The sequence below is a fragment of the Kribbella sp. NPDC043289 genome (genome assembly GCF_056436705.1).
In genome coordinates this window covers 173,014-262,540 of the sequence record NZ_JBWKCB010000008.1, presented here as the reverse complement: position 1 = coordinate 262,540, position 89,527 = coordinate 173,014, and the positions used below count along the sequence as shown (strand labels likewise).

General features: G+C 69.3%; 88 protein-coding genes and 2 pseudogenes (1 of these 90 cut by a window edge). 32 read left to right on the top strand and 58 right to left on the bottom strand.

What is annotated here, in order from left to right; translation table 11 throughout:
• The 3 genes from AC0662_RS36280 to AC0662_RS36270 all read right to left on the bottom strand — a co-directional run.
• On the bottom strand, window positions 1–898 hold an 898-nt coding region (locus AC0662_RS36280; RefSeq protein WP_478306352.1), incomplete at its 3' end, for an RluA family pseudouridine synthase.
• A gap of 14 nt (window positions 899–912) precedes the next feature.
• On the bottom strand, window positions 913–1,533 hold the full coding sequence (lspA, locus tag AC0662_RS36275) for a signal peptidase II (RefSeq protein WP_478306343.1): 621 nt from the start codon (window positions 1,531–1,533) through the stop codon (window positions 913–915).
• Window positions 1,506–1,961 (bottom strand): TraR/DksA family transcriptional regulator, encoded by a 456-nt coding sequence (locus tag AC0662_RS36270; RefSeq protein WP_452194364.1) that lies wholly within the window; start codon window positions 1,959–1,961, stop codon window positions 1,506–1,508. Before AC0662_RS36270 ends, lspA begins: the two co-directional genes overlap by 28 nt.
• Between AC0662_RS36270 and AC0662_RS36265 the strand changes: the two genes are divergently transcribed.
• On the top strand, window positions 1,960–2,229 hold the full coding sequence (locus AC0662_RS36265; protein WP_452194366.1) for a hypothetical protein: 270 nt from the start codon (window positions 1,960–1,962) through the stop codon (window positions 2,227–2,229). The genes AC0662_RS36270 and AC0662_RS36265 overlap by 2 nt on opposite strands.
• Before the next feature lie 520 nt (window positions 2,230–2,749).
• On the top strand, window positions 2,750–5,905 hold the full coding sequence (gene ileS / locus AC0662_RS36260) for an isoleucine--tRNA ligase (RefSeq protein WP_452194368.1): 3,156 nt from the start codon (window positions 2,750–2,752) through the stop codon (window positions 5,903–5,905).
• A gap of 197 nt (window positions 5,906–6,102) precedes the next feature.
• On the opposite strand, the gene AC0662_RS36255 is transcribed toward ileS, so the two are convergent.
• From AC0662_RS36255 to AC0662_RS36230, 6 genes are all read right to left on the bottom strand, one after another.
• On the bottom strand, window positions 6,103–6,855 hold the full coding sequence (locus tag AC0662_RS36255) for a DivIVA domain-containing protein (protein WP_387772877.1): 753 nt from the start codon (window positions 6,853–6,855) through the stop codon (window positions 6,103–6,105).
• A 195-nt stretch (window positions 6,856–7,050) separates the two neighbouring features.
• A complete protein-coding gene (locus AC0662_RS36250) occupies window positions 7,051–7,359 on the bottom strand; it encodes a YggT family protein (protein ID WP_452194371.1) in 309 nt (102 codons plus the stop codon).
• 50 nt (window positions 7,360–7,409) lie between these two features.
• A complete protein-coding gene (locus AC0662_RS36245) occupies window positions 7,410–7,967 on the bottom strand; it encodes a cell division protein SepF (protein WP_452194372.1) in 558 nt (185 codons plus the stop codon).
• A gap of 69 nt (window positions 7,968–8,036) precedes the next feature.
• On the bottom strand, window positions 8,037–8,750 hold the full coding sequence (locus AC0662_RS36240) for a YggS family pyridoxal phosphate-dependent enzyme (protein WP_452194374.1): 714 nt from the start codon (window positions 8,748–8,750) through the stop codon (window positions 8,037–8,039).
• The gene (pgeF, locus tag AC0662_RS36235) at window positions 8,747–9,475 is read right to left on the bottom strand and encodes a peptidoglycan editing factor PgeF (RefSeq protein WP_478306341.1); all 729 of its coding nucleotides are present in this window, start codon (window positions 9,473–9,475) and stop codon (window positions 8,747–8,749) included. The genes AC0662_RS36240 and pgeF overlap by 4 nt, the downstream gene beginning before the upstream one ends.
• A 9-nt stretch (window positions 9,476–9,484) precedes the next feature.
• Window positions 9,485–10,468, bottom strand: coding sequence for a S41 family peptidase (locus tag AC0662_RS36230; protein WP_478306339.1), 984 nt, complete (start codon window positions 10,466–10,468; stop codon window positions 9,485–9,487).
• Between the two features lie 57 nt (window positions 10,469–10,525).
• On the opposite strand from AC0662_RS36230, the gene AC0662_RS36225 reads away from it, so the two are divergent.
• Window positions 10,526–11,044, top strand: coding sequence for an ArsR/SmtB family transcription factor (locus tag AC0662_RS36225; RefSeq protein ID WP_452194380.1), 519 nt, complete (start codon window positions 10,526–10,528; stop codon window positions 11,042–11,044).
• Between the two features lie 78 nt (window positions 11,045–11,122).
• Here AC0662_RS36225 and ftsZ read toward each other — a convergent pair whose 3' ends face one another.
• The 13 genes from ftsZ to mraZ all read right to left on the bottom strand — a co-directional run bounded on the left by ftsZ (window position 11,123) and on the right by mraZ (window position 27,901).
• Window positions 11,123–12,676 (bottom strand): cell division protein FtsZ, encoded by a 1,554-nt coding sequence (gene ftsZ / locus AC0662_RS36220; RefSeq protein ID WP_478306337.1) that lies wholly within the window; start codon window positions 12,674–12,676, stop codon window positions 11,123–11,125.
• 161 nt (window positions 12,677–12,837) lie between these two features.
• On the bottom strand, window positions 12,838–13,578 hold the full coding sequence (locus AC0662_RS36215) for a cell division protein FtsQ/DivIB (RefSeq protein ID WP_478306335.1): 741 nt from the start codon (window positions 13,576–13,578) through the stop codon (window positions 12,838–12,840).
• A gap of 18 nt (window positions 13,579–13,596) precedes the next feature.
• Window positions 13,597–15,057 carry a UDP-N-acetylmuramate--L-alanine ligase gene (gene murC / locus AC0662_RS36210; RefSeq protein ID WP_452194385.1) on the bottom strand — a complete coding sequence of 487 codons (1,461 nt, stop codon included), beginning with the start codon at window positions 15,055–15,057 and terminating at the stop codon, window positions 13,597–13,599.
• A complete protein-coding gene (gene murG / locus AC0662_RS36205; protein WP_478306333.1) occupies window positions 15,054–16,142 on the bottom strand; it encodes an undecaprenyldiphospho-muramoylpentapeptide beta-N-acetylglucosaminyltransferase in 1,089 nt (362 codons plus the stop codon). Before murG ends, murC begins: the two co-directional genes overlap by 4 nt.
• Before the next feature lie 22 nt (window positions 16,143–16,164).
• Entirely contained in the window at window positions 16,165–17,415 is a 1,251-nt protein-coding gene (gene ftsW / locus AC0662_RS36200) for a putative lipid II flippase FtsW (RefSeq protein WP_478306331.1), read from the bottom strand.
• 176 nt (window positions 17,416–17,591) lie between these two features.
• The gene (gene murD, locus AC0662_RS36195) at window positions 17,592–19,031 is read right to left on the bottom strand and encodes a UDP-N-acetylmuramoyl-L-alanine--D-glutamate ligase (RefSeq protein ID WP_478306329.1); all 1,440 of its coding nucleotides are present in this window, start codon (window positions 19,029–19,031) and stop codon (window positions 17,592–17,594) included.
• Window positions 19,028–20,080 (bottom strand): phospho-N-acetylmuramoyl-pentapeptide-transferase, encoded by a 1,053-nt coding sequence (gene mraY, locus AC0662_RS36190; RefSeq protein WP_452194695.1) that lies wholly within the window; start codon window positions 20,078–20,080, stop codon window positions 19,028–19,030. Before mraY ends, murD begins: the two co-directional genes overlap by 4 nt.
• A 29-nt stretch (window positions 20,081–20,109) precedes the next feature.
• Complete coding sequence (locus AC0662_RS36185; RefSeq protein ID WP_478306327.1) at window positions 20,110–21,501, bottom strand: UDP-N-acetylmuramoyl-tripeptide--D-alanyl-D-alanine ligase; 1,392 nt, start codon at window positions 21,499–21,501, stop codon at window positions 20,110–20,112.
• Window positions 21,498–23,024: a UDP-N-acetylmuramoyl-L-alanyl-D-glutamate--2,6-diaminopimelate ligase gene (locus AC0662_RS36180; RefSeq protein ID WP_452194393.1), complete on the bottom strand. Its 1,527-nt coding sequence runs from the start codon at window positions 23,022–23,024 to the stop codon at window positions 21,498–21,500. The genes AC0662_RS36185 and AC0662_RS36180 overlap by 4 nt, the downstream gene beginning before the upstream one ends.
• 65 nt (window positions 23,025–23,089) lie before the next feature.
• Complete coding sequence (locus AC0662_RS36175) at window positions 23,090–25,558, bottom strand: peptidoglycan D,D-transpeptidase FtsI family protein (RefSeq protein ID WP_478306325.1); 2,469 nt, start codon at window positions 25,556–25,558, stop codon at window positions 23,090–23,092.
• Window positions 25,559–25,562: 4 nt separating this feature from the next.
• The gene (gene ftsL / locus AC0662_RS36170; RefSeq protein WP_478306323.1) at window positions 25,563–26,231 is read right to left on the bottom strand and encodes a cell division protein FtsL; all 669 of its coding nucleotides are present in this window, start codon (window positions 26,229–26,231) and stop codon (window positions 25,563–25,565) included.
• Window positions 26,231–27,196 (bottom strand): 16S rRNA (cytosine(1402)-N(4))-methyltransferase RsmH, encoded by a 966-nt coding sequence (gene rsmH / locus AC0662_RS36165; RefSeq protein ID WP_478306321.1) that lies wholly within the window; start codon window positions 27,194–27,196, stop codon window positions 26,231–26,233. Before rsmH ends, ftsL begins: the two co-directional genes overlap by 1 nt.
• Before the next feature lie 273 nt (window positions 27,197–27,469).
• Complete coding sequence (mraZ, locus tag AC0662_RS36160) at window positions 27,470–27,901, bottom strand: division/cell wall cluster transcriptional repressor MraZ (RefSeq protein ID WP_452194399.1); 432 nt, start codon at window positions 27,899–27,901, stop codon at window positions 27,470–27,472.
• Between the two features lie 598 nt (window positions 27,902–28,499).
• Here mraZ and AC0662_RS36155 point away from each other — a divergent pair.
• Genes AC0662_RS36155 through AC0662_RS36145 form a run of 3 tightly spaced genes read left to right on the top strand, consistent with a single transcriptional unit; the run spans window position 28,500 to window position 33,088 of the window.
• Entirely contained in the window at window positions 28,500–29,438 is a 939-nt protein-coding gene (locus AC0662_RS36155) for an AAA family ATPase (protein ID WP_452194696.1), read from the top strand.
• Between the two features lie 3 nt (window positions 29,439–29,441).
• Window positions 29,442–30,728: a DUF58 domain-containing protein gene (locus AC0662_RS36150; protein WP_478306319.1), complete on the top strand. Its 1,287-nt coding sequence runs from the start codon at window positions 29,442–29,444 to the stop codon at window positions 30,726–30,728.
• 41 nt (window positions 30,729–30,769) lie between these two features.
• A complete protein-coding gene (locus AC0662_RS36145) occupies window positions 30,770–33,088 on the top strand; it encodes a transglutaminase TgpA family protein (RefSeq protein ID WP_478306317.1) in 2,319 nt (772 codons plus the stop codon).
• Window positions 33,089–33,159: 71 nt separating this feature from the next.
• On the opposite strand, the gene AC0662_RS36140 is transcribed toward AC0662_RS36145, so the two are convergent.
• Both AC0662_RS36140 and AC0662_RS36135 read right to left on the bottom strand, forming a co-directional pair.
• Entirely contained in the window at window positions 33,160–33,561 is a 402-nt protein-coding gene (locus AC0662_RS36140; protein ID WP_452194404.1) for a DUF3040 domain-containing protein, read from the bottom strand.
• Between the two features lie 247 nt (window positions 33,562–33,808).
• Window positions 33,809–34,555 carry a class I SAM-dependent methyltransferase gene (locus tag AC0662_RS36135; RefSeq protein ID WP_452194406.1) on the bottom strand — a complete coding sequence of 249 codons (747 nt, stop codon included), beginning with the start codon at window positions 34,553–34,555 and terminating at the stop codon, window positions 33,809–33,811.
• A gap of 209 nt (window positions 34,556–34,764) precedes the next feature.
• On the opposite strand from AC0662_RS36135, the gene AC0662_RS36130 reads away from it, so the two are divergent.
• Complete coding sequence (locus tag AC0662_RS36130) at window positions 34,765–35,124, top strand: cupin domain-containing protein (protein WP_452194407.1); 360 nt, start codon at window positions 34,765–34,767, stop codon at window positions 35,122–35,124.
• A gap of 44 nt (window positions 35,125–35,168) precedes the next feature.
• Here AC0662_RS36130 and AC0662_RS36125 read toward each other — a convergent pair whose 3' ends face one another.
• The 4 genes from AC0662_RS36125 to AC0662_RS36110 form a co-directional block, all read right to left on the bottom strand.
• Window positions 35,169–36,380, bottom strand: a complete 1,212-nt coding sequence (locus AC0662_RS36125; protein ID WP_478306314.1) for a DUF480 domain-containing protein — start codon at window positions 36,378–36,380, stop codon at window positions 35,169–35,171.
• A 73-nt stretch (window positions 36,381–36,453) separates the two neighbouring features.
• Window positions 36,454–36,702 (bottom strand): hypothetical protein, encoded by a 249-nt coding sequence (locus tag AC0662_RS36120; protein WP_452194410.1) that lies wholly within the window; start codon window positions 36,700–36,702, stop codon window positions 36,454–36,456.
• Between the two features lie 47 nt (window positions 36,703–36,749).
• Window positions 36,750–37,223 carry an SAV_6107 family HEPN domain-containing protein gene (locus AC0662_RS36115; RefSeq protein WP_478306312.1) on the bottom strand — a complete coding sequence of 158 codons (474 nt, stop codon included), beginning with the start codon at window positions 37,221–37,223 and terminating at the stop codon, window positions 36,750–36,752.
• Window positions 37,220–37,783, bottom strand: coding sequence for a DUF6504 family protein (locus AC0662_RS36110; RefSeq protein ID WP_478306310.1), 564 nt, complete (start codon window positions 37,781–37,783; stop codon window positions 37,220–37,222). Before AC0662_RS36110 ends, AC0662_RS36115 begins: the two co-directional genes overlap by 4 nt.
• 391 nt (window positions 37,784–38,174) lie before the next feature.
• Between AC0662_RS36110 and AC0662_RS36105 the strand changes: the two genes are divergently transcribed.
• A complete protein-coding gene (locus tag AC0662_RS36105; RefSeq protein WP_478306309.1) occupies window positions 38,175–38,645 on the top strand; it encodes a YbaK/EbsC family protein in 471 nt (156 codons plus the stop codon).
• A 16-nt stretch (window positions 38,646–38,661) separates the two neighbouring features.
• Here AC0662_RS36105 and AC0662_RS36100 read toward each other — a convergent pair whose 3' ends face one another.
• Both AC0662_RS36100 and AC0662_RS36095 read right to left on the bottom strand, forming a co-directional pair.
• Entirely contained in the window at window positions 38,662–39,396 is a 735-nt protein-coding gene (locus AC0662_RS36100; protein ID WP_478306307.1) for a nucleotidyltransferase domain-containing protein, read from the bottom strand.
• 10 nt (window positions 39,397–39,406) lie between these two features.
• Window positions 39,407–41,326, bottom strand: coding sequence for an N-acetylmuramoyl-L-alanine amidase (locus AC0662_RS36095; protein WP_478306305.1), 1,920 nt, complete (start codon window positions 41,324–41,326; stop codon window positions 39,407–39,409).
• A 172-nt stretch (window positions 41,327–41,498) separates the two neighbouring features.
• Between AC0662_RS36095 and AC0662_RS36090 the strand changes: the two genes are divergently transcribed.
• From AC0662_RS36090 to AC0662_RS36075, 4 genes and pseudogenes are all read left to right on the top strand, one after another.
• On the top strand, window positions 41,499–42,110 hold the full coding sequence (locus AC0662_RS36090) for a DUF4126 domain-containing protein (protein WP_452203328.1): 612 nt from the start codon (window positions 41,499–41,501) through the stop codon (window positions 42,108–42,110).
• Complete coding sequence (locus tag AC0662_RS36085; protein WP_478306303.1) at window positions 42,110–43,417, top strand: phytoene desaturase family protein; 1,308 nt, start codon at window positions 42,110–42,112, stop codon at window positions 43,415–43,417. The genes AC0662_RS36090 and AC0662_RS36085 overlap by 1 nt, the downstream gene beginning before the upstream one ends.
• A gap of 90 nt (window positions 43,418–43,507) precedes the next feature.
• Entirely contained in the window at window positions 43,508–45,769 is a 2,262-nt protein-coding gene (locus tag AC0662_RS36080; protein ID WP_478306301.1) for a HelD family protein, read from the top strand.
• 53 nt (window positions 45,770–45,822) lie between these two features.
• Window positions 45,823–45,933 (top strand): annotated as a pseudogene (locus AC0662_RS36075) (alpha/beta hydrolase); the annotation flags it as partial.
• Window positions 45,934–45,937: 4 nt separating this feature from the next.
• On the opposite strand, the gene AC0662_RS36070 reads toward AC0662_RS36075, so the two are convergent.
• Entirely contained in the window at window positions 45,938–46,468 is a 531-nt protein-coding gene (locus AC0662_RS36070) for a SixA phosphatase family protein (protein ID WP_452203332.1), read from the bottom strand.
• A 4-nt stretch (window positions 46,469–46,472) separates the two neighbouring features.
• Window positions 46,473–47,390: a methylenetetrahydrofolate reductase [NAD(P)H] gene (metF, locus tag AC0662_RS36065; RefSeq protein ID WP_478306299.1), complete on the bottom strand. Its 918-nt coding sequence runs from the start codon at window positions 47,388–47,390 to the stop codon at window positions 46,473–46,475.
• Between the two features lie 57 nt (window positions 47,391–47,447).
• On the opposite strand from metF, the gene AC0662_RS36060 reads away from it, so the two are divergent.
• Window positions 47,448–48,518 carry a polyprenyl synthetase family protein gene (locus AC0662_RS36060; protein ID WP_452203334.1) on the top strand — a complete coding sequence of 357 codons (1,071 nt, stop codon included), beginning with the start codon at window positions 47,448–47,450 and terminating at the stop codon, window positions 48,516–48,518.
• 3 nt (window positions 48,519–48,521) lie between these two features.
• Here the strand turns inward: AC0662_RS36060 and AC0662_RS36055 are convergent, their stop codons facing one another.
• Window positions 48,522–48,941, bottom strand: a complete 420-nt coding sequence (locus AC0662_RS36055; RefSeq protein WP_478306296.1) for a helix-turn-helix domain-containing protein — start codon at window positions 48,939–48,941, stop codon at window positions 48,522–48,524.
• 75 nt (window positions 48,942–49,016) lie between these two features.
• Here AC0662_RS36055 and AC0662_RS36050 point away from each other — a divergent pair, with 75 nt between their 5' ends.
• A complete protein-coding gene (locus AC0662_RS36050; protein WP_478306294.1) occupies window positions 49,017–49,370 on the top strand; it encodes a DUF4180 domain-containing protein in 354 nt (117 codons plus the stop codon).
• Here the strand turns inward: AC0662_RS36050 and AC0662_RS36045 are convergent.
• Genes AC0662_RS36045 through thiE form a run of 3 tightly spaced genes read right to left on the bottom strand, consistent with a single transcriptional unit; the run spans window position 49,353 to window position 50,847 of the window.
• Entirely contained in the window at window positions 49,353–49,778 is a 426-nt protein-coding gene (locus AC0662_RS36045) for a barstar family protein (RefSeq protein WP_478306292.1), read from the bottom strand. The genes AC0662_RS36050 and AC0662_RS36045 overlap by 18 nt on opposite strands.
• Window positions 49,775–50,203: a guanyl-specific ribonuclease gene (locus tag AC0662_RS36040; RefSeq protein ID WP_478306290.1), complete on the bottom strand. Its 429-nt coding sequence runs from the start codon at window positions 50,201–50,203 to the stop codon at window positions 49,775–49,777. The genes AC0662_RS36045 and AC0662_RS36040 overlap by 4 nt, the downstream gene beginning before the upstream one ends.
• Window positions 50,200–50,847, bottom strand: a complete 648-nt coding sequence (gene thiE / locus AC0662_RS36035) for a thiamine phosphate synthase (RefSeq protein WP_478306288.1) — start codon at window positions 50,845–50,847, stop codon at window positions 50,200–50,202. The genes AC0662_RS36040 and thiE overlap by 4 nt, the downstream gene beginning before the upstream one ends.
• Window positions 50,848–50,889: 42 nt before the next feature.
• Here thiE and thiO point away from each other — a divergent pair, with 42 nt between their 5' ends.
• The 6 genes and pseudogenes from thiO (at window position 50,890) to AC0662_RS36005 (ending at window position 57,345) form a co-directional block, all read left to right on the top strand.
• On the top strand, window positions 50,890–52,029 hold the full coding sequence (gene thiO / locus AC0662_RS36030; RefSeq protein ID WP_478306286.1) for a glycine oxidase ThiO: 1,140 nt from the start codon (window positions 50,890–50,892) through the stop codon (window positions 52,027–52,029).
• Window positions 52,030–52,197: 168 nt separating this feature from the next.
• Entirely contained in the window at window positions 52,198–53,145 is a 948-nt protein-coding gene (locus AC0662_RS36025) for a lytic transglycosylase (RefSeq protein ID WP_478306284.1), read from the top strand.
• Window positions 53,146–53,238: 93 nt separating this feature from the next.
• Window positions 53,239–54,987 (top strand): annotated as a pseudogene (gene pknB / locus AC0662_RS36020) (Stk1 family PASTA domain-containing Ser/Thr kinase); the annotation flags it as partial.
• A 3-nt stretch (window positions 54,988–54,990) separates the two neighbouring features.
• Window positions 54,991–55,200, top strand: coding sequence for a PASTA domain-containing protein (locus AC0662_RS36015; protein ID WP_478306349.1), 210 nt, complete (start codon window positions 54,991–54,993; stop codon window positions 55,198–55,200).
• A 46-nt stretch (window positions 55,201–55,246) separates the two neighbouring features.
• Window positions 55,247–56,128, top strand: coding sequence for a DMT family transporter (locus AC0662_RS36010; protein ID WP_452203342.1), 882 nt, complete (start codon window positions 55,247–55,249; stop codon window positions 56,126–56,128).
• An 8-nt stretch (window positions 56,129–56,136) separates the two neighbouring features.
• Window positions 56,137–57,345 (top strand): glycoside hydrolase family 15 protein, encoded by a 1,209-nt coding sequence (locus AC0662_RS36005; protein WP_478306281.1) that lies wholly within the window; start codon window positions 56,137–56,139, stop codon window positions 57,343–57,345.
• A 16-nt stretch (window positions 57,346–57,361) separates the two neighbouring features.
• Here AC0662_RS36005 and AC0662_RS36000 read toward each other — a convergent pair whose 3' ends face one another.
• From AC0662_RS36000 to AC0662_RS35980, 5 genes are all read right to left on the bottom strand, one after another.
• Window positions 57,362–58,432 carry a glycoside hydrolase family 172 protein gene (locus AC0662_RS36000; protein ID WP_478306279.1) on the bottom strand — a complete coding sequence of 357 codons (1,071 nt, stop codon included), beginning with the start codon at window positions 58,430–58,432 and terminating at the stop codon, window positions 57,362–57,364.
• Window positions 58,433–58,522: 90 nt separating this feature from the next.
• On the bottom strand, window positions 58,523–59,047 hold the full coding sequence (locus AC0662_RS35995; protein WP_478306277.1) for a hypothetical protein: 525 nt from the start codon (window positions 59,045–59,047) through the stop codon (window positions 58,523–58,525).
• A gap of 25 nt (window positions 59,048–59,072) precedes the next feature.
• Window positions 59,073–59,867, bottom strand: coding sequence for a MerR family transcriptional regulator (locus AC0662_RS35990; protein ID WP_452203346.1), 795 nt, complete (start codon window positions 59,865–59,867; stop codon window positions 59,073–59,075).
• A gap of 15 nt (window positions 59,868–59,882) precedes the next feature.
• On the bottom strand, window positions 59,883–60,650 hold the full coding sequence (locus tag AC0662_RS35985; protein ID WP_478306275.1) for an ABC transporter permease: 768 nt from the start codon (window positions 60,648–60,650) through the stop codon (window positions 59,883–59,885).
• Window positions 60,647–61,414 (bottom strand): ABC transporter ATP-binding protein, encoded by a 768-nt coding sequence (locus tag AC0662_RS35980; protein WP_452203348.1) that lies wholly within the window; start codon window positions 61,412–61,414, stop codon window positions 60,647–60,649. The genes AC0662_RS35985 and AC0662_RS35980 overlap by 4 nt, the downstream gene beginning before the upstream one ends.
• A 174-nt stretch (window positions 61,415–61,588) precedes the next feature.
• Here AC0662_RS35980 and AC0662_RS35975 point away from each other — a divergent pair, with 174 nt between their 5' ends.
• The gene (locus AC0662_RS35975) at window positions 61,589–64,714 is read left to right on the top strand and encodes an amidohydrolase family protein (protein ID WP_478306272.1); all 3,126 of its coding nucleotides are present in this window, start codon (window positions 61,589–61,591) and stop codon (window positions 64,712–64,714) included.
• Between the two features lie 111 nt (window positions 64,715–64,825).
• Here AC0662_RS35975 and AC0662_RS35970 read toward each other — a convergent pair whose 3' ends face one another.
• From AC0662_RS35970 to AC0662_RS35960, 3 genes are all read right to left on the bottom strand, one after another.
• Window positions 64,826–65,947 (bottom strand): Gfo/Idh/MocA family protein, encoded by a 1,122-nt coding sequence (locus tag AC0662_RS35970; protein WP_478306270.1) that lies wholly within the window; start codon window positions 65,945–65,947, stop codon window positions 64,826–64,828.
• 58 nt (window positions 65,948–66,005) lie between these two features.
• Window positions 66,006–66,665, bottom strand: a complete 660-nt coding sequence (locus tag AC0662_RS35965) for an alpha/beta fold hydrolase (RefSeq protein ID WP_478306347.1) — start codon at window positions 66,663–66,665, stop codon at window positions 66,006–66,008.
• 169 nt (window positions 66,666–66,834) lie between these two features.
• Window positions 66,835–67,422, bottom strand: a complete 588-nt coding sequence (locus AC0662_RS35960) for an HD domain-containing protein (RefSeq protein WP_452203351.1) — start codon at window positions 67,420–67,422, stop codon at window positions 66,835–66,837.
• Here AC0662_RS35960 and AC0662_RS35955 point away from each other — a divergent pair.
• A complete protein-coding gene (locus AC0662_RS35955) occupies window positions 67,339–68,259 on the top strand; it encodes a TIGR03619 family F420-dependent LLM class oxidoreductase (protein WP_478306268.1) in 921 nt (306 codons plus the stop codon). The two genes, AC0662_RS35960 and AC0662_RS35955, sit on opposite strands and share 84 nt — an antisense overlap.
• 57 nt (window positions 68,260–68,316) lie before the next feature.
• Here the strand turns inward: AC0662_RS35955 and AC0662_RS35950 are convergent, their stop codons facing one another.
• The 3 genes from AC0662_RS35950 to AC0662_RS35940 are packed head-to-tail and all read right to left on the bottom strand — an operon-like array spanning window position 68,317 to window position 71,736.
• Entirely contained in the window at window positions 68,317–69,294 is a 978-nt protein-coding gene (locus tag AC0662_RS35950) for a ribose-phosphate diphosphokinase (RefSeq protein ID WP_452203353.1), read from the bottom strand.
• Window positions 69,295–69,331: 37 nt separating this feature from the next.
• Window positions 69,332–70,366, bottom strand: a complete 1,035-nt coding sequence (locus AC0662_RS35945; protein WP_478306266.1) for a threonine aldolase family protein — start codon at window positions 70,364–70,366, stop codon at window positions 69,332–69,334.
• On the bottom strand, window positions 70,363–71,736 hold the full coding sequence (locus AC0662_RS35940; RefSeq protein WP_452203355.1) for a class II 3-deoxy-7-phosphoheptulonate synthase: 1,374 nt from the start codon (window positions 71,734–71,736) through the stop codon (window positions 70,363–70,365). Before AC0662_RS35940 ends, AC0662_RS35945 begins: the two co-directional genes overlap by 4 nt.
• Before the next feature lie 167 nt (window positions 71,737–71,903).
• Between AC0662_RS35940 and AC0662_RS35935 the strand changes: the two genes are divergently transcribed.
• Window positions 71,904–72,857, top strand: coding sequence for a type IV toxin-antitoxin system AbiEi family antitoxin domain-containing protein (locus AC0662_RS35935; RefSeq protein WP_452203356.1), 954 nt, complete (start codon window positions 71,904–71,906; stop codon window positions 72,855–72,857).
• Window positions 72,858–72,911: 54 nt separating this feature from the next.
• On the opposite strand, the gene AC0662_RS35930 is transcribed toward AC0662_RS35935, so the two are convergent.
• Window positions 72,912–73,304 (bottom strand): DUF2237 family protein, encoded by a 393-nt coding sequence (locus AC0662_RS35930; RefSeq protein ID WP_452203357.1) that lies wholly within the window; start codon window positions 73,302–73,304, stop codon window positions 72,912–72,914.
• 36 nt (window positions 73,305–73,340) lie between these two features.
• Complete coding sequence (locus tag AC0662_RS35925; protein ID WP_452203358.1) at window positions 73,341–74,096, bottom strand: lysophospholipid acyltransferase family protein; 756 nt, start codon at window positions 74,094–74,096, stop codon at window positions 73,341–73,343.
• Between the two features lie 333 nt (window positions 74,097–74,429).
• Between AC0662_RS35925 and AC0662_RS35920 the strand changes: the two genes are divergently transcribed.
• From AC0662_RS35920 to AC0662_RS35905, 4 genes are read left to right on the top strand one after another with little or no spacing between them, the layout of a single operon-like run.
• A complete protein-coding gene (locus tag AC0662_RS35920) occupies window positions 74,430–75,242 on the top strand; it encodes an alpha/beta hydrolase (RefSeq protein ID WP_452203359.1) in 813 nt (270 codons plus the stop codon).
• On the top strand, window positions 75,235–75,933 hold the full coding sequence (locus tag AC0662_RS35915; RefSeq protein WP_478306263.1) for a hypothetical protein: 699 nt from the start codon (window positions 75,235–75,237) through the stop codon (window positions 75,931–75,933). The genes AC0662_RS35920 and AC0662_RS35915 overlap by 8 nt, the downstream gene beginning before the upstream one ends.
• Before the next feature lie 58 nt (window positions 75,934–75,991).
• On the top strand, window positions 75,992–77,221 hold the full coding sequence (locus AC0662_RS35910) for an ornithine cyclodeaminase, nickel-pincer nucleotide-dependent (RefSeq protein WP_452203361.1): 1,230 nt from the start codon (window positions 75,992–75,994) through the stop codon (window positions 77,219–77,221).
• A gap of 25 nt (window positions 77,222–77,246) precedes the next feature.
• Window positions 77,247–77,672: a YybH family protein gene (locus tag AC0662_RS35905; protein ID WP_452203362.1), complete on the top strand. Its 426-nt coding sequence runs from the start codon at window positions 77,247–77,249 to the stop codon at window positions 77,670–77,672.
• A 37-nt stretch (window positions 77,673–77,709) separates the two neighbouring features.
• On the opposite strand, the gene AC0662_RS35900 is transcribed toward AC0662_RS35905, so the two are convergent.
• Together AC0662_RS35900 and AC0662_RS35895 are read right to left on the bottom strand one after the other, a co-directional pair.
• Entirely contained in the window at window positions 77,710–78,258 is a 549-nt protein-coding gene (locus AC0662_RS35900) for a hypothetical protein (RefSeq protein WP_452203363.1), read from the bottom strand.
• A 41-nt stretch (window positions 78,259–78,299) separates the two neighbouring features.
• Window positions 78,300–79,289, bottom strand: coding sequence for a hypothetical protein (locus tag AC0662_RS35895; protein WP_478306260.1), 990 nt, complete (start codon window positions 79,287–79,289; stop codon window positions 78,300–78,302).
• A gap of 104 nt (window positions 79,290–79,393) precedes the next feature.
• Between AC0662_RS35895 and AC0662_RS35890 the strand changes: the two genes are divergently transcribed.
• Together AC0662_RS35890 and AC0662_RS35885 are read left to right on the top strand one after the other, a co-directional pair.
• Complete coding sequence (locus AC0662_RS35890; protein ID WP_478306258.1) at window positions 79,394–80,143, top strand: enoyl-CoA hydratase-related protein; 750 nt, start codon at window positions 79,394–79,396, stop codon at window positions 80,141–80,143.
• A 40-nt stretch (window positions 80,144–80,183) separates the two neighbouring features.
• The gene (locus tag AC0662_RS35885) at window positions 80,184–80,921 is read left to right on the top strand and encodes a phytanoyl-CoA dioxygenase family protein (protein WP_478306256.1); all 738 of its coding nucleotides are present in this window, start codon (window positions 80,184–80,186) and stop codon (window positions 80,919–80,921) included.
• On the opposite strand, the gene AC0662_RS35880 is transcribed toward AC0662_RS35885, so the two are convergent.
• Genes AC0662_RS35880 through AC0662_RS35850 form a run of 7 tightly spaced genes read right to left on the bottom strand, consistent with a single transcriptional unit; the run spans window position 80,911 to window position 86,454 of the window.
• Window positions 80,911–81,594 (bottom strand): endonuclease/exonuclease/phosphatase family protein, encoded by a 684-nt coding sequence (locus tag AC0662_RS35880; RefSeq protein ID WP_478306254.1) that lies wholly within the window; start codon window positions 81,592–81,594, stop codon window positions 80,911–80,913. The genes AC0662_RS35885 and AC0662_RS35880 overlap by 11 nt on opposite strands.
• Complete coding sequence (locus AC0662_RS35875) at window positions 81,591–82,733, bottom strand: ROK family glucokinase (RefSeq protein WP_452203368.1); 1,143 nt, start codon at window positions 82,731–82,733, stop codon at window positions 81,591–81,593. Before AC0662_RS35875 ends, AC0662_RS35880 begins: the two co-directional genes overlap by 4 nt.
• Window positions 82,734–82,791: 58 nt before the next feature.
• Window positions 82,792–83,763, bottom strand: coding sequence for an ROK family glucokinase (locus AC0662_RS35870; RefSeq protein ID WP_478306251.1), 972 nt, complete (start codon window positions 83,761–83,763; stop codon window positions 82,792–82,794).
• Entirely contained in the window at window positions 83,754–84,188 is a 435-nt protein-coding gene (locus AC0662_RS35865; protein WP_478306249.1) for a hypothetical protein, read from the bottom strand. The genes AC0662_RS35870 and AC0662_RS35865 overlap by 10 nt, the downstream gene beginning before the upstream one ends.
• Window positions 84,185–85,537 (bottom strand): ArsA family ATPase, encoded by a 1,353-nt coding sequence (locus AC0662_RS35860; RefSeq protein WP_452203371.1) that lies wholly within the window; start codon window positions 85,535–85,537, stop codon window positions 84,185–84,187. Before AC0662_RS35860 ends, AC0662_RS35865 begins: the two co-directional genes overlap by 4 nt.
• Before the next feature lie 4 nt (window positions 85,538–85,541).
• On the bottom strand, window positions 85,542–85,982 hold the full coding sequence (locus AC0662_RS35855) for an SRPBCC family protein (RefSeq protein WP_452203372.1): 441 nt from the start codon (window positions 85,980–85,982) through the stop codon (window positions 85,542–85,544).
• 4 nt (window positions 85,983–85,986) lie between these two features.
• Window positions 85,987–86,454 carry a hypothetical protein gene (locus AC0662_RS35850; RefSeq protein ID WP_478306247.1) on the bottom strand — a complete coding sequence of 156 codons (468 nt, stop codon included), beginning with the start codon at window positions 86,452–86,454 and terminating at the stop codon, window positions 85,987–85,989.
• A gap of 105 nt (window positions 86,455–86,559) precedes the next feature.
• On the opposite strand from AC0662_RS35850, the gene AC0662_RS35845 reads away from it, so the two are divergent.
• The 3 genes from AC0662_RS35845 to AC0662_RS35835 form a co-directional block, all read left to right on the top strand.
• Window positions 86,560–88,347 (top strand): AMP-dependent synthetase/ligase, encoded by a 1,788-nt coding sequence (locus AC0662_RS35845; protein ID WP_478306245.1) that lies wholly within the window; start codon window positions 86,560–86,562, stop codon window positions 88,345–88,347.
• Window positions 88,348–88,446: 99 nt separating this feature from the next.
• Window positions 88,447–89,361, top strand: a complete 915-nt coding sequence (locus AC0662_RS35840; RefSeq protein ID WP_478306243.1) for an ABC transporter ATP-binding protein — start codon at window positions 88,447–88,449, stop codon at window positions 89,359–89,361.
• A protein-coding gene (locus AC0662_RS35835) for an ABC transporter permease (RefSeq protein WP_478306241.1) crosses the window boundary here: on the top strand, window positions 89,358–89,527 show its 5' portion. Its footprint extends 598 nt past the window's final position; 170 of the gene's 768 nt are visible here — the first part of the coding sequence; it begins with the start codon at window positions 89,358–89,360; the stop codon falls past the right edge of the window. The genes AC0662_RS35840 and AC0662_RS35835 overlap by 4 nt, the downstream gene beginning before the upstream one ends.

Sequence of the window (89,527 nt, the reverse complement as noted above, 5' to 3'; positions counted from 1 at the left end):
CGACCAGGAGGTCGAGGGCGTGGTCCAGGTCATCGGGGTACTGCGAGGTGAACTCGACGTACTCGCCGCTGCCCGGATGGGTGAAACCGAGGCGCATCGCGTGCAGCCATTGGCGGATCAGGCCGAGGCGCTCGGCGAGGACCGGGTCGGCACCGTACGTGAGGTCGCCGCAGCACGGATGGCCGATCGCGGACATGTGGACCCGGATCTGGTGCGTGCGGCCGGTCTCGAGGGTGATCTCCAGCAGGGTCGCGTACCGGAACGCCTCGAGGGTCTCGTAGTGCGTCACGCTCGGCTTGCCGCCGGCCACCACGCCGAACTTGTAGTCGTGGTGCGGGTGCCGGTCGATCGGCGCGTCCACGGTGCCGGTGAACGGATCGGGATGCCCCTGCACCAGCGCGTGGTAGATCTTGCGCACCGTGCGCTCCTTGAAGGCGCGCTTCAGCACGGTGTACGCGTACTCCGTCTTCGCGACCACCATGAGTCCCGACGTACCGACGTCGAGGCGGTGCACGATGCCCTTGCGCTCGGCCGCTCCGCTGGTCGAGATGTTGAAACCGGCGCCGGCCAGGTGCCCGATCACGGTCGGGCCCGTCCACCCGGGTGACGGGTGTGCGGCGACACCGACCGGCTTGTCCACCACCACGATCTCGTCGTCGTCGTACACGATCCGCAGGTCGTCCACGGTCTCCGGTACGACGGTCACCTCGGACGGCGGCGGTGGCAGCTCGACATCGAGCAGTACGCCGGCCGCGACGCGGGACGACTTCGGCGCCGGGACCCCGTCCACCTGGACGAGCCCGGACTCGATCAGCTCGGCCGCTTTGGTCCGGGAAACGCCGAACAGGCGCGACAGCGCCGCGTCCAACCGCTCCCCCGCCAGACCGTCCGGCACCATCACGGTCCGTGAGCTCACTTGCGCTGCTCCCGGGTCCCGTCCAGCTTGACGCCGCGCAGCGTCTGGATCACCAGCAGGATCGCGGCCGACGTCACGGCGATGTCCGCGACGTTGAAGATCGCCCAGTGCGGGGTCTGGAGGAAGTCCACCACGTGCCCGTGGAACGGCGACGGCTCGCGGAAGATCCGGTCCAGGATGTTCCCGACCGCGCCGCCGAACAGCAGCCCGAACGCGACCGACCAGCCGGCCGACCCGAGCCGCCGGGACAGGTAGACGACGCCGAGCGCGACGATGATCTGGATCGCGCTGATGTACGGCGTGTAACCGGCCCCGAGGCTGAACGCGGCGCCCGAATTCCGGATCAGGGTGAACTTCAGCAGCGAACCGACCACGTTGACCGACTCACCCGGGGTCAGATGGGCCAGCGCCAGCGCCTTGGTCAGCTGGTCCAGGAACAACACCACCAGCCCGACCCCGCCGAACAGCGCGGTCCACTTCCAGGACCGGCCGGCGATGGGCGTCGGGGACGACGGAGAACCGGCCGACTTGTCGTCGACCGGTTCCGGGGTGGCTGTGTCGCCCGCCTCGGGAGACGGGGCGGGGTCGTTCAGCGGCGTTCCTGGCGTTCTTTGCATGAGACACACAGTGTCGCACGCGGGAACGCCTGCAGCCGACCCTTGCCGATCGGGTTGCCGCAGCTGTCACAGACGCCGTACGTGCCGTCGTCGATCCGGGACAGCGCGAACTCGATCTGGTTCAGCATGTCCCGCGCGTTGTTCGCCAGCGACAGCTCGTGGTAGCGCTCCAGGGTGGTGGAACCGACGTCCGCCTGGTCGTTGCCGGCGCCGTCGCTCCCGTCCCTGAACAGGCCCGCGATCTCCTGCTCGGCGTCGCGGATCTCCTCCTTGAGGTGCTCGACCTCACCCTCCAGTTCCGTGCGCAGCTCGGCGAGCTCGGCAGCGGTCCACGGATCCTCGCCCGGCTTCACCTTGAAGGTCTCGGCCGTATGGGCCGCGGACTTGCCCGGCGCCGTCGCCGGAGTCCTGTTCTCGTTCGTCTTCATGGCCACCCTCTTCGTCGGAGCTTGCTTGGCAGGGGTCTTCTTGGCCGGAGCCTTCTTCGCCGCGGTGGTCGCAGCGGACTTCTTCACCGCGGGGGTTTTCTTGGCCGGCGTGGTCTTCGCCGGGCTTTTCCGGGTCGCGGTCTTCTGGACCGGCTCGGATTTCTTGGCGGCACTCTTCTTGGCGGCGTTCTTCGTGGCCGCGGCGGAGCGTTGGGGGGCGGATTTCCTGGGTGCCGATGTAGCCATGATCAGCTACCCCCTGCCTTAGTCGGAGACTGAAGCGGACTGGTCGCAAGACAGTAGGCCAGGTACCCCCGGCGTACCAGTCCGACGCGCAGACCGTGGACATACGGTAGTCGGTTCTTCAAGTCCGCTCGATGTTCAGCGCGTCACAACCGTATTGCGGACATCACTGTCCGTAACAATCCCCAGGTCAGTCGCACGGCCTCCCGGACCGCAGCAGAATTCTCATCCCCGATACCTCGCTTGACCACTGGATTAATTCTCCCCCCACACCCGAGCGGTCTGTTCGTCCTGACGATTCGTAGTCACCTGGTACGACGCCGTACACTGACAACCGCGAACCGCAGAGGCAACGATGGGGCCATCACCCCGGAGCCGCCGGAAGAACAGTCCGTAAGGACCTATTAGAACCGGCAGCGACGCGTGAAGGAAGTGGGTGACCGCACGGATGGTCACCAAGGAGGGTGGTACCGCGCGGTAACCAGCTCGGTCTGGGTACTTCGTCCCTCGTCAGCACCAGCTCTGGCGACGAAGGACACGGAACGATGGCGGCAGCGAACACCCCGCAAACTCCCTGGCGGCAGGTCCCGGCCCAGGTCGACTTCCCCGCGCTCGAGCGGGAGGTGCTCACCTACTGGGACGAGCACGACACCTTCGCGAAGAGTCTCGACCAGTCCGCCGGCGGCAAGCCGTGGACGTTCTTCGAGGGCCCGCCGACCGCGAACGGCATGCCGGGCACCCACCACATCGAGGCCCGCGTCTTCAAGGACGTGTTCCCGCGCTACCGGACCATGAAGGGCTTCTGGGTCGAACGCAAGGCCGGTTGGGACTGCCACGGCCTCCCGGTCGAGGTCGCGGTCGAGAAGGAGCTCGGCTTCAACGGCAAGAACGACATCGAGGCCTACGGGATCGCCGAGTTCAACGCCAAGTGCCGCGAGTCGGTGCTGCGCAACGTCGACGCGTTCAACGAGCTGACCACCCGGATGGGCTACTGGGTCGATCTCGACCACCCGTACAAGACGATGGACCCGGAGTACGTCCAATCGGTCTGGTGGTCGCTCAAGCAGATCCACGACAAGGGCCTGCTGGTCGAGGACTACCGCATCACGCCGTACTGCCCGCGCTGTGGCACCGGCCTGTCCGACCACGAGCTCGCCCAGGGCTACGAGACGGTCGTGGACCCCTCGGTCTACGTCCGCTTCCCACTGACGTCCGGCCCGCTGGCCGGTAAGGCGTCGCTCCTGGTCTGGACGACGACGCCGTGGACGCTCGTCTCCAACACCGCGGTCGCCGTGCACCCCGACGTCGAGTACGTCGTCGCCACGGACGGCACCGAGTCGCTGGTCGTCGCCGAGCCGCTGCTGGACAAGCTCGGCGAGGGCTGGACGGTCACCGAGCGGTACACCGGTCGTGACATGGAGCGCTGGAACTACCAGCGCCCGTTCGAGCTGGTCGAGTTCCCCGAGCCGGCGCACTACGTCGTACTGGCGGACTACGTGACCACCGAGGACGGGTCCGGTCTGGTGCACCAGGCCCCGGCGTTCGGTGCCGACGACCTCACGGTCTGCCGGGCGTACGGGCTGCCGGTGGTGAACCCGGTCGACAACGACGGTCACTTCGCCGCGGACGTCCCGCTGGTCGGCGGGCAGTTCTTCAAGAAGGCCGACGAGGACCTGGTCGCGGACCTGCGTGACCGCGGGCTGCTGTTCAAGCACGTGCCGTACGAGCACCCGTACCCGCACTGCTGGCGCTGCCACACTCCGGTGATGTACTACGCACTCCCGTCCTGGTACATCCGCACCACCCAGGTGAAGGACGCGCTGCTCCGCGAGAACGAGAAGACCAACTGGTACCCGGACTCGGTGAAGTGGGGCCGGTACGGCGACTGGCTGCGCAACAACATCGACTGGGCCGTCTCCCGCTCCCGCTACTGGGGTACGCCGCTGCCGATCTGGCGCTGCGCCGACGACCACCAGGTGTGTGTCGGCTCGCTGACCGAGCTCGGTGAGCTGGCCGGTCGCGACGTGAGCGCCACCGACCCGCACCGGCCGTACGTCGACGACATCACCTTCGACTGCCCGACCTGCGGCGCGGAGGCCCGCCGGGTTCCCGAGGTGATCGACGCCTGGTACGACTCGGGCTCGATGCCGTTCGCGCAGTGGGGTTACCCGTGGGCGGAGGGCTCGAAGGAGAAGTTCGAGCAGACCTACCCGGCGGACTTCATCTCCGAGGCGATCGACCAGACCCGCGGCTGGTTCTACACGCTGATGGCGGTCGGCACGCTGGTGTTCGACGAGTCGTCGTACCGCAACGTCGTCTGCCTCGGGCACATCCTGGCCGAGGACGGCCGGAAGATGTCGAAGCACCTGGGCAACATCCTCGAGCCGATCCCGTTGATGGACAACCACAGCGCGGACGCGGTGCGCTGGTTCATGGCCGCGTCCGGTTCGCCGTGGAAGGCGCGCGGCATCGGGCCGAACGTGCTGAACGAGATCGTCCGCAAGGTGCTCATCACCTACTGGAACACGGTCGCGTTCCACTCCCTGTACGCGCGGCTGGCCGACTGGTCCCCCGCGGACGCCCCGGCCGTCGCCGAGCGCTCGGTGCTGGACCGTTGGCTGGTCAGCGAGACGCACCGACTGGTCCGCGACACCGACGAGGCGTATGCGGCGTACGACACCCAGCGGCTCGGCTCGCTGATCAACTCGTTCGTCGACGTGCTCTCGAACTGGTACGTCCGCCGCTCGCGCCGCCGGTTCTGGTCCGGTGACGCCGGCGCACTGGCCACGCTGCACGAGACGCTCGACGTACTCACCCGGGTACTGGCCCCGCTGATGCCGTTCGTCACCGAGCGTGTCTGGCAGGACGTGTTCCGCCCCGTCACACCGGGCTTGCCCGAATCGGTCCACCTGACCAGCTTCCCGACGTACGACGAGACGGTGATCGACGACGTACTGGCGCAGCACGTGTCGATGGCGCGCCGGGTCGTCGAGCTCGGCCGGTCGGCGCGGGCCGAGGCGAAGGTGAAGACGCGGCAGCCGCTGGCCCGGGCGCTGGTCGGGTCGGCCGCGATCGCGGACCTGTCCCCCGAGCTGCTGCGGGAGATCGCCGAGGAGCTCAACGTCGGCGCGGTCGAGCCGCTGTCCGCGGCCGGCGCGGACCTGGTCGAGTTCTCTGCCAAGGGCAACTTCCGGGAGCTGGGCAAGCGGTTCGCCAAGCAGACGCCGGTGGTCGCGGCCGCGATCGCTGCGGCGGACGCGGGCGCGCTCGCGGTCGAACTGAAGGAGACCGGGACGGCGAGTGTCGTCGTCGACGGCGAGGACGTTCGGGTCAGCGAGGCCGAGGTGCTGCTGTCCGAGCGGCCGAAGGAAGGCTGGTCGGTGGTCAACGAGCAGGGTGAGACCGTTGCCCTCGACCTCGAAGTGACCCCGGAGCTGAAGCAGGCCGGTCTGGCCCGCGAGGTGGTCCGGACGTTGCAGGAGGCCCGGAAGTCCGCCGGACTCGAGGTGTCGGACCGGATCCGGGTCTGGCTGACCTCGACCGACGCCGAGCTGACCGATGCGCTGGGCAAGCATGCGGACGAGATCGCCCGCGAGGTGCTCGCCGTGGAGCTGACCCAGTCGGCCCCGTCCGAGTCGGCCGATGTTGCCACCGGCACCGAAGAGGACCTGCAGCTCAGCTACTGGCTGACGAAGGCCTGACCCGCACCCGCTGGCCCCTCCCCGTCAGATGACGCGCGGAGGGCCGGCGGCGGGCGGCGTTCACATTTCCGGGCTGGTGGAGCGCCTCGGTCTGGGTTCTGACTGCGAGTCACCGTCGAGGGACCCTGTGTCAGAAGTGTCCAGACATGGCGAAGAGGCGGTGCCGCCGGAAAGCACCGCCTCTTCTACGAGGTTTTTTAGACGCCGTGGCCGTGAGCCTGGGCGCGGGCCTCCGGGCGGAAGCCGTTGCGCGGGCTCAGCGTGTCGTCGCCGTTGCCGAGCGCCTTCAGCTGCTCGGTGAAGTACGTCTTCAGGCGGCTGCGGTACTCCCGCTCGTACGCGTGCAGGTCGTCGATCGTGCGCTCGAGCTGGCCCTTCTGCTTCTCCAGGGTGCCGAGCATCTGCGCGCGCCGCTCGGCGATCTCGCCGTCGAGCTTCTCGGCGCGGGCGCGGGCCTCACCGGTCATCCGGTCGGCCTTGCCGCGAGCCTCGTTCTCCAGCCGCTCCGCCTTGGCGCGGGCCTCGCCGATGATCTTGTCGGCGGTGTCCTTCGCCTCCTGGACCAGGTCGTCGGAGTGCTTGGTGGCCATCTCCAGCAGGCGCACGGCCGAGCTGGACGCGTCGCCGACCGTGCCGGCCGCCGCAGCCGCACCTGGGACCGCCACCGGCGGCTTCGGCTCCTCCGGCTTCTCGACGACGACCGGGGGCTTCGGCTGCTGCACGACAGGCGGCAGCGCGGCGGTCTGGTCGACGACCGGCCGCTGCTGGTCCGCACCCGCGCGCTGCGCCGCCGCGAGCTTGGCCCGCAGCTCCTCGTTCTCGGCGAGAAGTCGCTCGAGCTCGGCCTCGACCTCGTCGAGGAAGGAGTCGACCTCAGTGACGTCGTAGCCCTCCCGTAGTCGGACGGGCGTGAATTGCTTCGAGCGGACGTCATCCGGCGTCAGCGGCATCTTTCACCTCGTTTGTCTGTGTCTTGGCGGAGTCCCCGTGGCCTGCGCCTTGGCGACTCAGTAGATCACGTTATCGCTTCGTTGTCTTATGACGGAATCGGGGCGGGCGAGAACGCCTCTGCACCCGTTCGGCGCCCCGTGCTACGGCCCCGAGTTTCCGTGACTCTTCCTACCCAGTCAGCGCTGTGCTCACCCTCACAACAACGACCGGATGGCCGTCGAGTTGATGGACATCGCCACCGAGACGATGACGAAGAGCATCAGCATGGACAGGTCGATCCGCACCCCACCGGCCCCGATCGGGGGCAGGATCCGCCGCAACGGCTTCAGGAACGGGTCGGTGATCGAGTAGATCAGTTCGAAGAACAGCAGCAGTGGGCCTTTGGGATGCCACTGCGGGGCGAACATGACGATCAGACTGAGAACGAACCTCGCCACCAGCACCAGGAAGAAGGCGAGCAGGACCCAGCTGAGGACACCGAGGACGATCGCGAGAACATTCATGTCGTCAATGAGTGTAGAAGACGGCGCAACGCGGGCAACCAACCAGAGCCTCAGCTCTGGTTGTAGAACCCGTCCGCGGCGATCTTCTCCTTCTCCTCGGCGGCGACCGTGACGTTCGGCGGGCAGACCAGGAACACCTTGGTGGTGATCCGCTCGATGGAACCCCGGCAGCAGAAGATCAGCCCGGCGGCGAAGTCCACCAGCCGCTTGGCGTCGGAGTGGTCCATCTCGGTCAGGTTCATGATGACGGGCGTGCCGTCGCGGAAGTGCTCACCGATGACGCGCGCCTCGTTGTAGCTGCGCGGGTGCACGGTGGTGATGCGGGCCAACTCGGTAACCTCCGGGGACGGCGCGACCCCGCGCCGGTCTGGGAACTTGCTGACCGTGGCACCACTCGGCTCGGGGCGCTCCTCGCGGTGCTCCCGGGTCTCGCGGCTCTCCCGGCCGGCGGGTACCGGCTCGGTCTCCTGGGAGTCCCCGTCGACGGTTTCGTCGGCGTACTCGTCGTCGTACTCGTCGTCGTAGGTGTCGTCATAGCGGGCGTTGTAGCGCTCCCCGTCCTCGACCAAGCCGAGGTACACACCCATCTTGCGCAGTGCGCCGCTCATGGCCCCTCAGCACCTCGATCCGGTTCGACGACAACAGTGAGCAGGAAAGAAACCTGCTCGATGTCGACACTAGCCCAGCGGAGGGCGCGTACCGAGTAATGCGCGCCCGAGCCGAACGTGTGTCGCACCCTGCTTGATCGCGGCCTCCAGATCACCGGTCATCCCGGCCGAGATCCAGTCCGCACCAGGGTGTTCGGAGCGTAGCCGGGACGCTACTTCGCGCAGTCCCGCGAAGGCCGTTTCCGGGTCCGAACCAAGGGGTGCGACGGCCATCACGCCGCCGAGCTCCAGCCCGTCGGCGGCAGCGATCGCGGCGGCCAGTTCCGGTACGTCGGACGGCGCGACGCCACCGCGACTCGCGCCGGTCGCCGCGTCCGCGGGTCCGTACGCAGCGAGGCTCACCTGGATCAGGCAGCGCAGCGACTTCTCCTCGGCGACCGCCGCCTTCGACAACGCCTCGACGAGTGACGAGCGGTCGACGGAGTGCACGGCCGAGGCATATCTCACGACAGAGCGGGACTTCTTCGACTGCAGCTGCCCGACGAAGTGCCAGGTGAGGTCGGGACAGTCCGGCGCCTTCGCCTTGAGCTCCTGCTCGCGGTTCTCACCGACATCCCGGACCCCGAGGCCCGCCAGCGCCCGTACGTCGCTGATGGGGAAGGTTTTGGTGATCGCCACGAGGGTCACCTCCTCCGGCGCCCTCCCGGCCGCCTGACAGGCCTTCTCGATCCGCTCCCGCACCTGCTCGAGATTGGCCCGCAGTTCGTCGTCGCGCGCCGTCATCGCGCGGCCAGCTTGATGAGGCCCGCCATCCGGCCGCTCTCCGGACCTTCGCGACGGTAGGAGTACAGGTTCTCCGACTCGATCGTGCAGGCCGTCGCGTCGACCACCTCGACGTCGAGCTCGGCCAGCTGCGCCTTCACACCGGCGGCGACGTCGATCGCGGGCGTTCCCCAGGTCGTCTCGGAGTACGACGCCGGCACCTGTTCCGCGACTTCGGCCCGCATCTGCTCGGGGACCTCGTAACACTTCCCACACGCATACGGCCCGAGTACGGCGGTGATCTCCGACGCACCGAGTTCGCGCATCGCCTCGACGGTCGCCGGGACGATGCCGACGTACATCCCCTTGCGGCCGGAGTGTGCGGCACCGATCACACCGTCGGCGTACAGCACCACGGGCAGGCAGTCCGCGGCGCGGACCGCCAGGACGACATCGGATCGCGTCGTCACCAGCCCGTCGGCCTTCGGCATCGGCTGGATCGGCAGCGCGTCACCCGGCCGTACGACGTGGACGTCGCGACCGTGCACCTGGCTGACCCGGACGACCGCTTCGGGCTGCACCTCGAAGGACTCCGCGACCAGCTTGAAGTTGGCCGTGACTCCGTCGGCGTCCGGACCCAATGCGCTGCCCAGGTTCAGCTCGCCGTACGGCGGTTGGCTCGCACCCCCGAAGCGATCGGTGAAGGCGAAGCGAACACCCTGGCGAACCTCGTCGTAGCCGAACACGACTGAAGATTACCCAGCGGCGACCGCGGCGCCCAGCACCGTCCGCGCCTCGTCCGTCACACCGTTCCGTTCCGGATCCGGCGGCAGCGCCAGCACGTGCTCGGCCGCTCGGCGGTAGGCCTCGTCAAAGGCACGATCCGCCGGTACGTCGAGATCGGGAACGACGCCGACGCCCTCCCAGTTGGTCCCCGACGCCTGGTTCACCGAACGCGCCACCGGCACGGTCCCCTCGAGTTGCTCGTCCAGCTTGAACCCACGCCGGGGATGCGCGCCGCCGCCGGTCCGCTCCCCCACGATGACCGCCCGCCCGAACTGCTGCAGGTTGTACGCCAACTCCTCGCCACCCGAGAACGTCATCGGGCTCGTCAACACCCATATCGGCTTGCCGCCAACGAACCGCGGGCCCGGCACAGACGGCAATGTCCAGAACTGCCGCGTCGTCCCTTCCGACGGACTGATCAGATCCTGCAGGTGGATCGCTTCGTCGGAGTCCAGCAAATAGCTGCACACAAAGGCGACCTGGTCAGGCGATCCACCCACGCAGCGCCGCAAGTCGAGGAGCAGCGCGTCGGTCGACGCGAGCAACGACATCGCAGCGGTGACCGCCGGACCGGCGAGATGCGGCGGGTAGAGCAACGGCCGGATCTCCAGCAGTCCGACGTTGCCGTCGAGCCGTTCGACGCGCGCCATCCCGCCGGCGTCGAGCGCTGCCCGGCGGCGCCAGTACGCGTCCTCGGCCGCCGGGTCCGTCTCGTCCGGCAGCCCGTCGCGGTGGTACTTGAGCCGCAGGTGTTTGTCGCGATTACCGATCTGCAGGTCGGTCGTGACCCGCTCGGCCAACTCCTCCGGCGCCCGAAGGTCGTCATACCGGCCCTCGGCGACTGCCGCGGCGAGCCGGGCCGCGACCTCGGCGCCGACCTCGGGGAAGACGTAGTGCTCGGCGACCAGCGCGCCGAGCCGGCCGACGACGGCCCTGATCTGTTCGGTCTCCATGAGCAGGAGTAGAGCACGCGGATTGACAAAGCGTCAAGAATTCTCGACGCTTGATCCATGGAAGAGATCGTCGACCATCTGGAAGTGTCGAGTGCCGCGCAGTTCAAGGCGCTCGGGCACCCGCTGCGGCACCGGCTGCTGTTCGCGATCGGGCAGGAAGCAGCCACGATCAGCCAGCTGGCGACGACCCTCGGGACGGCGAAGGGCAACGTCGCCCATCACCTGGGCGTACTGCGTGACGCGGGGATGGTGCACGTCGCGGAGACCCGGCAGGTGCGGGGCGGGACCGAGCAGTACTACCGCCGCTCCGTGCGGCGGTTCGGCTTCGTCGGTGAGGGCGCGCGGGCCAACAACACCGTCGCACTCCAGGCCGTCGCGGCCGAGCTCGAGACGGCGGACGACGACGACCCGCTCTTCACGGTGCGGAACATCCGGCTGACAGCCGCGCAGGCCGAGGAACTGGCCGCCACCCTGGGCCGCATGGTCGACGACCTCACCGACGCCGGCCCGACCGAGTCGCGGTACGGCGTCGTGGTGTCGGTCTACCGCCCCCGCCAGACCGAGCCGCCCGCCTGACCTCCACACCAACGAAGAACACCCACCAGCCTTCGCCGAACCGGCGAGCGGGCTGGTGGGTGTTCGAAGCGGACTGACCTACTTCAGGAAGTCCGGGATGTCGAGGTCTTCCTCGGGCTCCTGCTTCTTCGGCCGGTTCGCCTGGCCGGCGCCGGAGGTGTTGCCCGAAGTGTTGCCGGAGTTGTTGCCCGTGGCGTTGCTCGGGCCGTTGGTCGGCCACGAGTGCTGCGTCGACGGCGAGGCCGGCGTGTGCGGGGCCGGCTGCGCCGACTGCTGACCGGACTGCACCGTGCGGACACCGTCACCGGCCGGCGGCCGGGCGGAGTTCGTGGTGCCGACACCGGGCCGCGGCTCGGTCGGCGCCGGCACCGGGACGGTGTCGTCGGTCGGCGCCGGCGGCGTGGTCGGGGTGCTCTGGTTGCCGGGCGCGGCACCGACCGGCGGGTTCCCGGCCGAGGGCTGAGCGTTCGGCACCTGACTCGGCTGCTGCGTCGGAGCAGGCTGCTGCACCGGCGGCTGGGCCTGGACCGGCGGAGTCTGCGGGGCAGGCTGCGTCGGCTGACCGGCCTGCTGGCCGACCTGCTGTGTCGAGCCACCGGACATCGGGGCCGAGTAGCTGCCCTGCGACGACGGGCGGGACGACTGCGGTCGCGCCTGGTTCATCGCCTGCTCGCGGCGTTTCGGCATCCCGCCGTCGAACCCGGCCGCGATCACCGTGACCCGCACCTCGTCCCCGAGAGCGTCGTCGATCACCGCGCCGAAGATGATGTTCGCGTCCGAGTGCGCGGACTCCGACACCAGCTGGGCCGCCTCGTTGATCTCGAACAGCCCGAGGTCGGAGCCACCGGCGATCGAGAGCAGGACGCCGTGGGCGCCCTCGATACTTGCCTCCAGCAACGGCGACGAGATGGCTGCCTCGGCCGCCGCGACCGCGCGGTCCTCGCCGCGGGACGAGCCGATACCCATCAGCGCGGAGCCGGCGTTCGACATGACCGCCTTGACGTCCGCGAAGTCGACGTTGATCAGACCCGGCGTGGTGATCAGGTCGGTGATCCCGGAAACACCCTGCAGCAGCACCTGGTCGGCCTGCTTGAACGCGTCCAGCACGGACACGGCGCGGTCGGAGATGGTCAGCAGCCGGTCGTTCGGGATGACGATCAGCGTGTCCACCTCCTCGCGGAGGGTGCTGATGCCGTCCTCGGCCTGGGTCGCCCGGCGCTTGCCCTCGAACGAGAACGGCCGGGTCACGACACCGATGGTCAGCGCGCCGAGCGAGCGGGCGATCCGGGCCACGACGGGTGCGCCGCCGGTGCCGGTACCACCGCCCTCGCCGGCCGTGACGAAGACCATGTCGGCGCCCTTCAGCGCCTCCTCGATCTCCTCGGCGTGGTCCTCGGCGGCCTTCTGCCCGATCGCCGGGTTCGCCCCGGCGCCGAGGCCGCGGGTCTCCTCGCGGCCGATGTCGAGCTTCACGTCCGCGTCGCTCATCAGCAACGCCTGGGCGTCGGTGTTGATGGCGATGAACTCAACGCCCTTCAGACCGTGCTCGATCATCCGGTTGACGGCATTCACGCCGCCCCCGCCGATACCTACGACCTTGATGAGTGCCAGGTAGTTCTGCGGTGCCGCCACGTCCGCGCCTCTCGCCTCGTTCGTTTCCCGTTGTCCAGCGAAAAGACTGAACCTCAAGTGGATGCTTAGACTTATGTCAACTTTAGATTACGACGCACGGTACGGGACGCTTCCGGGCAAAGTCCACGCGCCTCGCCGCGCGTCATCCCGGATGTGATCCGTTACCGCTTTTCCCCTTTGGTGACAGGGAGATCGGGCGCCGAGACGTCGTACACCTTCGCCTGCCGCTTCATCAGCACGCTGAGTACGCCGGCCTTGCGCTCGCTGTCATCGGAACTGCCCCACACGACCTTCACCCCGGAGCTGAGGTTCAGGGTGATCGAGTCCGGCGACGCTGCCGAGATCGATCCCACCTGCGCCCGCAACGTCTCCGGGAGCGCCGCCGACACCGTCACCACCGAGTGGATCGTGACGTCGCGACGTACCCCGGTCACCCTCGCATCCGGCAGCCCGGCCGGCCGGTCCGGCACCGTCCGGTACCTCGTCCCGGTCGCGTCCACCAGCTCGTACCGCGAGCCGTCCGTGACCACCACCACCGGAACCCGCTCGGTGACGACGATCACGATCTTGCGTGGCCACGCCCGGGTCACCTGTGCGTCCGCCACCGCCGGGATGGTGCGCACCCGGTCCGCGATCGACCGCAGGTCGACGTTGACCAGCGGGGTGCCCATCGGCACGGCGGCGGTCTGCTCGATCGTTGCCACCGGCACCGTGTCGGCACCGCTGATCCGGACGCCCGAGACCGCGAAGGCGGAGGAGAAGTAGAACAACCAGACGATCAGCCCGGCCAGCACGACCAGGCCGCCGCCGATGGCCCAGGGCAGCCAGCTGCGCCACCGCACCAGCCGTTGCCGGCGCGCGAACCGCTGCTGTGCCCGAGCCAGATCGACGCTCTGGCTCATTCAACAAACCCCACCCTTTTACTCCACCACAGGAGCGAGCGCGTCCGCGGGAGACTCGCGGGTAGCGGCGCGTTCCGCCAGCAAACCAACGACTTCCGGACCGATCAGTGTCACGTCGCCCGCGCCCAGTGTGACCACCAGATCACCCGGCTCGGCCAGGTCCGCGACCAGCTGCGGTACGGCGGACCACGACGGCTCGAAGCGCACCTGCTCGGGCTTCAGCGGCACGTGGTTCGCGATCAGCGCCCCCGTGATACCCGGCTCGGGGTCCTCGCGGGCCGCGAAGATGTCCATCACCACGACCTCGTCGGCCAGCGCGAGCGCCTCGGAGAACTCGGTCGCGAAGATCCGGGTCCGGCTGAACAGGTGCGGCTGGAAACAGGCGACCACCCGCCCCTCCCCCGCCACCTGGCGCGCGGCGGTCAGGTCGACCGCCAGCTCGGTCGGGTGGTGCGCGTAGGAGTCGAACACCCGGACGCCGTCCTCGAGCCCCTTGAACTCGAACCGCCGCCCGGTGCCCGTGAACGCCGCCAGCCCCTCGGCCAGGTCGGCCGCGGAGAACCCGAGCCCGAGCCCAACGGCGAGCGCCGCCGACGCGTTCAGCGCGTTGTGCTTGCCCGCCTGCTGCAGGTTCACCACCGGCAGCTTGCGGCCGCGGTACACCGGCACGAAGGACTGCGTCGCCCCGGTCGCGGTGATCTCGGTGACCCGCAGGTCCGCGTCCTCGGCCTCGCCGTACGTGCGGACGTCGATCCCGAGGTCCCGCGCGTACGCCGCCAGTCGCCGCGCGCCCGCGTCGTCCTGGCAGATCACCATGAAGCCGCCCGGCAGGACCCGCCCGCAGAACTCCTCGAACGCCTTCCGGTAGCTGGCCTCGTCGCCGTAGTTGTCCAGGTGGTCCGGCTCGACCGACGTGACGATCGACACCTCGGGCGCATAGGTCAGGAACGACTTGTCCGACTCGTCCGCCTCGGCGACGAACAGGTCGCCGTTGCCGTCGTGGGCGTTCGACCCGGATTCGTTGAGGTTCCCACCGATCGCGTACGACGGGTCGGCGCCGCAGTGCTGCAGCGCGACCGTGAGCATCGACGTGGTGGTGGTCTTGCCGTGCGTCCCGGCGACGGCCAGGGTCCGGCGGCCGACCATCACCGACGCGAGCGCGGCGGCCCGGGGCAGGATCGTGATCCCGGCCGCGCGGGCGGCGACCACCTCGGGGTTGGTCTCGCGGATCGCGGTCGACACCACCACGGTGTCGACGTCCTGCACGTGCTCGGCGGCGTGCCCGACCCAGCAGGTGGCGCCCAGCGCGCGGAGCGCGGCCAGCACCTTGCCGTCCTTGGCGTCCGAACCGGACACCTCGATCCCGCGCGAGGCCATGATCCGGGCGATCCCGGACATCCCCGCGCCGCCGATTCCTACGAAATGCACCCGGCCCAGCTTCTCGGCCGGCAGCAAGGTGTCAGGAGCGGTGACGATCACGAAGCAGACCCCACCACATCGAGGATGATCCGCGCCAATCGGTCGTCGGCGTCGGTCCGGATGACGCCGGTCGCAGCTGTGGACATAGCAGTGAGACGCTCGCGGTCGAGCAGAAGTTGGGGCACGTTCGCACGAACCCAGTCGACGGTCAGCGTCGCGTTGTCGATCAGGACGCCGCCACCCGCGTCGATCACGGGTTTCGCGTTCAGCCGCTGCTCGCCGTTACCGATCGGCAGCGGGACGTAGATCGCGGGCAGGCCGACGCCGGACACCTCGGTGACCGTGTTCGCGCCCGAGCGGCAGACCACCAGGTCCGCGGCGGCGTACGCCAGGTCCATCCGGTCGACGTAGTTCAGGACGACGTACGGGTAGCGGCCGGTCTGCGGCACCTCGAGGGTGTTCTTCGGGCCGATCGCGTGCAGCACCTGGATGCCGGCCGCCTGCAGGTCCGCGGCGGCGCCGGAGATTGCCTCGTTGATCCGCTGCGCGCCCTGTGACCCACCGGTCACGAACAGCGTCGGCGCGTCCGGGTCGAGGCCGAAGAACTGCCGGGCCTCGGCGCGCAGTGCGGCCCGGTCCAGCGTCGAGATCGCCCGCCGGATCGGCAGGCCGACGTACTCCGCGTGCGGCAGCTCGCTGCCCGGGAACGACGTCTTCACGTGCTGCGTGCAGTAGCGGGCGGCGAACTTGTTGGCGATCCCCGGGACCGCGTTGCCCTCGTGCACGACGATCGGGGTCTTGCGCCGCCAGGCGGCGACGTACGCCGGGGTGGACACGTACCCGCCGAAGCCGACCAGGACGTCGGCCTTCGCGTCCTCCAGGGCCTTCCGGGCGGCACTGACCGAGGCCAGCATCTTGCCGGGGACGGCCAGCAGGGCGGGCGTGGGTTTCCGGGGCAGCGGCACCGGCGGGATCAGCTCGAGGCGGTACCCGGCCTCGGGCACCACCCGGGTCTCCAGGCCGCGCTCGGTCCCGAGGGCCAGGATCTCGATGGTCGGGTCGATCCGGCGCAGGGCGTCGGCGGTGGCGATCAGGGGTGAGGTGTGGCCGGCGCTACCGCCACCGGCCAGAACGATGCTGGGCACAGCTTTCAACGCTCCCGCGGGTTCACTTGTACGACATACGCCGCGAAGGCAACCACCCGAACCGGGGCCGCCTGGTCTCTTTCAGGGCGGCCTGCGCGCCGGGCTCGGCCTTCGCGAAGGACAACAGCATGCCGATCGCGATCAGCGTCGGCAGCAGTGCGGAACCACCGTACGACAAAAGCGGGAGCGGGATACCCACGATGGGTAGCAGTCCGATCACGGCGCCCAGGTTGACCAGGGTCTGCGCCATGATCCAGATGGTGATCCCGGCCGCGGCGTAGCGGACGAACGGCTCGGTGTTGCGGGTCGCGATCCGCACCCCGGCGTACGCCATCGTGAGGAACAGGGCGAGCACGGTCAGCGAGCCGACCAGGCCGAGCTCCTCACCGATCACCGAGAAGATGAAGTCGGTGTGCGCCTCCGGCAGGTTGCTCCACTTCTGCCGGCTGTTGCCGATCCCGACGCCCCACCAGCCGCCGGTGGAGAGCGCGTAGAACGAGTGGTACGCCTGCCAGCCGACCGTGGTCGGGTCCGCGAACGGATCCAGGAACGAGGTGACCCGCTCCATCCGGTACCGCTCCGCGTTCACGAAGTACGTCGCCACCGCGCCGACCACCACGATCGTCGCGACGAACAACCGCGTCGGCGCGCCGACGATCCAGATCATGCCGATCATCACGGCCATCAGGACCAGCGCCGTACCGAGGTCGTGCTGGCCGACCACGAGCGCGATCAGCAGACCGCAGACCGGGACCATCGGGACCAGCAGGTGCTTCCACTGGGTGAGCAGCTTCTCCTTGCGCGCGTACAGGTCCGCGCACCACATCACCATCGCCAGCTTGGCGAACTCACTCGGCTGGATCTGCAGCGGTCCGCCGAGGTTCAGCCAGTTGGTGTTGCCGTTCACGCCGACGCCGAGGCCGGGGATGTAGGTGAGCACCAGGAGGAACATCGAGCCGAGCAGCGCGACGTACGCGAGCATCCGGAAGTGCCGGGGCGTCATCCGCGAGGCGACGTACGCCATCGGGAGGCCGACGCCGACCCAGATCAGCTGCCGGATGAAGATCGTGTAGCTGTTCCCGTTCACCCGCAGCGACAGCACGCTGGACGCCGACAGCACCATCATCAGCCCGAGCACCAGCAACAGGCCGGTCGCCCCGAGCACGATGTGGTACGACGTCAGCGGCCGGTCGAGCACGTCCTTGATGGCCGCGATCCACGGGCGCTCACTTGTCTTGTTCTTCTGGTCCGGCTGGTCAGCGATCGACGTCACGCGATCACCTCCGGATCACTGACCGGGGCGTGGCTGATGGTTCCACGCCGTAGCGAGCAGGTGCTCGGCGCGGTGCATCGGCGCGCGGGAGCGAAGGTCTCGATGCGGAGCATCGTGGCCTTTGCTCACGTGCGGCGAGGTGCCGTGCCGAGCGCCGCGCAGTAGGCGTGGAACCATCAGCCACGCCCCAACGAGCGAACGGCTTCGGCGAAAGCGTCCCCACGGGCCCCGTAATTGGCGAACATGTCCCAGGAGGCGCAGCCGGGCGCGAGCAGCACGGTGTCGCCGGCTTGTGCAAGCTTCGTCGCCTCCCCCACCACGATCTCCATGGCTCCAGTGTCCGTTGCGTCAACCACGATCCTCGGCACATCCGGTGCGTGTCGCTCGAGAGCTTCGGCGATCACGTCCTTGTCCTGCCCGAGCAGTACGACGGCCCGCAGCCGTTCCCGGGCGGCGATCACCAGCTCGTCGAACGTCGCGCCCTTGGCCTGACCGCCGGCGATCCAGACCACGTGCTCGTAGGCGAGCAGCGAGGCCTGCGCGGCGTGCGGGTTGGTCGCCTTCGAGTCGTCGACATAGTTGACCCCGGCAACCTCTGCGACGTGCGCGATCCGGTGCTTGTCCGGCCGGAACCCACGCAGCCCGTCGCGGATCGCGGTCGCCGGTACGCCGAACGCTCGGGCCAGTGCCGCCGCGGCCAGCGCGTTCGCCACGTTGTGCGGCGCGGGCGGCGTGATGTCGGACAGGCTCGCGAGCTCCAGCGCCGACGTCTGCCGCTGCTCGATGAACGCTCGGTCGACCAGCAGATCGTCGACCAGACCGACCATCGACAGGCCCGGCGTACCGAGGGTGAAGCCGATCGCGCGGCAGCCCTCGATCACGTCCGCGTCCATCACCAGCTGCTCGGTCGCCGGGTCGGCCACGTTGTACACGCACGCGACCTGGCAGTTCTCGAAGATCCGGCCCTTGTCCTTGGCGTACGCCTCCAGCGACCCGTGCCAGTCGACGTGGTCCGGCGCGATGTTCAGCACCGCGGCCGCGTGCGCCGACATCGAGTGCGTGTAGTGCAGCTGGTAGCTGGACAGCTCGACCGCGATCACGTCGAACGGCTCGGGGTCCATGACGGCCTCGAGCAGCGGCAGGCCGACGTTGCCCGCGGCAACGGCCCGGTGACCGGCGGCCTCCAGGATCGCGGTCAGCATCTGCACCGTCGTGGTCTTGCCGTTGGTCCCGGTGATGCCCAGCCACGGAGCGGCGTTGGCCGGGTCGCGCAGTCGCCACGCCAGCTCGATCTCGCTCCAGATCGGTACGCCGCGCTCGGCCGCCTGCGCGAGCAGCGGGGCATGCGGCGGTACGCCGGGCGACGTGACGACGACGTCGACCTCTTTCGGGAGTTCCGCCGTACTGCCCGGGCCGAGCGTGATCGTCGCGCCGAGGGTCTCCAGGATCTGCGCCTTCTCGCGCAACCCCTCGTTGTCCCGGTCGTCGAGTACGACGAGCTGCTCGGCACCGGCCTGCAGCAGCGAGTCGGCGCAGGCGTAGCCCGCCGTACCGAACCCGAGCACCACGAACCGGGTGGTGTCCCAGCCATCGGAGGTGCGCGTTTCGAGGCTCATCCGGTGACCCATTCCGCGTAGAAGATCCCGAGTCCGATCACGACGCACAGGCCCTGGATGATCCAGAACCTGATCACCACGTTGACCTGTTCCCAGCCGAGCATCTCGAAGTGGTGATGCAGTGGTGCCATCCGGAACAGGCGTCTGCCGTGGGTGAGTTTGAAGTAGCCGACCTGCAGGATCACCGACGCGGTGATCAGGACGAACAGCCCACCGAGCAGCAGCACCAGCAGTTCGGTGCGGGTCATCACGGCCATCCCGGCCAGCGCGCCACCGAGGGACAGCGAACCGGTGTCACCCATGAAGATCTTCGCCGGCGACGCGTTCCACCACAGGAAGCCGAACAGCGCCCCGGTCAGACAGGCCGCGACCACGGCCAGATCCCGTGGATCTCGTACTTCGTAGCACTTCGCGCCCACGCCGCGCTCGGTGGCGCAGCTCTGGTTGAACTGCCAGATGCAGATCAGCGTGTAGGCACCGAACACCATCATCGACGCGCCCGTGGCCAGACCGTCGAGGCCGTCGGCGAGGTTCACGCCGTTCGACATGCCGGCGATCAGCAGCAGGATCCAGATGATCACCAGGACGGCCGGCAGCTCCAGCCAGCCGATGTCCCGGATGAACGAGATGAACGGCGACGCCGGCCGTTGCCCGCGGTCGTCGGGGAACTGCAGCGCGAGCACCGCGAAGATCACCGCGACCAGCGTCTGGCCGGCCAGTTTCGCCTTGCTCCGCAGGCCGAGGCTGCGCTGCCGGAAGATCTTGATGAAGTCGTCGAGAAACCCGACCGCACCCATCCCGGCGAACAGGAACAGCACCAGCAGCGCCGAGGCGGTCGGCCCGCTCCCGGCGCCGGTGGTCAGCATCGCGAACAGCTTCGCGGTGAAGTACCCGACGATGGTCGCGACGATGAACACGGTGCCGCCCATCGTCGGCGTACCGCGCTTGGTCTTGTGCGACGTCGGGCCGTCGTCACGGATCTCCTGGCCGTACCCGCGCTTGGCGAGCAGCGTGATCGCCCACCGGGTGCCGAGCAGCGTCAGCACCATCGAGACGGCGCCGCCGAACAGGATCGAGATCACTGCTGTGCCTCCACGAGGGCATCTGCGAGGCTGCGGAGTTTGGCGGCCTTCGAGGACTTCACCAGGACGACGTCACCCGCGCGCAGCTCGGCGCGCAGCAACTCCAGCGCCTCACCGATGGTCTCGAGGTACGTGGACTCGTTGCCCCACGAGCCTTCCAGCGAGGCACCGAGGTGCATCGGTTTCGCGCCCGCGCCGACCACCACCAACCGGTTCACGTCCAGCCGGACGGCCAGCCGGCCGATCGCGTCGTGTTCGTCGGCAGAGGTGTCGCCGAGCTCGAGCATCTCGCCGAGCACCGCCCAGGTCCGCGCGCCGCGGGACCGGCCGATCGCGACCAGCGACTTGAGCGCCGCACGGGTCGAGTCCGGGTTCGCGTTGAACGCGTCGTTGATGATCGTGACGCCGTCGGCGCGCTCGGTCAGCTCCATCCGCGCCGCGGACATCAGGGTGGCGGCGTTCAGACCGTCGGCGATCTGCTCCGGAGTGATACCGACGGCCGCCGCGACCGCCGCGGCGGCCAGCGCGTTCGAGACGAAGTGCTCGCCGATCAGCCGCAACTGGACGGCGCCGCTGAAGCCGCCGAGGTGCAGCGTGAACGCCGGCGGGCCCTCGCCGTCGATCTTCACGTCGGTCGCGCGGACGTCGGCCTCCGGCGCCTCACCGAAGGTCAGCACCTTCTGCTCGGTCCGGCTGCGCATCGCGGCGACCCGATGGTCGTCGGCGTTCAGCACCGCGGTGCCTCCTGCGGCCACGGCCTCGATCATCTCGCCCTTGGCGACGGCGATGTTGTCCTGCGACCCGAACTCGCCGATATGCGAGGTGCCCACGTTCAGCACCAGCCCGACGGTCGGCGGCGTGATCCCGGTCAGGTAGGTGATGTCGCCCCGGTGCCGCGCCCCCATCTCGGCGACCAGGTACTTCGTGCTCGCGGTGGCCTGCAGCGCGGTCAGCGGGTGCCCGATCTCGTTGTTGAACGAGCCCTCCGGTACGACGGTCTCGCCGTACGGGCTGATCAACTGGCCGATCAGGTCCTTGGTGCTCGTCTTGCCGGTCGAACCCGTCAGGCCGATAACGACCAGGTCGGGCAGCCGGCCGACGACGAGCCGGGCGAGGTCGCCGAGGGCCCGCTGCGGGTCGTCGACGACGATGCACGGGCTGCCGTCGACCACACGGGTCGTGAGCGACGCCGTGACGCCTGCCGAGGTCGCCGTACCGACGAAGTCGTGGCCGTCGACGCGCTCACCGGGCAGGGCGACGAACAGTCCCCCGGGTCCGGCCGCACGCGAGTCGATGACTACCGCGCCGTCGACGACAGCCGTGGGCTCGACGCCCACCAGCTCACCGCGGACGGCGTCGGCGATCTCGCCGCAACTGACAGGGATCACCGATCTGCCTCCAACAGCTCACGCACAGTTTCGCGGTCGTCGAACGGGTGGATCACACCGCCGACGTCCTGGCCTGTCTCATGACCCTTCCCGAGGACGACGACCGTGTCGCCCGGGCCGGCCAGCTCGATCGCGGTCGCGATCGCCTGCCGACGGTCACCGATCTCGTGCAGGTCCACGTCCGGCACGGCCTGCCGCGCACCTTCCAGCGCCGCGGCCCGGATCGCCGCCGGGTCCTCGCTGCGCGGGTTGTCGTCGGTGACGATCACGACGTCCGCGGCCCGCGCCGCCTCGGCACCCATCGCCGGCCGCTTGCCGCGATCGCGGTCGCCACCGCACCCGACAACCGCGAACAGCCGGCCCTTGGTGGCGCCGCGCGCGGCGCTCAGCGCCAGCGCGATCGCGTCCGGCGTGTGCGCGTAGTCCACGATCACCGCCAGCCCGTCCTCGCGGGTGAACAGCTCCATCCGCCCCGGCACCGTCGCGGTCCGCAGCCCGGCAGCGATCGCCTCGGCCGGTACGTCGAGCTGTCGCAGCATCGCCGTCGCGAGCAGCGCGTTGGCGACGTTGAAGTCACCCGGCAGCCCGATCTCCACGGTCAGCGTCTCGCCCGGCCCCTCGATGTCCAGCACCGTCGTGCCGTGCTCGGACCGGTGCCGGCTCGCGACGGTCCAGTCGGCAGCACCGGTCGTCGACACGGTGACCAGCGGTACGACGGTCTGCGCGGCGAGCCGGCGCCCGTACTCGTCGTCGATCGTCACCACCGCGACATCGCAGCGCTCCGGGGTGAACAGCGAGGCCTTCGCCTGGAAGTAGTCCTCGAACGTCTTGTGGAAGTCCAGATGGTCCTGGGTGAGGTTCAGGAACCCCGCGACCGCGAACCGGGCCCCGTCGACGCGGCCCAGCGCCAGCGCGTGGCTGGAGACCTCCATCGCACACCACGTGACCGCCTGCTCACGCATCACCGCGAACAGCGCCTGCAGATCGGTGGCTTCCGGAGTGGTCCGGACGCTCTTCACCACCTCGTCACCGACCCGCGTCTGGATCGTCCCGATCAGCGCCGAGCGGCCGAGCTGCCGCAGTACCGCGTCGAGCAGGAAGCTGGTGGTGGTCTTGCCGTTGGTTCCGGTCACGCCGAGCAGCCGCAACGCGCTCGTCGGCTCACCGTAGATCCGGGACGCGACCGCGCCGAGCACACTCCGCGGGTTGTCGACGACCAGCACCGGCAGACCGGTCGCCGCGGCCCGCTCGGCGCCGGCCGGGTCGGTCAGTACGGCGACCGCGCCGGACTGCTGGGCTTTCGCGACGAACTCCGCGCCGTGCGTGACCGCACCGGGCAGAGCGGCGTACAGGTCGCCGGGAAGGACAGAACGCGAGTCGAGGGAGACACCGGTCACGGTCGCCGGCGACGGTGCCGGGACGTGTACATGGGCGACGCTCGCGAGGTCGGCGAGGCTCACCGGCACGACGTGCCGTGGCCTGATCGCTGCGACCGCGCCGCCGGCGGCGGTAGGGGTGGACACGGGCCCTGAGGCTACCGCTCCGGGCCCTGTGACTCCTACCTGCCCCTGCGTCACCAGGCTCTGCCTCACCGGCCCGGGTCTGTCCAGGTGAGCGGGATCTCCGGCTGCTTCGCCCCGGACGGCGGGACGACGTACTTCTGCAGCGCGTAGCTCATCACGTCTCGGAACACCGGTCCTCCTTGCAGGCCACCACCGCGAACGCCGTCGCTCGGGTCGTGCAGTACGACGTACGTAACGAACCGTGGGTTGTCGGCCGGCGCGAATCCGGCAAAAGAAGTCGCCCACTTGCCGTACTTACCCGTCTTCGGGTCGACCTGCTGCGCCGTACCGGTCTTGCCCGCCACGAGGTAGCCGTCGATCGCGGCCTGCGGCGCGGTGCCCTTCTTCGCGGTCACCGCCTCCATCATCGTGGTGACCTCCTTGGCGGCCTGCTCGCTCACCACCCGGCGGCCCGGCGCGACCTGGTTCGGCGTCACGGTGCCGTTCGCGTCGACGTAGTTGCGGACCAGCTTCGGCGGCATGTACACGCCACCGTTCGCGACCGCGTTCACCGCCGCGGTCTCCTGGACGGCGTTCACCGACAGTCCCTGGCCGAACGCGACGTTCGAGCGGGTCAGCTCCGGCCACTCGTCACCCGGCGTCAGCAGGCCCTTGGTCTCGCCCGGGAAGTTCAGGCCGGTCGGCTCCCCGAACCCGAAGTCGTGCAGGTACTTCACGAACTGCGCGATCGGCATCTGCTGCGCGGCCAGGATCGTGCCGACGTTCGACGACTTCGCGATCACCCCGGAGATGGTCAGGTTCATCGTGTCGTGCGACCAGTGGTCCTTGATGATCCGGCGCTGGACGTCGATGCTGCCCGGCACCTTCAGCTTGGTGCCGAGATTGATCTTCCCGGCGTCGGCGAGCGCGGCCATCGTGACCACCTTCTGCACACTGCCCGGCTCGTAGCTGCGCTCCAGCGCGGGGTTGTTCAGGTCCGCGGAAGTGAACTTCTTGTTCGGGTCGAAGCTCGGGTAGTTGGCCATCGCCATCAGCTCGCCGGACTTCGTGTCCATCACGATCACCGTGCCCGAGCTGGCCTTGTACTCCTTCACCGCCTGCTCGATCCGCTTCTCCGCGAAGAACTGCAGGTCGGTGTCCAGGGTCAGCTGCACGCCGACGCCGGGCTTCGGCTCCACGACCGTGTGGTTCGCGTTCGGGATCTTGTTGCCCTTGGCATCGACCTCGTACATCGCGCTGCCGTCCTTGCCGGACAGCTTGCTGTTCAGTCCGTACTCGAGACCGGACAGCGCCTTGCCGTCGCCGCTGGTGACGCCCACCACCGACGCGGCGATGCTGCCGTTCGGGTGGCTGCGGATCGGGTCTTCCTCGGTGTACAGCCCGGTCAGCAGGGGCGCCTGCTGCTCCGTCGGCTTGCCCTTGTTCTGCTCGGCGATCGGGACGTTCGCGGCCTTCATCTCGTTCTGGATCGCGGTCCAGGCCGTCGGGCTGACCTTGCGGGCGACGTACGCGAACCGGCCGGGACCGCTCATCGAGGCGATCAGTTTCGCGGTCGTCGTACCGGGGAGCTTTGGTGCCAGGATCGCGGCGAGCTGCTGCGCCACCGGCTTGGTCTGCTTCGGGTCCGCGGTGATCGCGACCGCGTCCTCGGTGACCGCCAGCTCGACGCCGTTGCGGTCCTCGATGGTGCCGCGGGACGCGTGCAGGGTGTACGTCCGGGCGTTCTCCTTGGTCGCCGCCTGGGCGTAGCTGTCCGGGTCCACGCCCTGGAGCAGCACGAGGCGGCCGGCGAACAGTGACAGGACGAACGCCATCACGCCGAAGGTCATCCGCAGCCGCAGCGCCGGACGCCCCAACCGCAGCATCCGCGGCGGCTTGCGCACCTTCCGCTTCTTGGGCCGAGGAGCCGGCCGATTCTGCGGCGGCCGCTTCGCGGACCCCTTCTTCACGGCCGCCTTCTTCAGGGCCGCCTTCTTCGCCGGCCCCTTCCGCCCGCTACCGGTTCCGACGGCGCGAGCGCCGCCGCTACGACCACTGCCCCCTGCACCGCGAGCGCTCCCGCTCCGAGCGCTCCCGCTTCCCGTGCCGCGGGGGGTCCCACTGCCGGTGCTGCGAGCCGTGCCGCCGGTTGCGCGGGTACGGCCGCCGGACTCTGCCCTCGGCGCCCGCTGGTCTCCCGCGCGACCGCGAGCCTCGTCCACCCGCCGCTGACCCGCACGCTTCTCACCCGCGCGAGCCCGGTCGTTGTCCGCGCGCTTGTCGCCGGTACGGGCGCGGCTCTCGTCGGATCGCTTGCGCGGCGCTGGCGTGCTGCCGTTCGCCCGGTCCTGCGACCCCGGACGGCGGGCAGTGCCGTTCTCCTCCTGCGCCTTGCGGAGCAGCCGGTCCCGGGTCGACTCGGCGCGTTGCGGGGTGTTGCGGGCACTGTCCGTAGTGGACGGACGACGGGGCTGAGCCTTGCGCGGCGGCGGGTTCCCCCGGCCAGATCCGGTGCCACGATCGCGTGGCGGCTCGTTTCCCCGTCGGTCCGTCATCCGATCATCCCCGTGTGGTCGTGGCGGGCGGCTTCGTCGTCGTGGCCGGCGGCTTCGTCGTCCCGGCCGTTGGCTTCGTCGTACCCGCCGTCGGCTTCGTAGTGCCTGCGTTCGGCTTCGTGGTGCCGGTCGTCGGCTTCGTGGTCGTCGCCGGCGGTTTCACGGTGCCGGTGGTCGGCTTCACCACCGGTGGCTTGACCACCGCGGGCGGCTTGGCGGTCGCGGTCCCGGTCGGCGTCCCCGGCCCGAACATCGCCGTACCGGCTCCGGCCTTGCCCTCTGCCGGTACGCCGAGCACGCGCCCGTCGGACAGCCGCAGGAACACCGGGTTCGGGTTCGGCACCATGCCCATCCGCAGCGCGCGGTCGGACAGGTTCTGCGGCGACTCCAGCGTGCGGACCTGCTTCTCCAGCTGCTCCTGCTGGTCGCGCAGCTGATCGGCCTGGCTGCTCAGCTTGGTGATCGCGAACGTCCCGCTCTGCAGCTCCGTGTTCAGCAGCAGCAGGCCGACGAGTCCGGCAGCCAGCAGCGACACCACGAAGATGACGAACGGCATCCGCGGCGGCCGGAACGGCGCGCCGTAGACCACCCGCAGCCGGGGCTCCGCCTTCTTGGCGGTCTTGGTGGTGACCGGCGTGACCCGCGCTTTCTGCGGGCTGAAGACAGTACTCATCAGGCCACCAGTCCTTTCTCCCGGATCCGTTCGGCCGCGCGGACCCGGGCTGAGGCGGCTCGCGGGTTCGCCGCGATCTCGTCCTCGGTCGGTCGCTCGGCCCCGCGGGTCAACAGCTTCAGGTACGGTTCGTGCCCCGCCGGGATGACCGGCAGGTCGTCGGGTACGTCGGTCTTCGTGGCGGCCGCGAACACCTGCTTGGTGATCCGGTCCTCGAGCGAGTGGTAGCTCATCACCACGATCCGGCCGTGCAACGCCAGCGCACCGAGGGCGGCCGGCAGCGCGCGACGCAGTACCTCGAGCTCGCCGTTCACCTCGATCCGGAGCGCCTGGAAGGTGCGCTTCGCCGGGTGTCCCCCGGTCCTCCGGGCCGCCTGCGGGATCGCGTTCCGGACCAGTTCGCTCAGCCGTGCGCTGTTCGTGAACGGTTCGATCTCGCGCTCGCGGACGATCCGGTCGGCGATCCGGCGGGCGAACTTCTCCTCGCCGTACTGGAACAGGATCCGGGCCAGGTCGGCCGCGCTGTAGGTGTTCACGATGTCCGCGGCCGTGGTCGGTCCGGTCGAGTCCATCCGCATGTCCAGCGGCGCGTCCTGGGAATAGGCGAAACCACGCTCGGCCTCGTCCAGCTGCATCGAGGAGACGCCCAGGTCGAACAGGATCCCGTCGATCGCCGGTACGCCGAGGTCCGCGAGCGCCCGCGGCAGCTCGTCGTACACCGCGTGCACGAGCGTCAGCCGGTCCGCGTACGGCGCCAGCCGCTCGCCGGCCAGCCGCAGTGCGGCCGGGTCGCGGTCGAAGCCGATCAGCCGGATCTCGGGGAACTGCCGGAGGAACGCCTCGGAATGACCGCCGAGGCCGAGGGTGGCGTCGACGAGGACGGCACCGGGACGCGCGAGCGCCGGTGCCAGCAGCGCGACCACGCGCTCCAGCATCACCGGCACATGCCGATCCGCAGCGTCCATCTCGACCCTTCCCGTCGCCGCGGGAGGCGACCCTGCCCCCGCAGGTCTTGTGTGTGCTGTCCCGGCGTCGCGGTGCCTGGACAGGTGGTACGTGAACGGGTGCGGATCTTCAGACAGCACCGTCCGGTCAGATCGCGGGTACGCCTTCCGGGGAAGTACCTGCCGGTCTTGGCGCCGGGGAAGTGACGCCAACACTCCAGGTCGGAAGTCGGACCCGTGATCTCACCGGACGGTTCGGTGTGTTCGGCCCTCGCACACTGTTCAGCTGGTTGCTCAGAAGATGCCTGGCAGTACTTCCTCGGAGAGGTCGGCGAACGCCTGCTCCTGCTCCGCGGAGTACCGGTTCCAGTTCTCCGTGTTCCAGATCTCCACCCGATTCATCGCCCCGATGACGACGCAGTCGCGATTCAGTGATGCGTAATCGCGCAGCATCGGCGGGATGGTGACCCTGCCCTGCTTGTCCGGCATCTCGTTGGAGGCACCGGCGAACAACATCCGTAGGTAGTCCCGCGCACCCTTGTTGGTGATCGGAGCCTGCTTCAACTGCTCGGTCAGCTGGACGAACTCACGCTCCGGCCACACGGACAGCGATCGTTCCTGTCCACGCGTGATCACCAGACCGTCGGCCAGCTCGTCCCGGAACTTCGCCGGAAGAAACAGTCGCCCCTTGTCGTCGAGCTTGGGGAAGTGCGTTCCGAGGAACACGCTCCACCTCCCCGTTGCGGACCTTCCGACTCAGGCGAGTGATTCCACCACTTCAGTTCCACTGCGCTCCACCTTACTCCACTTTCCACCACCGTCAACCAACTTCCGCCCCATTACGCCCCCGCGCCGCCTGAATCCGCCGCTCGATTCCTGCGTGTCGCTGCCGGCTCAACCGTCGGCGTACGGCGCCTGCGGAGCGTGCCGTCAGCGCTGTGGAGCGTGGTGGAGCGCACTGGTGGTGCGAAGTGGAGGACGCTGTGGAGCAAAAGGGAGGAAGGGGTGGAGGAAAGTGGAGGAGCCCGCGACCCGATCGGTGAACCTTTGTCTTGGTTCGACCGTGAACCAGGCAGGCGTTTGGAGCGTCGTACGCCCCGCGCACGCCTTTGGCCACCCGTACGCTTGGAGGGACGACTTACCGACCCCGCCGTGAGGGCGTGCGCCGATGGACATCGAATCGCCAGGTAACGAAACTCCCGCCGCTCTAGGTCCGACCCCTACAGCGGGTGACAATGTGGCGGCAGTCAACGAATGGGGAGGACTCAGAGTGAGCACCACCGCGACCAGCTCGCCGCTGGCAGGGGCCGGGGACTTCGACGAGCTGTCCGAGGTGGCGGGCCGGGTCCGCCGCGCCATGGAGCAGGTGATCGAGGGGAAGAGCGACGTTGTCGAGGTCGCCGTCACCGTGCTGCTGGCCGAGGGCCACCTGTTGATCGAGGACGTTCCGGGCGTCGGGAAGACGATGCTGGCCAAGGCGCTGGCGAAGTCGATCGACTGCAGCGTGCGACGGATCCAGTTCACGCCGGACCTGCTGCCGTCGGACATCACCGGCGTCTCGGTCTTCAACCAGGAGATCCGCGACTTCGAGTTCAAGCCCGGCGCGGTGTTCGCGAACATCGTCGTCGGGGACGAGATCAACCGGGCCTCGCCGAAGACCCAGGCCGCGCTGCTGGAGTCGATGGAGGAGCGACAGGTCACCGTCGACACCACGACGTACCAGCTCGAAGCGCCGTTCATGGTGATCGCGACGCAGAACCCGATCGAAATGGAAGGCACCTATCCGCTCCCCGAGGCGCAGCGCGACCGGTTCATGGCCCGGGTCTCGATGGGCTACCCGGAACCGGCCGCCGAGCTGCGGATGCTGGACGGGCACGCGGCCGACGACCCGCTGCTGACCCTGCAGCCGGTGACCGACGGGCAGCAGATCCTCCGCCTGGTGAAGACCGTGCAGTCCGTGCACGTGTCGGAGTCGGTGAAGGAGTACGCCGTCGCTCTGGTCGGTGCGACGCGGCGTTCGCAGGAGCTGCGCCTCGGCGCCAGCCCGCGCTCCACGCTGCACCTGATCCGTGCGGCCCGCGCGGCCGCGGCACTCGACTCCCGGGAGTTCGTGCTGCCGGACGACATCCAGGAGCTCGCGGTTCCGGTGCTCGCGCACCGCGTACTGCCGGCGGCTGAGGCGCATCTCGGTGGGCGCGGTGCAGCCGACATCATCTCCGGGCTGGTGTCCAACGTGGCCCTCCCCCGCACGCGTCGGGACTGAGCCATGCGGCACGCACTGCGCGGACTGACCACCAGGGGGCGGGCGTTCGTCGCGGCCGGTCTGACGGCTTCGCTGTGTGCACTGTTGCTCGGCCAGAAGGACCTGCTGCGGGTCGGCATCCTGCTGGCCGCGCTGCCGGTCGTGGCGGCCCTCGTCGTCGGCCGGACCAGGCTGCGTCTGCAGGTACGCCGTAGCCTCGCGCCGGACCAGGTCCCGGTCGGGACCCAGTCGACGGTCGAGCTGACCCTGAGCAACCAGGGCCGGATGCCCGCGGGGTTGCTGCTGCTCGAGGACCGCATTCCTTATGTATTAGGGCACCGGCCACGGTTCGTCGTCGACCGGGTCAGCCCGAACTGGCGCCGTACCGTCACCTATCCGGTGAAGAGCGACGTCCGGGGGCTGTTCCAGGTCGGGCCGTTGATGCTGACCGTCGCCGACCCGTTCGGGTTGGTGGAGACCAGCCGGACGTTCACGCGGAGCCAGCATCTGCTGGTCACACCCCGGGTCTTCAAGCTGCCGGAGATCCGGCTGGGTGCGGACCGGGCCGGCTCGGGCGAGAACCGGCCGCGGGCGATCGCGGCGGCCGGCGAGGAGGACGCGACGGTCCGCGAGTACCGCGACGGCGACGACCTGCGCCGGGTGCACTGGCGGTCGACGGCACGCCGCGGCGAGCTGATGGTGCGCCGCGAGGAGCAGCCCTGGCAGAGCCGCTGCGCGCTGTTCCTGGACGCGCGGACGATCTCGCACCACGGGCACGGGCCGTCGTCGAGCCTGGAGTGGGCGGTCAGCGCGATCGCCTCGATCGGCATCGACCGGGTACGCCGCGGCTACGTCACCACGATGCTCGGTGGGCCGACCACGCTGTCGGCGATCACCCATCGCTCGTCCACGGCGGTGCACCAGCCACTGACCCAGCAGCAGTTGCTGACCGAGTGCGCGACCGTCGAGGAGCACAAGTACGCCGAGATCGGTCCGCTGCTGACCGTCGACCGGCACGCGCAGGAGCCGAGTCTGGTGATCGCGGTGGTCGGTGCGTGCGGCTCCGACGACGTCACGGCGCTCAACCGGTGGCGGACCAGCCAGGCGACCGGAGTCGCGCTGCTGCTGGACGCCGCGAGCTGGGCGGTCGGCGTCGAGGCAACCGAGAAGGCCGCGCGCCTTTCCGCAGCCACGGACGCCACTGAGAACGAACTCCTCCGCAACGGCTGGCGCGTAGCCAGAGTCCGCCGCGGTGACCATCTACCAACTGTCTGGTCCACCCTCGGCCTACGAAGCGGACGGATCGCATGACCGGTCACGCCAGGATTTCCATCGCCGCTTGGGGAGCGACCGTGCTCGGGTCGCTCGTCCTGACGCCGGTGTTCTCCGGGCCGTTCCTGTTCATCAGCGCGTTCCTGTGCGCGCTGATGACGGGCATCGGGGTCCTGTTGCAGAACCTGCGCACCCCGCGGATCGTCGTACCGATCGTCCAGCTGCTGGTGCTGGTCGAGTTGCTGTCGCTGTTCTTCCTGCACGGGACGATGAAGTTCGGGCTGTTCCCGGTGAAGGCGACCGCGATCGAGTTCAACGCACAGATGGTCGACGCGATGGACTCCATCAATCGATTCAGTGCGCCGCTGCCGCAGGATTCGCATCTGACGCTGTTCGCGGTGTCGGTGATCACCGCCACCGGGTTCCTGATCCACGTCATCGCCGTACAGCTGCGGCAGGCCGCCTGGTCGGGGCTGCTGCTCCTGATCATGTACACGGTGCCGGCCGCGACCGTGCACGGCGGGCTGCCCGCGTTGCTGTTCATCCCGCCCGCGGTCGGCTACATCGTGCTGCTGTCCGCCGAGGGCCGAAGCCGGCTGAGCCGCTGGGGCCGCCGGATCTCCGGCGTCTCGCACCTCGACGCGGCCGAGCCCGTCGAGGCGTCGGCGCTCGGACAGGCCGGGCGCCGAATCGGGCTGAGCGTGGTCGCGATCGCCGCGCTGCTGCCCGCGTTGCTGCCCGCGCTGCCGGAAGGTGTCATCGGCAACGGTCTGGCCGGCGGCAACGGCAACGGCAACGGACTCGGCGCCTCGATCTCGTCGACCGACCCGATGCTCGACATGGGCAAGAACCTGAAGCGCGGCGCCAACGACATCGCCCTCACGTACAAGGGCGGGCCGGCCGGCGGCAGCTACCTGCGACTGACCGCGCTCGACCTGTTCGACGGCAACACCTGGCGGATCGCGCCGCGGTCCGCCGGCCACAAGATCACCGGCGACCTGACGCCGCCACCCGGCTACACCGGCGACCTCTCGAAGGTTCCGCAGAGCACGATGGAGATCAGCGTCACCAGGGACTTCCAGTCGCAGTTCGCCCCGGTCCCCTACCCGGTGCACGCGATCTCCCTGAAGCGCGAGTGGCAGTACGACGCCGGCGCGCTGGACGTGGTCTCGACGAACGGCTCGATCGTCGCCGGCAAGAAGTACAAGGTCACGTCGTACGATCTGCAGCCGACGCCGGAGCAGCTGCACGACTCGATCACCACCGGCGGACCGGATCAGTACACGCTGGTCGTGCCACGGCAGACGCCGACCGACATCAAGCAGAAGACGTACGAGATCACCGCCGCCGCGGCGGACAACAAGTTCGAGGCGGCCGTACTGATCCAGAACTGGTTCCGCAGCACCGGCGGCTTCACCTACAGCACCGAGAACGCCAAGGGCAGCGGGATGGCCGCGCTCCAGGACTTCCTGCTGAGGAACAAGACCGGGTACTGCGAGCAGTTCGCCACCGGGATGGCCCTGATGGCCCGGATCATCGGGATCCCGTCCCGGGTCGGCATCGGGTTCCTGCCCGGACAGGCCGGCAAGGACGGCGAGTTCACGGTCCGGATGCACGACATGCACGCCTGGCCAGAGCTGTACTTCCAGGGCATCGGCTGGGTGCGGTTCGAGCCGACGCCGTCCGCCCGGGTCGCGAGCACGCCGAACTGGACCGTCGCCGCCGGCCCGGACCCGACCAGCCCGACCACCGCGCCGACGGCCGTGGCGACCACTCCGGGCAGCCAGCAGACCCCGGGCATCGACAAGCCCCGGCACGACCCCAACCTCCCGGACTCGAGCGGTGCCCCGGTCGTTGCACCGGGCAACTGGTTCACCAGGGGTGGCGGACAGGCGATCGCCGGTACGTTCGCCGTACTGCTGGTGCTGTGCATCCCGTGGCTGATCCGGACACTGACCCGGCGGAAACGGTTCATGCGGCCGCCGGGGCGGGAAGCGGCCGAGGGGCTGTGGGCGGAGGTCCGGGACACCTCGCGGGACCTGGGGCTCGACTGGTCCGACATCTCGACACCGCGGCAGACCGGTCAGTGGCTGATGACGAAGCTCCCCGAGGAGACGCATCCCGCTGCCCGCCGCCTGGCCCGCGGCATCGAGGCCCTGCGGTACGCCGGTGACGCCGATCCCGAACTGGACCTGCGCGACGACGCGGCCGCCGTACGTGCGGCTTTGTGGTCGCGGGCAGCGGCGCGGCGACGCTGGCGGGCACGGCTGTTGCCGCCGTCGTGGCGCTGGTACCTGAGCCGCGGCACCACTGAGGCCTCCGACCTGCTCGATGAGTTCGACCTGCTGCTGGCGCGGCTCCGCTCCGGCATCCTGCCGAAGCGCCGGCACGCCAACTGAGTACACAAACGACCACACCCGTCCCACCAGGGCACGGGTGTGGTCGAAGTCTCAGGCTGCGCTCAGACGGGTTAGAGATCCTCGTCGCGGCGACGGCGCCAGCGGTCTTCCATCCGCTCCATGAAGGAGCCGGACGAATCGTGCTTGGTCCGGTGCCGCTTGGTCGGCGGCGGCGGGGGGATGTCGTCGGCCTCCCCCGCGTTGCTGATCCGCTTCATGCTCAGCGCCGCGATGTACAGGCACGCAACCATCATCACGAAGCCGATGACTCCGATGATGGTGTTCGGGATGATCGCACCGGTCATCAGCACCGCGATGCCCAGCACGAATCCAACGCCGGCAAGCACTGCCCGCCGCTTGTAGTACAAGCGCACATTGGTCCCACGCATGGCGGAAACGAACTTCGGGTCTTCCGCAGCAAGGGCACGTTCGAGCTGCTCGAACTGGCGCTGCTCTTCTTCCGAGAGGGGCACCGTCGATCCCTCCATGATGAGCGCGATCTCGATAGGCCGCCTTCAGTCTAGGCCGCGCTTGGCCGACACGAAACCCTGACCGGCTGTCCAGCGCGTCACGGTCCGGCAACTGCCCCCGGAGGGCAGGTCCCAAACCGGTGTCTGTCGGCGTGTCGCTCACCGTCAGTTCGCAGCGTTCGCACCTCCCTCGTGGGCGCGTAGCTCAGCCGTCACCCTCCGTCAGGTACGTCGGGGACGGCGGCGCCCCTCAGCGCGTCGCAAGGATGTGCAGCTGCGTCGCCAGCGCACGGAAAGCAGGGTGCTGACTGGCCGCGCGTTCCAGCTCGGCCAGCGACTCCGCGGCGCCTGGCTCGGAGTCCACGAACGCGGACGGCACCAGGTCGGCGAACGTCCGTACGCCGTGCACGGTGTGCACCATGAACCCGGCATCGGCCAGCTGCGCGGTGATCCCGGCCTCGTCGAACCGCCGCGGCATCGGGTCGGTCGCACCCCACCGGCCGTCCGGGTCCTGCAGCGCGATCCGCGCCTCGGCCAGGTGACCGGCCAGCGCCCGCGCCAGCACCACCGCGTTGCGCTGGGCAACCAGGAGGCTCAGTACGCCGCCTTCGCGCAGTACCGAGGCCATCGCCTGCAGTGCCTGCACCGGGTCGTCGACGACCTCGAGAACCCCGTGGCACAGTACGGCGTCCGCGCTCGACTCCCCCGCCAGCCCGGGAAGCTCGCCGGCATCACCCTGGACACCGCGGACCAGCTCACTCACGCCTTCGTCGCGGGCCCGGCGCTCCAGGGAGGCGAGTGCGTCCGGGCTCGGGTCGACCACGGTCACCCGGTGCCCTTCGACCGCGAGCGGAACCGCGAACCCGCCGGTCCCACCGCCGAGGTCGACGATGTCCAGCCCGGCACCCGGATCGGTCCGGCCGCGTCCCGCCAGCGCAACGCGCAGCGCCTCTCCCACCAACGCGGTCCGCACGCTCCGCCGTCGCCGATCCACCATCAACCCTCCTGCCGATCCAGCATCACCGCCCCACCGCGCCACACCCTACTTCCACTCCCACCCCGCCCCGCTCATTGCATCCGATCGGCCGCTCCGGCGGAGCCCGTTAGCGGACCATAAGCGCCTGACAGTTCCTGGGGTCTGTCGCCGACGAGGCGAGCGCGTCACCGTGGGAGGTGAGGGGAGAGCCGATCACCAGGGAGGGGATCATGGCCATCTTCAGCAAGTCCTTCACCGAGCCGGACGAGCAACGCCGGCCGGACAAAGCGAGCGTCGACGTCGTCAAGCTGCCGGGGGCCAGCGTCGCGCGGATCACTTTCCAACCCGGCTGGCGCTGGTCGGAGTCCATCCGTCCCGTCGTCGGAGGTGACACCTGTCAGCTCCGCCATGTCGGGACACTGCTCTCCGGAGAGATGGAGGTTGTCCACGACGACGGCACCAAGGCACGTCTCGTGGCGGGTACCGCCTACGTCATCGAACCAGGGCACGATGCCTGGGTCGTCGGTGAGGAGCCAGTGATCGGTCTGGAATTCGAGTCGACCGCGGCGGAGACGTACGCCAAGGCCTGATCCGAGCGCCAGCCTGCGCCGCCACCCGGCGGACGTGCGGTCGGTCAGGACGGGGTGCGGGCGACGACGTACAGGCGGCGGGTGGTTTCGGCGCGGGTGGTGATCGGGCCGCGCAGGTACCACTCGACGTCGGTGAGCCCGGCCGCATCGACGGCGGCGACAACCTGGTTCGGGTCGTAGAGCACGTAGTCCAGGCTCACCTCATGCCCGAGAAGTTCCTCGACGTGCCGCACCTCCGCCCCGGCGTGAAGCGCGAGGACCAGCCACCCACCGGGGTCGAGCGGCCGGGTCAGCGCCCCGATCGCCTCGGGAAGCTCGGACGCCGCCAAATGGATGAGCGAGTACCACCCGAGAACCGCCGCCCAGCCCGAGCTGGCGGGCGGCCGACCGAGCCGACGCAGGTCCCCGACCTCGAAGCTGTGCTCTGGAAACCGCCGGCGCGCCTCGGCGACCATCTCGGGCGACAAGTCGATGCCAGTGGCATCGGCACCACCCTCAGCCAGATACGCCGTGATGTGGCCAGGCCCCGAGCCGACCTCCACCACCGGGCGGCCGTTGGCGTGGGCAATCACCCGGTCGAGCAACCAACGTTCGAATGGCAGCCCGTCGAGCTCGTCAAGCAGCTCATCCGCGTACGTCGTCGCAACCGCGTCGTACGCCGCCCGCACCCGCGCGTCACGTGCTTCGACGCCGTCGGAGATCACCGTGTCGCGATCGACGGCCTCGACGGCGACGACCGCCTCCTCGTCGGGCACCGGGCCGAGGAGGTGGATCCAGCGGCGGTCGTGCTGGCCGGCGCGACGTTCGAGCTCACGAACCAGCGGCTCGGGACGGGCGGCCATCCGGCGCAGGCAGTCCTCGACGTCGGTCCGCTCGTCGAACTTGTGCAGCCGCTCGGTCCGCGTCCGCAGTTCGCCGGGAGCCTGCGCGCCACGGAGCAGCAGCACGGTGATGAGCGCCCGCTCGTCCTCCTCGAGACCGAGCTTCTCGTCGAGGATCTGGTGGTACTTCAACGTCCGTCGGCCAGTGTCGACCCAGACGATCCGCAGCAGGTCCCGATCGCGCAGCGACCGGGACACCCGCTCGACGGTCCCCTGGTCGTAGTCGACGACCGGCTCCCGATTGCTCGTCTGGTTGCAGGCGGTCCGCAACGCGTTGGCCGTCAACGGGTACGACGCCGGCACCGTCGACTGCTTCTCCAGCAAGCTCCCGAGGACCCGCTGGTCCTCGGCATCCAGAACAGGGAGATCGCTCACCCGTCCGACCTTAAGGGCTCACCCGGCCGACGTGAGCAAAAGCCCCGGCTGCTACTCAGGACACTAGGTCCGGTCAGCCGGGCTGGTAGGTCTCCGGGAGCGTCAGTGGCTCGAACGCGGTGCCGTTGCAGGACGGGCAGAGCGCGTCGTCGACCAGGCCGGAGCCCGAGCAGCGCGTGCACAGTCCGTCGTGCCAGGCCTCGCCGGACAGGGAGTGGTGAGGACGTGGGTAGTGGGTGTCCGGTAGGTAGCACTCGGCGCCGGTGAGGGCGTGCACACGAGCACACAGGTCCTTGCCGAGCCCTCTCGATGGTTCGCTCACGGTCGGGATCTCCTCAGTGCTGGTGTTTCACTTTCACTGCTGGTGATTCAGCTGGCTTGCATCCACGGTTGCGTCAGGACGGACTGCGGGTCGGTGGTGGCGGTGAGCACCGGGCTGGTGGACAGCCGCAGGCTCGCCTCCACCTGGTTGTAGAACGTATCGACGGCGCGGATCAGGTCGTCCGCCTCGCGGGTGGTGACGGCGCGCTCCAGGCCGGCTTCGGCCGCGGCACGCTGCCCGGCGCCGGCGGCGAAGAACGTCGCCCACTCGCCGAACTCCGGCGCAACCTCGGACAGCAACACCCAGGCGTTGCGCTGCACCCGACGACGGCTGCTCGAGCGGACCGGGCGAGCCCGGACCGCGAGCACCGCGGCCGCGACCCGGAGCGCCGCGACATGCGCGCTCGAGTAGCGGATCAGGTGGTCGCTCGTCTCCGTCGCCTCGGCCAGGGCGGCGCGGGCACGGGACAGCTCGCGGCTGGCCGCGCCGGCCGCGGCCGGCGATACCGGTGAAACAGTCATCGGTCGGTCACCCTCTCCAGTTGCCAGCGACCCGAGTCCGGGTCGTGGGCCAGATCGAACAGCTCCTGGCGGCCGTGCCGGCCGCAGCCTGCTTCCACCCGGAACACCGCGCGCTCCGGCCCCCATTCCGCGTCCAGTACCCCGACCGCCGCCGGGCTCGCACCCGCAGCTACGTGGCCGACCGGCACTGAGGCCGACACCGAGGCAGCGGAGGGAAGCGTGGCAGCGGCGAGAGAACGGGGGGTCGTCGCCGCTGCCACGCCGGCTGGGTGGTTCCGGACCGGGCGGTTCGTGCCGCGCGCTGCCGAGCAGGCCTCGGCCACCGTCGCCGCGTCGATCCGCGCCAGGGTCTCTGCCGACTGCCCGCGGTGGTGCGCGCGGGCGTCGTACGTCAGGCCGGTGCCGATGATGCCGCGCTCCCACCAGACCGCGGTCTCGGTCCACTGCGACCGCACCGCGCAGACCCGCCAGAGGCGGCCGCGCCAGAGGAACTGATCAGGGGTCTCGAGACCGTCCACGGACACCGAGTGCACCTCGACGGCGTCGTCGAACTCCCACATGCTCCATCGCCTCCTGTGAACGAACTTCCCCGGGTCGGCAGCCCGGCGGGTGAGCCCGGGGCGGGGGTCGAGGACCACCCCGGTGCCCGGCCCGCCGGGACCACCGGATTCCGATGCGGCCGCAACTCCGCACCGGAGCCGTCCAGCTGTCCGACCCGCCTCGGCCCGGCCTCCCGACGAAACCGGACCCGAGGTAATCGAACATCTGTTCGAACACTGGAAGCGTAGCGTCGCCCGCCGACAATCGTCAACGGCCGGACGGCCCGGCGTGGCGGGCTCCCGAGACGCTCTGTCCTTCTGCATGTCACTGATCGTTCCGGACGCCACCGACAATTTCCGGAGCGTGGAACCCGGGTGACCCGGATCGACCGGCCCGCATAGGCTGCGGAGGGTGAGCAGTCATCCCAATGTGCAGAAGGTCGCCGCCGCGCTGCGGGCGGCGGGAGCCACCGGCGAGATCGTGATCCTGGACGAGGCGGTGCCGACCGCGGCGGCCGCGGCGGCGGAGCTCGGGTGCGAGGTCGGCGCCATCGCGAACAGCCTGATCTTCGACGGCGACGGGGCGCCGGTCCTGATCCTCACCTCGGGCGCGCACCGCGTCGACACCGCGAAGGTCGCGGCCGGGCTCGGGATCGGCAAGCTGAAGCGCGCCACCCCCGAGTTCGTGAAGGAGCACACCGGTCAGTCGATCGGCGGCGTCGCTCCGGTCGGGCACCCGGGCCCGGTGCCGACGTACGTCGACACCGCCCTCGAGCAGTACGACGTGATCTGGGCCGCGGCCGGGATCCCGCACTCGGTGTTCCCCACAACGTACGACGAGCTCCTGAAGCTCACCAACGGCACCACGATCACGGTCAACTGAGTCGTCAACTGAGCCGTCAGCCGAGGACGGCGGGAATCGCGGAGCGCACGAAGCGCCGGGTCAGCCCGGCGCGCGTGTGCCGCCACCACATCCCGGTACGGACCTCGTCGGGCCCGTAGCGGCGCCGCCGGATGTCCTCGACGACGTCGGCGGGAGCGCCGAGGTACGGCAGCACGTCGAAGGCGGCGCGCTTGGTGATCAGGTCACCGGTCGCCAGCGTGACGTGCGCGCGGGCGATCGTGAGCAGGCTGAGGTCGACCCAGATGTCGTCGTACCAATGGCCGCGCTTCTGGGTGACGGGCAGCCAGAAGTCGCGCAGGTCACGGCGGACGAAGTCGAACAGTTCCTCGTCGGTCACTTCCGGCAGCAGCTCGGCGGGCATCGGCCCGAAGAGCGTCCGGTTGCCGATGGCAAGCTCTCGCCGTGTCACCGGAGTCACCGGCCGGTCGAAGTACCGCTCCTGTGCGAACGTCGGATGCCGCAGCGTCAGATCGTCCAACTGATCCACTGCCATGTAGGAGCAGTGCAGCTTGGTGGCGAGTGGGTACTCGCGGATCAGTCGCCGGTGCATGTCCTCGGCGGCGGGCGGCGGTGGCGACGAAACCACGACGATCGTGTCGAGGTCACTCCGGCCGACCTGGTAGTCCCCCAATGCCAGCGAGCCGTGCAGCCAGACGGCCTTCACGTCGGCGATTTCACGCACTGACGTGACAAAGCCGTCCAGCAAAGGCTGGACGGCTTCGTCGATCACGACAGACAGGTTAGACGGCTGGGCGAACGTCCACGTCGGCGGCCCGTACGTAGGCCATCCGGTGGCCGAACCAGATCTGGTAGTACTTGTCCTTCCCGAGCACCTGGACGTGGTCCGCCGGCGCCTGACCGTCGAACGTCACGGCCCGGTAGTAGTCGGTCTCGATGTTCAGGTCACCGACCGGGTAGGCCTGTCCCGCGCCGATCGTGTACTGCAGCGGCGTCACCGCCTGGTACGGGATCCCCGTCGGGTACGCCGGCTGCTCGGGGTACGCACGCCCGTACACCGGCACCGAAGTGAGCCCCGCCTTCGGCTTCACGACCAGACCGGGCTTGGCGAACGCGTCCGGAGCCGACGCCGGGCTCTTGAACCAGCCCTTGGCGCCCAGGTACCAGACCGCAACCCAGTCGCCCTGGCGCTCGGCCACGACGTACTGCGAACCCGCTGCGGCCCGGGAGCCCATGTCGGAGACCTCAGTGGTGCCGTTGGACCCGTCCGGGTGCAGACCAAGGTCCTTGACCAGCGGTGCGTTGTCGTCCGGCGCCTGACGCAGGTACACGAAGTTGGTGCCCTGCGGCTTGCACGGCGTACCGGCGACGTCGCAGCTGTTGACGACCTGGACGTTGTTCTGGAAGCCCGGCTTGACGGTGACGACCGAACCGGCCTTCACCGGCAGCACGGACTTCCCCCAGATCGGCGCGCCCATCAGGTCCATGTAGTGCTCCCAGTCCCAGTACGGTCCCGGGTCCCAGTGCATGCCGCGGACCGTCGACGGGATCGTGCCCGGTACCTGGTCGTGGCCGATGATGTGTGCCCGGTCGAGCGGGATGTTGTTCTTCACGGCCAGGTAGCGCACCAGCTTGGCCGAGTTGCGGTACAGCGACTCGGTGAACCACGTGGCGCCCTGCGGCGCGAAGCCCTCGTGCTCGATGCCGATGCTGTGCATGTTCACGTACCAGTTGCCGGCGTGCCAGGCGACGTCCTTGGCCTTGACGTGCTGCCAGATGTGACCGTCGGACGACCGCATCGTGTACTGCCAGCTCACGTACGTCGGGTCCTGCACCAGGTTCAGCACGCCCTGCCAGGTGCCCTCGGTGTCGTGGATGACGATGTAGTCGATCTTGCCGGTCTTCGGCCGGTTGGCGAGGTCGTGGTTGCCGTAGTCGCCGTCACCGAACTGCGAGTACGGCGCCGGCAGCCACTCGCAGCCGAGTGACGGCGGGCACTCGACGTCGGAGGTCGACGGCTGTACACCGTTCGGCAGGGACAGCTTGGCGATCTGGCCCTTGTCGGGCTGCACCGCGAGGGCCGGCATCACGATCTGCTGACCGGTGTTCGTGGTCCGGGCGGCGCCCTTGCCCATGATCGAGTAGACGTCGTCGGCGAACCCGGCGGCGCCGACCTTGTCGTTCGCCTCGGCGTACGACGCGATCGCGCCGTACCACTGAGCCGGGGAGGAGCTCGCGCCGACCGGCAGGCCGAGCGACTTCTGGTACGACGCCAGCACCGCGGCGCCGCCGTCGATGTTGGCGGTCACGTCCTTGCGCAGCGTGGCCTGGTCCAGCCCGGTCAGCTCGGACGCCTTCTTCAGCGTCTGCAGCGACTCGGCGGACGCGACCTTCTGCTTGCCGGACAGGTCGGCGACCTCAGAGGCCCCCAGTCCGGTGAGGTGCATCGGGCCGTAGCCACCGGACGTACTCGGGGCGCCGGCGTGGTCGTCCCAGCGCGACTCGGCGTACGAGACCGCGAGCAGAACCGACTCCGGTACGCCGTACTTCGCAGCCGCCGCGCTGTACGCGGACGCGGCCGAGGCGGACGGCTCACCTGGTTGTGACGCCTCTGCGGGTGGACCTCCCAACGACACGCCGACCAGGGCGGCCGGCAGTGCTACCGCAGCGAGTGCGGCAAGAATCTTCGGACGACGCAGCATGATGATCTCCTGAACCCCTGGGCGGGTGCCGGTCACACAGACTGGCAGCCTAGTCACTGTGAGTCGAGGCGACGCGGAAGTCAACGGTTAACCAAAACTCGCGTCATCGGGTTCGATACTGACGAAAACATGGCTCGCGCGGTACGGCGACTGAGGGTTACGGAGACCGGAGATGGAAGCGCTGCCGTTGGCGGTGACGACGGGCTGGGCGAGCGGCGTGAACGCCTACGCGTGCGTGCTGATCCTCGGTCTGCTCGGCCGGTTCGCCGGTGCCGACGACGTACCGCACGCGCTGACCACGACCCCCGTGCTGATCGCGGCCGCGGCCTTGTTCGCCTTCGAGTTCGTCGCCGACAAGATCCCGTACGTCGACTCCGCGTGGGACGCGATCTCGACCGTCATCCGGCCGACCATCGCGGTGATCCTGGCCGCCCTGCTGTCGGGTCAGGCAAGCACACTGCAGCAGGCGGTGATCGCTGCGACCGGCGGCCTGGTGGCCCTGCTCTCGCATGCGGTGAAGTCGAGTCTGCGGCTCGCGATCAACACCTCCCCCGAGCCCGTCACCAACATCGCGGCGTCGTCCGGTGAGGACGTGGCCGTCGCCGGTGTGATGTCGCTGGCCGTCTTCCATCCGGAGGCCGCGCTGATCATCGCCGGCGTCCTGCTGATCCTCGGTCTGATCGGGGTGTACTTCGCGTTCCGGCTGATCCGGCGCGGGTATCTCCGGTTCAAGGCCTGGCGTGAGAAACGTAGTACTCCTGCGACCGGAAGTAGCGTTGCCTGATGGCCAAGGTGGTTGTTGTCGGAGCCGGTCTGGCTGGTCTGGCCAGTGCGGTGCGTCTGGCCAAGCTGGGACACCAGGTCACCATCTGCGAGCGTGACGAGCACCTAGGTGGAGTGCTGGGTCGTGTCGAGGCGGATGGCTTCACGTGGGACGCCGGCGCGGCCAGTACGACGCTGCCCGCCGCGCTGCGCGACCTGTTCCGGAAGAGCGGTCGTCCGATCGAGAGTCTGGTCCAGCTCGACCCGGTGACCGAGCCACGCCGCCACATGTTCACTGACGGCTCCGTACTCGATCTGCCTGTCAGCGACCGCGGTGCGCAGCAAGAGGCCTGGACCGGTCTCGCAGGTGGCGCCGTGGCCGAGCAGTGGACCGCGCTGGTCGATGGGTACGGCGACACGTGGCAGATCCTCCGGAAGACCTCACTGGAGCCACCGCTCGAGGACAAACTGCCGCTCAAGACGATCCGCACCCTCAAGCCCTGGCAGTCGCTGGAAAAGGTCGCGCAACGCGAGCTGAGCGACGACCGCGCCCGTGCGGTACTGCGGCACTTCGCAGCGCAAGGTGGTTCGGACGCCGGCCTCACCCCGGGGTACGTCGGTGTCTGGTCGTACCTGGAGCGCACGTTCGGCCGCTGGACGATCGCAGGTGGTTTCGGTGCGCTCGCGGACGCTCTGGTGCAGCGGGCGAGCGAACGGAAGATCACCGTGCGCACCCACGCGGAGGTCGTCGCCGTAACCACGTCTGACGGCGCAGTCACCGGCGTACGGCTCGTTGACGGTGAGGAGCTGCCCGCGGACATCGTCGTGAGTGACGTCGACCCGCGGGTGCTGTACGAGTCCTTCGTCGACGACCCGGCCGCGAAGAAGGTGCGCAAACGGATCCTGTCGACGCACCAGGCGCAGGCGGCGTACGTCGTCCATCTCGGTCTGAAGGACCCGGTACCGGAGCTGCCGTTCGAGACCGTGCTGCACGGGACTCCGACCGTTGTCGTCCGGACAGGTGGTACTGCACCGGCCGGTCACCAGGCCTGGTCCGTGCTGGTCCACGGCTACCCCACTGACGACGTACTGGACCTCTTGGTCGCGCGCGGCCTGCCGGTCCGGGACCAGGTGGTGTCACGGCAGACGTCGCCGTCGTGGTGGGCCGGCGTGGCCTGGGAGGGCTTCCGGACCGCCCGCCGCCGCGCCTCGAACGTCTCCCCCGTCAAGGGCCTGTACTGCGTCGGCGCGGGCGCGCATCCCGGTTCCGGGGTCCCCTCCACGACGCTGGGCGCGGCGATCGTGGCGGACGCCATCGGGAAGTCCTGAGGCCCCGGTGGGGTTGGACACAGGAGCGAACTAAGATTGCTTGTTCCTGTGTTCTGAGTCGGGGCAGGCCCGGCCGTAGAGAGGACCTCGGTGGATCAAACCCCCACATCGGCCGATCACGACAACCACGCCGACGGTGACATCGGTGATGTCACTGACAGCACTGACAGCGTGGAGCGGGCTGAGCTGGCGGCTGAGCAACAACACGTCGACCGGGTGTACGGCCGGGTCGAGGAGGCCGCTCGGTCGGCGTCCCGGATCGCGGTCGAAGGTCACCAGCGCGGCCAGGCCCAGAACGTCGGCCGGGTGCGCGACGAAGAGCAGACCGGTCTGTACGAGCGGGACGTGCTGGTGTTCGCCGCCGCCCGCCGGATCGCCGAACTCGACGCCGAGCACGAAGGCCTGGTCTTCGGCCGGCTGGACTCCGACCGCGGTGACGACGAGCCGGGCGCCGACACGGCGGCCGGGCTCGAGAAGCTGTACGTCGGCCGGATCGGCGTCCGCGACGTCGAGTACGAACCGCTGGTGATCGACTGGCGCGCGCCGGCGGCCGAGCCGTTCTACCGCGCGACCGCGACCGACCGGCAGAAGGTCGTCCGGCGCCGCGTCCTGCGGAACAAGGGGTCGCGGATCGTCGGCCTCGAGGACGACCTGCTGGCGCCGGAGCGCGCGCCTGAGGACTTGCCGGTGATCGGCGAGGGCGCCCTGATGGCGTCGCTGTCCCGGGCTCGTGGGCACACGATGCGCGACATCGTCGCCACCATCCAGGCCGAGCAGGACAAGGCGATCCGGGCACCAGCTCGCGGAGTCACCGTCATCGGTGGTGGCCCGGGCACCGGTAAGACGGTCGTCGCTCTGCACCGGGCGGCGTACCTGCTGTACAGCGACCGCCGGCGCTTCGAGCGTGGCGGCGTACTGGTCGTCGGGCCGTCCGCGGCGTTCATGGCCTACATCGAACGGGTACTGCCGAGCCTCGGTGAGAACACGGTCTCGCTGCGCGCCGTCGGTGAGCTGGTCGACGGCGTGCGGGCCACTGCGGTCGACGAGGCCGACGTGGCGGCGATCAAGGGTTCGCTGCGGATGCGGGGCATTCTGGCGCGGGCCGCTCGCGACCGCGTGCCGAACGCGCCGACCACGCTGCGCGTGTTCCTCGGTGGCGCCACGGTCCAACTGGACGCCAACCAACTGGACAACGTCCGCCGGAACGCACTGCGTCGGACGGCACGCAACCGGGCAACAGCCGAGGCGCGCAAGGGCCTGATCGCCGCGCTGTGGCAGCGGTTCCCCGAGGACCTGCGCAACGGGCCGCTCGGCGACCGTGAGGCCTTCGGCGACCGCGTCACCGACACTCCGGCGTTCCGCACGTTCTTCAGCCAGTGGTGGCCGATCGTGACCCCGGAGTCGGTACTGCGCTGGCTCGGCGACCCACGCCGGCTCCAGCGCTGGGCCCGGCACGATCTGACGCCGGCCGAGGTCGACGCGCTCGCCAAGGCGGTCCGGACCACGGACGAGTTCACGATCGCGGACGTCGCGTTGCTGGACGAGCTGACCACGTTCCTCGGTCGCCCGCCGCTGAACGAGAACACCGACGAGGAGTTCGACTGGCTCGAAGGGCTGTCGGACGGCGTCAACGAAGTACTGACCAGCTCCGAGCGCCGGGCGCGTGCGCAGGCCGCACGGGAGGCGGAGGAGCCGGAGGAGTACGCGCACGTGCTGGTGGACGAGGCACAGGACCTGTCCCCGATGCAGTGGCGGATGGTCACCCGACGCGGCCCGCAGGCCAGCTGGACGATCGTCGGCGACCCGGCGCAGAGCTCCTGGCCGGACCCGGACGAGGCGCGCGCCGCGATGGACTCGATGCTGTCGCACCTGCAGCGGCACTCGTTCCGGCTGTCCACCAACTACCGGAACTCGGCCGAGATCTACTCGTTTGCCGGTGAGGTGATCCGGCAGTCCATCCCGGACGCGGACCTGCCGAACGCGGTCCGCAGTACCGGCGTACAACCGGAGCACCGGGTCTTCGACGGCGGCAAGGTCGCCCAGGCCGCCGGCGACGCGGCCGCCGAGCTGCTGCAGCTGGTCGAAGGCACCGTCGGCGTCATCGTGCCGCCGGCGCTGCGTCCGGTCATCGACCCGGTCCTCGCCGAGCTCGACGACCCACGGGCCATCGCGGTCAGTCCGCTGGACTCCAAGGGGCTCGAGTACGACGCGGTGGTCGTCGTCGAGCCGGACCGGATCGTCAGCGACACGCTGGGCGGTGTACGGGCCTTGTACGTCGTTCTGACCCGGGCGACCCAACGGATGATTACTGTGAACAGCACAACCGATTGGCTGCCCGCCCCCGCCTCCTGACCAGGAAGTAGCGGCGGAGGGGCCGGTCTGGCCGAGGTCGACGAAACGGCGGTAACCATGCGTCGTACCTGTTCCAGCAGAACCCGTGTATCGACTGCCGGGCCGAGAAGTATCTGCTGACCGGACAGCTACCGGCGAACACGGGCTGCCCGGCCAGGACGTAGGCCGTCAGCCCCGAGGGACGACGTACGAGACGAGGTCGGCGTCGTCGGCGGCCAGGTCCGACCAGTGGGTGGTCAGATGCAGGACCGCGAGGCCGGTGGTCGGGTACTTCTGGGTGAGCTCGACGCGCTCCGGGCTGGTGCCGTCCAGGGTCAGCTCGTCGGCCAGCCACGGGATGCCCGGGGCGTGGCCGACGACGATCACCGTGCGGGCCTCGGCGGGGGCCTCGTGGATGACGTCCAGGATGCCTTCGGTGTCGGCGTTGTAGATGCGCTTGTCGTACCAGACGTCCTTGGCGGTGACGCCGGCCTCTGCGACGTACTTCCAGGTCTCCCGGGTCCGTTTCGACGGCGAGCACAGCACCAGGTCCGGTTCGATGCCTTGGGCAACGAGGTACCGGCCGGCGGCGCTCGCGTCGGCGCGGCCGCGGTCCGCGAGCGGGCGCTCGAAGTCCGGCATCGTCTCGGGCGGCACCGACTTCGCGTGCCGGAGCAGAACGAGAGTTCGGTCGATCAACAGGTCCGACGGGTCAGCCATTGGGTCAGGATACGACCGACGACCGGAGGTTGAGGAACACCTGCCGGGTTGCCGTGGATCTGTTCAAGGTAATGAAATGAATGCCCGGTGCGCCGCCGGCAAGCAAACGTTCGCACAGCTCGGTGGCGATCTCGATCCCGACCTCACGGACCGCGGCCGGTTCGTCCTCGACGGCGAGCAGCCGATCGGTGACGGCGGCCGGCAGTGCCATCCCGGTCAGCTCGGCCATCCGCTGGATCTGCTTGATGTTGGTGACCGGCATGATGCCCGGCAGCACCGGCATGTCGCAGCCGAGCGCTGCGGAGCGGTCGACCAGCCGGAAGTAGTCGTCAGCGCCGAAGAACATCTGCGTGATGGCGTAGTCCGCACCGGCCTGTGCCTTCGCGGCGAGCACCTGCGCGTCGGCCTCCAGCGAGGTCGCCTCCGGGTGCTTGTCCGGGAAGGCCGCGACGCCGACGCAGAAGTCGCCCAGCGAACGGATCAGCTCGACCAGCTCGACCGCGTGGTTCATGCCCTCCGGGTGCGCGACCCACGGCTGGTTCGGACCGCCGGGCGGGTCGCCGCGGAGCGCGAGCATGTTCCGTACGCCGGCCCCGGCGTACGCACCGATCACCGAACGGAGCTCGTCGCGGGAGTGCGCGACGCAGGTCAGGTGACCGAGCGGGGTCAGTGAGGTGTCCTGCGCGACCCGTTCGGTGACCCGGATCGTGCCGTCACGCGTGGTGCCGCCGGCGCCGTACGTGATCGAGACGAAGGTCGGCCGCAGCTGCTCGATCTCGCGGATCGAGCGCCACAGCACGTCCTCGGCCTCGGGGGTCTTCGGCGGGAAGAACTCGAACGAGAACGACCGCCCCCCGGACGCGAGCAGCTCACGGATGGTCGGCGCACCGCCGGGCAGCGTCGAGGGAAGTCCGTTCGCCATGGCGTCAGGTTACCCGCGGTGGCGGTCGGCGTCTGCCCACCGACTACGCTCCGAGATGTGTATGGCGATGTGGACATCCCGGCCGAGATTCAGCGGGCGCTGAGTGGGTTCCTCGATCGGCAGGAGGCGCGGCTGGTGGCGCTCGGGCCGGAGCTGGCCGAGGTCGTACAGGCCGCGCGGGACGCGACCAGTGGCGGCAAGCGGCTGCGGCCGTCGTTCTGTTACTGGGGTTTCCGGGCCGCGGGTGGCGATCCGGACCTGCCGATCCTGACCGCCGCGGCGAGCCTCGAGATGCTGCACGTCAGCGCGCTGGTGCACGACGACGTGATGGACTCCTCCGACGTCCGCCGGGGCGCGCCGGCCGCGCATCGCCGGTTCGAGGCCCTGCAGCGGGCGCGGGCGGAAAAGTCCGGTCACGGTGGTGATCCGGTCGGGTTCGGCGTCGGCGCCGCGATCCTGCTCGGCGACCTCTGCCTGATCTGGGCCGACGAGCTGCTGCACACCTCCGGGTTCGACGCAGCGGCGCTGGCGCGAGCGGAGCAGTACTTCGACGCCGTACGGGTCGAGGTGACGGCCGGGCAGTATCTCGATCTGATGGCGCAGGCGAGCGGCACCTCGGACATGGACCTGGCGCTGCGCGTCCTGCGGTACAAGTCGGCGACGTACACGATCGAGCGGCCGTTGCACGTCGGCGCCGCGCTCGCCGGCGGGGACTCCGCGCTGGTCTCGGCCCTGTCCGGGTACGGCCTGCCGCTCGGTGAGGCCTTCCAGCTGCGGGACGACCTGCTCGGCGTGTTCGGCGACCCGGCGCTCACCGGCAAGCCGGCCGGTGACGACCTGCGGGAAGGCAAGCGGACGGTGCTGATCGCGTACGCCGTCGATCACGCCTCGGAGGCGCAGCTGTCCGAGTTCGACCGCCTGTTCGGCCGGCCGGACCTGGACGACGACGAGATCCAGCTGCTGCGCGAGATCCTCCAGGACTCCCGCGCGGTCCAGGCCTGCGAGGACCTGATCACCGAGCGGACCGCGGACGCGCTGGACGCGCTCGACCGGGCGCCGCTGGCCGACGAGACCGCCCGCAAGGCGCTGACCGACCTGGCGATCGCCGCGACGTCCCGCGTCGTGTGACCGCTACTGATCGGCCAGCAGGTTGATCAGCCGGAGCAGGTCGGCCGTGGCCGGAAGGCTGCCGAGCACGATCACCTTGAGGACGGCACGTTCCTCGTCGTAGATGGTCTCGGCCTTGAGGTGCACCGCCTCGGGCTGGTTGAGGGCGCCGTGGATGTGCGTCGTCAGCCGGTCGGCCGTCGCGCGGTCCACAGCGTCGATGTGCACGATGCTGGACGCTTCCACGTGCCGCGCGGTGCGATCGACCTCGAGGACCGCGGTGGGTGCGCCGGTGAACGCCTCGAGATCCTCCCGGGTGATCCGGTACTGCTTCCCGATCCGTACGGCCTTGAGCCGCCCGTCGCGGACGTAGTTCCGGATGGTGCGAACGTGCAGGCCCAGGCGGTTCGCCACCTGCTCGACCGAGTACAGCTCCTGAGCCATTTCATCAGCCTAAGGCCTTTCCTTAGAATTCCCTATAAATAGCCAGATAGGGTCACTTGAGGTACTTTGAGGCACATGGTGATGGTGGGTGGGGCCCAGGTCCATGTGAGCGACACGCCGCTCACCGACGAGCGCGACGCCGTCCAGCTGATCGTCGACGCGTACTACGCCCACCAGGCCGAGTGGATCGCTTTCACGCCGGAGCAGCTGGGTGACGAGTTCTTCGAGCTGCGGACCGGGCGGGCCGGCGGGATCACGCAGAAGTTCGTGTCCTACCAGATGGGTCTCGCGGTGGTCGGCGACATCTCGGCGCGGATCGCGCGGAGCAAGCCGCTGGCCGACTGGGTGCGGGAGAGCAACCGCGGCCGGAACCTGTTGTTCGCTGCAGATCTCGACGAATTGGCCGAGCGCCTACAGGACAGGCAGTGAGCTGAGCAGGTCCGGCGTTGACGCTTCGTCGATGAGCACGCGGAGCTGACCGGAGTTCGTGGTGTCCTCGGCGAAGATCTGCAGCGCGACGTCGACGGTGTCGTGGTCGTGGTCGTGCAGGTTCCGCAGGCCGGTCCAGAGCACGACCTCGGGCGCGCCGGTCGACCGGTCGCTGAGCGAGTCGGCCAGGGCGTCCCAGTTCCGGCCGAACCAGCGCGGCAGGTCGAACGCTGTCGCGCACAGGTCGAGGAAACCTGCCTTGTCGTGGATCTCGCTCGTGTCCAGCAACACGAACCCGAAGCCTTCGGCGGCGGCATCTCGGCGTACGTCGTCCGGGGCGGCAGCGGACGGCCAGCGGTAGACACCCGGGCGCAGGCCCTCGGCCAGCAGCTCACGCAACGACCTCATGACGTTCCCCCGTCCTCCGCGACCCGGCGGAACGACTTGTAGTGGTCATCGGTGTAGAACCGCTCCCCGGCGTTCCCGGTCACGATCCGGCGGGCACCGCGGTCCTTCTCCCCCGGCGTCTTCACGGTGTACTCGTGGTAGTAGCCGCGGTCGTGCTTGGGCAGGATCTTCTCGAGGTTGCCGAACACCACGCCGTCGCGGCTGTACGGGTACGGTCCGCCCTGGTCGATCAGTTTCAGCGTGTTCTGGGCCTCCTTCGGGAGCTCCGCGACCGCGACGTACTTGAGGCCGCTCTCCGGGTCGACAGAACTCGAGCCGGCCTTCGTGTCCGCCGAGCACCCGAACAGCGACGCCGCGAGCGTGATCACCAGCATCGCGATCACGACGGCCGCGACGATCCGCGCGGCCTTCGGGTTGTTGATCACCCGGCCTCCCGCAGCCGCCGGGTGAACTCGGCAGCCGCCGCCCCCGGGTCGTCGGCCGCGGTGATCGCCCGGACGACGACCACTCGCGTCGCGCCCGCTTCCAGTACCTCGTCCAGCCGCTCCAGGTCGATGCCACCGATCGCGAACCACGGCTTCGATTGGCGGCGACCGGCGGCGTACGACACCAGGTCCAGACCGGCTGCCTGCCGGCCCGGCTTGGTGGGCGTCTCCCAGGTGGGACCGACGCAGAAGTAGTCCGAGCCGACCTCGGCGACCGCCGCGTTCACCTGGCTGAAGGAGTGCGTCGAGCGCCCGATGATCGGCGCCGGCCCGGTGATCGCGCGAGCGGCGTGCACCGGCAGGTCACGCTGCCCGAGGTGCAGTACGTCGGCTCCCGCCGTGAACGCGATGTCCGCGCGGTCGTTCACCGCCAGGAGCTTGCCGTGCCGCTTGCAGGCGTCGGCGAACACCTCCAGCGCGGCGAGCTCGTCGGCAGCCTCCATCTCCTTCTGCCGGAGCTGCACGATGTCCACGCCACCGGCCAGCGCGGCGTCCAGGAACTGTTCGAGGTCGCCCTGCTTCTCCCGCGCATCGGTACACAGGTAGAGGCGTGCGTCGTTCAGCCGGTCGGTGTGCTCAGTCACACCGCACAGCCTGCCATGACCGCCCAGACGTAGGCTTACGGCATGCCTGAGCTGACGTCTGATGTGGTGGTGATCGGCGGCGGGCTGGTCGGTCTGGCGACGGCGTGGCGGCTGGCCGCAGACGGTATCCAGGTGACGGTATGTGACCCGACGCCGGGCACCCAGACCTCCAACGTGGCCGCCGGCATGCTTGCCCCGGTCACCGAGGTGGAGTTCGGCGAGGACGACCTGCTGGCGCTCAACCTGGCCTCGGTCACCGCGTGGCCGGCCTTCGCCGCCGAACTCGAGCAACTCACCGGACTGCCCGCAGGACTGCACCAGACCGGCACCCTCGCCGTCGCGTACGACGTCGACGACGCAGCCGCGCTCCGCAGGCTCGCCGACTACCAGCGTCGACTCGGCCTGGAGGTAGAAGAGCTGTCCGGTCGCGACGCCCGTCGTCGCGAGCCACTACTCGCTACAGGCGTTTCCGGAGCCGTCTGGGTGCCCGGCGACCACTCCGTCGACAACAGGCAGGCAGTCGCCACGCTCCTCCGCGCCGTCGACCTGTCCGGCGTCCAGCTCATCCGTCAGCGCGTCACTCGCGTCATCACCTCCGGTACGACGGCAACCGGCGTACTGCTCGACAACGGCGACACGGTGCACGCGGGGTACGTCGTTGCCGCCACCGGACCGTGGTCGTCGCAGTTGGAAGGTGTACCGGATGAGCTCCGCCCGCCAGTCCGTCCAGTGAAGGGCGAAGTACTGCGCCTGCGGGTCCCGGAGGCGTACCGGCCCGCGCTCCGGCACACAGTGCGAGCCACCGCGCGTGGTTTCTCGGTCTACCTGGTGCCGCGACCGGGTGGCGAGCTCGTCGTGGGTGCGACCACCAGTGAGCTCGGCTACGACACCCGGGTGCTGGCGGGCGGCGTGTTCGCACTGCTGCGTGACGCCCGGACGGTGTTGCCGATCTCCGACGAGCTCGAGTTCGTCGAGGCGATCGCCGGTCTGCGGCCCGCGACGCCGGACAATGCCCCGATCCTCGGCCCGTCCGGTCTCGATCGGTTGCTGTGGGCAACCGGGCATTACCGGAACGGTGTGCTGCTGACCCCGGTCACCGCGCAGGTGATCGCCGACACGGTACGCACCGGCACCCTGCCGGACCTCGCGAAACCTTTCCTCGTCAGCAGGTTCGTGCACTAGTTCACCGTTGCCGTCAGCAACCGGAACGCTTGTGAACGACAACAATGTAGTTCAGCCTTGAATTGTAACCATTGGATTACAGGCGTAACACCAACCCCAGTCGCCCCTGTTGTCACATCCGTACCAGCGAATACGGTCGGTTGACGTTCACACGGGGAGTTGAATGGGATGCGCAACGTCGTACGAGTTCTGACCGGGATCGCCGTACCGGTGCTGACCGCGGCCGTGATCACCGCCGGCTCACCCGGCTTCGGCGCCTACAAGGTCAAGCAGGGCGACACCCTGAGCCACATCGCGAACCGCTACGGCACGTCCGTCTCGCGGCTGGTCGCGCTGAACAACCTGCCCGGCAACGGCAACGCGATCTACGCCGGCGAGCTGCTCAAGGTCCCCACCAAGGGATCGGCGACGGCCAATACGCCGGCGCAGCGCTCGCAGCTCGGCCGGGTGACGTACGTCGTGAAGTCCGGCGACACGGTCTCCGGGATCGCGAAGCGCTTCAAGTGCTCGCAGGCCAACCTGCTGGCCGCGAACGGCCTGAAGCCGGGCGACCACATCTACGCGGGCAAGCCGCTGCAGGTCCCGGTGAAGATCCGCCCGAAGGCGAAGCCGCGGACCGACAACACGTTCGCGGGCCGCACGTACGCGGACCACGTCGTCGCGCAGGCGAACCGCAACCGGGCGATCCTGAAGAAGCGCAAGCTGCCGACCCGGTCCCACATGCGCTCACTGATCGTGTCCACCTCGAAGCGGTACGGCGTCGACCCGGAGCTCGCCCTCGCGGTGAGCTGGCAGGAGTCCGGCTGGAAGCAGCGGGTCGTCTCCCCCGCCAACGCAGTCGGGGCGATGCAGGTGGTTCCGTCGACCGGCAAGTACACCTCGGGCATCGTCGGCCGGAAGCTCGACCTGCTCGACCCGGAGGACAACGTCACCGCCGGAGTCGTCCTGCTGAGCCGCCTGACCGGCGCCGCGCGCCTCGACCTCGCGGTCGCGGGCTACTACCAGGGCCTCGGCGGCGTGAAGAAGAACGGCGTCTACCCCGACACCAAGCTCTACGTCCAGAACGTCCTCCGCATCAAGGCGCAACTGGAACGCGGGTGGGACCCACTGCGGTGAGCCTGGCGCTGTGACGCTTTGGCGTTATCTACACTCTCTGAGCAGGACTGTTTGGGGAGAGGCGGCTCACCGCAAGTGACGGACGACGTGGACATGCAGGTCAGCGACCGCCTCGTCGGGCGAGTGCTCGACGGTCGCTACCGCGTCGGCGCGCGCATCGCGAAGGGTGGCATGGCCACCGTGTACCAGGCGCTCGACATGCGCCTGGACCGGACCGTCGCGCTCAAGGTGATGCACGATGGGCTCGGTGACGACGCCCAGTTCACCCGCCGCTTCGTCGCCGAGGCCCGCGCCGCCGCCCGCCTGTCGAACCCGAACGTGGTGGCCGTCTTCGACCAGGGTGACGACGACGGCACGCTGTTCCTGGCGATGGAGTACGTCCCCGGCCGCACGCTGCGTGACGTGATCCGCGCGGAGGCACCGCTCTCCCCCGCGCGTGCGCTGGACCTGCTCACGCCGATCCTCTCCGCGCTGTCGGCCGCACACGACGCCGGCATCGTGCACCGCGACATCAAGCCCGAGAACGTCCTGATCTCCGACAAGGGCGCTGTGAAGGTGGCGGACTTCGGTCTGGCCCGTGCGGTCAGTGCCAGCGGCAACACCGCCACCCAGGGCCTGCTGATGGGCACGGTGTCCTATCTGGCGCCGGAGCTGGTCACCGACGGCAGCGCGGACGCCCGCTCGGACGTGTACTCGGCCGGCATCCTCCTGTACGAGATGCTCACCGGCAACAAGCCCCACTCCGGCGACACCCCGATCCAGGTCGCCTACGCCCACGTCCACGCCGACGTACCCCCTCCGTCGCTCGAGCAGCCGAACATCCCGCCGTACGTCGATGCGCTCGTGCAGCGCGCGACGGCGCGTGACCGGGACCTGCGGCCGACCGACGCCCGCGTGTTCAGCCGGCAGGTGCACCGGGTGCGTAGTGCGCTCGACGAAGGGCTGCCGGACGACCCGGAGCTGACCGGCGACCTGACCGTGCCGATCCAGCAGATCCGCCAGGACAGTGGGTACGACGACGGCTACACCCGCGGAGAGGCCGCTGAGCAAGGTGAGCTTCGCCACGACACCATCGTCGTACCGGTGGAGCAAGGACGCCCGACCGGCGGCCCGGCGAAGACCGCACCGCCGCCGCGGACCCCACCGCCCGCACAGCCACAACAGCAGCGACGCAGGTCCCGCGGACCGATCGCGCTGATCGTGATCCTGGCGGCGGCGATCGCCATCGGCACAGCGGCCTGGTACTACGGCATTCACCGCTACACGACGACACCCGACCTGATGAACCTGTCGCCGGCGGCGGCGGCCTCCAGAGCGGCTGAGTCCGGTCTGCAGACCAGTCTCGACAACCAGGACTACTCCGAGGACATCAAGCAGGGCGAGGTCATGCGGACCGACCCGGCCCCGGGCGACCGGATCCGGAAGGACGGTGACATCGGTCTCACCGTTTCCAAGGGCCCGGAGCGCTACCGCGTGCCGCAGCTCGTCGGCCTGCAACTGGACGCGGCGCAGCAGGCGCTGTCCCCGATCAAGCTGATCACCGGGCAGATCAGCGAGCAGTACAACGAGTCCGTGCCGCAGGGCCGGGTGATCGCGATCAGCCCGAAGTTCAACACGATCGTGAAGCCGGGGACGGCGGTCAACTTCGCGGTCAGCAAGGGCAAACGGCCGATCACCGTGCCGGACCTGACCGGCAAGTCGTACCGTGACGCGAACAGGACGCTGCGCAAACTCGGCTTCGTCGTCGGCCGCAGCACGCAGTACGACGAGAAGGTCGCCGAGGGCAACGTGATCAGTCAGAGCCCGAACAGCGGGACGTTGTTCGCCAAGGACAAGGTCTCGCTGGTGGTGTCCCTCGGACCGCCGCTGGTCGACGTACCAGACGTCAAGCGGAAGACCACCGCGGACGCGCAGAAGATCCTCGGTGACGCGGGGTTCGTGGTCCGGGTGGAGAAGGCGCCGTTCAACCTCGGCCTGAACATCGTCGCCGCGCAGAACCCGGGCGCCGGCAAGAAGGTCAAGCCCGGAAGCACCATCGTGATCACTGTGCTGTAGATCACCGTTTTGCCTTACCTGTAAGGGTTCTGGTGAGATATCGGGCGTGAACCACCCCCGCATCGCCGTCCTGGCCCTGCTCGCGGTCGCGGCAGCCTGGGGCTCGACGTTCTTCCTGACCAAGGACCTGCTCACCAGGATGGACGTCGCCGACTACCTGGCGTTGCGGTTCCTGATCGCGTCGGTCGCGCTGATCCTGGTCCACCCACCCGCGATCGGGCGGTTGAGCCGCCTCGACCGCGGCCGCGCGGTGGCCCTCGGCGTCACCTACGGCATCGCCCAACTGGTGCAGACCGAAGGCCTGCGGCACACGTCGGCGAGCGTCTCCGGCTTCGTCACCGGCATGTACGTCGTGTTCACGCCGCTGCTCGGCGCGGTGATCCTGCGGCACCGGATCGGTCGCTGGGCCTGGGTCGCGGTGATCCTCGCCACGGTCGGCCTCGGCATCCTGTCGCTGCGCGGTCTCAGCCTGGGCAAGGGCGAGCTGCTCACGCTGGCCTCCGCCGGGCTCTATGCGCTGCACATCATCGGTCTCGGGGCCTGGTCGACGTCGAGGAACGCCTTCGGTCTGTCGTCACTGCAGATGGTCGTGATCACCTGTGTCTGTGCGATCGGTGCCGTGCCGGGCGGGTTCTCCGTCCCGAGCACCGGCGGCGACTGGGTGGCCGTGGTGTACATGGCGCTGGTCGCCGGAGCGCTCGCGCTGATCGTCCAGACCTGGGCCCAGGCACACCTGACTCCCACTCGAGCGGCGATCGCCATGACAATGGAGCCGGTGTTCGCGTCGGCGTTCGCGGTGCTGTTCGGTTCGGACAGTCTGACCTGGCGGATGCTGGTCGGCGGCGCACTGGTGGTGTCGGCGATGTATCTGGTCGAGCTGGCACCACGGCGTAAGTTCGAGGCGCAAGTGCAGCACCTGGCGCAATAGGAGTGCGGATGCGGGACGACAGCGGGAGGCGCGGCCGGTGGTACCCGGTCGTCGTCATCGCGGTCCTGCTCGCGGTCCTGGCCGCCGGCGCGATCAGCAACCTCGTGCGGCATCCACAGCCTCGTCTGGTCGCGGAGGGCATCCCGGGTCGCCCGTCCGCGCTTCCGGCGTCGTCACGCAGTAGCGACAAGTACGACGACCTGGTCCGGCACGCACTGGCCGACCTCGACGGGCTCACCCTGCCCAACGGCGCCGCACTGGCCGGCTGGGACGGCCCATGGCGGTACGTCTGGCCGCGGGACGCGTCGTTCGTCGCGGTCGCGCGCTGCGCGATCGGACAGTACGACCAGGCGCTCGACGTACTGTCGTTCCTGGACCGGGTGCGGCCGTCGGCGGGGCGATGGGAAGCGCGGTACACCGACAGCGGCGGTCTGGTCGGCGACGGTCGCTCGCAGCAGCTGGACGGGTCGGGGTGGGTGCTGTGGGCGACGTGGTTCTGTCACGCCGGCGGTAAGTACTGGGATCTGGTGCGGCAGTCCGCCGACCAGATCATCAAGGAGCTCGGGTCCGACGGACTGCCTGCGCCGTCGTCGGACTACTGGGAGCGCCCCGAGAGCGAGCTGACACTCGGCACGGTCGCACCGCTGCTGACCGGGCTGCGGTCGGCGGTCCGGATCGCCACCGACCAGCAGCACCCAGCTGAGGCCGCTCGCTGGCGGAGTGCACTCGACACGTTGTCGAAAGCAACCGACAAGACATTCGGACCGGACTACCCGCGGACCCCGGCGCAGGCGACCAGCTTCGTCGAGCCAGGTGTCGCACCGATCAGCCTGGACGGCGGTGCGGATGCGATCGTCACTGTGCTCGGTCCACCCTTCGCTCCGGCCCGGCCCGTCGTCACCACGGCCATCAACCGAACTCACGCCGTACTGACCCAGCCGAACGGTGGAGTGACGCCAGGAGAAGACTGGCGAGCTGACGGGGTGTCGTGGACGCCGCAGACCGCGTTGTTCGCGCTGAGTGCGGCAGCGCGCGGTGACAAGGCCACGGCGAACAGTCTGCTCTCGTGGCTCGATCAGCACCGGACGAGCACCGGTGCATTGCCGGAGAAGGTCAATAGGGATCTGCAGCCGGCCGGCGAGGCACCACTCGGCTGGACCGCCGCACTGGTCGTCCTCGCCGACTCTGCTCTGCAGAACCCTCTGCCTATCCCCTAGTCAGACACGACGTAGGTCAGCAGATCTCCATGACGTCGTGCGTCGGAGCATCCGGGCGGGTAGTACTCGTCTTGCCGCTGTAGAAGAACGCCGTCGAGGCGATGTCGTCCTGCAGCGGGAGGTAGCGGCCGCCGGACCGCCAGCCGAGGGCCTGGACGTCGACGCGGAGCTTCTCCTTGAAGCGGATCGGGTCTGGGAGGTGGAAGCGGTACATGCCGAACCGCTGCTGGCTCTGGTACTGCCCGTCCGGCCGGATCACCTGCGGCATCCCGAGGTACGGCGTACTGAACTCGGTGTACCCGCCCAGGTCCGGTACGTCGAAGTTCCACGCGCCACCGAAGTAGTCCTCGGTACCGGTGCCGCAGATGGTCGGGAACTCGTCGTCGCCGTCCAGATAGAACTTCACCTCGCCCTCACCCCACCAGCCGGTGCTGTTGACGCCCCAGGCCAGGTAGGTGCCGACGTAGTGACCAGGACCCTCCACACCGTCGAGCAGCGTGTGGACCGTCGCGGACGGCAGCGGGTTGCTCCGTCGCCACTGGGTGTGCAGGTACGCCGACTTGTCGGCGACCGCGCCGAGCCAGTAGTCCACCTGGAAGTACACGACCACGGCCTCGTCGTGCGTGTTCTCCAGCGTCAGCGTGGCCTGCTGCTGGAACGGCATCTCCCAGTAGCAGTTGAAACCACCGTTCGGGTTCACAGCGACCGGGAGTGAGTTCACCTGGGCGAACTTGCCCCAGCCGGAGCAGAAGAAGTCCCCGACCGGCGCCTCGATCGCCGGCGCCTCGTCACCGTCCCAGTGCCCGCGCAATACCAGCCGGCGCCAGTGGTCGACGTGCGTGGTGAGCCAGATGTGCGTGATGCAGCCGGAGCCGGCGATGTCGGCCAGCGTCGCGGTCTCCCCCGGCCCGATCTCGATCGACGGCGAGACCTTCCAACCCTGGCCGAGGTCCCGGGCCGCGCGCGCACCGGTCCCCTCGGTCCGCCGCCCACCCTGACCGGGCTCGCCGGTCGGGTTCTCCGCACTGATGGAGCGCGTCTCGACGTCGGCGAGCGCACTGATGCCGGTGAGATTCCCAAGAGTCATACCCGCGACCTTAGGCGCGACCAGGTCCGCCGAGAAATCGATTGCCCGCCAAGTGGACGCGCGGCGGAACTGTCCGGGCGCGAGGAGCGGTCAGCAGGAGGTGACCTTTGCCGTCAGGCCGGTGAAGGAGACGCAGGCCCAGGGGCGACCCTGGTCGCGCTTGGCGCGGACGATGAGCGGGTAGGCGTCGGCGCCGCGGACCTGCGGGTTCTTCTCGGTCGGAAGTGACCCCACCGCACCGCCGCGCGCCTCGGCCGCGGCCCGGACCTCTGCGACGGTGGCTACGCTCTCCGACGCCTTCTGCGCCGCCTTCTGGGCATCCGTCGCGACCTCGAGGGCGAACTTGATCTCGGGCGGCTTCGACCAGGTCGTCTGTGACACCGGGATGATCAGCCCGAACATCACCAGGCCGATCGCGGTGATGATCTGCCGGATCCGCCGGGTCTGATCGGTCAGCAGCAGCCCGGCGCAGCAGATCGCCAGGAAGACCGTCAGCCCGCGCATGATCCAGTGCCGGTCCAGTCGCCCGTCCACCGCGAGTCCGGCCGCGAGAGCGATCACCAGGCAGAGCACGGCCGCACCCAGCGCCCGCACCCGTGGAGACAGAGATTGCATGCCGCAGACGATAGACGGCACGCCTTCAAGAACCCGCAGCCACCTGCCGCGCGACAGAGCGAGGTCCGGTGTGCTCGACCCGCGTCCAGCCCTTCCAGCCGCGCTCCTCCAGGATCGCCAGCAGGTGCACGCTGTGCGGCGACGATTCGACCATGACCGCGTCGAGCAGATCGACGAACTGATCGTCGAGGCTGTCCCCATCCAGTTCATCGGCTTCGACAGCGCGCAACAGCAGGCGTTCGAGGATGTCGGCGAGCTCGACGATTCGCGGATCACCGACCGGCCAGTCGAGTGCACTGCTGATCAGGCTGTAGAGCTCGACCATGTCGGGATCGTCCAACTGCTGGTGCTTGCTGGCGATCACGGCCCCGATCGACTCCGGCGCTCGCGCGGCGACCACGATCCAGGCATCCCGTTCCATCTCGAGGTAGCGCTCCTCGACACCAAGCCCGCGCAGTCGGTCGAGATACCCCACGACGCTCTGCGGCAGCGCCAGGTGCTCGCCGGCTGACAACCGGGCGAGCCTCGTGCGAGTGTCCTGCAGGCGGCGTACCTCGGCGCGCAACTGCTCGTCGATCCCGCGAACGCCGTCGGCGAACTCGTCCGGTCCGGCATCGAGAAGCTCCTGCACCCGCGCCAGCGGTACGCCGGCATCCGCGAGGGTGCGGATCCGGATCAGTCGCACCACCGCGGCCGCGTCGTACGTGCGGTACCCGGAGTGGTCGCGGGCAGGCTCCGGCAGCAGCCCGATCTGGTGATAGTGGCGTACGGCGCGCACAGTCGCCCCGGCGTACGCGGCCAGCTCGCTGATGGTGAGCATGCGACTCAGCCTGCCTCAGGCGATCTTCCGGCGGTAGGCGGCGAGCGCGACGACGTACGCCACGACCAGGATGCCGACGCACCACGCGAGGGCGACCCAGATGTCGCCGCCGACCGGCTGCCCGGCGAGCAGGTTGCGGATCGAGTCGACGATCGACGTCACCGGCTGATGCTCGGCGAACCAGCGCACCGGACCCGGCATGGTCTGCGTGGGCACGAAGGCCGAGCTGACGAACGGCAGGAAGATCAGCGGGTACGCGAACGCGCCCGCGCCCTCGACGGACGCCGCGGAGAGTCCGGGGATCACGGCGATCCAGGTCAGGGCCAGCGTGAACAGGACCAGGATGCCGGCCACCGCGAGCCACGCCCGGACGCCGGCACTCGAGCGGAAACCCATGATCACCGCGACGCCGACGATGATCACCAGCGAGATCAGGTTGGCGACCAGCGAGGTCAGCGCATGGGCCCAGAGCACGCCCGACCGCGCGATCGGCATCGACTGGAAGCGTTCGAAGATCCCGGACTGCAGATCGGTGAAGAGCCGGAAGGCGGTGTACGAGATGCCCGAGGCGACGGTGATCAGCAGGATCCCGGGCAGCAGGTAGTTCACGTACGAGTCCGTGCCGGTGTTGATCGCGCCGCCGAAGACGTACACGAACATCAGCATCATCGCGACCGGCGTGATCACGGTGGTGATGATGGTGTCGACGCTGCGGGTGACGTGGCGCAGGGTCCGGGTCGTGATTACGCCGGTGTCCGTGAAGAACTGCTTGGTGGAAGTCATCGTTGTTCCTCGTTGGTCGCGCCGATGATGGCGAGGAAGATCTCTTCGAGCGTCGGCTGCTTCTCGACGTACTCGACCTGCGCGGGCGGGAAGAGCTGCTTGAGCTCGGCGAGGGTGCCGTTGGCGATGATCCGGCCGTGGTGCAGGATCGCGATCCGATCGGCCAGCTGTTCGGCCTCGTCCAGGTACTGCGTGGTGAGCAGCACCGTCGTTCCCTGGCCGGCGAGTTCCTTGACCAGGCCCCACACCTCGAGGCGGGCCTCGGGGTCCAGTCCGGCAGTCGGCTCGTCCAGGAAGAGCACCGGTGCGTCGCCGATCAGGCTCATCGCGATGTCGAGGCGACGACGCATGCCACCCGAGTACGTCGACGCCCGGCGGGCGCCCGCCTCGGTGAGCGCGAACCGGGCGAGCAGGTCGTCCGCGACCCGGGCCGGGTTCTCCAGGTGCCGCAACTTGGCGACGAGGACGAGATTCTCCCGGCCGGTGAGGATGTCGTCGACGGCGGCGAACTGACCGGTGAGACTGATCGACTCCCGGACGTTCGCCGGTTGGGTGCCGACGTCGAAACCGTTGATGTGCGCGGTCCCCGCGTCGGCCTTCAGCAGCGTGGCGAGAATCCGTACCGTCGTCGTCTTGCCCGACCCGTTGGAGCCGAGCAACGCGAAGATGCTGCCGCGCGGCGCGTCGAAGTCCACGCCCCGCAGTACCTCGACCTCCCCGTAGGACTTGGCGAGTCCCCGCACGCTGATCGCCGTACCGCTCATGTCTGTCCGCCTCTCGTTTCCGGGTAGCTTGCCGGGTTGACGCAGCGTCAAGGTCAAGCCGTTCGGCGCAGGGTTGTGGCCGTTGGTCGCGGGGCGCGCCGGTCAGGATCGTGTGACGCGGACGGTCCTGGCAGATTCGGAGTCCCACCGCCCCCTAGGGAATGGATCCGGATCGTGGCTGATGACGTGACCGAGAACCCGGGCTCCTGGAGCATTTCGCGGCGTCGAGCACTGCAGCTCGGTGGAGGTGCGGCCGCCGTCGGCGCCGTCCAACTGCCGGCGCTGCGGACCGAAGCGGCGCCCAGCGGGAATCAGGCCGTGCTCACCGAAGGCACCAACTTCATGGTGTCGGTGTCGCCGGACGGGAAGTGGCTGGCGTTCGACCTGGTGACAGCGATCTGGGTGACACCGGCCGCGGGCGGTACGGCGCGGCGCCTCACCGACGACCTGCAGGACGCGACCCGCCCGCGCTGGTCGCCGGACGGCCGGTCGATCGTGTTCCAGTCGTACCGGGACGGGAACTTCCATCTCTGGTCGATCGCACCGGACGGTAGTGGCCTCCGGCAACTGACCTCCGGGCGCGACGACCACCGCGAACCGCAGGTCGCCCCCGACGGCCGCTCGATCGTCTTCTCGTCCGACCGCGGTGGCAACGGCAGCTACGGCGTACACCGGCTCGATCTCGCGAGCGGCGCGATCGTGGCGCTGACGGACGACCTGAGCGAGGAGGCCGAGCCGACCGTGTCGCCGGACGGTACGAAGATCGCGTTCACCGTCGACACCAGTTCGATCGTCGAGCTCGACCTCACCACGGGTGCGCGTACGACGCTGGTCGCGGCAAAGACCGGGATCACGGTGTTCGGGCCGTCGTACTCCCCCGCGGGGAAGCTGGCCTACGTACGGCTGACCGGGCCGACGTGCGATCTCGTGGTGGACGGTCAGCAGGTGACGACCGGCAAGGACGTGTTCGCGCTCCCGCCGTCGTGGGCGTCCGCGACCGACCTGTTCTACAGCGCCGACGGTTCGGTGCACCGGTATCACGCCGGCGGCGGGCACACCGTCGTACCGTTCTCGGCGACCGTTCCGGTGACGTCGAAGCGGCCACGGCCGAAGGCGCCGGACCTCGAGTCGCCGGCGAAGCGGCCGGTGCGCGGGATCGCGAGTCCGACTGTGTCGCCGGACGGGAAGTGGCTCGCGTTCCGGGCACTCAACGCGCTCTGGCTGGCGCCCACCGACGGCAAGAGCCGGCCGCGGCAACTGGTGGCCGACGGCTACTTCAACTCCGACCCGGACTTCTCGCCCGACGGCAAGACGTTGCTCTACGCAAGCGATCGGGACGGTACGGCGGACCTCTGGCTGCACGATCTCGCGACGGGCAAGGACACCAAGTTGTCAAGCCTGCCCGGCGCACAAACCGCACCGCGGTACGCACCGGACGGCCGGCGGATCGCGTACCAGGACCAAGACGGGATCGCGTGGGTCCTCGACGTCACCTCCGGGCAGGTCCGCCAGCTCACCCCGACGCTGTTCCAGCCCGGCCGGGTCAGCTGGTCGCGCGATGGGACAACGCTCGTCCTGGCCGCGGTCAAGCCGTTCTCCAAGCGCTTCCGCGAGGGCACCAGCCAACTCCTGTACGTCGACGTCGCGACCGCCACCCTCGAGTACGCCGAGCCGATGCCGTTCCGCTCGCTCGCCACCCGCGGGGACGACGGGCCGGTGTTCTCCCCCGACGGCAGCCACCTCGCGTTCGTCGTCGAGAGCCTGCTGTACGTCGTACCGGTCGACGCCCGCGGCCGGTCCACCGGCGAGCCGCGCGCGATCACCGCCGAGGTGACCGACTCACCGGTCTGGCAGGACGACCGCACACTGCTCTACCTGAACAACGGAAAGTTGCGCCGGACAACGATCACCGGCGGCCGTCCGGAGACCGTCAAGCTCGACCTCCAGTACCGGCGGGCGATCGTCGATCAACACGTCACCATCCACGCGGGCGCGTTGTGGGACGGTCGTTCGACGACCCTCCGCCAGGACGTCGACATCGTGATCGACGGTGCGCGAATCGCCGCCGTACGGCCGCATGCGGGTCGCGCGGACGTCGACGCGTCGCACCTGACCGTGATGCCGGGGCTGATCGACGCGCACAACCACTGGCACCTGCGCGGACGGGCGTGGGGTGCGCGGCAGGGCAACCTGTGGCTCGCGTACGGCATCACCAGCACCCGCTCCCCCGGCGACCCGGTCTACCAGATGCAGGAGACCCGCGAGGCCCTGGCCAGCGGGGCGCTGCGCGGACCGCGGTACTTCGCGACCGGCGAGGCGATCGACGGGTCGCGGGTCTACTACAACTTCATGCGGCCGACGCTCTCGATCCAGCAGCTCGGTCTGGAGCTCGATCGCGTCGAGGGGCTGGCCTACGACCTGGTGAAGACGTACGTGCGGCTGCCGATCGAGTACCAGCGGCGGGCGATCGCGTTCGTACACCAACTCGGGCTGCAACTGTCGTCGCATTACCTCTATCCCGCCGAGCATCTCGGCATGGACGGAATGGAACACACCGGCGCGACGAACCGGCTCGGCTACTCGCATACGGTCAGCCGGCTGGGCCGCGCGTACGCCGATGTGGTCACGCTCTTCACCCGCGCCGGGTTGTCCGTGACCCCGACGCTGTTCAACTCGACGATGGCGCACGTCGACGATCCCTCGCTGCTGACCGACCGGCGTACGACGACGCTCTATCCGTCCTGGGAGTACGACGCGCTGATCGCCGAGGTCAACACCGCGAAGGGACCGGCCGGCGTCACCACCCGCGAACTCCTGCGGGGCAACGTCGACATGGTCCTCCGCATCCACCGCGGCGGCGGCCTGGTCATCTCCGGCACCGACACGCCCCTCGACAACATGGCCGTCTCGCTGCACGCCAACCTCCGCTCGATGGTCGCCGGCGGCTTCACCCCCTACGAGGCCCTCACCACCGCGACGCGGAACCCGGCCAAGTGGCTCGGTCTGGACGGCAAACTCGGCGTCGTCCAGGCCGGCGCCCAGGCGGACCTGTCCTTCGTCACCGGCGATCCGCTGGCAGACATCCGCGCAGCCGCCGCCGTCGACCGCGTCATGACCGCCGGGAATCTCTACACGGTCGACAACCTGCTGGCGCCGTACGCCGCCGGGGCGCAGGTCACTCCAGCCGTCCGCACAGCCAACGCCCCGCAACCCCTCACCCGACCCCAAGCCCACGCCACGGACTCCACCTACTGGTGGCACGAACCCGAATGGCTCCACCGAGCCTGCTGCGAAAGCTGACCCCCGCGTTTGGCGAGCCCTCGGTGGGGAGCTTGAACACCCTCCGGAGACCTTGAACAGGTAATAACCTGTTCAAGGTCCCGGTTATCTCTCCAACCCCCCGATGGCCGGTCAGAACGTGGTGGTGAGTTCCTGGGTCTGGCCGGTTTCGGAGGCTCGGTACGCGGACTCGATGATGTCGATCACGTGGCGGGCGTGTTCGGCGGTGACGATCGACGGGGTGCCGTCGCGGACCCAGTCGACGAGTTGCATGACGTCCTCGAACACGTGCTGCTCCTCGATCTCCCGGTGTACGCCGGTCACGTGCGGGAGCAGCGCCTGGTTGCCGGGGCCGCGCGGCGAGAGCTCGGAGGCGTCGCGGTTCGGGAAGTCGAACGGTACGTCGTTCAGCAGCAGTCCGTCGATCGTTCCCGCCGTACCGAAGTAGGCACCGCCGAAGCCACCGCGCATCGAGCCGGCCGCGGTTCCGGTCGCGACGCAGAACAGGTTGTCGCCGAAATCGATCAGCACGATCGTGTTGTCGTCGGCCTCCGTCGCCACGTCCGCGCCGGCGCTTCGGCGCACCGGAATCCGCACACCGGACATCGCCGTCACCCGCCGCGCCGGCCCGAGAATCCCGGTCACCGAATGCAGCGCGTACACGGTCATGTCGTACATCGGCCCGCCACCGGGCTTGCGGAAGTACCACGACGGATCGATGTTCGTCAGTACGTCGCTCCCTCCGCGCACCGACTCGTCCTCGTGATACGTCCCGAAGGCTGCTCCAGAACTCACCCAGGACAACGTCCCGATGGCGCCCTCGGCAATCAGTTCGCGGGTCCGCACGTGATGCGGTCGCAGCATCTCCCCCGGCGAGGCAACGATCCGCAGATCGTTGGCGGCCGCGAGCTCGATCAGCTCCGTCGCCTCCGCCACGGTCACCGTCATCGTCTTGTTGAAGTGCACATGCTTCCCGGCCTGCAACGCGAGCTTCCCCTGCTCGTAGTGCAGCCCGATCGGCGAGGCGATCGTGACCGCGTCGACGTCGCCGCGCGCCAACAGTTCCTCGTACTCCGTGAACGCGCGCTCCACGCCGAATTTCTCAGCCGCTGCCTCCGCCCGCCCCGGCACCGGATCACACACCGCGGCCAGCGTCACCCGCCCCGCGAGATCCGCTTGCCCCAGATGCGGAAGGAGCCCACGCACCGAGATACTCCCTGCCCCGACAACCCCGATCCGCACCGAATCCGCCATACCAGCGATCGTATTGTCCCCACCGACCCCACGCGCCCCCACGCGCGTCCGATGTCGCCTATCTGGGCGGGAGACCGTCGAGGACAGCGGCGAGAGTCTGCGGGTCACGGCGGGCGATGTTGTGGCCGACGGGAATGTCGTGAACCTGCCAGGCGGGGTCGTTGCGCAGTCGCTCGGTCAAGGCTTCGAACGGGGTGCCCGGCCACGAGCCACCGCTGATGAAACTACGACGTAGTGCGGGCCATGCGTTGTCCTTCAGCCTGATCGACTGGACAAAGCTCGGCAGCGGGTGCGGTCGCGCACGAGGATCGAGACCGTCCGGTACGGCGACCCACCGCCCGTCCGCGCCGGCGCCCGCGATGAACTGCTCACGAAACATCTCACTGGTCAACGTCCAGCACGAATCGCCATCGCCCGGAACGTACGCGTCGATAAAGACAACGTGCTCGAGCCGATCGCCCAGCCGATCCGCGACACCGGCGATCACCATCCCGCCGTAACTGTGCCCGCACAGCGCGACCGGCGTCCCGTCGCTGCGCTCGATGACGTCGGCGACCTGGTCGATGTGCGTATCGAGATTCGCCGGGCTGTCGAGGTCGGCCGGTCCGTCAGACTCCAACCCGGCCAGCGTCACCGCCTCTACCTCGTGCCCGAGCCGCGCCAACTCCGACGCCACCCCGTCAAACACCCACCCGCCCTGCCAACCCCCAGGCACCATCACAAATTTCACCGCGCCATCCTAGGTGCAGGCGGAGGGATAACCGTTGGTGTTGGGGGTTGTCTGCTGGTGTGGGAGCGAAGAACCCCCACTTCGAGGGGTTAACCCCTCTTGGCAGGACGGGCGGACACGGGGCGGCGCGGCGTGATCGGGCGGCAGGCTTGGGTGGTCAGGGTGGCGTGGTGTCCAGGGGGTTGGTGGTGATTCTGGTGGCGAGGCCGGAGGTGATCGCGCGGGCGGCTGAGCTGGTGGGCTTGCGGGCGGACTGGGCCTCGAAGCAGGCGAGGAACTCGGTGGTGAGGCCGAGGCGGGGGTACTGCCGGAGTACTTCGGCGCGGAAGGCCGGCGTGAAGTCCTCGACGTTCTTGCCCACGATGTCCAACGCGGCCGCTCGCGACAGCAGGTGGCCCTCAGCGTCGTCGGACACGTCGACGTCGGGCCACATATGCCTGACGATGACCTCGCCGAGGCGTTCGCGGCGCTCACTCGGCCACCCCGCACCGGAGGTGAACACCCGCGCGACATGACCACTCGCCTCCTCGAAGGCCACGGTGTGGCTGTCGAACTCCGGCGCCAGGCTGATGTCATGGAACATCGCGGCCACGAACAGCAACTCGGCGTCGTAGCGGATGCCGTGCTGATCGCCGTACCCCGCCGCCCACACGTACACGCGGTGCGAGTGGCTCAGCAAGGCCGGCGACAGGTACGCCGACGCGACATCCACCGCCGCCGACGAAGCAGCCGTATCAGGAATCATGCTTCGACCGTACGGCGCTGCACGCCCACACCGCTGGTCCAATCCGACGACCAGCACATGGGCCACCACAACGAGTCGCTGGAGACGTTGAGCTACGTCGCCGCCGTGACCGAGCGGATCAAGCTGGGTACGGCGATTCTCGTGGCACCGCTGCATGTACCGGTGATGCTCGCGCGCCGGCTCGCGACGCTGGACCGGTTCAGCGGCGGCCGCGTCGTCGCGAGTCTGGGACAGGGCTGGCAGCACAACGAGTTCGAGACGGCGAACGTGTCGAGCAGCCGCACAGGCGCCCGTACCGAGGAGTTCATCGCCGCGCTGCGCGCGGTCTGGGGATCGGACCCGGTGCGGCACGAGGGCGAGTTCTATCAGATCGCGCCGTCGGACGTGAGTCCTAAACCGACCCAGGAACGGATTCTGGTGCTGCTCGCCGCGAACTCACCGGCCGCCGTCCGGCGTGCCGGCCGGATCGCGGACGGCCTGATCCCGATCAGCTCGTCGGCGCAGGACCTGCGTGCCGTCGTACGCGCCTTCCACACCGCCGCCCGGGAAGCCGATCGCGACCCCGAGGACCTCGTGGTGGTCAACCAGGCGCCGTGGCCGACCCCGATCACCAGCGAACCGCTCGGCGCCAACCGGCCGTTCCTGGGCGGGTCGCCCAAACAGATCGCCGAAGACCTGGCCGCAGCCCGCGAGACCGGCGCAACCCAGGTCTACCTGGCCGCCGCCCAAGGCCTCGGCCTCGCCGAAGGCCTGCAAGCGACCGACCTGAACCAGTTCCTCGACCTGCTCGCCGAGGTCGTCCAAGCAGCCAACCAGCTCGGCGTCCTCGCACCATGAAGATCCGGCGGTCTGCGGGATCTCAAAGCCTCATCGGTTGCCGTGCTGCGCCCGCTTCTAGAACGGGAGTTTGGGTTGGGGTGGGGCGTGGGTGGGGTCTACGCCGTCGAAGAGGCTGCTGACCGACTCGCCGTCGTGGATGCGTTTGATGGCTTCGGCGAACAGGCCCGAGACCGACGTGACCTCGAGTTCGGGGAAGCCGTCGGGGCGGGGAACCGTGTCGGTGCTGATGACCTCGGTGATCGACGGGTGGGCGCGGAGGCGGTCGACGGCAGGCCCGGCGAACAGGCCGTGGGTGCAGGCGACAGCGGCCTGCGTGCAGCCGCGGTCCTTCAGGCGGTCGAGGAGTTCGATGATCGAGCCGCCGGTGGCGATCTCGTCGTCGAGGACGATCGCGCGTTTGCCGGCCACGTCGCCGACGATGGTGTCGATCACGACGCGGTCGTCGGCGAGGCGGCGCTTACTGCCGGCCGCGACCGGGGTGCCGAGCAGGCGGGCGAACTGGGTCGCGGTCTTGGCGTTGCCGAGATCCGGACTGACGACGACCGTGTCCGACAGGTCGCGACCGCGGAAGTGGTCCGCGAGGACGCCGATCCCGGTCAGGTGGTCGACCGGGACCGAGAAGAAGCCGTGCACCTGCGGCGCGTGCAGCGCCATCGTGAGCACCCGGTTCACCCCGGCGGTGGTCAGCATGTCGGCGACCAGCCGGCCGCCGATCGAGATCCGCGACGAGTCCTTCTTGTCGGACCGCGCGTACGCGTAGTGCGGGATGACCGCGGTGATCTGCTGCGCCGACGCGCCCCGGGCGGCGTCGATCATCAGCAGCAGCTCCATCAGGTGCTCCTGCGTCGGCGGCACCAGCGGTTGCACGATGTACACATCGCGTTGCCGACAGTTCGCCTGGAGTTGGACCTGTAGGCAGTCGTTGCTGAAACGATGGATCTCGACAGGAGAAAGCGGTACGCCGAGATCTCTACAGATCTGCTCCGCCAACTCGGTGTGGGCATTTCCGCTGAACACGACGATCTCTCGCACGGCTCTCCCCGAACGCTGCAAACCCGACAGCTGCACCCTAACCGATCAGGCGCGCCAGGGTTTCCGCAGCACTCCGGCAGTCGGCCGTCGAAGCGTCCAGATGCGTGACGACCCGCAGTTGCGTGGCCCCGACCCCACCGACCAGAACGCCCTGGTCCTTCGCGGCCGCGACGACTTCGGCGACGGACTTGCCCGTGGCCGACAGGTCCGCGACGACGATGTTCGTGTCGACCTGGTCGGGTTTCACCGAGCCGGGCGCCGCGTCGGCGAGCACCTCGGCGATCAGGCGAGCGTTGGCGTGGTCGTCGGCGAGACGCTCGATGTTGTGGTCGAGCGCGTAGAGCCCAGCAGCAGCCAGTACGCCGGCTTGGCGCCAGCCGGCACCGAGACGCTTCCGCCACACCCGCGCCTCGCGGATCAGCTCCGTGGAGCCGACGAGGACCGAGCCGACCGGCGCGCCGAGGCCCTTCGAGAGGCAGACGCTGGCGGCCGCGGCGCGGGACGCGTACGACGCCACCGTGCGCCCGCTCGCGACGGCCGCGTTCCACAACCGGGCGCCGTCGAGGTGCAGGGGCAGGCCGCGCGCTTCGAGCTCGTCCGCGAGGGCCTCGTACCCGTGCTGGATCGCGCCGCCGCCGAAGTTGTGGGTGTTCTCGACCGAGACAGCCGACGTGGTCACGAAGTACGGGCCGAGGTCGGGCGCGATCAGGGCGCGGATCTGCTCGAGGTCGATCTGCCCGGACGGGGCGCTCCACGTCCGGGTGGTGACGCCGCTGACGGCCGCGTGCGAGCCGAGCTCGGCGCGGACGATGTGGGCGCTCGCCTCGCACAGCACCTCGCCGCCGCGCGGCACGAGCCCGCGGACGCCGAGGACATTCGCGAGCGAGCCCGTGACGGTGAAGAGCCCGGCCTCGTGCCCGAGCAGGCCGGCGACCCGCTCCTCCAACGCGTTGACGGTCGGATCCTCGCCGTACACGTCGTCGCCGACCGGCGCCGCCGTCATCGCTGCGAGCATCTCCGCCGATGGCCGGGTGACGGTGTCGGAGCGGAGGTCGACGACGCCCGAGGTCACGCCTGGGCTCCCCGCAGCCGCTCGGCGACCAGGAACGCGATCTCCAGCGACTGGTGCCGGTTCAGCCGCGGGTCGCAGGCGGTCTCGTAGCGGTTCACGAGGTCCTCCGCGACCAGCTCCTCACCACCACCGAGGCACTCGGTGACGTCGTCGCCGGTGAGCTCCATGTGGACGCCGCCCGGCCACGTGCCGACCTGCTCGTGCGCGTCGAAGAAGCCCTGGACCTCGTCCATCACGTCGTCGAAGTTGCGGGTCTTGTACCCGTTCGGCGTCTCGTAGGTGTTGCCGTGCATCGGGTCGCACACCCACGCGATCGGCGAACCGTGGTCGCGGACCGCCTCCAGCAGCGGCGGCAGCGCCTCGCGGATCTTCCCGGCGCCCATCCGCGTGATGAACGTGAGCCGCCCCTCGACGCCCTTCGGGTTCAGCTTGTCGATCAGCTCCCGGATGTACTCCGGGGTCGTGGTCGGGCCGATCTTGACGCCCAGCGGGTTCGACAACGAGGCGAGGAACTCGACGTGCGCGCCGTCCAGCTGCCGGGTCCGCTCCCCCACCCACAGCAGGTGGCCGGAAACGTCGTACGGCTGCTCGGTCCGCGAGTCGATGCGGGTCAGGGCGTGCTCGTACTCGAGGATCAGCGCCTCGTGGGACGCATAGAAGTCGACGGTCTTGAACTCGTCCGAGGTGGCGCCACAGGCCCGCATGAACGCGAGCGCGCGCTCGATCTCGGACGCCAACTGCTCGTAGCGCCGGCCGACCGGGGACGACTTCACGAAGTCCGTGTTCCAGGCGTGCACCTGGTGCAGGTCGGCGTACCCGCCGGTGGTGAAGGCGCGGGTCAGGTTCAGCGTGGCGGCGGCCGCGTTGTAGACGCCGCGCAGGCGCTGCGGGTCCGGGATCCGGGACTCGGGGGTGAAGTCGAAACCATTCACGGCGTCGCCACGGTACGACGGGAGCGTCACGCCGTCCCGCGTCTCCTCGCCCGACGAACGCGGCTTGGCGTACTGACCGGCGATCCGGCCGATCTTCACGACCGGCACGCTCGCGGCGTACTGCAGCACGACGGACATCTGCAGGAGCACCCGGAGCTTGGCCCGGATGTTCTCGGCGGTGACGCCGGCGAACGTCTCGGCGCAGTCGCCACCCTGCAGGATGAACGCCTCGCCGCGGGCGACAGCGCCGATCTTGGTGGTCAGGTCGTCGCACTCACCGGCGAACACCAGCGGCGGCAGCGTCCGGAGCTCGGCGATCACCTGGTCCAGCGGGGCCGACTCCGGCCACTCCGGCTGCTGCAACGGCTTCAAGGCCCGCAGCTCGTCCAGGGTCGGAACCCCGGGCACTTCCCCCGTCGTCAACGTCGCGAATTGCATGCCCTCAGCCTAGTAGAGCCCCCACCACCCCCGCCTCTCCGTCTCACCACATCAGGCTGGGGAGGATCCCGTACCCGATCCGGGCACACGATCCTCCCCAACCCACTTATCCACAGGAGAGCAAGTGGCGAGCGGCTGGATGGGGTGCCCGGTGCATGTTCTGGGGCGTGGAGGTTGATGATGCGCGGTCGTTCGTGGAGCTGCGGCGTTGGCAGGCGGGTGCGTTCACGCGGGCGCAGGCGGCGCGGCACGGGGTCACCGACAAGGTGCTGAGGCGCGGCGTACGGGCGCGACAACTGCAGCGATTCCATCCGGGCGTGTACGTCGATTTCACCGGACCGCTGCCGTGGGAGACCAGGGTGTGGGCCGCACTCCTCACGTGTGGACCGGGGGCAGCCCTCACCGGCCAGACCGCGTTGCGCGCCCACGGTGTCGACGGGCATCAGCGCGACGACCGGATCCATGTCGCGGTGCCGCACGCGCGACGGGTCGATCCGAAGCCAGGTGTCGTCCTCAGTCGACACCGTGACCTCTCAGCGATCCTGCACTCCTCACGGCGCCCGCGGACAGTCCGACTCGAGGTGGCATTGCTCCTCACGGCAAGCGCGCAGCAGGATGTTTCGCGGCGGGCCGCCGTACTGCTGGATGCCTGTCGACAGCGTCGCACCACGCCGGACCGGATCCTCGCCGAGCTGCCCGCACTGCCAAGTCTCGCCGGACGCAGCACCCTCCGGCGGATCCTGGCCGATGCGTCGGACGGGGTGCAGTCCTTCCTCGAGCACGCGTACCTGCGACGCGTCGAGCGAGCGCACGGCCTACCGCGCCCTCGGCGGCAGGTCCGCGCGACGACCGAGCAGGGTGTCGTCTACCGAGACACGGAGTACGAGCCGTACGGCGTGATCGTCGAACTGGACGGTCAAGCGGGCCACGCCGACTCCATCAGCCGCTGGCGGGACATGACCCGCGACAACGCGGCGGCGACGAGCAGCAAACTCACCCTGCGGTTCGGGTACCAACTGGTCAGCGAACCGTGCGCAGTCGCGGCCCAGGTCGTCGCCGCCCTCCACCTCCGCGGTTGGCCCGGCCGTCCCCGCCGCTGCTCCCCCGCTTGTCGGCTCTGACCGAGACCCTGGGGAGGATCGTGTACCCGGATCGGGCACACAATTCTCCCCGGGTCAGGTCAGGGAGCTGAGATCTGGGGGTACGTCGACGGCGTGGGCTCGGAGGACGGTGAGGGGGACTGTTTCGAGGGCGCGGGCGTGGGTGGAGGCGAGGACGACGGGGGCTGCGGTGCCGTCGTGGTACGCCTGCAGCCAGCGGGCCGCGACGACGCACCAGCGGTCACCCGGTTCGAGGCCGCGGAAGTCGTACTCGGGGCGGGGTGTGATCAGGTCGTTCCCGATCGACGCCTGGTGGGCCAGGAACTCCGCTGTCATCACCGCGCAGATCGTGTGGCTGCCGAGATCCTCGGGGCCGGTCGTGCAGCACCCGTCCCGGTAGAACCCGGTGACCGGGTCGGTCCCACACTCCTCCAGCGGCTCGCCGAGGACGTTCAAGTCGCTGTCCATGGCGACAATCCTCGCCGGACGCCGGCCGGAACGGGGTCAGCTGGCCTTCGTGTCGCCGAGCCGGATGTGCTCGTCGACGGATTCACCGGCCTTGATCAGTTCCTTGGCCTTGTCGGCGTACATGTCGACGTACTCCTGGCCGGACAGGTCCATCAGCGCGTACATGATCTCGTCGGTGACCGAGCGCAGCACGAAGCGGTCCCGCTCCATGCCCTCGTAGCGGGAGAAGTCCAGCGGCGTGCCGAACGCCACACCCGGACGCACCAGGCGCGGCAGCAGCCGGCCCTTCTCGCGGTAGAACCACTGCGGCCAGATCCGGCCCGGCGGCTGCAGCTTCTCGGTGTCGATCATCGCGACCGGGATCACCGGGACGCCGGCCACGATCGCCATCCGGGCGACGCCGGTCTTGCCCTTGTACAGCCGGCCGTCGGGCGAGCGGGTGCCCTCGGGGTAGATCCCGAACAGGCCGCCCTTGTCCAGGATGCCGAGACCGGTGTTCAGCGCGGCCAGCGAGGCGCGGCCGCCGGAGCGGTCGATCGGGATCTGGCCGACCGACCGGAAGAAGGTGGCGACCAGTTTGCCCTTTACGCCGGGGCCGGTGAAGTACTCCGACTTCGCCGGGAAGACGATCTGCCGCGGCACCGAGACCGGCAGGAAGATCGAGTCGCAGAACGCCAGGTGGTTGCTGACCAGCAGCGCCGGACCGTCGGTCGGCACGTGCTCCAGGCCGGTCACCTTCGGCCGGAAGAGCAGTTTGACCAAGGGTGCGACCACGAACCGTCTGAGGAACATGTACAGCATCCGTCTCGACCTCCGTCACTCGCCCGACACGCTCACCCGACACACACCCGACGACACCGTCCAGGCCATCGTCGTTCGTACCCACGTCCGGCACCAGTGCCCGCCGGTGGCGGTCGCGCAACAACCCCGGTGCGCGGACCGTTCCGGTGCGGACACTACGTTCCAGCTTCCCTCTCAGGCAATGTCACCGCCAGGAATGCGAGTGTTGCTCACCGTGTTGTCACCTGGATGCAGACTGGACGAGGCCCAGATGCGACGATTGACACGCGCCCTTGCCGGGACCGGTCCGGGCGCCCGTGAGGACCGACCGGCGAGGAGTCGAGCGTGCCAGTGCAAGCCCACGCGGAGGAGTTTCGCAGCCCCGGGTCCGGGGAGAACGCCGCCGTCGGAGTCCTGCTGAGCCACGGTTTCACCGGCTCGCCGCACTCGATGCGGCCGTTCGCGGAGCACCTGGCCGCCGAGGGGTACGGCGTGGCGGTGCCGCGGCTGCCCGGTCACGGGACCAGCTGGCAGGAGATGAACAAGACCGGCTGGCCGGACTGGTACGCCGTCCTGGACAACGAGCTCACCCGGTTACGCAAGGAACACGACCAGGTGTTCGTCGTCGGGCTCTCGATGGGCGGCTGCCTCGTGCTGCGCCTGGCCGAGCAGCACGGTGTCGACATTTCTGGTCTGGTCCTGATCAACCCGTCGGTGCGGACCGACGACAAGCGGCTCGCGCTGCTGCCGGTGCTGGCGCGGCTTGTGCCGTCGTTCCCGGGCATCTCCAACGACATCAAGAAGGGTGGTGTCCAGGAGGGCGCGTACGACCGGATGCCGCTGCGCGCGCTGCTCTCGCTGTCGCAGTTGTGGAAGCTCACCCGGGCGGACCTGGCCAAGGTCACGCAGCCGGTGCTGTTGTTCCGCAGTACTGTCGATCATGTGGTGGAGCCGAGCTCGGGGCGCGCCGTACTGTCCTCGATCTCGTCCCGCGATGTGACCGAGACCCTGCTCGAGGACAGCTATCACGTGGCAACCCTGGACAACGACGCACCGCGGATCTTCGCCGACTCCGCGGCCTTCATCCGTCGGCTGAGTACATCCAGCCTGGACGAGTCCCGGCTGAGTGAGCCCGCGGGCGGGCACGACGATGCGTGACAACGGACTGACGGCGGCGTCGTACACGTCGCTCGGGGGCATCGATCCGTTGGTCGCCGAGCCGGTCCTGGACGCGCTCAAGACGGCCGGCATCGCGGCGTACTGCGAGAACCAGAACGAGGCCCGCACCCCGGAGGAGGCCGAGGAACCGGTCCGGATCCCGGTCGGGTACGACGAGATCTTCGTCGACGCCGACGCGGTCGAGCGGGCCCGCCCGGTGATCGACCGCAGTACCGAGGACGCGGAGTGGCAGTCCCTCGTCGAGCAGTTCGGCAAACCGTCCGCGCCGGGTCACGACGGTGGCGACGACCCGGTGCCGCGGTGGCCGGCGAGCGAGGACGTCGACGACAAGTACGAGCCGCTGATCGACGTACCGACCGGGCTGACCATCAAGGAAGCGACCCCCGACGAGGACGAGAAGCCGGCGAAGAAGGCCGACGACCCGCACGACCACTTCGTGCCGCCGGAGCCGCCGCGCGGACCGCGGCTGGACTGGATCAGCCGGGCCGCCTGGCTCGGGCTGATCGGCGGGCCGCTGCTGCTGATCGCGGCCGCGGTGCTCGACTTCGGGACCGGGCGGATCACCACGATCGCGGTGGCGGGGTTCATCGGCGGGTTCCTCACGCTGGTGCTGCGGATGAAGGACCGGCTGCCGCCCGGCGACGGCGGCGACGACGGGGCGGTCGTCTGAGCTAGCATGCGGATCGTCGGACAATCCGACATACCGTGCACTTCTGTGGGAGGTACCCGTGCAGGTCACCGAGACCGTCGAGATCACCGGCCACCTGATGGACTCCGGGCTGCTGTCCCGGGTCCTCGACGACATCCGCGGGTACGGCGGTGAGTACACGCTGGACAAGTTCGACCTCGGGTACGACAAGGACGACCCGTCGACGGTCCGGATGACGGTCGGCGCCGAGGACGAGGAGTCGCTGCAGCGGCTGCTGATGCGGATCCAGACCAAGGGCGCGAACCTGGTGAATCCCGGTGAACCGGAGATCTCCGAGGTCGTCCAGGACGGCGTCTTCCCCGACGGTTTCTACTCGACCACCAACCTGCCGACCAATGTGCGGCTCGGCGGCCATTGGGTCGAGGTCCACAACCCGGAGATGGACTGCGGACTACTGGTCGAGGGTGGCACGGTGCGCACCATCCCGATGTCCGACGTGCGCGCCGGCATGCGGATCATCACCAGCGCGCAGGGTGTCCGGGTGATCCCGCCGATCACCGAGGCGACCGAAGGCGGGTTCGGCTTCATGGAGTCGGACGTGTCCAGCGAGAAGCCGCAGCGGGTGCTCGTCCGCCAGGTCGCCGAGGGGATGCGCGAGGCGAAGGCGAACGGCCAGAAGGTGCTCTGGGTCGGTGGACCGGGCATCGTGCACACCGGCGCCGCACCGGCCATGGTCGCGCTCGTCAACGCGGGTTTCGTCGACGTCCTGTTCGCCGGCAACGCGCTGGCCACCCACGACATCGAGTCGTCGCTGTACGGGACGTCGCTCGGCGTCGACCTGGACCGGGGCCGCGGCGTCGAGCACGGCCACGAGCACCACATCCGCGCGATCAACACGATCCGGAAAGCCGGGTCGATCGCGGCGGCGGTGGAGCAGGGCGTGCTCACCTCCGGTGTGATGCACGCGCTGGTGAAGAACGGGAAGCGGTTCGTCCTGGTCGGGTCGGTCCGCGACGACGGGCCGCTGCCGGACGTCTACACCGACGTCCTCGAGGGGCAGCGCGCGATGCGCGCCGAACTCCCCGGCGTCGGGTTCTGCCTGATGGCGGCGACCATGCTGCACTCCGTTGCTACGGGCAACATTCTCCCGGCGTCGATCCCCTTGACCTGCGTCGACATCAACCCGGCCACCGTGACCAAACTCGCCGACCGGGGTTCGTCGCACGCCCGCGGGATCGTCACCGACGTCGGGCTGTTCGTCGAGCACCTCGCGCGTGAGCTGTCTCCCACGTACGCCGACAGCAAGTGACCCCGCCGCGGTTCAGGCTGGTGTCATGGTGACTGAGGACTTCGAGACGTTCCTGCGCAGGTTCGAGGAGGCCAACACCGCGTTCGTCAACGGGGACCCGTCGTTGTGGCTGCCGCTGGTGTCACGCAGCGAACAGACCTCGATCTTCGGCGGCTTCGGCGGCCAGGAGGTCGGCTGGTCAGAGATCGGCCCCCGCTACGAGTGGGCGTCGGAGCAGTTCCGCGACAGCGGCGCGGAGATCCGGTTCGAGTACCTGGACAAGCACGTCGGCGCGGACACGGCGTACACGGTGGCGATCGAACGCGGCACCGTCCACCACGTCACCCAGCCGGACCCGGTCCCGCACCTCCTCCGCACCACCATGGTCTTCCGCACCGAAGACGGCAGGTGGAAAATCACCCACCGCCACGCCGACCCCCTCAACCCGAAGTCCACCCCGTCCGGCCCGTGAGCCGGCCGGGGAGGTTCAGCGTCCTCCGTGCTTGACCTCAGCGTGCCTGTGGGCCGTCGCCGCGGCCGAGACGAGTCGGGTTGCCGTCGCGCTGCGGCGGCCAGGCCGACGTCTCCAACCTCGAACCTGCGACGGGGTCCTGGATCGGCCCCGCGACGCCGGTGAGGGCGTTCGGGTCGAGGCCCTTCTGCAGTGCGGGTTCTTGTTGCTGCGCGACAGCTTGCGCGAGGTGCTCGCTGAACGTCATGACGGACTGGATCTCCTGGTCGCGGGTGTAGGGCCCGCTGTCGTCGTACATCCGCCCTTCCACCGGCTTGTCGTGCCGAACGACCACTGCCAAGGTGTAGCTCCTGTCCGGGGCGATAGCGGCGGTCGTCTTGTCCGGGGTCACCAGCAAGTTGTCGCCGTCGCTCCAGCCACTGCGCCCCACGAGGTACATGACCTGCTCGTTGAGGACCTTCTCCTTGTACGGTCGGCCACCAGCCTGCTCGCAGGCCTTTTCCACCGCCTCGATCAGTTGCTGACCGGTGATCGGGCGACCGAACTCGACGGTCTTCATCGCAGGCGAGCCGCTGAGGTCAACCAAGGCAATCTCCTTCTGTCACTGGCTGCAGGTCGGCGTGCATGTCAGCTGCGGCCGTTGTCGCCGAGGCGGGTGCCGGAGGGGCGTTGGGCGTAGTCGTACGTCTGGGTTATCGAGCCGTCGCCCGCGCCTGGGCGGCCCGTGTCCGAGCCGCGCGCGAGGTTGCTGCCGCGGTCCAGGGCGCGGCTGGCCATGATCTGCGTCCGGACGCTCCGGTCCAGGCGATCGGCGAACTCGCCGACCGCTCGGGACTGTCCGTCGACGCTGGCCGGCACCGCAAGCCGATGCTGCCCCGGAACCACCAGATGATGGTTCGCGACGAGCACCCCGGCGTAGGTCCGCTCCGGGTCGATGTACCCCTCCCCGCTGGTGGGGACCACCACCAGGGTGTGGTCCGGGTGACCGGAACTCTGCCCGACGACGAACCCCGAACCGTCCGGTCCGGCCGCCTCGTAGTACTGCGAGTGGTTCAGCCTGTCCGGCACGCTGCACGCCTTGACCGAGGCCATCAGTTCCCTGCCGGTGATGGGCCGATCGAACTTGATCGCTTGCCGGGTGTCCGTCACGTCCAGCTGGATCGGCTTCACCGAACCGTCCGCGCCCCGTGGAGACCGCTGCTCCGCGAGTGCGCGCTCTCTGTCCGCGGCCTGCGCCGGCACAGCGTCCAGCTCCCGCTGGAGATCCGCGCCGAACTCCTTGAGGGACCCCACCGTGTTCTCGAGGGTCGCATTCTGTGGACGGATCACCGCTCCGGCATCCGGCAGGTCGTGGTGCGCGAGCGTCACGGAGCTGTACTTCGCCGTCGGATCCAGATACGCCAGGTCGAGGTTCTGCGCGATGACGAGGCCCCGCTCCAGGTGTTCCGAGGCACGGCCGGCCTCCACGAGGTAGCCATTGCGGTAGTACATGTCCTCGTGGTGAACGTCGCCGGACCGCTCGGTGATGACCTTGGCCGCGGCCACGATCTCCGCGCCGGTCCGCGCCGGGTCGAAGCGCACGTCGTGGCAGGCCCTGGTCTGACTGAGGTCGATCATCCGTCTCCTCGCAGCTCGTCGTCGGGCGTTGATCCTAGTGACGGAGGGGGTCCTGGACCCGCCGGAACTGCTCCGCGGGCGGCGATGGGTGTTGGATGGGCTGCATGACCGAACTCGTGCATCTGACAGTGGACAGTGGCGTGGCGACGATCACGCTTGACTCGCCGCACAACAAGAACGCGTTGTCGCAGCAGCTCACGGGTGAGTTGCTCGAGCACCTGCAGTCGGCGGGGGCCGATGACTCCGTGCGGGTGATCGTGGTTCGGTCCGCGCTCGACGTGTTCTGCTCCGGTGCCGACATGTCCGAGGCGACGACGGTCGGGATGGGGGTCGGCGCGCAGCGGATGGTCGATGTGCAGCGAGCGATCGTCGCGAACCCGAAGCCGGTGGTGGCGCGGGTTTCGGGACCGGTGCGCGCCGGCGGGATCGGGATCGTCGCGGCGGCCGACATCAGCATCGGCGGCGAGAGCGCGTCGTTCGCGTTGACCGAGGTACGGCTCGGGCTGGCGGCGGCGACGATCTCGCTGACTGTGCTCCCCCGGCTGACCGACCGCGCCGCGGCGTACACGTTCCTGTCCGGCAACCCGTTCGACGCGCTGGAAGCCGCACGCCTCGGCCTGCTCACGCTGACGGTCCCCGACGACGACCTGGACGCCTCGATCGGGGCGCTGCTCATCTCGCTCCTGAAGGGCGTCCCGCAAGGCCTCCGCGAAACCAAGAAGCTCCTCAACCGCGAGCTGCTCGCCGATATCGATGCCCGCGGCAAGGATCTCGCCGAGCTGTCCGCGTCCCTCTTCGGCTCCCCCGCCGCCCAGGAAGCCATGCTCGCCTTCCTGAACCGCAAAAAGAGCTAATTCGTTTGCCGGTCCCGCACACCGCTGCTGGACTGGCCGCATGATCACCGACGCCCAGCGGACGCAGTTCCGGGACCAGGGGTACGTCGTGGTGCCCGGCGTACTGTCCGACGAACAGATCGCCACCGGCCGGCGGATCGTCGCGCGAATGCTCGAGCGGAAGCCGCCGGAGGGAGTCGGAGCACACTTCCTCTGGCCGCAGCTGAGCACCGATCACCCCTTGCTCACCATCTACCGGACGGCCGGGATCGGCGCCCTGGCAGGCGAGTTGATCCGCGACGACCTGCAGTTGCAGGAGCCTGACCAGGCGCAGGTGGCGACGACGATCCCGCCGTGGCCGCACGTGCCGGGCGGGCCGCACGTGGACGGGATCACGCCCTGCCTGCCGGACGGTACGCCGGGCACCTTCACCCTGCTCGCCGGTCTCTGGCTGACGCCGCACGACGAGGTCGATCGCGGCAACCTCTACATCTGGCCGGGCACGCACCGACGCTTCGGCGCGTACCTCGCAGAGCATGGCGCCGACGCGCTCGCCAAGGTCGACGAGCTGAACCCGGGCCCGTATCCGGACATCCCGCTCGGCGATCCGATCCAGGCGACCGGCCCGGCGGGCAGCGTGCTGTTCGCGCACTATCTGCTCGCGCATAACATCGGCGGTCACTTCGGCAGCGCGGACGACCTACGGCGGGAAACGCTCTACTTCCGGCTGCGCACCGAGACGCATCGGGCGAACTGGCGGGAGATCGTCACGACTCCCCTGCTCGAGTTCAGAGCGTGATCTCGATCAGGAGCGGGAGGTGGTCGGACGCGGCGGCCAGGTCCTCGCGGGTGGCGGGCAGGTGGCGGACGCGGCCGTTCAGGGTGGCGGACAGCTCGGCCCCGTCGATGCGCTTGCAGGGGTTTGCCGAGTTGAAGGTCGGGCCCGCGTCGGCGCCGAGGTCGACGAGGCTCTCCTCGGAGAGACGTTTCCAGATCGGGCCGTCGGGTTCCTCGTTCAGGTCGCCGGCAAGCAGGTACGGCGCGTTGAACGAGCGGCACAGTGCGAGTACCTGCGCCAGCTCGTGAATCCGGCCGCGCGGATGCAAACCCAGGTGGCACACCACCACCGCCACGCCTCCGACAAGCCCGCCGACCGCACCGCCCGGCAGCTGGGTGGCGATGAAGTTCAACCGGCGGCGGAAGAACGGGCGCCAGATCCGGCGGCTCCGGATCCCGGTGAGTTCGATGCCGTCGGCAACCAGGATCGCGTTCCGCGCGGACGCCGCGACGTACCGCATCCCGAAGGTCGCGGCCATCGCCCGGCGCTTACGACGGGTCCCGAACCAGGTCGGCGCCTCCTGCACCAGCAGCACATCCGGCGCGCAGGCCTGCACCACCCGAGCCAGCGCCGTACGGTCGTCTCCCCAGCGGTGCACGTTGTAGGACAGCACCCGCAGGGAGCCGGCGGTCATGCGTCGGTGTCGCCGTTCACGTCGGCATGCTGGAAGTCATCGTCCGACGCGGCCGCCCGCATTCCGGTACGGCGTCCCGCGGACTTGCGAGCCGCCCGGTCCAGACGGGTCGACCGGCCACGCGCCGCGGCCGTCTTCGCGGTCACCGCCGTGGTCTTCACCCGGACCCGGCGCAACCACGTCGCCTCTTCGCGGGCCAGGTCGGCGGCACCGACCAGGCCGGCCTCCGGGCCGAGCACCGCGCGCACGATCCGCGCCTCGGGCCGGAACCCACGCCCGGTCAACGTCCGTTTGAACGCCTCCCGCGCCGGCGACAGCAGCAGCTCGCCGGCATCCGACACGCCACCACCGATCACGAACGTGCCCGGGTCCAGCGCGGCGGCCAGATTCGCCAGCCCGATACCGAGCCAGCGGCCGACGTCCTCGAGAAGCTCGACCGCGACCGGGTCGCCATCCTTCGCCAGCTCGGTCACCATCGGGCCGTTGATCTTGCGCGGATCGCCACCGGCCGCGCGGAGCAGGTTGTGCGCGACGGGCGACCCGGACAGCGCCAACTCGCGTGCCTCCCGGGTCAGCGCGTTACCGGAGGCGTACTGCTCCCAGCAGCCACGGTTGCCGCACTCGCAGCGATGACCGCCCGGCACCACCTGCATGTGGCCGAACTCGCCGGCGATACCGAACTTCCCGCGCTGCAACGAGCCGTCGTTCAGGATCGCGCCGCCGATGCCGGTGCCGAGCGTGACGCAGACCAGGTGGCTCTCGCCCTGCCCGCCGCCGAACCGCCACTCCGACCAGGCGGCCGCGTTCGCGTCGTTCTCGACCACGACCGGCAGGCCGAGCCGGCGCTCGACCGCGTCCCGCAGCGGCTCGTGCCGCCAGGCGAGGTGCGGCGCGAACAGTACCGACGAGCGGGTCCCGTCGACGAACCCGGCGGCGCCGATCCCGACCGCGATCACGTCGTGCCGCGACTCCAGGTCGTGGACGATCTCCGCGATCGCGTCCTCGGTCTCCTTCGGATCGGTCGTCGGCGTGTCCCGGCGGACCCGGTCCAAGATGTTGGCCTCGGGGTCGACCACGCCGGCGGCCACCTTGGTGCCGCCGATGTCGATCCCGATCGTCAGAGCCTGTGTCAGAGCCAAGGTTCGACCTTCCTCGTGGCCCCCGCCGCAACCTCTCCAGTATCCCAGGTCAGGACAATCACCGGGACTTCTCGGGTGCCGGAGCGGGGCGGCGGGCCAGGTCGGCGGCGCCGATCAGGCCGGCGTCGTTGCCCAGTTCGGCGAGGCTGAAGGACGCGTGCGGCCGGTTGGACCGGGCCGGCAGGTTCTTCTCGAAAGCCAGCTGCGCGGACCTCATCAGCAGGTCCTTCGCGGCGCTCACACCGCCGCCGATCACGATCTGTGTCGGGTCGAACATGGTCGCCAGACTGGCCAGCCCCTCGCCGAGCCAGCGGCCGAGGTCCTCCAGCAGCTCGACGGCGCACGGATCACCCTGCATCGCCGCCTCGGTGATCATCGGGCCGGTCAGCTCCGCCGGGTCGGTGATCCCGCACACGCTCAGCATCTGCGCCGCGGCCAGCGATCCCGACTCGGCCCGCGCCTTGCCCTCACGCACCAGTGCCCGTCCGGACGCGTACTGCTCCAGGCACCCACGCGCCCCACAACCACACCGATGCCCACCGGGTACGACGCGCATGTGGCCGAGCTCGGCCGCCACACCATGGGCGCCACGGACCAGTTCGCCACCGATCACCACACCGCCACCGATCCCGGTGCCGACCGTGATGCAGACCATGTGCTCGACGTCCTTGGCGGCGCCGAACGCGAACTCGCCCCAGGCGGCCGCGTTGGCGTCGTTCTCCACCACGACCGGGACGTCCAACTGCTTCGCGACCCGCGCGCCGAGCGGCTCGTCCCGCCAGGCCAGGTTCGGCGCGAAGAGCACCGTCGTACGGTCCGACGAGACGAATCCGGCAGCGCCGATGCCGACTGCCTCCACGTCGTTGCCGGCGATCAACTCGGCGGCCGCGTCACAGATCGCCGCCGCGGTCGCGTCGACCGAGTCCGCCGGGGTGTCGCGCGTCGTCCGCGCCCCGATGGCGCCGTGCTCGTCGACCACTCCGGCCGCGATCTTGGTGCCGCCGACATCGATACCGATCGTCAGTCCCATGGTTCGGGGTCCTCACTCACGTCGATCCGGTCCACCCGGGACCGGGTCGTCTCCTCCTCGGGTGCTGAGGCCCGCGACGCTGCGTCCTCCCGCGACTGCCGGCCCGCGTCCGCCGCGGCCTCCAGCAGAGATCTCACCGAGCCCAGCACGTGCGCGGCCGCCGTCGACAGCTGCTCGATCGTCTCCGGGCTGGTGTTCCGCACCCGGTGGATGAGCTGGCACACCGGGCACCACACACAGTCCGGGCCGAGCTTGTGCTCGTGCTTCTCGCCCGCGGTCTCGTCAGCTGCCTCGGCAGCCACATCCTCAGCGGTGTCGTCAGCGGCGTCCTGAGCAGGCGGTGGCTGAGTCGCCGCGGCGTGCTGCAGTACGGCGAACAGCTTCGCGGCCTCCTCGGCGACCGATCCGATCGGCTCCTTGGTCATGGCCGGTCACCGATCGCCGCTTCCCGCCGGGCCAGCTGCTCGTGGTACTCCGCCGTCAGCCCTTGCGCGAGCTCCTGCGCGGACTCCAACGGCCCCGACCCGCTCGGCACCTCTGCCCCGGCCGCACGCCCCGGCTCCCGCCCGGCGTCGCGCGCTGTCTCCCGGGCCGCCTCGCGCGGCGCGAACCGCACCTGCAGCCGCCCGTCGTCCAGCCGCGCGCCCGCGACGACGCCACGGGCCAGCGCCGCCGGCAACGGCAGCACCCGGCGGTACGACCCGACCGTGATGATCAGCTCGTCGCCGTGCCGCGCGAGCTCCAGCTCGTTGGCGGATGCCAACGGCAACGGCATCGTCAGCGTGTACGTCCGGCCGTCGGTGTCGATGTGCCGGTCGACCCACAGCGACGTCTCGTCGGTGGCGCGGGCGAACGGGTCGTCCCCGCCGTACATCTCGACCGCGAACGCGGCCAGCTCCTCGACGCCCACCGGCTCACAGACCCGGTACGGCGACTCCCAGATCGGCAACGGCCGGAAAGAGTCGGCGACCTCCTCGAGGATGCCGCGCTGCGCGGCGACCCACTGCCGCCGCCAGGTGTCGGCGCCGGCCGCTGGGAAGACCCGGTTCGCGACCACGCCGTCGACGCGGTACCCGTACAGGGACAGCCTGGTCAGCGAGCGCCGGGCCTCGGCAACTACGACGGCCTCCGGCGTCAGCACCAGCCGCACCGAGGCGTCCGGGCCGGCCAGCAGCGTGCGGATGTCCGCCAGGTCGTTCTGCAGCCGGCGGAGCGCGTCGAACACGGTGTCGTCCGGCATCGGGATGCTCGCGCCGCGATTGAGGAACGGGCGGAAGGTACGCATCATCTTCCGCTCGGCGTTGAAGATCCGGTCCAGGTACCAGTTCAGCGCCTCGGGCAACGCCAGCAGCCGCAGCGTCTCCGCGGTCGGCGCGCAGTCGACGACGATCACGTCCCACCGGCCGGACCGGACGTGATCGCGGACCTCGAGCAGCGCCAGTACCTCGGCGGCGCCGGGCAGCACGGTCAGCTCCTCGGCCTCGATCGGGTCGACGCCGACCATGTGCAGCACCGAGCGCAGATAGGCCTGGATGTCGCCCCAGGAGCGCTCGAACTTGCGCTGCGCATCGATCTGCTGGACGAAGAGCAGGTCGTCGATCTCGGTCGGTTCCGGACCGACCTCGGAGTCGAAGGCGTCCGACAGCGAGTGCGCGGCGTCCGTCGAGAGCACCAGCGTGCGTAGTCCACGGAGCGCGGCGAGCGTCGCCGTACCGGCAGCGGAGGTCGTCTTGCCTACGCCGCCCTTACCTGTGTAGAGCAGAACCCGAGTCACTGGCTTACGACTCGACGCGCTTCTTCAAGCCCTTCAGGGCCGTGTCGATGATGACCTTCTCCGCTTTGCGCTTGAGCATGCCGATCATCGGAATCGGTACGTCGACGGCCAGCCGGTACGTCACTTCGGTCCCCACTCCCCCCTGTGGCCCCAGGTCCCGCAGGACATAGGCACCGTCCATCCCCTTCACCATCTTCGCCTCGACCAGCGACCAGGTCACCTCGTTGCGGGACCAGACGTAGGCCAGCGTGTACTCGTCCGAGATCGCGCCGGCGTCGACCTTGAAGCGCACCTTGTTCGGCCGGCCGGCCTCGTCGGTGGACAGCACCTCGGTCTCCCGCATCGAATCGGCCCACTCCGGGTACGCCGCGAAGTCCGCGATCACCGCCATGATCTCTTTGGGGGTCGCGTTCATCTGGATGGTCGAGGTGGTCTGATCCGCCATCGATTCACCTCTTCGCCGGTCGGTTCTGGTGCGTCTGGCCGGCGGGCTGCGCGGTCGCGGCGCCGGTGTCCTCCCCGGAGACTATCGCGGGATCGTCCAGGGTACGGCGTTCGCCCGCCGCGCGGCCCGCCTCGACTTCGTCCTTGAACCGCCACACCCGCTCCCGGTACGCCGCGACGTACCGCTCCTTCAGGCGGAGCAGGGCCCGGCCGCGGACCGGACGGGCCGGGTCGACGCGGAGGTACCAGTGCACGACGACCCCGTCCCGAACGGCCTCCAGCCACCACTCCGCAGTACCGATGGCGGCCCCGGTGACGGTCCAGCGGACACCCTCCAGGCCGCGCCGTTCGAAAGCGGTCAGCGTGAGGTCCGGCCACCACTCACGCCAGAGGGTGTCCGAACCGAGCCGCTCGGCGACGTAGGCTGGATCAGCAACGACCAGGTCGTCGCAACTGATGTCGAGCTGTGGCATGGCTAGAACCTAGTTCCGTGGGTCACATAAAGGTGGCTACTTGTGGGTAGGTGACTGTAGCGTGCGCCGGAAGTCGACAATTCGTGACCGACTGAGGAGACGCGGATGCGTGAGTACACCGTTCCTGCTGTGACCGAGCCACCCACCGGGAGCCTGAGCGACCCGGTGTGGGCGAACGCGTCCTCCCATCCTGACACCGCGGTGTTCAGCCGCCGGAGCGGGTCGACCTGGACCGACGTCACCGCGGCGGAGTTCGCGCAGCAGGTGGCCGCGGTCGCCAAGGGCCTGATCGCGGCCGGTGTGAAGCACGGCGAGCGGGTCGCCCTGCTCAGCCCGACGCGGTACGAGTGGACCCTGGTCGACTACGCGATCTGGAGCATCGGCGCGGTCACCGTGCCGATCTACGAGACCTCCTCGACCTCCCAGATCCAATGGATCCTGACCGACTCCGAAGCTGTCGTCGCGATCGTCGAGAACGCCACCCACGGCGCGGTCGTCGAGAACGCCCGCCCCGAAGCGCCTGCACTGCAGGAGGTCTGGCAGATCGAGGCCGGCGCGGTCGACGAGTTGACCGCACTGGGCCAGGAGGTGAGCGACGCCGAGTTCGACAAGCGCCGCTCCGCGGTCACCCCCGACGACCCGGCCACGCTGATCTACACCTCCGGTACGACGGGACGCCCGAAGGGCTGCAAGATCAGCCACTCGAACTTCCTCGACGAGCTCGGCCCGGCGGTGAAGATCCTCGACAACCTCTTCGACACCACCGGCGCGAGCACGTTGCTGTTCCTCCCGCTGGCGCACGTGTTCGCCCGGATCATCCAGGTCGGCTGCGTGATGAAGCGGGTCAAGGTCGGGCACAGCGCCGACGTGAAGAACCTCGTCGAGGACCTCGGCGCGTTCAAGCCGACGTTCATCCTGAGCGTGCCGCGGGTGTTCGAGAAGGTGTTCAACTCGGCCGCGCAGAAGGCGCACGCGGACGGCAAGGGCAAGATCTTCGACGCCGCCGCCGAGACCGCGATCGCGTACTCGCAGGCGCAGGACAAGGGCGGCGCGTCGTTCGGCCTGAAGGCCAAGCACCTGCTCTTCGACCGGCTCGTGTTCAGCAAGCTCCGCGCGGTGCTCGGCGGCCAGGTGCAGTACGCCGTCTCCGGTGGCGCACCGCTCGGGGACCGGCTCGGGCACTTCTTCCGCGGCATCGGCGTACCGGTCCTGGAGGGTTACGGCCTGACCGAAACCACCGCGGCGGTGTCGGTGAACCTGCCCGACGACATCCGGATCGGGACCGTCGGCCGGCCGCTGCCCGGTGTCACGGTCGCCGTCGCGGACGACGGTGAACTGCTGTTCAAGGGCGGCCAGGTGATGCAGGGCTACTGGAAGAACGACGAGGCGACCGCGAACGCGATCGACGCCGACGGCTGGTTCCACACCGGCGACCTGGGCGAGTTCGACGTCGACGGGTTCATCAAGATCACCGGCCGGAAGAAGGAGATCCTGGTGACGGCCGGCGGCAAGAACGTCGCGCCGACGCTGCTCGAGGACCAGATCCGGCTGCACCCGTTGGTCAGCCAGTGCATGGTCGTCGGCGACGGCAAGCCGTTCATCGCCGCGCTGATCACCATCGACCCGGAGACGATCGTGCCGTGGGCCACCGAGCGCGGCAAGCCCACCGACGTCGCGGCGCTGACCCAGGACGCCGACCTGATCGCCGAGGTCCAGAAGGCGATCGACGACGCGAACACCTCGGTGTCGCACGCCGAGGCGATCAAGAAGTTCTCCATCCTCCCGATCGACTGGACCCAGGAGACCGGCGAGCTCTCGCTGAAGCTCTCGCTCCGCCGGCACATCGTGATGAAGAACCACGGCACCGACGTCGAGGCCCTCTACGCCAAGTAGGCGCAGTAGGTAGTAGTCCCGGCGTCAGCCGATCGGCTGATCCCGGGACGAGCCAGTTGGGCGATGTGAGCGGTGCGCCCCGTCCGTCAGGCTCGGGGCATGACCAAAGCTTCTTCGATTGTCGAAGTCTCCGACCTGCGTAAGGCGTACGGCGCGCGGACCGTCGTCGACCACGTGTCGTTCAGTGTCGACGAGGGCGAGATCTTCGGCATCCTCGGGCCGAACGGCGCCGGCAAGACCACCACCGTCGAGTGTGTCGAGGGGCTGCGGGTTCCGGACAGCGGGCAGGTCCGGGTCGCCGGGCTCGATCCGGTGCGGGACCACGCGGCCCTGACGGAGGTGCTCGGGGCGCAGCTGCAGGAGAGTGAGCTGCAGGCGAAGCTCACTGTGCGAGAGGCGCTCGAGTTGTACGGCGCTCTGTATCCGAAGCCGGCCGACTGGCGGCCGTTGGCAGAGCGGCTCGGGCTGAGCGGACAGTTGAACACGCGGTTCGGTGTCCTCAGTGGTGGACAGAAGCAGCGGTTGTTCATCGCGCTCGCGTTGATCGGGAACCCGCGGGTCGTCGTACTCGACGAACTGACCACCGGTCTCGACCCGCGGGCCCGGCGGGACACCTGGGAGGTCGTCGAGGACATTCGCGCCCGCGGTGTCACGGTGCTGCTGGTCACGCATTTCATGGAGGAGGCGCAGCGGCTCTGCGACCGGATCGCGCTGATCGACAAGGGCCGGATCACCGCGCTCGACACCCCGCGGGGCCTGATCAGCCGAACGGCCGGGGCCACGGTCGTCTCGTTCACGCCGTCCGATCCACTCGACGACGAGGAGCTGGCCGCGCTGCCGGCGCTCGCCTCGATCGAGAACAAGGACGGCCGGCTCACCCTCGGCGGATCCGACGAGACCGTGACCGCGCTGCTGTCGCTGCTCGCCCGCAAGCGGATCACCGCCCACCAACTGCGCATCACCGACGCCACCCTCGACGACGCCTTCCTCGACCTGACAGGAGCGACCCGATGACCACCACCATCGACGCCGTACGGCGGCCTTCGCCGCGGATCGCCGTACTCCGGGCCGAGACGCGGCTGTATCTCCGGGAGTTCGGCACCTTGTTGTGGGTGTTGGGGTTCCCGCCGTTGCTGCTGGTGATCCTCGGGTCGATCCCGAGCTTCCGGCGAGTCGACGA

Coding starts and splice junctions, on each gene's coding strand:
- AC0662_RS35840 (WP_478306243.1), top strand. CDS start 88,447: ATGACCAAAGCTTCTTCGATTGTCGAAGTCTCCGACCTGCGTAAGGCG.
- AC0662_RS35890 (WP_478306258.1), top strand. CDS start 79,394: ATGACCGAACTCGTGCATCTGACAGTGGACAGTGGCGTGGCGACGATC.
- AC0662_RS36090 (WP_452203328.1), top strand. CDS start 41,499: ATGGAAGCGCTGCCGTTGGCGGTGACGACGGGCTGGGCGAGCGGCGTG.
- AC0662_RS36130 (WP_452194407.1), top strand. CDS start 34,765: ATGGCCATCTTCAGCAAGTCCTTCACCGAGCCGGACGAGCAACGCCGG.
- AC0662_RS36230 (WP_478306339.1), bottom strand. CDS start 10,468: ATGGAGACCGAACAGATCAGGGCCGTCGTCGGCCGGCTCGGCGCGCTG.
- AC0662_RS36050 (WP_478306294.1), top strand. CDS start 49,017: ATGGTGATGGTGGGTGGGGCCCAGGTCCATGTGAGCGACACGCCGCTC.
- AC0662_RS35870 (WP_478306251.1), bottom strand. CDS start 83,763: ATGGGACTGACGATCGGTATCGATGTCGGCGGCACCAAGATCGCGGCC.
- AC0662_RS35895 (WP_478306260.1), bottom strand. CDS start 79,289: ATGATCGACCTCAGTCAGACCAGGGCCTGCCACGACGTGCGCTTCGAC.
- AC0662_RS36000 (WP_478306279.1), bottom strand. CDS start 58,432: ATGACTCTTGGGAATCTCACCGGCATCAGTGCGCTCGCCGACGTCGAG.
- AC0662_RS36135 (WP_452194406.1), bottom strand. CDS start 34,555: ATGGTGGATCGGCGACGGCGGAGCGTGCGGACCGCGTTGGTGGGAGAG.
- lspA (WP_478306343.1), bottom strand. CDS start 1,533: ATGCAAAGAACGCCAGGAACGCCGCTGAACGACCCCGCCCCGTCTCCC.
- AC0662_RS36115 (WP_478306312.1), bottom strand. CDS start 37,223: ATGACTGTTTCACCGGTATCGCCGGCCGCGGCCGGCGCGGCCAGCCGC.
- AC0662_RS35845 (WP_478306245.1), top strand. CDS start 86,560: ATGCGTGAGTACACCGTTCCTGCTGTGACCGAGCCACCCACCGGGAGC.
- ftsL (WP_478306323.1), bottom strand. CDS start 26,231: ATGAGTACTGTCTTCAGCCCGCAGAAAGCGCGGGTCACGCCGGTCACC.
- AC0662_RS36055 (WP_478306296.1), bottom strand. CDS start 48,941: ATGGCTCAGGAGCTGTACTCGGTCGAGCAGGTGGCGAACCGCCTGGGC.
- AC0662_RS36110 (WP_478306310.1), bottom strand. CDS start 37,783: ATGTGGGAGTTCGACGACGCCGTCGAGGTGCACTCGGTGTCCGTGGAC.
- thiO (WP_478306286.1), top strand. CDS start 50,890: ATGCCTGAGCTGACGTCTGATGTGGTGGTGATCGGCGGCGGGCTGGTC.
- AC0662_RS36245 (WP_452194372.1), bottom strand. CDS start 7,967: ATGAGCGGCGCACTGCGCAAGATGGGTGTGTACCTCGGCTTGGTCGAG.
- AC0662_RS35960 (WP_452203351.1), bottom strand. CDS start 67,422: ATGATTCCTGATACGGCTGCTTCGTCGGCGGCGGTGGATGTCGCGTCG.
- AC0662_RS36240 (WP_452194374.1), bottom strand. CDS start 8,750: ATGACGGCGCGCGACGACGAACTGCGGGCCAATCTCGAGCAGGTGCGG.
- AC0662_RS35930 (WP_452203357.1), bottom strand. CDS start 73,304: ATGGACAGCGACTTGAACGTCCTCGGCGAGCCGCTGGAGGAGTGTGGG.
- AC0662_RS35995 (WP_478306277.1), bottom strand. CDS start 59,047: ATGCAATCTCTGTCTCCACGGGTGCGGGCGCTGGGTGCGGCCGTGCTC.
- AC0662_RS36045 (WP_478306292.1), bottom strand. CDS start 49,778: ATGAGGTCGTTGCGTGAGCTGCTGGCCGAGGGCCTGCGCCCGGGTGTC.
- AC0662_RS36085 (WP_478306303.1), top strand. CDS start 42,110: ATGGCCAAGGTGGTTGTTGTCGGAGCCGGTCTGGCTGGTCTGGCCAGT.
- AC0662_RS35905 (WP_452203362.1), top strand. CDS start 77,247: ATGGTGACTGAGGACTTCGAGACGTTCCTGCGCAGGTTCGAGGAGGCC.
- AC0662_RS35970 (WP_478306270.1), bottom strand. CDS start 65,947: ATGGCGGATTCGGTGCGGATCGGGGTTGTCGGGGCAGGGAGTATCTCG.
- AC0662_RS36265 (WP_452194366.1), top strand. CDS start 1,960: ATGGCCACCCTCTTCGTCGGAGCTTGCTTGGCAGGGGTCTTCTTGGCC.
- AC0662_RS36175 (WP_478306325.1), bottom strand. CDS start 25,558: ATGACGGACCGACGGGGAAACGAGCCGCCACGCGATCGTGGCACCGGA.
- AC0662_RS35980 (WP_452203348.1), bottom strand. CDS start 61,414: ATGAGCGGTACGGCGATCAGCGTGCGGGGACTCGCCAAGTCCTACGGG.
- AC0662_RS35880 (WP_478306254.1), bottom strand. CDS start 81,594: ATGACCGCCGGCTCCCTGCGGGTGCTGTCCTACAACGTGCACCGCTGG.
- murD (WP_478306329.1), bottom strand. CDS start 19,031: ATGAGCCTCGAAACGCGCACCTCCGATGGCTGGGACACCACCCGGTTC.
- AC0662_RS36005 (WP_478306281.1), top strand. CDS start 56,137: ATGCGGGACGACAGCGGGAGGCGCGGCCGGTGGTACCCGGTCGTCGTC.
- AC0662_RS35925 (WP_452203358.1), bottom strand. CDS start 74,096: ATGTTCCTCAGACGGTTCGTGGTCGCACCCTTGGTCAAACTGCTCTTC.
- AC0662_RS36025 (WP_478306284.1), top strand. CDS start 52,198: ATGCGCAACGTCGTACGAGTTCTGACCGGGATCGCCGTACCGGTGCTG.
- AC0662_RS36225 (WP_452194380.1), top strand. CDS start 10,526: ATGGAAGAGATCGTCGACCATCTGGAAGTGTCGAGTGCCGCGCAGTTC.
- AC0662_RS36070 (WP_452203332.1), bottom strand. CDS start 46,468: ATGGCTGACCCGTCGGACCTGTTGATCGACCGAACTCTCGTTCTGCTC.
- AC0662_RS36215 (WP_478306335.1), bottom strand. CDS start 13,578: ATGAGCCAGAGCGTCGATCTGGCTCGGGCACAGCAGCGGTTCGCGCGC.
- AC0662_RS35915 (WP_478306263.1), top strand. CDS start 75,235: ATGCGTGACAACGGACTGACGGCGGCGTCGTACACGTCGCTCGGGGGC.
- AC0662_RS36150 (WP_478306319.1), top strand. CDS start 29,442: ATGCGGCACGCACTGCGCGGACTGACCACCAGGGGGCGGGCGTTCGTC.
- metF (WP_478306299.1), bottom strand. CDS start 47,390: ATGGCGAACGGACTTCCCTCGACGCTGCCCGGCGGTGCGCCGACCATC.
- rsmH (WP_478306321.1), bottom strand. CDS start 27,196: ATGGACGCTGCGGATCGGCATGTGCCGGTGATGCTGGAGCGCGTGGTC.
- AC0662_RS35985 (WP_478306275.1), bottom strand. CDS start 60,650: ATGACTTCCACCAAGCAGTTCTTCACGGACACCGGCGTAATCACGACC.
- mraY (WP_452194695.1), bottom strand. CDS start 20,080: ATGGTGCTGACGCTGCTCGGCACCCGGTGGGCGATCACGCTGCTCGCC.
- ileS (WP_452194368.1), top strand. CDS start 2,750: ATGGCGGCAGCGAACACCCCGCAAACTCCCTGGCGGCAGGTCCCGGCC.
- AC0662_RS35855 (WP_452203372.1), bottom strand. CDS start 85,982: ATGGCGGATCAGACCACCTCGACCATCCAGATGAACGCGACCCCCAAA.
- AC0662_RS35850 (WP_478306247.1), bottom strand. CDS start 86,454: ATGCCACAGCTCGACATCAGTTGCGACGACCTGGTCGTTGCTGATCCA.
- AC0662_RS36095 (WP_478306305.1), bottom strand. CDS start 41,326: ATGCTGCGTCGTCCGAAGATTCTTGCCGCACTCGCTGCGGTAGCACTG.
- AC0662_RS35940 (WP_452203355.1), bottom strand. CDS start 71,736: ATGCAATTCGCGACGTTGACGACGGGGGAAGTGCCCGGGGTTCCGACC.
- AC0662_RS35965 (WP_478306347.1), bottom strand. CDS start 66,665: ATGGTGCCTGGGGGTTGGCAGGGCGGGTGGGTGTTTGACGGGGTGGCG.
- AC0662_RS36255 (WP_387772877.1), bottom strand. CDS start 6,855: ATGCCGCTGACGCCGGATGACGTCCGCTCGAAGCAATTCACGCCCGTC.
- AC0662_RS35990 (WP_452203346.1), bottom strand. CDS start 59,867: ATGCTCACCATCAGCGAGCTGGCCGCGTACGCCGGGGCGACTGTGCGC.
- AC0662_RS36270 (WP_452194364.1), bottom strand. CDS start 1,961: ATGAAGACGAACGAGAACAGGACTCCGGCGACGGCGCCGGGCAAGTCC.
- AC0662_RS35885 (WP_478306256.1), top strand. CDS start 80,184: ATGATCACCGACGCCCAGCGGACGCAGTTCCGGGACCAGGGGTACGTC.
- AC0662_RS36250 (WP_452194371.1), bottom strand. CDS start 7,359: ATGAATGTTCTCGCGATCGTCCTCGGTGTCCTCAGCTGGGTCCTGCTC.
- AC0662_RS35865 (WP_478306249.1), bottom strand. CDS start 84,188: ATGACCAAGGAGCCGATCGGATCGGTCGCCGAGGAGGCCGCGAAGCTG.